This is a genomic window from Arthrobacter sp. GW822-FHT05G07, assembly GCF_058799755.1.
This window is the reverse complement of sequence record NZ_JBXALT010000006.1, coordinates 110,501-223,258: the sequence shown is the minus strand read 5'-3', so window position 1 is coordinate 223,258 and position 112,758 is coordinate 110,501. Positions and strand designations below refer to the sequence as shown.

The window sequence follows — 112,758 nt, the reverse complement described above, 5'->3', positions numbered from 1 at the left end:
GGCACGTTCCGCTGCGCACCAAGCTTCCCAGGTGCAGGAGGCGCTGGCTCTCCGCGCGCGGATCGAAGCCACCACCAAGCCGAGCCAGAACGAGGCCAGCCATAGGGAACAGGCGGAGAACACCAGGACGGCCATCCAGGCACAAGCGGCACGGTCTCACGCTGCCGGCCAAACGGGACACCAGCCCGCCATACTTCCCAATGGTCAACTGAACCCTCAACTCGCCTTCGAGCTGCAGAACCTGGTTCGCAGTGGGAAAAAGATCGAGGCCATTAAGGTCCTGCGCCAGGCCACCCACTCAGATTTGCTTACCGCCAAGAACTACGTAGATCGGCTCTGACAACGCCATGGACTCCATCCTCATCCCGCTCCTGATCCTCATTGCGGTCATTGCGGGCGTGCTCCTGCTTATTCGCTCGTTCACCAAGCGCTCGGCGGAAAGCAAAGCCGACATCGCAGCAGCGAATGCCCCCAAGGACCCGGTGGAGCTGGCCAGGGAGTCTGCGGCAAAGCTCAACCAGGAACAGCACCGGCAGCTTTACTCGCTCATTGCCCAGGGGCAGGGCATGGCGGCCATCAAGCTTTACTTGCAGGCCACCGGCGAGGGCCTGCGGGCTTCGCGTAACGCCGTAGGCGCGCTGGCGGCGCACCCGCAGCCATTCACACCGGAAGCTCCGGCCAAAGATTTGCTTGCCGACGATGACGACGAACCCGAACGTTTCCCCTACAGGTACCGGGCAATCGTCAGCAAAGGCGACGTCACCCGCGAAGTGAGCAGCAACATGCTCAACGACGAGATCTACGGACGTATCCGAACGCTGGCAAAAAGCGGTGACGTTGAGGGCGCGGCACTTGCGCTGACGCGCCACTCAGACATCAACATTAAGCAGGCCCGCGAGTTCATTGAACTTTTGGACGACTGACGTAGAGGAAGCCGTCGAGGGAGAGCTGAATGCCGGGGGCACCGATTGTTTACAAGAGCACACACCGGGTCAAGTTCTCAGAGCTCGATCCGTATAACCACGTGAACACGGGCGTCTACGCGTCGTACTACGCAGATCACCGGATGGAGGGCCTACGGGACTATGTTGGCTGGGATCTGGAGACCCTGGGCAAGCTGCCATTCATGGTCTGGGTCCGGAGAATGGAGATCGATTTTCTGCAGCCTGTCCGGGGCGATCAGGAGATTGTCATCACGTCGTTCGTGCGTGAGTTCCGCGGTTCCAGTGCATTTATCGAGTGCTCCATGACCGACGCCCGCGGAAATCCGGTGTCGCGCTGCCTCATGACCGTCGCCTACGTCGACAAGGAAACGAGACGCGCGACGGACTGGCCTGCCGACGTTATGGCGCTGTTCTTCGAGAAAGAAACGTCCTGAGCGCATTCCCTGCCCGCCGTAGCGGAAACCACTTCCGGCCCGTCCACGGAAACTAAAAGTCGAACAGATCCCCCAGGAAGCCTTCCTTCTTCTTGCGCTTGCGGCCGTACTGGTCACGATTGCCCCCGTCGCGGCGATCGTAGTCCCTTCGGTCATAGTCGCGCCGGTCCCTATCGTCGTACCGCGGCTGCTGAGGCCGGGACTCGAAGGGGTTGTAGATAGGTGGCGGCGCGATGGGCGGCTGTGACGGCGCGGCGGCGGGCCGGGCAGGCGCGGGGATGGTTTCAGCCGCGACGCGATCAATGATCTTGTCCAGCTCCCCACGGTCCAGCCACACACCCCTGCACTGCGGGCAGTAGTCGATCTCCACGCCGCTTCGTTCGCTCATCACCAGGTCAATGGAATCCACAGGACACTTCATGTTTGCCCCAACGATCGGACCGGGCAATAAGTTCGGCCTGTCCAAGGTCCGGGATTCAGGAGGTGGGAAGCCCCGCATGCATACTGAACGGATGATGCATCCGGACGTCGTCGAAGCGCAGCGGCTTGTACAAATGCTTGGGAGGGAGTGTTCCCCGCCATCTCCCGAGGCAGACAACGCTGAATACGGAGCCGCAACCGCCACCAGCGGCCCAGGGCTGATCCGCTTCCGGGTTGGAAAGGTCACCCCCACCAAGGTGGGCTTGTTCGTTGCGGTGTGGCGTCGCGCAGCGGCCGGAGGAACGGAACCTTTCCCGGCGGACGGCCCTTCCGCGCACGACACAGACATTCTGGTGGTCTCAGTCCGGGAATCGGAGAACTCCGGTCATTTCCTCTTTCCCCGGTCCGCCTTGGTCACTCATGGAATTTGTTCCGTTAATGGCAGCGGCGGGAAGCGCGGGTTCCGCGTTTATCCTCCGTGGTCGGTGACGCCGAATCGCCAAGCACAAGTGACCCAAGAGTGGCAAGGCGCATTCTTCCACCACTCCCCCGCACGCCCCCTACCTGCCTGCTGAGATCCCGGCGAGCAACTGCTCGAACGGCAGCGACTCAAGTGCGTCATTCTTGCGGTGCGGCTGGGGGCCGCTGAGCAGCTGCACGAGTTCACCCGCGGCCCGGTCCACGCGCGCCGAGAGGGGCGACCCGCCGTCGTCGGTGTTTCCCCAGTCTTGGGGCCCTGCAAAGACGCCGGTAGCCGCGATCCTGGTGCGCAGGTAGCTGAACAGGGGACGCAAGGCGTAGTCGAGGACCATCTGATGGCGGTCAGTTCCGCCTGTGGCACCCAGCAGAACGGCTTTGCCCTCCAGCGACTTCGGGTCCAGGACATCGATAAATGACTTGAACAGTCCGCTGTAGGAGGCGCTGAAGACGGGACTGACGGCGATGATGGCGTCGGAATTCTCGACGCCGGCAATCACGTCCGCGAGGCGCGGTGCGGCATAGCCCGTGACGAAGTTATTGGCGATGTCCACGGCGAGGTCCCGCAGTTCGACGATGTCGATCGTCGCTTGGTACCCTGCCGCGCGCAGCTGCCGCTCGGCCGAGGCAGCCAGCTGGTCGGCCAGCAAGCGGCTCGACGACGGTACGCCGAGTCCGGCGGAAAGGACGGTGATGCGGCGGGTTTCCATGGCATTCTCCTGTTGCTCGTTCATCCAGCTTACATGCATTTGCATCTAAATCTATGAACAGGGGCATGCTCCGAAGTATTCCCGGGGGCAGTCAGGGAGTCCCGAGCTGTCTCAAGAACGCCACCGTGGCGGCAGAAATCTGCTCTTTCGCCACCTCGCGGTCCACCGTCGCTTCGCCGTCACCCGGCTGCGGGACTCCAAGGGATAGGAGCCATAGAGGAGCAAGCCGCTCACGGCCGAGTGGTCCAACGCGAAGGTGCTCGCGCTGACTCCGCCCAGCGAGTGACCTCCCACAGCCCAATTAGTGACGCCGGGGTGCTCGGTGATGACGCCGAGAGCCTGACGTCCGTCCAGCAGGCTGAGGTTCAGCGGAGTCTTCAGGATGACAACAAGGAATCCGGCATCCACGAGGGAATCAGGAGCGTTGCTGCGGCACACACTGCGGATGCCCAGAAGAGGGCTGGCCTGCGCGGCGCGGGAAGCGCCTCAGGGGTGGGAGTCCTAAGTCCAGAATAGTTCCATCGTGGAGATACTTTGAATCACCCTGCTTGGCGGCCCCTGACTACTGCCGTAGAGCGTGCGTGGACAGGAAATCGAACGTCCTGTCCCGCGCCTCGCGGGCCTCGTCAAAGTTCAGGTGGAACTGGTACTCGTGCGGCAACTCAGGCTCATGGGTGGCAGGCCAGAAGAGCTCGGTAACGGGAACCCCGGCATCCTTCAAGCGGTTGCTGTAGGGCACGGATTGCAACCACGTGAGGCCGTCACCATTACCACCGCTGATGAACGTTGGCGGGAAGTCCTCGGTCACGAAGTCAATGGTGGACATGGTGGCACCGGCGTAGGTAGCGGACCAGTCCTTGGTGCCCGTATAGGCCCAGAGTGACGTCTTGAAACCCCAGGCTACGATTCCGCTGAGGTCCGCCATGGCGCGGAGGTCGTAGACACCGCAGTGAAGGATGGTGGCCGCGAGATCCGACTTCTGAAGGGCGGGCTGGATTCCCATCAGATTCGCATACTCAGGGTTCACGGTGAGTGTGGTCATCTGGCTCGCGAGCTGCGCGCCGGCAGAGTCCCCGGCCAAGACGATGCGGCTGGTGTCCACGTTCAACTCAGTGGCGTTGGCTTTGATGTAGGCAAGTGCGTCGTTGATGTCCCGCACCGCCGTGGGATAAGTGGCCTCAGGAGCGATCGGATAACTCATGCCAATAGTGGTGTAGCCCTCAGCCGCGAGTATCTGAAGATACGGATTCACGTCGCGTTGGGCCCCGGAAATCCAGGCGCCCCCGTGAATCCACACCACAGTGGGTAGCGGCGCGGCAGTCCCTGCAGGACTAAAGACATCGAAAGTTGAACCGGGCTTGTAGGCGACACCCATCTCCGTTTGCAACGGCGTGTCCGGAACGTACGGCGTCATCTCGTCGATGGTCGCCTGTGCCCCGCGTTCAAAGACGCTTCGAATCAACATCGCGGAAGGCCACGGCGTAGCGGAAAGCGCCAGGAGGACTACCAGCACCAGCAGGATCGCCAGGTCCAGCTTCCGCAGCCGTGAGGATCGTTTTCGTGGAGGACGTGAACCTGAACCAGTAACCACTGTTTCGCCCTGCTTCGTGCTGGCTTGGATCGATTCCAACGGTCCCATCACACACTCCCCCGGTCGGTGTACCTGTGGACCATGCTAAGGCCGCAGGTTGGTTTCAGACGTCAGCCCCTTCCCAGCGCAGCGCAACCGCACAAAGAATCCACTTAGTTTCGGAATAAGCTTGCAATATGAGTTCAAACTCATAATATGGGATTAGTGATGTGGCCCGCCTCACGGTGCGCATCAGATTCCAGCCTTCAGTGCGGAAGGCCCAACGATCGGATTCCCATGTCAGACATTGCTGTTCTGATCAACACAGCTGTCGCAGTTCTAGCGGCTGTCCTGTTGATCGTCCGCTTCCGGGTCAACCCGGTGATTTCCCTGATCCTCGCTTCCGTTTATCTCGGTCTGGCGGTGGGCCTCGGCGTCGAGAAAACCGTCAAAACCATCACCGGCGGCTTCGGCGAGATCATGGTGGACGTCGGCCTGCTCATCGCCTTCGGCGTCCTGATGGGCTCCATCCTCAACCAGAGCGGCGCGATCCGGCGCCTCGTGGAGCACCTTCTCAAGACCTTCGGGCCCAAGCGACTCCCCTACACCATGGGCTTGGCCATCGGAACGGTCCTGCAGTCGATCTTCCTGGACGTCTTGCTGGTCATCTCAGCACCACTTGCCCGCAAGTTGGCCCCGAAAATCGGTAAGCTCGGCACGGCCCGAATGGCTACCGCCATGGCCATCGCGCTGGAGTGCGGCATCGTGTTCACCGTTCCCGGCGTCGCCTCACTAGCCTTGGCCGGCTTGCTGAACGTCCCGCTTGGCAAAATGCTCCTCTTCGGTTTGCTCCTTGTGATCCCCACGATCATCATCTCGATTGCCATCATGACCTTCCTGTTCCGCCGCGGATTCTGGAACGAGGCAAAGGACGAGGACCACACGTTCGTTGCCGAGGAAGACAGCGAAGGCGAGGAACCCACAGACGGTGGCGCAGCAACTGTCCCGCCCACGGCAAACAGTGAGCGTGGCACGGCTGCATCCAGCGCCCAACCCGCCGGCGGAAGCGTCGCCGTCGTCGAACGCGAACGCAAAGAAGCCCCACTGATCCTGCTCTTCGCACCGTTGCTGACGTCCCTGCTCCTCATCGGCGCCGGGGCAATCCTTGAAATCCTTGAGATCTCAATGCCTTGGCTGCAGCTCCTCGGCGAGCCAGTGATCGCCCTCCTTATCGGTCTCATCGGGACCTGCTTGGTGACCCGTGCTGCCATCGGTCAGAAGAAGGTTGAGGAGGCCATCGCTGTTGGCTTCAAGGAAAGCGGTCAGATCCTCATCCTCACCGGCGTCGGCGGCTCGCTCGCCGCGACAGTTGCGGCAGCTGGCTTGGGTGACATTCTGGGCGGATTCTTCTCCGCCAGCACGGTGGCTCCGCTGCTGGTGGTCTGGGCCATCGCAGCAGTGCTGCACATCGCCGTCGGGTCCGTGACATTGTCCGCCATCACGGCTGCAGGGCTGCTGGCACCCATCGCTCCGGCCATTGGCCTTGATCCGGTACTGCTGGCACTCGCTGCCGGCGCGGGATCGCTCTTCATGGTTCACGTCACCAGCAACACGTTCTGGCTCCTGCAGTCACTTTTGGGTCAGAGTGTGAGGGGTGCACTCAAATCGGTCACGGTGGGAGTGTCCGTAGCCTCGGTGGTGGCGATCCTGCTGATCCTGCCCATGAGCCTGCTGTTCTGACCGACCCCGCCAACCGTCTACCCACCACGCACGAAAGAAGACCATGACACACCAAACAATCGCCCCTCTGGACGGCGTCCGGGTCCTGGAACTCGGCAATTACATTGCCGCACCTACGGCCGGCCGGCTACTCGCCGACTTCGGAGCTGAGGTCATCAAGGTGGAACGGCCGGGAACCGGCGACGAACTACGCAACTGGCGCCTGCACAAAGGCAACACGTCCATGCTGTACCGCACCCTGAACCGCAACAAAAAGTCAGTGGTCCTTGATCTCCGGACCGAGGCCGGCAAGCAGGCAGTGCTGGAGCTCGTGGCCAAGTGCGACATCCTTTTGGAAAACTTCCGCCCCGGCACCCTGGAAAAGTGGGGCCTGGGCCCCGAAGTCCTCAACGAAGCGAACCCGGACCTCATCGTTACCCGCATCTCTGCCTTCGGGCAGACGGGCCCGCTGTCCGAGCGGCCCGGTTTCGCCGCCGTCGCCGAAGCCTACGGAGGGTTCCGGAACCTGGTGGGTGACCCGGACCGCGCGCCGGTTCGCGTGGGCGTCTCGATTGGAGACTCGATTGCGGGCTTGTACGCCGCCTTCGGTTCCATGATGAGCCTGTACCAGCGTGAAGCACGACGCCGGGACTCGGCTGGTGCTGTTCCGCTCACCGAGCGCATCATCGACGTCGCGCTGAATGAGGCCATGTTCTCCATGATGGAATCCCTGATTCCGGACTACCAGGCCTACGGCGTGGACCGGCAACGTGTGGGTGGCCGGATGGAGGGCATCGCTCCTTCCAACGCGTACGTGTGCAAGGACGGTGCGAGCATCGTGGTGGCCGGGAACGGTGACTCGATCTACCAGCGGTACATGCAAACCATCGGCCGTCCGGACTTGGCGGAAGACCCTTCCCTGCAGACAAATGCCGGGCGCTGGGCCAAGCGTGAAGAACTGGATCAGGCCATCGGCGAATGGGCCGCCACGCTTTCCGGCGCCGAAGCCCTTGCATCCCTCGAAGCCGCCGGTGTTCCCGCAGGACCCATCTACACCGCGGCGGACATCAGCACGGACAGCCAGTACGCCGCCCGCAACATGATCCAGAAGTTCGACGTTTCCACTGGCGAGGAAATCCTTCCCGGCGTCGGATTCCCCGGCATTGTTCCAGTGATCGGGGACCAGTCCCTGCCCATCCGGAACCTGGGCCCGGACTTGGGCGAAAACACGCAAGAAATCCTTGGCGGGCTCCTGAACATGGATGCCACGCAGATCAATGCGGCCTCAGGCCGCGAGGAGGCCCTCCGACCATGAACCGCTTTGAAAGCCCCCTTGCTGCCACGCTGGGCAACGCCATCCTCAGGGACGTCACCCTGCGTGACGGACTCCAACTGACCGGCAAACTCCTGCCCACTGAGCAGAAGATCGAGACAGTCCGTGAGCTGCTGCGCCTGGGCGTGCCGGCCATCGAGCTCGGCTCCATGGCCCGCGCGGACTTGGTCCCCACCATGGCGAACACGCTGGAAGTGGTCCAAGCCCTCACCCCCGAGGAACTGGACAAGTGCTGGATCTGGGTAGCCACTCCCGGTCACGTCGCGAAGGCATCAGCCGCTGGTGCCCGCAACTTCCAGTACTGCCTGTCCGCCTCGGATTCGCACAACAAGGCGAACATCGGGCGCACCACTGATGAGAGCCTGGCCGCCTTGCCCGAGGCTATTGAGTACACCCGCGCAGTAAATGGCCAGATCCAGCTGTGCATTGCAACCTCCTTCACGTGCCCGTTCGAGGGTTACGTTCCGGAGGAGCGCATTCTTTCGATCGCCAACGATCCCCGCACTGAGGGCACCACGGACATCGTCATCTGCGACACCCTTGGACAGGCAGTGCCAGCGCAGGTATCCCGGCTAATCATCCGGGTCCGGGACGAGTCCCCTGCACGCCGGATCGTGTATCACGGCCACGACACCTGGGGCCTGGGCGTGGCCAACACTCTTGCCGCCATCCAGGCCGGTGCCGTAATGGTGGACGGTGCCCTCGGTGGACTGGGCGGCTGCCCGTTCGCACCCGGCGCGAGCGGCAACACCTCCAGCGAAGACATTCTTTTCGCAACACGTCCCGAGTGGCTGACCCCGGATGTCTTCGGCGAACTTGTAGTGCTTTCGGAAAAACTGTTGGCGGAACTGGGCGAACCGAACCGCTCCAAGGCTGCCCAAGGCGCGCGTTCCAAGGCTGAGGCCTTTGACTGGGTCATGCCATCCGCCCAGCCTTCCGCCACAGGAGGCAACTAGGCATGGGGATCCACTACCTGGTCACCACAGCCATTCCCGAGCCCGGCCTGCAGTTGCTGTCCGACGCCGGTCAGGTGACCGTACTGCCGGACCCACCGGACTACGCGACGCTCGCCGCGCTGTGCGCCTCCGGCGATTACGACGTAGTGCTCACCCAGTTGCGCGACGTCATTGACGAACCGCTGCTGGCGAAGGCCCGGGTGAAGGGTGTTTCCAACTACGCAGTGGGCTACAACAATATCGACGTGGACGCCGCCACCCGGCACGGCATCCTGGTGGGCAACACCCCGGGTGTCCTGACAGATGCGACGGCGGACGTTGCCATGCTGCTGATCCTCGGCACCGCACGCCGCGTGGTGGAATCGGACCGTGTGGTCCGCGATGGGAAATTCCTTGGGTGGGAACCTGAGTTCATGCTGGGCCGGGACGTTTCCGGTGCTGTGCTTGGCTTGGCCGGATTCGGCAGGATTGCCCGCGCCGTTGCCCGACGCGCCCTGGGCTTCGGCATGGAAGTGCTCTTCTCACCACGGCCGCCCGGCGACCGGCCGGTTAGCGATGAGGAACTCGGCGAATTCGCGGGCAAGGTCCGGCAGGTACCGTGGGATTCTCTGGTGGAGCGCAGCGATTTCCTGTCCCTGCACGTCCCCCTCAACGAGCAGACCCGGCGCCTGGTGGACGCAGATGTTTTGGGCCGCATGAAGTCCGACGCCATCCTCATAAACACCGCCCGCGGCCCTGTGGTGGACGAGTCGGCGCTGGTTGAAGCCTTGCGCAACGGAGTGATCGGCGGGGCTGGTTTGGATGTGTTCGAGGACGAGCCTCGACTCGCGGCCGGCCTTGCCAAACTCCGCAACACGGTCCTCCTGCCTCACGTGGGCAGCGCAACCGTGCCGGTCCGCGCCGAAATGGCCAGGCTCAGCGCCCTCAACGCGATCGCCATCGCCGAAGGCCGCTTGCCGCTCCATCCCGTCAACCCGCTTTCGCGAGCATGACCATACTGGTGGCCCCGGACAGTTTCAAGGGAACATACACGGCAGCAGAGGTGGCGGCGGCCATCGCGGCAGGAATTCACGACGGCGGCGGCTCGGCTACGCAGCGTCCCGTCGCCGACGGCGGCGAGGGGACTTTCGAGGCGCTCTGCCGCAGCCTTCGCGCCTCTCCGGTGAGTGTCGACGTCGTCAATTCCTGGGGTGAGCCGCTGCGGGCCATACTTGGGCTGGCCGCGGACGGAACCGCCGTCGTCGAGGTTGCGCAGGCTAGCGGGTTGTCGGCCGCGCGCACTACTCCGCAGGACGCGATGTCGGCCAGCACCTATGGCACCGGGCTCCTGATCTCCGCGGCAGTCAACCTCGGAGCAAAGCACATCCTGGTGGCTGCGGGTGGTTCGGCAACCACCGACGGAGGTACAGGCGCTGTGCGGGCAATCACCGAAAACGGTGGGCTTGGCGACGCCCGCCTGACCGTTCTTTCGGACGTCACCACTACGTTCTTGGAGGCCGCGCGGGTCTTCGGGCCGCAGAAGGGCGCGGATCCAGCCACGGTCCTTTTGTTGGAGGAGCGCTTGGAGCGCCTGGCTCCCTTACTTCCGCGCAACCCTTCCGGCGTCCCCCGTACCGGCGCTGCGGGTGGGCTGTCCGGCGGGCTGTGGGCGCACTTCAACGCCGAACTGGTATCCGGCGCCGACGCCGTGTTGGATGCCGCCAACTTCGATTCCTTGCTGGGTACTGCCGAAATCGTGGTGGTGGGTGAGGGGCGTTTAGACTCGCAGACAGGAGAGGGAAAGATCATTTCGGCCATCTTGGAGCGTGTGCGTCAATCAGGACGGGAAGTTCCGGTGGTGGCAGTGGTGGGGTCTGTTCACGAGGACCTGGGCAGTTATGCACTGAACTTTGCGGACGTCATGGTGGCAACCGACGTTGACGCCATGCGGGCTGCGGGCACGGCAATCGCGTCGCTTTAGTTCTGGTTGTTAGTTTGTCCTTCCGGCCCCGCCCGCAGCCATAAGTTCCAGGCGCCTGAGGGTCTCGCGGTTTCGTACTGAGATCATGGGATCCCGAAGGGCTTTGGGGACCACTTTTCCCGGGCCGCGCACTGCGTCTTCGGCAATGGAGACGCGGCATTGGGAGCCTCCAAGGTCCTCCAGCGTGATCAGCACCTTGGCCTCGCCCATGGGCCAGCCCCGGGCAAGCAGCTCCAGCTTTCGGCCCGCTTCCATGGCGGTGACGCTGGTGCTGTCATCGATAAGGAAAGGCCACGAGCCTACGGAATGGTGCAGCTTTGAGCCCACTTGTGGCCATTGGTCGTCCACGGCGCGGATCCTCGAGGCACCCACAACCCAGCCCGGATAGAGCCAGCCGTCTTCGATGACCTTCCAGATGTCAGTGGCGGGGGATTTGAACAGCTGCGTCACGGTGGACATGGTATTCCTCTCAGCGTGCTCATCTGGAAGTAACTTAAGACCAAGCTAAGCATGCTTAGTGTTGGCCCGCCACTCTCGCATCAAGTAGCCGGTTTGCTGGCCTTGCCGTCCAACCAAAGCGTGTCCGACTCGTCCCGGTGCGTCCCATCCGTTCCTACATGCTTACTCTCGATCTTGGGGCCCTTCTTGATGACATGCACAAGCGCCATACCGTGGCCACGGCCAAGATCGTAATCGGCTTTGAGCCATTCAAGAATGGTCCCCGCCTTCACCGACGGGTCCTTGAAGCCCTTGGCGTCCGCGATTTCAACCAGTTGCCGCGGGGTAAGCCCGGTTTTGTCTTCAATGGCGTCAAGGTAGGCCTGGAAGGACATCAGTGTTGCCTTTCGCTTTTTCTTTCATGGGCGGATCTCATAATTGGTGACTCTACGTGATGGGGCCGACATCAAAAACGCTTCGGGTACCGGCTGCTTGCCTGCGCCCCTACACTGATCGCATGGTGTGCCGAGGGTGGCGTTCTTTCGCGGTAGGCATGGCCGTAGTTCTCGCCCTGCCGCTCCTTGCTGGGTGTAATTCACCTGACTCAGAACCGCAACCCACCACCGGAAATGCAGGCCCCATCACTGTTGAGATCAATCAGTCCAGGGACCAATACGGCAAGCAAGCCATCCAGATTCAGCTCACCAACACTACGGATTCGCCACTGACCGTGACCGGGGCCCGACTGCGCTCCACGCTGTTTGAAGGCGACATCACCTGGGAGCCCACGGAGGGCAGCCTTGAGTTGCCACCCCGCCAGCCCAAGAGCCTTCCTGCGGCCTTGCCGGCTGCGGCATGTGGGACGTCATCTACAGATTCGAGCCGAGAAGCGGAGGCCCGGATCAGCTACTCAGAACCGGGCAAGGAACTCGCGGAGGAGTACGCCAGCGCTTCCGATCCCTTCGGCGTCCTGACCAGGAACGCCAGCGAGCTGTGCACCACAACGGAAGCAACCGCCGTCGCCACCATAGTTTTGGACCCGGAACTGGAAGTGGCCGCAGACGGTCGCACCGCCGTCGTGCGCCTTGTCATCACGCCACGCACGGGAGGGGCGGCTCAAAGCCTGACCATTGAATCGATCGACGGAACCACGTTACTGGCGGAATCCCCCACTGCCCCTTGGCCCAGGAACGTCGCGGTGGGCATGGTGAAGCAGGAACTGCCGCTGACCATCCGACCAGCCCGCTGTGATCCTCATGCTGTGGCTGAAGACAAGGTGGGAACCCTCCTGCCGCTGAGGATCACTGTGGGCGAACGGCAAGGCGTGCTGAAGATTGCGGCGTCGAATGAGTTGCGAGGCAAGATCTACGACTTCGTCACCTCAGCCTGCGCCGGGGCGGGCTAAGCGGGCCTAACCAAGGGTAGCCAAGGCTTGAGGAGCGCTCTCCACAGTGACCTTGACGTTGGCTTCCACGCTCTTCACCTCGCCGTCCATTTGGTACGGCAGCGGCTTGAGCGTGGTGAATTCGTAGCTGCTCACGCTCGGCTGATCGCCCAGCCCCTGCGTAGTGGCTTTGAGGGCCGTCAAAAGAACGCGCCACTTGGGCATGTGCGGAAAGACGATGACTTCAAACTTTCCGTCAGACGGGTGGTCCTCTGCTTCACTGAGCGTGGCGTACTTAGCCATCTCATTGATATTGGCGAAGACAAGGCTGTCGAACTTGCGGCGCTTCCCATCAGACTGGCGAATGGCGAAGGGCTGGAACTCGGAGAAGGACTTGATGACCGTCACCATCTCCTTCAGCGCGCCCTTGCTGCCCTTTTCAAGCTCAGTGGCCACCACCGGGGTGAGGCCAAATCCGATATAAGAATGTGCGTATTCAAGGGGCTCATTCTCTTTTTGGCCCGTATGAATGCGGAGAAGGTCAATGTTGTGAACCCGGCCCTCGGCAATGGCCTCTTCAAGGGGCTTGGTGCCGATAATCCGGCTATGGTCATTGGCATTGCCCGCGGCCAGTACTGCTGCGACGGCCCGCGGGTTGTCGGCCTGCATCACACCGTTGACAACCTCGTTGTAGCCGCCATCTCCACTGACGGAAACCACAAGAACATCGCCGCCCTTTGAGGCCGCTTCCCGCGCCAAGTCCACCGCGTGCCCGGCGTGCTCCGTGGGCTGGAGGGTGATTTCGGGCTGGTACGTGAGCAGCTCCTTGAGCTTGCCATGCAACTGCTGCGCCAGCTCAGGCGCGTCCCCGGTGCTGTTGGGATTGAAGATGATGACAATCGACTCGAAAGTCCGTGCAGAATCCATACGTGCTCCTCCTAGGTGCGCCCTTTTAACCTCTACCCAATTCGCTGGGCGTCAATCAGGTGCCGGGTGGAGTGAGCGATGAAGGGGCGGCCAGCTCTCATCTGTTCATCCAACTCCTTGAGTCTGTCACGATAGCCCTCCACGGAGAAGTCGGGCACCCACCACACACACTTGCGCAGGATCCACACCACAGCGCCGACGTCGAAAAACTCCATCCGGCACCGGGCCGTGCGGAGGTCAGTTATGGTCAGGCCGGCAGCTTCCGCTGCCGCTGACTCGGCCTGCGGGTCGCGGCCCTTCCGTTGTTGCGGCAGCGGACCGAGGAAGTGCTCAATGAGTTCAAACGCCGACGCCGGGCCAACATGTTGGGCGAAATAGTGGCCGCCGGGGGCCAATACTCGGTGGATCTCATCCCAGTCCGGACGAACGGGGTGCCGGGCTGTGACCAACTCGAATGACTCGTCAGGGAACGGCAACGGTGCGTCCGCGGTCACCTCAACCACCTCAACCCCGCGTGGACCGAGCCTTTCAACAGCGCGCCGTGCGTTGGGCGGCCATCCCTCAGTGGCAGACATACGTTCGGGAAATTCGCCGGCCTCCGAGAGGACCTCTCCCCCACCGGTATCAAGATCAAGGGCGCTCCGGACTGTGGCAAGTCGACCGGCCAGCAATTTTGCGAATCCCCAAGGCGGCCTTTCTTCGGTGGCCCTCCCATCCAGCCAGTGGAATCCCCAGCCTGTCACGTCGGCTTCGGCAGCCTCGTTCACCAAGGTTTCGAAGTCCCTCATCAGTGCCTCATCTTTTTCTCTGCTGCGAGTTGTGCAGCAACTTTGCCCATCAGGCTGTACGGAATCGGCTTGGCCAGTGGAAACTTCAGCGTCCCCTCCTGGAGGACCTGCTGAGTTGGCTCAGGCTGCGCTGAGATATAAGCATCCACGGTGGGATGTTTCTCAGACATTGCATTCTCCCTACGGTTGTAGATTCAGCTCTCGCCGGGGAACCGGCCACCAATCAGCCTTGTCATGTGCTCAGCTGTCGCCAGAAGGGGTTCAACCCAGGCCTCGCACGTCTCCAATGGCATTCTCAGCGTCGGTCCACTGATGGTCACGGCCCCCACCAAGCCCGCGGCGGAGTCGAAAACCGGTGCGGACAGGCCGGACGCGCCGTCTTCCCGCTCACCCACCGTGATGGCGAAACCATCCGCGTGGGTCTTCTTGACGGCTGCCTCAAGTTCCTCGGAGCTGGTGATGGTGTAGTCAGTGATGGATTCCAAGGGGTCCCGCAGGACAGCTTCCATCAGCTCCGGGGACCAAGCGAGCAGTACCCTGCCCGCTGAACCTGCGTGGAGCGGCACGATCTTGCCCAGATGCATCTCGCGACGCAGCGCGTGATGGGTATCGGCCATGGCGACGCACACCCGGTAGTGCTGCTCGGCTTTGAAGAAGCAGGCCGTTTCGCCCGTGGTATCCCTCAGGGTCTTGAGCAAAGGACTCAGGATGTCCACAACCTCCATGCCCCGGGTTGCAGGAGCCGCCCAGTACGCCATCCGCATGCCGATGCGGTAGGCGTCGCCCTCGCGGTCAAGGAAACCCTGCGATGTCAGATTCGTGACCAGCCGCTGCACTGTGGACGTGGGCATGCCGGTGAACTCTCGGATATCAGCCAACTGCAGCACCGGCTTGGACAAGGAAAAGGCATCCAAGATGGAGGTGATCTTGCCCAGGACAAGCAAAGGGTTGCCGTTGGCCTTCGCGGAAGCATCGGATACTGACATAGGACTCACGCTAAACGCTGCAGTGGGGTGGCGCCAATCCCGCCGGTAGGGTTGCACCATGGGGACAGTTCTGGAGGCCGAAGGCCTGTTGGTTGGGTACGCCGGGGCTCCGGTCTGCGGCGAAGTTTCTGCGTCGGTGGACGCGGGTGAAGTCTTGGGAATTGTGGGCGTGAACGGAGCAGGAAAGTCCACGGTAGCCCGGACCATCGCTGGACGGCAGGCCTCTCTGGCAGGAGACGTGAAGGTCCATGGTCTCCTCATCGATCCGGACGCCGTACCGTTCCGCCGGCAGGTCTCCGCTGTCTTCGATGATGATCTCTTCTTTCCGTCCCTCACTGTTCGGGAACATTTGCTCCTCATCGCCCGTGGGCACTCCCTGGAGGACCCAGAGGCGCGCGTCGAAGAAGAGCTGGAGTTCTTCGGGCTCCTGGGCAGGGCCCATGCGATCCCCGATGCTTTGTCTTCCAGCCAGCGCCGCAGGTTGCTGCTTGCCGCCGGACTGATCCGCCCGTCGTCGCTCCTGATTCTGGACGAGCCCGAACAGCGGCTCGACCAGCGGATGCGGGTAGCCATGGGCGAACGCATAGCGGACCACGCCAAGGACGGCGGCGCAGTAGTGCTGGTCACCCATGATCCCCAGCTGCTGCTGGCTACGGCCACCACGTGTTTGGTCATTGACGAGGAAGTTCTGGAGTTCGATCCAGAGCAGGGGGCTTCGATCATTGCCGGGTCCTGACATGCTCACCCGTGAATTTTCCCCGCAGCACCGGGAATTGGCCTCCGAGATTGTCCGGTTCACCCGCCGGAGCGCCAAAAGGTACAAACGCAGCCGGACCTCGTGGGGAGACCTCTTTGTTGATGCCTACAGTTGGGCGCTCGGCATTGGTGTATCCCTGACCATTGCGGCCTCGTTCGTCCTGGCGTTGCGCAACGAGATTGCTCAACGGGCATCAACGGCCAACAGCATCATCCGCGCACAATGGCTCGTCCTGCCGGAAGCGGTGTTGTGGACATCCGTGACGTTCGCGGTCCTCCTGGTCATCGGCAACCTTGCACGGAAGCTTGGACCGATGACCGTGAACGGAGCAGAGAGCACCTGGTGGCTGACGCTTCCCGTTGACCGCCGCCCCATGGTCCTGCCACCCTTCGCTCGCAAGGTGGCGCTGACGGCGGCCGGCTCTGGCGTTATCTACCTGCCCTTCAGCATGGTGACCGCTGTTGACCGCGCACCCATGGAACACGTCTTCGCTTCGCTCACCTTCGGCGCAGCCGGAGCTATAGCGGTAGCCATGGCAGGGATCCAGCAACTTGCTTTACTGGGTCCACGACTTGGCAAGGCAATTGCGACGGCTGCGCTTCTTACATGCTCTGTCCTTCCAGCGATGCCATCCTCCCCGTGGCCGGCAGCGCTGGTGGGCGTCGCCGCCGTCGCACTCTTTGCCGTAGTTGCGCCGCGAGCCGGTCAGGTCAAGGGTGACGAGCTGGTTCGCGGCGGCGCCGTGGCCGGTCACGCGGGCGCGTCACTTTTCATGATAGACTCCAATGAGGTGCTGCGTGCGCTTGGTGGCAACCGCAGAAGGGTCGACGGCGGCAGGGCAGCCAGCTTCTACGCCCAGCCTGCGCGCGGCCCGCTGTGGGCGCTGATCCGCGCCGATGTGGTGGCCTTCCTCAGGCTCAATCCCCCGCTGGCGCCGCCCATTCTTTGGCTCGCTGCCTGCAACGCAATACTTCTCGTGGAAGGCGGACTGCCCGAGGTCGCACAGTTGGCCGTCATAGTGATCGCCGGATGCGCCACGGCTTCGGGCTTGGGGAGCGTAGCCCGCAAGACGGCGCTGGTTCCTGAGCTCGACGCGCTGCTGCCGCTGCATCCGGCGCTGGTAAGGACAAGCCGGACACTCATGCCTTGCTTGGCAATGGCTGCGTGGATGGCCGTGCTTAGCGGGCTTTTGGTTCTCCTGGGCGCGGCGAATCCTTGGCTGATAGGAGTCGGTGTCCTGGCGGGTGTCGGCATGGGCGCTGGGACGCTCCGCGCAGCCACGAGGACCCCGCCGGATTGGACCGCACCTCCGGTGGAAACGCCGTTCGGCCCGGTTCCGCGGGCCCAGCTGGGCTCCCTGATGCGCGGGCTGGACGTCACCGTCCTGGCCATGGTTCCGCTGCTGCTGGCGCTGTACCTCGGCTATGTGCCGGCGTCCCTGGTCATCATTCAGGCGGTCCTCAGTGCCGGAATCTTCCTGGTGGTGGTGCTGACACGCCCCAAGCGAATCTAGCCGTGGTTAGAGGAGGACCGTGCCTTCGATGCAGGTAGCCGACGCTCCACCAACCCATGTCTCGCCCGCTTCAGCCTGGACGTGAATACGCCCGGCCCTGCCCAGGACGGTACCTTGAGCGGCTAGATACTCATCAGGCGCCCGGCCGCTGCCAATCAGCCACTGGGCCGCGCCGGCATTGAAGCTGCCCGTCACCGGATCCTCCACCATGGCATCGCCCGGAATGAACGTACGGACTTCAAAGTCGACGGCGGCACCCGGCTCATGTGGGCCAATCACCCCCACCTTGAGGTCACCCATGGCAACGAGGTCCGGCTCAATGGCCAGGACTTGTTCCGCTGAACCCAGAAGCACGCCGATCCACGTGGGTCCGTTGACCAGCCACGACGCATCCAGCAGGGCATCCTCGGGCAGCCGCAGGCCGGCAACGAGTTGCGCCCGGACATCGTCGTCCACAGGGCCGAAGCGCGTCAGCGGCGGCGCAGCGAAAGCCAAGCGGCCGGCGTCGTGCTTTACCCGCACCAAACCCGCGCCGCACTCCTGAACCAGGACGCCGTCAGTCTTAGGCACTCCCCCGGCCTGCAGCCACGTGTACGCGGAGCCCAGCGTGGGGTGTCCGGCGAAGGGGAACTCCTCGCTGCCCGTGAAGATCCGAACCTTATAGTCCGCTTCGGGGTGGGTGGGAGGGAGCAGGAACGTGGTCTCGGAGAGGTTGGTCCAGTTGGCGAAGTGCTGCATCGTTTCCGTGCTGAGGCCTTCAGCATCGACGACCACCGCGAGCGGATTGCCGAGGTACGGGACCTCGGAGAAGACGTCCACTTGGTGGAAGGGGCGGATGCGCGGGGCTTCTGAAGTCACCGCAGAAGGCTATCACCGCGTGCTGGTACGCCCGCCCCGCGTCTGCGAAACTACCCGTATGGCAGAGAACAAGACCCAGCCCACGGACGTCCCCGTGGAAGAATTCCTGGCCGCGGTGGAGCACCCCAAGCGGCGCGAGGACGGCTTTGAGCTGCTGGACATGATGCGCAACATCACCGGCAAGGAAGCCGTCATGTGGGGCCCGTCCATCGTTGGTTTCGGCAGCTATCACTACAAGTACCACAGCGGCCGCGAAGGTGACGCCGCCGCCGTCGGCTTTTCACCGCGCAAGGCCAGCCTGGTGCTGTACGGGCTCACCGAGGGTCCGGACGCGGACCGCCTGCTCCCGGAATTGGGCAAGCACAAGGCCAGTGCCGCGTGCCTGTACGTGAACAAGCTGGACGACGTGGACCGGGAGATCCTGGCCGAGATGATCCGTGCTGGCTATAAGCACGTTATGGAGGAGTTTCACACCCCATAGATCTCGCGCCGAGATGGCAGCAAAAAGACCCCCACCACCGGAATCCGGTAGCGGGGGTCTTCAGGTGCAGTCAGAGACTACTTTGCTGCAACGACCTCGAGGTCGATAACAGCGGAAACATCCTCGTGCAGGCGAACGTTGGCCGTGTACGAACCGACAGACTTGATGTGGTTCGGCAGTTCAACGTTGCGCTTGTCGATGGCGCCGAGGCCAGCAGCCTCAACAGCAGCAGCGACATCAGCAGGCTTGACGGTGCCGAAGAGACGACCGGACTCGCCGGCCTTCACCTCGAGCTTGACCTTCTTGGAGGACAGAGCCTGGGCCTGGGCCTGTGCAGCTTCAACAGAAGCGTGCGCACGAGCGGCGCGGGCAGCCTTGATGGACTCAACCTGCTTCTCGCCACCCTTGGTCCAGGTCAGAGCGAAGCCGCGGGGCAGCAGGAAGTTACGTGCGTAACCGTCCTTAACCTCCACAACGTCACCAGCAGCACCGAGACCGGTTACTTCGTGGGTCAGAATGAGCTTTGCCATGTTAGTTAATCCCTTCCCTTAGCCGCGGCCAGCGCCGGAGTAAGGCAGCAGAGCAACTTCGCGGGCGTTCTTGATTGCCTGGGCGATCTTGCGCTGTTCCTGAACGGTAACGCCAGTGACGCGACGAGCGCGGATCTTTCCGCGGTCGGAGATGAACTTGCGCAGCAATGCTACGTCCTTGTAGTCGATGACAGTGATGTCAGCGGCCTTCAAGGGGTTGGACTTTGGTTTGGGCTTACGGAGTTCAGCCTTAGCCATCGTGGAGCTCCTTTTCTATGGAGCCCGTGGATATTGATCCACGGGATGGTGGTGTTCGACGGCGGTTGTCACCATGGTGCCTTTCGGCAGTTCCGGTGAGCGTCCGGCGTCGGACGTTTATTTGGTGTTTAGAAGGGAGGTTCGGAATCCGGGCCGTTGCCCCAACCGCCAGCATTGCTGACACCGGGCGTAGCCCAAGGGTCATCCTGCTGCTGTGCGGGCTGGTTGCCGCCCCAGGTTCCACCGGAGTTGCCGCCACCCTGGTTTCCACCAGGAGCGCCACCTCCAAAGCCACCGGAATTACCGGCGTTACCGCCACCGAAGCCACCCTGGCCACCGCCGGAGCGCTGGGTACGGTTGACCTTGGCGTTTGCGTAACGCAGGCTGGGGCCGATTTCGTCGACCTCAAGCTCAATAACGGTGCGCTTTTCGCCTTCTTTTGTTTCGTAAGAACGGCTCTTCAAACGGCCGGAAACGATGACGCGCATGCCCTTTGTGAGGGACTCGGCCACGTTCTCGGCTGCTTCGCGCCATACCGATGCGCGGAGGAACAGGGTTTCCCCGTCCTTCCACTCATTGGACTGGCGGTCAAAGGTCCGGGGAGTAGAAGCGATGGTGAAGTTCGCTACTGCTGAGCCAGACGGGGTGAACCGCAGCTCGGGGTCATTGGTGAGATTACCGATGACCGTAATAGTGGTTTCGCCTGCCATCTACTGCCTCCTTGTTCGTTCCTGCGGGGTAAAGACCTGAAAGGGGCTGATTACTCAGCAACGACCTTCTGGTCTTCAGGGCGGATGATCTTGGTGCGCATGATCGTCTCGTTGAGAGACAGCTGGCGATCAAGTTCCTTGGCGGTAGCCGGTGCTGCGGTGAAGTTCACCACGGCGTAGATACCTTCGGACTTCTTCTTGATGTCGTACGCCAGACGGCGACGGCCCCAGATGTCTACCTTTTCGATGGTTCCACCATCGGTGGTGATGACATTGAGGAACTTCTGAAGCGACGACTCTACGGTACGCTCTTCGACCTCGGGGTCGATGATTACCATCAATTCGTAAGGACGCATATGTGAACCCACCTCCTTTGGGCTAAGCGGTTACGGTATTTCCGTAACAGGAGGTTCATTTGCGATGCTGCGTTGGCGCTCCCCGGCCGAAAACACGGCAAGAGGGCGTAACACAGACTTCAATATCTTAGTGCATCTCCTGCACTCAAAGCTATTCGGCGGGATCCGTGGGAGGAACCAGCCAGATTACGTATGTGGATAACCTGGTGGGGCAGCACGGAATACTGGGGCTATGACCGTTCTGAAGACCACCATTCTCTTCGTTTTGGCAGCCGTCGCAGAGATCGGCGGAGCTTGGCTGATCTGGCAGGCCGTGCGCGAAGGCAAAGCGTGGTGGTGGGCAGGACTCGGCGTGGTGGCGCTGGGAATCTACGGTTTCTTCGCGGCCTTCCAACCCGACGCGCACTTTGGCCGGGTCCTCGCGGCTTACGGCGGCGTGTTCATTGCCGGATCACTCGGCTGGGGAATGCTGATGGACGGCTTCCGGCCGGATCGCTGGGACGTGATCGGCGCCGCCATCTGCATCGTGGGCGTAGGCGTCATCATGTTCGCGCCGCGGCCGGGCGGCTGAGTGCTGGCGGCTGAGGGCTGGCCGCCCCGGGCCGGGCGGCTAGTACCCAGGAACGACAAAACCCCCGGAAGATCAACTTCCGGGGGTTTCTTTGTGCGCGGAGGGGGACTTGAACCCCCACCCCCTTTCGAGGACTAGCACCTCAAGCTAGCGCGTCTGCCATTCCGCCACCCGCGCAAGGTGATCAGGAGAACATGTTTCCATTTTCTCCTTGACAGCGTCAAAGACACTAACACGAAGAATGGCAATCCGTGGATTCCTGAGGCCGTGAAAGCCTCCCGCTAGGGCTGGGGCCATGGGTGCAACACCCTTGAATGCCCTGGTTCTGACGGTCGTCTTCTCGGCGATCGCCCTCTATTTTCTGTACTTCGTGGTTCGTGCAGGCGTCCGGGACGGCATCCTGCAGGCCGACAAGAAACGCCATGAGCAAGCCAAACAATAAAGCGAAACGGGACAGCCGCCGTCGAGCAATGACGGCGGCTGTCCCGCTGCAGAAAAGGCGACGGCGGTCAGGAACCGATCTTGGCGCGCTCGGCTTCCCCGCCAAGCACCGGAGTGGCGGGCGTGTTGCCTTTATTGCGGTAGCGAAGCACGCCGATGCCCACTACAACCGCGGCCAACGCCAGCGACAGGAACAGCGATTCGCGGGTGGATTCGATGATGACCATGCCGATGATGAGTGCCACGATGGCGCCGATGGCAATCCATGTGAGGTACGGGAAGAACCACATCTTGAGGTCGAGCTCCTTGGCGGCCGCACCCATTCGCTTGCGCAGGATGAGCTGGGACGTCGCGATGACCAACCACACGAAGAGCGCGATGGCACCCGAGGTATTCACCAGGAACAGGAACACCGAGTCCGGGGCAATGTAGTTCGCGCCAACGGTGAGGAACCCCACCACGGTGGAAGCGAGCACGGCCGCGGCCGGAACCCCACGCTTGGAGATCTTCATCCAGGACTTGGGAGCGTCGCCGCGCTGCGAGAGCGAGAACAGCATGCGGCTGGCGGTGTACAAGCCCGAGTTGAGGCAGGAGAGCACCGAGGTGAGGACAACAATGTCCATGATGGTGCCGGCACCCGGGATTCCGTAGAGCTCGATGACAGCAACATAGGGGCTCTTGGCCACGGAGGCGTCGTTCCAAGGCAGCAGGGTCACCACGATGGCAATGGAGCCGATGTAGAAGATCAGGATGCGCCACACCGTGGACTTCACGGCCTTCTTGACGGCGTCCACCGGGTTCTCGGACTCGCCGGCGGCAATGGTGGCTATTTCGGCGCCAAAGAAGGAGAAGACCACCACGAGGATGCCCGCAAGAACTGCGCCGGGACCGTTTGGCATGAAGCCACCCTGATCCAGCAGGTTGGCGACGCCGGGTGCCGAAACGCCCGGCATGAAGCCAAGGATGGCAACGATTCCGGCCAGCAGGAAGATGACGATTGCGGCCACCTTGATGGATGCGAACCAGAACTCGAACTCACCGTAGGACTTCACGGAGCCGAGGTTGGTCAGCGTCAGGAGCACCATGAGCACAAGGGCCCAGATCCACTGGTCGACGCCGGGAACCCAGCGGTGCATGATGGCGGCACCGGCCGTAGCTTCGATGCCAAGGACGATGATCCAGAACCAGGCATAGAGCCAGCCGATGCTGAATCCGGCCCAGCGGCCAAGGGCTTTGTCGGCGTAGGTGGAGAAGGATCCGGTTTCGGGGTTGGCCGCAGCCATCTCACCAAGCATGCGCATGACGAGGATGACCACGAGGCCTGCAGCCAGGTAAGCCACGAGGATGCCCGGGCCGGCCTGCTGAATGGCAGCGCCGGAGCCTACGAACAGGCCAGCTCCAATGACGCCGGCGATGGCGATCATGGAGAGGTGACGTGGCTTCAGGGACTTGGAAAGCTGTTGGTCAGCGTGCATGGATCGGCGCCGTCCTTTAGGTTTGGGGTTGGCCGCAGTGGTGTGCCACTGGCCACATGACTAGTTCACGCTAGCCTGCGCCACCGCACCGAATCCTGTGCACCCGAACATTTTGCACTCCCTCAAACAGGGGCCGTGCACAAAATGTAACCCTCAAGGCATCTAAAGTTTCTTATAGGAAACTTTTGTCATGCCCCTGAAATGAGTGTTTGACGCTTCAGCCTAGACGGCAGTACGGAAAAAAAGCTCCGCAACAGTCGAAAGGCTCTTCGGATCCTCTACACCGCACAACTCCCGCGCAGAGTGCATGGACAGCAGCGGAATCCCCACATCCACCGTCCGGATGCCCAAGCGTGTAGCTGTGAGGGGTCCGATGGTGGAACCACACGGGAGATCGTTGTTGGAGACGTACTCCTGGTACGGAACGTCAGACTCATCACAGAGCCTTGCCCAGACGGCGGCGCCCGTCGCGTCTGTGGCGTAGCGCTGGTTTGCGTTGATCTTCAGCAGCGGACCGCCGTTCAACACCGGTTTGTTTGCGGGGTCATGCTTCTCCGCGTAGTTCGGGTGGACAGCGTGGCCGGCGTCCGCAGAAACGCAGAACGACGCCGCCAAAGCCTGCCGCCGCTGGCTCACCGTAGCGCCCAGGCCGTCGGAGATGCGGACCAGGATGTCCTCAAGGATAGGGCCGCAGGCGCCGGACCGGGAGTTGGAGCCGATCTCTTCATGGTCGAAGGCAGCAAGGACGGCGATCGGGCCCCCTGCCGGAGCATCGGCTGCGTGCGCTACCAACGCCACCAAACCAGCGTGTGTGGAGGAGAGGTTATCCATGCGCCCGGAAGCGAAGAACTCACTCTTGGCCCCGAAAACCGCCGGTGCCTGCGTGTCTGCCACCACGACGTCGTACCCGCCGATATCGGCAGCGTCCACAGTGGCGCCCTCAACGCGATCGGCAAGCAGTGCCAGAAGATCTTCACCGGTTGGGTCGCCCTGGCCGAAGACGGGGTTCATGTGTTGCTGCTTGGAAAGGTGGAGTCCGTTGTCGTTGACGCCGCGGTCCAAGTGAATGGCAAGCTGCGGGAAACGGAGGAGGGGTCCGGTGGCCGTGAGGTGCTGGGTTCCATCGCGCAGTACCAAGCGGCCCGCCAGCTGCAGTTCGCGGTCCAGCCAGGAGTTGAGCAGCGGCCCACCGTAGACCTCCACACCGGCCTGCAGCCAACCGAACTTACCGGTGGTGGGCTTCGGCTTGAGCTTGAACGACGGCGAATCGGTGTGTGCACCAAGGATGTTGAAACCAGTGGTGGGGCCGGCGTTTTCGGGAGTCACCCAGGCAATGAGCGCACCGTCGCGGATCACGTAGAACTTGCCTGCTCCGCCGTCCCACGGCTGCAGTTCATCCAATCCCGTGAAGCCCGCAGCGTCGAGTCGGCGCGCGGCTTCGTGCACAGCGTGGAAGCTCGACGGCGACGCCGATACGTACTCGCCCAGGTCCTTGATGTGGTCAACTGCTGCGGAGGCATTCGAAGGCATGCCCCCGAGTCTAGCCCCGCTTTCGTTGCCGGCCGGGCTAGACGGTGACGTTCAGTGCGGCCGTGTAACCGCCCGCGACCGAACCGGACATAGTCGCCAGCTGGTATATGCCTCCATCGTCACCAAAGACGTTGTCCGAGGTCAGGGTGGTATTCGGGAAGTTCTTGGCGCTGGATTCATAACCGGCCGTCGCATAGACCTCCTTGCAAGCCTTCTCAGTAAGTGCGATCTGCGAGACCGTCAGCACCTGTCCGGCTGCAGTCGTATTGCTCATGGATTCGAATACCTCAAAGTGAATATGTGGCCAGCGGCCGTTGTACGCTCCCGGGTAGATGGTGCTGAAAGTCAGCTGGCCGTTGGCATCTGCTTCCTGCACGCCTCGGAGGTAGTTCTCGTTCTCCAAGCCCGAATCGTAGAGCGAATATTTGCCGTTCTGGTCGCAGTGCCAGGCGTACACGGCTGCGCCGGCCAACGGAGCGCAGCCGTTCGCGTTGTCCAGAAGCGTCAGGGTAACTGTCAGCGGCACGCCCTCAGCCTTGGTGGTGGACGTGCCAAAACTGGACCTGATGTCGCGACGGACTACTCCCGAAGCCTCGAGCACGTTGGGGCCGTTGGAACCGTCGCCCGGGTAGGGCCCCAGCGTCTCCTCCGGGATCTCCACTCCGCATTCTGCGAACGCCCGGGTCACCGTGCTCGTGGCCGACGCGGAAGGTGACGCAGCCGCCGTCGTGGTTTCCGTCGCCGTGGCAGTAGCGCTGGCGGTGGCAGTGCTCGACGGCGACGCGCTGCCGCCCCCCGTTCCCGGCGTGCAGGCTGCGAGGGCTGCTGCCGTTCCAGCGCCGAAGAGGAGCCCCAAGCTGCGGCGCCGGCTCAGGAGCGTGGAGAGATCGAATTCAAGGCCGCGGTCGTGGTTGGGGTGAGGAGTTGTCATGCCTCCATGAAACGCGCCGCGCCTGTGCGTTGTACATGGTGAAACTGTGCCGCGGCTATGTCTCAGTAGTCCGGGTTGCTGGGCACCACGAGTCCGGTTTCGTAGGCGTAGACCACAACCTGCACCCGGTCCCGCAGTTGCAGCTTGCTCAGGATCCGGCGGACGTGGGTCTTCACCGTGGCCTCCGAGAGGAAGAACTTGTGGGCAATCTCAGCGTTGGAGAGGCCCTCCGCGATGGTGGTGAGGATTTCGGTTTCCCGCGGGGTAAGTTCGTCCAAGAGCGGGTCGCGGTGCGATGTGGGCGAGTGACCGGGCACGACGCCACCGCGTACATACGTTTCAAGCAGCCGTTGCGTGACTCTCGGGGCCACCACGGCATCGCCACTGGCCACCAAGCGCACCGCGTGAACCAGCTCAGAGGGGGCAACGTCCTTGAGCAGGAACGCGGACGCCCCCGCCTGCAGCCCGCTGAAGGCGTACTCATCGAGGTCGAACGTGGTCAGGATGATGACCCGCGCGTCGGAGCCTGAATCCGTGATCTGCTTGGTTGCCTCGATGCCGTCCATGCCGGGCATGCGGACGTCCATCAGAACGACGTCAGGTTGCAGGGCTTCTACTTGGCGAACAGCCTCGATGCCGTCCGAAGCCTCGCCCACCACATGGACGTCCTCTTCACCTTCAAGAATGAGCCGGAAGCCCATCCGCAGCAGCGGCTGATCGTCCACCAGCAGCACTTTGATGACTTCTTCGATCATGATTCCCCCTTTTCGCCGTTCCAGCGGAGCTCGGCATGGACTGCCCAACCTCCCCGTTTTCCTGGTCCGGCAGTAACGATTCCAGCATAGATTCCGGCACGTTCATTCATTCCAGCGATTCCCTGCCCGGTCCCCAGGCTGCCCACGGATTCGCTGCCGCCCTCACGGGTTCCGCGGCCGTCGTCGAGCACGTCGATGGTGACCAAATCACCATCGCGAGCCACCTGGACATCAACGCGGCTGAGCGAGCGCCCGTAGCGCAGGACGTTGGTCAACGACTCCTGCACGATCCGATAGACAGTGAGTTCGAAGGCCGGGTCAGCCGGGAGGCCCGGCCCCGTGTGGGCGTAGTGCAGCGGCAGTCCGGCTGTCCGGAAGCCGTCCAAGAGTTTCGCCAGGTTCTGCCCGGATTCAAGGGGTGTCAGTGGTGCCGGTCGCCCGGAATCATCCCGCAGAACGCCGAGTACGCGGCGCATGTCGGCCAGCGCGGCCCTTCCCGTCCGGGATAGTTCTCCGAGCACGTCACCGGCGCGCTCCGGATCTTTCTTGACCACCACGGCGGCACCGTCCGAAAGGCTGATCATCACTGTCAGCGAGTGCGCCACGACGTCGTGCATTTCCCGGGCAATTCGGTTGCGCTCGGTGACCTTGCCAAGCTGGGTGGTTCGCGCGGCCCACGCCGCAATCTCGGCTTCATGTTCCCTGCGCTGGCGCACCGAAATGCCGATGCCTGTGGCCAAAAGGTTGGACAGCATGATGGTCACCGCAGTGGCGATGTTGTTGATGAGGTGGAAGTTCTCCGGAACGTCCTGCAGGTTGTCCATCTCGCTGGGACTCGTCCACATGAACAGGTAGAGCAGGCTCAGAGGCAAGCTGGCTACCGCGAAAACCACCAGCGCCAACGCACGCTTCCGGAGTGACGCCACGGCATAGAGCGCGAACCATAGACCTGCGGAAACATTCGATCCCCAAGGGTTCAGGATGGTGGCCGCTATTTCCAGAAGGGAGACAGCGAGAACCACCTGAAGCGGAAACGGGCGCCTGAAGAACAACGCGATGGCGATCAACAGCAGTATCGCCACCACGAGCCATTTGCCGTCGACGACCGACGGAATGATGGTGGGCAGCGCCAACAAAAGGTAGCAAAGGACCACCACTGCATCCATCGCGCGGGGCCGTTTGAAGAAGTAACGCCGTATTCGGCCCCTGCGGCGCTGGGCAATTTCAGCGAAGGACGCGTCGGCCGTGGTGGCCGACGCGTCCTTCATCTGTGGAGCTTCAGTCATGAATTGAGCCTAGACGGCAACCCGTCCTAGACGTCCCGCTTCTTGAGCAGGATCATGGCCAGGGCCACCGGCACAACCACCCAGGCGCCAAGAACCAGCGCGGCCTGCCACGCTTCCAGCGTGTCCGGGACATGCTCGACGGCGGTCATGGGCGTGATGGTGCTCGTGGGGAGGTACTTGTTGGCTTCCTTGAAGAAGTCGCCGGGGATGAGCTGGAAGGCAATAGGCGCAACGAACAGGAGTCCCACCAGGCTCATGATGCCGCCGGCCGAGTTACGGACGATGGTTCCGAGGGCCATGCCGATTGCTGCCACGGCTGCCACGTAGAGGCTGTTGACCAGAAGGAGCTTGATGGACTGTGAGCTGCCAAGGTCCAGCTTGAGGTCGTAGTTATCAACGATGGGAAGCGACACCAGGCCCGCGATGTAAATGGACACCGCTGTCAGGAGGAAAGCGCTGACCATGACCACAATGAGCTTCGCCAGGAAAGGCGAGAGCCGCTTGGGGACGGCGGCAAAGGTGGAGCGTGCCATGCCGGTGGTGAACTCGGAGCTCATGAGCAGGACGCCCAAGGAACCGAGGATGAGCTGGGCGAACGAGATACCCGAGGTGGGGATGCTGACGGCGAGGTCCCCGCCCTGGGCGGCCATGGCTGCTGCGACTTCGGGATCCGCCGCGGCCTGCTCCGCAAACTGGCCTGTTCCCCACGCTGAGAGGGCTGCGAAGCCCACCATGACCAGTGCCGTGGAGGCAAGGAGGATCAGCGTGGACATCAGAGTACGGAACTTGATGAATTCCGAGTTGAGTACGCGATGGAATGCCGGTCCGGGACCGACGGAGTTGCGGATGGACTTGCGGTCCAATGTGGTGGTGCTCATGTCTATTTCCCTCCGGCCTGAGCGGGAACCGAGGCCCCGGCGGTGATGTGCGAGTGGTATTCGACCTCGTCCTTGGTCAGTTCCATGTAGGCCTCTTCCAGGCTTGCCTGGAGCGGTGTCAGCTCGTAGACCATCACTTGGTTGTCCAGGGCCGTACGGGCGATGCCGCGGGGATCAAGCCCTGAAACTTCCAGCAGTTCGCGTTCGTGGACCTCCACGGAAACGCCAGTGCCGGCCAGGAGCTGCATGAGGCGTTCCGGCTGATCGGTGCGGACCCTGGTCCGGGCGTTGCCCTTGCCCGTAATGATTTCGGCGATAGGTGCGTCGGCGATGATCCTGCCGCGGCCGATGACAATCAGGTGGTCTGCCGTCAGTGCCATTTCGCTCATGAGGTGGCTGGACAGGAAGACTGTGCGGCCTTCGGAGGCCAAGTACTTGACGAGGTTGCGGACCCAAACCACGCCTTCAGGATCGAGGCCGTTCACCGGCTCATCCAGGATGATGGTCTGCGGGTCACCCAGCAGCGCTGCTGCGATGCCAAGGCGCTGGCCCATTCCGAGTGAGAATCCCTTGACCTTCTTCTTGGCGACATCGCTCAGGCCCGTCATCTCAATGACTTCACGGACGCGGCTCTTGGGGATGCTGTGGGTCGCTGCCATGGCAAGAAGGTGGTTGTAAGCCGTGCGGCTCGTGTGGACAGCCTTGGCGTCCAGGAGGGCGCCAATTTCACGCAGCGGCGCCTTGTGCTGGGCGAACGCCTCACCGTTCACGGTCACAGAGCCCGCCGTAGGAGAGTCAAGCCCCATGATCATGCGCATGGTTGTGGACTTTCCGGCACCGTTTGGGCCCAGGAAGCCCGTCACCCGTCCGGCCTGGACAGTGAAACTGACGCCGCCGACGGCGGTCTTCTCGCCGTAGACCTTGGTCAGGCCTTTTGCTTCGATCATGGAAGCGTTCCCTCCTCGGAGCACATGTGTGTGCAAGTGAGTTTTGAATGTACCTACAACGCTACTCACGGAGGGGACGTAAATCGCCTGTCTCAGGGATGATTCAGGGTTCAGTCAGGGTAGTCCTCGCGGATGACCCGCCGCGTTGAAACCCGGGCTTTTCGCTCAGTCGACGGGCAACGGCGAGTAAACGGTGAGCTCGCGCGGTTTCACAGTGAACGTGGCACGGCGGACCCCGGGCTTCGGCTCCCCGTCAACGGCCAGGACCAACGGTTGGCCAAGAGCCTCCACCGTGATGGTGGTGGCCTCGGTCAGGTGGGTGACTTTGGAGGCGGCGACGGTGCCGGTAACCACCGCCCACAGCAGCCGCGCCCGGGCGAATGGCTCGTCCGCAGTGATCATGCGCAGATCGAAAACACCGTCGTCCAGCACCGGCCGGCGAAGTGGTGCATGGTCGCTGGGATAGAACCTGCCCCGGCCCATGTAGAGGATCCAGAGTTTGTGCTTCACCCCGTCCACCAGCAGCGTGGTGGGGGAGTTCACGCCGAAGGTGCGCAGCGATGCCACCACGCTTGCCAGCGGTTTACCCATGGCAGGTTGCAGTCTCTCCCGACGTCGAACCAGGTTTGGATAGACGCCGACACTCGCCGTATTCAGCATGCCCAGCTCTGTGGTTTCCGGCATTTCAGGTAGTCCCCGTTGCACCACCACGTGCCCCAGGTCGACGGACGCTGCGTGTCCTTTGGTCACGGCATCGATCGCGTCGTCAATCGAACCGGTGCCAAGGTCGCGGGCGAAGTGATTGAGCGTTCCGCCTGGAAGCACCAAGAGCGGGAGTGAATGCTCGACGGCGGCAGCCGCCGCAGTGCCAACCGTTCCGTCACCGCCCCAGACGCCGAGTGCAAAGGTGCCTGGCCGGGTTGCCACTGCATCGATCTCAGCAGCTACGTCTTCACTTTCGGAAATTTCGCGTATATAAGCCTTTGGGAATATAACCTTCAATAACTCTGCAGTCTCGGGGGAGTAGGACCCGCCCAGGACGTTGACCGCAATACCCAGCCCCTCGCCGTCGGAAATTGCGGGAGCTTCCGCAGGCGTCCGGCGCGGCGTCGGTTCGGGCGGTCGGGCCGGCCACCACTTGCGGGTCAGCAGTGCCGCTCCCGCACCGAGAGCGGAACCGAAGACCACATCGGAGGGCCAATGGGCCCCCGTGTGCACGCGCGAGTAGGCAACCCCCGCAGCAAGCGGTGCCAGTGCGGCGCCGAGTGCGGGCGAGACCATGCCGACACCCACCGCGAACGCCACCGCAGACGCTGAGTGGCCTGACGGCATGGAGGAACTCGTCGGCTGTGGATTCACGAAGCGGAACAGTGGCAGGTGCTCAGGGAGTGGCCGCCTGCGCGGGAGTGCCGTTTTGAAGACCAGGTTTGTGACCCCGGAGGCAACGCCCAGGGCAAGGAGTCCGTGGAGGGCTGCCCTCCGGGGCTTCCCTGGGAACGTGGCCATAATCCCCGCTATGCCGAACCACAGTTTGCCTTTGGTTGCCGCGGCAGAGAGTTCTCGGAAAAACACGTCGTGATCACCCTGGGGTTGCCGGGACACAGCCCGGACCAGGAAATGGTCGAATCTTGCAATCCGTTTGGGGCCTTTGCCCAAGAAGCCTCGCATCCCATCACACTAACCCTTGCCGGTGCCGCCCAGCTGCCGTGGCTACGATGAATGGATGATTCGTGTACTCCGTCCTCGTCAACGGCCCGCCTGGCAGTTGGTCACGCCCGGAGTGCTCCTGCTGTGCGCTTTCGCAGTGCCGGGCATACTGCTGATGGCCGGTCAAGGCGAGCCGGCGTTCAACGGCGTGGACGTTACCTGGCAGGCCTACGCCTTCAGCCTGCACTCACCCTTCTGGGATGGCGTGAACGTTGTCCTCAACTGGGGCGGGTATGCGGGGATGCTGGTCTTCCACGTAGTGCTCGCGATCTCGCTCCTCATATGGCAACGACCTATGGCCGCGGTGTTCGCCGCCTCAAGCGGCATCGCCGTACTGGCACTGACGCAGCTCGCCAAAGCTGTGGTGGGTAGGGACAGGCCGGAAGGTGCCAAAGTGCTCACCGATACAGGCTCATACCCCTCGGGGCATGTATCAACCACCACGGCGTTCCTGATGGTGCTCGCCATCCTCATCGGTCGATCATGGATGGCACTGTTGGCCGTCTCCGGAATCATCGCGATGATGATCAGCCGCACCTATCTGTCGGCCCATTGGTTGAGTGACGTCCTGGGCGGCGCCTGTCTGGCTGCCGGCATTGTCCTGCTGATGTGGTGGCGATTACGCGATATATGCATCAAGGAGAATGAGCGCGCGGACGGGCGGACTATTTGGGCGGCAAAGGCTTCGCAACGCCGGCAAGCAACAGAGCAAGCAAAATAGGCGCGCCAATGGCCAGCAAGGCCAGATGGATTCCGGTGTGGTCGCCGAGGTAGCCCAAGAGGGGCGGGCCGGCTAGGAACGCTATGTAACCGATGGTGGAAACCACAGACACCCGAGCCGCTGCATGCTTGGGGTCATCCGCTGCGGCCGACATTCCCATGGGGAAGGCCAACGCCGCGCCGATGCCCCACAGCGCCGCACCAACGCCGGCCAGGATCACATTGCCGGCGAAGACGAACAATGCGAGGCCCACGGCGGCCGCGGCCATGCTTGCCCGGAGGACGTTCACTCGTCCAAACTTGTCGATTGCCTTGCCACCCAGGAACCGCATCACGGTCATGGCCAGGACAAAGAGCGCGAACAGCAATGCGCCAGTGGACTCCGAGGCGCCAAGCCCGTCCACTGCAGCCTTTGCGATCCAGTCGTTGCCCGCACCTTCGGTAAGGGTGGCACCCAGCACCACGACGCCGATGAGCAGCGTCCTGCCGTCCCTCCAAGCCGTGGGGCCCTTCTCAGCCGCCGCGCCGCCGTCGTGAATTTCTTCGACCTCGTGCGGCAGGAAGTACTTGGGGACCGTCAGCGCCAAGGTGACGGCGATGGCCGCGATGACCAACAGGTGCTCAGGCAAGCCGACACCCAGTTGGGAGAGGCCGGCACCGATCAGCGCGCCCAGGAACGCGCCACCGCTGAAGGCAGCATGGAACTGCGGCATGATGGTGCGCTTGAGCCTGTGTTCGACGTCCGCGCCTTCAATGTTCTGCGCCACGTCCCACAGGCCGATACCGATACCGAAGAAGAAGAGGGCAACGGCTGTGCCCGGAACGGACGCGGCCATCAGTGAGAAGGCAATGGCCGCGCCGGCAGCCCCCGCCACGATGCCGGCCACCCGGACCGTATTGGCTGTACCGATCCTGCCCACCACCCATCCGGCTGATGGAAGCGCCAGCAAGGATCCGACGGCGGTGCAGAGCAACAGAGTGCCCATCTGGCCGGACGTCAGGCTGAGTGCCTCGGTCACGGCGGGGATGCGGGCAGCCCAGCTGGCGAAGACCAAACCGTTCATGCCGAAGATCAGGAACGTCGCCACCGCAGCGGCGTTGACGTTGGTGGTGCTTCTGGTGTTGGTGGTCATGCAATCACAACTTCCACGGAGAGTTTGTTGAGCCGGGCAAGATCTTCGGGGGATGGTTCCTGGTCTGTCACGATCACGGCAACGGTGTCCATGGCTGCAACCAGTGCTACTGCGCTGGCATTCCACTTGCTTTTTGAGGCAGCCACAATCACCCTCGCCGCCGATTCCAGACCTGCGCGCTTAACGGCGGCGTCCTCTATGTCGTGCGCCAGAAGGCCGTCCTTGAGGTTGAGGGCGCAGGGGGTTACGACGGCGGTGTCGAACCTCAGTGAGCGAACGTTGGATTCGGTCATGGGTCCCCTGAACGACTGTTCCCCGGGGGTGAGGCGACCCCCGGGGAGTATGAGCTCCGGAGCGTGGCGGTCCTTGTTCCGCGTCAGCGCCTCCACCCCGTGCAAGGACATGGGCATCACCGTGAGTGCCCGGTGGCTCAGGCGGCGTGCGATCTCCGTGGCCGTGGAACCGCTATCCAGCCACACGTGCTCGCGGTCCTTGATCAGTGGATCTACGGCTTGGGCTATACGGACCTTTGCCTCGTGGTCCTCAAGTTCGCGCTGTCCGTAGCCGGGATTGTCTCCCCGTGCCAGCAAGCTGCGGGCACCACCATGGACGCGCCTGAGCACCCCGTTGGCTGCGAGGATTTCGAGGTCTCGACGGATGGTGGCCCCGGAGGCTCCCGTAGCTTGGACGAGCTCGTCCACTGTGGCTTCTTCGCGTGTACGCAGCAGCTCGCCAATGAGCCGGTGGCGGTCAGCAGTTCCCATGCTTCAACCGTAGCAAGGATTGCTCATTTAATCACCATGAGTGATCATTTGCGCATCCAACGCTCTCTCACATCCCACGGCTTAAAGGGAAACGCTCTTGCAGCAACTGCAAGAGCGTCGGCCAAAAAGGGCTGTTATGTGAGAGAGCGTCGGAACTACCGGGCGCGCTCCACCCGCTTCTCGTCCCACACGGGTTCCTCGGATTCGTAGACCTTGCCGTCGGAGCCGAAAATCAGGAACCGGTCAAAGGACTTGGCGAACCACCGGTCGTGTGTGACAGCCAGGACAGTGCCCTCGAAAGCATCGATTGCTCGTTCCAAAGCCTCGCCCGAGTGCAGGTCCAAGTTGTCCGTGGGCTCGTCGAGCAGCAACAGGGTGGCACCGGAAAGCTGCAGCAGCAGGATCTGGAAACGAGCCTGCTGGCCGCCGGACAAGGACTCATACTTCTGCTCGGACTGACCGGCCAAGCCGTACGAATCCAAGGCTCCAGCGGCAGCCTCACGAGGAAGGCCGGACCGGTGTTCGTCGCCGCGGTGCAGGATCTCCAACAAGGTACGGCCCAGAAGGTCAGGGCGCACATGCGTCTGCGCGAAGAATCCGGGCCTGATGCGGGCGCCGAGCTTAACGGCCCCTTCGTGCGGCACTTCAGCGATCACGACGTCGGACACTGGCAGGTGCTCGCGTTCGGGGTCGGTGCCGCCGGTGGCAAGGAGGCGCAGGAAGTGGCTCTTACCGGAGCCGTTGGATCCCAGCACGCCAACGCGGTCGCCGAACCAGATCTCCGTGGAGAACGGCTTCATCAGTCCGGTCAGTTCGAGCTTCTCGGCTACAACGGCGCGCTTGGCAGTTCGCCCACCTTTGAGGCGCATCTTGACGTTCTGCTCGATCGGCAGGGCCTCGGGCGGCCCAGCTTCCAGGAACTTGGCAAGGCGGGTCTGCGCTGCCTGGTACCTGTTGGCCATGTCGGAACGGAAGGCTGCCTTGTTCTTGTACATGTTGACGAGTTCCTTGAGCTTTACGTGCTCCTCGTCCCAGCGCTTGCGGAGTTCCTCGAACCTGGCGTTGCGGTCGGCGCGTGCCTCCACGTACGAGCCGAAGCCTCCGCCGTGGATCCATGCCCCGGCACCGTTGATGCCGGGTTCAAGCGTAACGATGCGGCCGGCCGCGTTGTTGAGCAGCTCGCGGTCGTGGCTGATGAACAGCACGGTCTTCTTGGACTCGTTGAGCTTCCCCTCGAGCCAGCGCTTCCCGGGCACGTCAAGGTAGTTGTCCGGCTCGTCGAGGAGCAGGAGCTCATCCGGACCGGCAAACAGGGCCTCGAGCACCAGGCGCTTCTGCTCGCCACCGGACAACGTCGAGGCGCGGCGGAACTGTGCTTTGTCGAAGGAAATTCCGAGTGCTGCCATGCAGACTTCGTCCCAGACGGTTTCGACGTCGTACCCGCCGGCATCTCCCCAGTCCACAATTGCCTGGGCGTACTTCATCTGGGTGGGCTCGTCGTCGTGCTCCATCATGGCGAGCTCGGCGTCCTCCACGGCCTTGGCAGCGGCGGCGAGGCCGGCCTGTGCCGTGGAAACCAGGAGGTCGCGGACGGTTGATTCGTCGCGGACCTGGCCGACGAACTGGCGCATGATGCCCATGTTTCCGGAACGGCCCACAACGCCTTCGTCCGGCGTGAGATCCCCGGAGATGATTTTGAACAGGGTGGTCTTGCCCGTGCCATTGGGGCCGATGAGCGCCGTCTTGGTGCCATCGGGGACCTTGAAAGTCACCCCGTTGAGCAGCTGGGTGCCGTCGGAGAGGAAGTAGTCGATGCCGGAAACGTCAATATGGGCCACGTTTCAATCCTCCCACGGCGGCGGATTGGCGCTCGACGGCGGCACTAGGCGTGGGTGCGTGGGCTGACTTCGCGCGCGGTTGGCGGAGCATTGTTTTCCACGTCCCCCCGCCTTACCGTGAAAGGACGGTCAGCCGAAGTGCAGGTGCGGCATGCGGGTTTCTCGATGGTCATCGCGCGGCTTAGTGTCGTGTGTCCTTGCCGCCGCCGTTCTGGGAGGTTCCACTACTCCGGCTCCGGACAATGCCGTCATCGCAGGGTCAGCCTACGGGGAGTTGGACGCCTTCCTGCAAGACCAGCTCGGCATCCTAGGGATTCCCGGCGCCGCTGTGGTGGTTGTCCAGCACGGTGTCCAGGTGCATTCTGCTGCGTTTGGCCGTGCTGACGATTCGGGAAGGCCCATGACGGTCCGCACGCCCGTGCTCTTGGCTTCCACCAGTAAGTCACTGACGACAATCGCCGTGATGCAGCAAGTTGAGGCTGGTCGGCTGGAATTGGATGAACCTGTGCGGACGTACTTGCCGTGGTTTGCGTTGAAGGACAGCCGCGCATCCGGAATTTCCGTCCGCCACTTGCTCCACCAAAGCAGCGGTATGTCATCAGCAGACACGGCGTTTGAAGGCAGCGACGCGCAAGGCCCGGAAGCCCTTGAAGATGGTGTGCGTGCTTTGTCAGGCTCGCCTCTGGCCAGGTCACCCGGGGAAGCTTTCGGGTATGCCAACGCGAACTACAACATTCTTGGTCTCCTGGTGCAGACAGTCTCGGGCCAACCTTTCGGCGATTACATGAGGCAGCACATCTTTGAACCCTTGAACATGACCCACAGCCATCCGACGCAAGCGGCTGCCCGCGCAGACAACGTGGCTGCCGGGTATTCCTTGTGGTTCGGCTCATTTTGGCGGCAGACGGATGTTCCTGCGCCCTCCACCGGTATGCCGTCCACCACTATGTACTCCTCCGCCGAGGACTTGGGTCACGAGCTAACAGCACTGCTGGGGCAAGGGCGGTACGGCGACGCCCGCATCCTCCAGCCGCACAGCGTGAACGCGATGTTCGAGCCTGGCGTGCAGGTAGACGGCTCCAAGGGGTACGGCATGGGATGGTTCACCCGCCCACTTGTGGAGTCCGCGGATCCAGCCAAGCAACCACAGGATTCAGAGTTGCCGCTACTGCTGGAACACCAGGGCGAATGGGGCAACTCGCACACCTACGTGGCAATGATTCCCGATTCCGGTATCGGTATCGCGTTGGTCATCAACGCCAATGACACGTCCGCGCCCTCGCGGCTCAAAGTCATTGATGGCAATGTCCTGCGGATTCTCCACGGACAGTCACCCGTACCCACAATGGTGCAAGAAGACTGGTTGCAGCGCTACAGCTGGGGGGTCGCGCTGGGACTGCTTCTCGCGGAGCTGCTCAGTTTGTGGCTCTCACTCTCTGTCCTGCTTCGGGACCGCGGAAGGTCCCGGACGTGGAAGCCACCCACCCTGGCAGTCAGCGCCCTCCTCCTTGATGCGTTCGCGCTATGGCTGTGCTTCCTTTACGCACCCGCGAGGTTCGACACCAATGTGGCCGTCATCATCCGCCAGTTTCCCGACGTCGGGATTTCCTTGGTACCTGTCCTGGTTTTGGCTGTCCTTTGGCCTATCCCACGAACGGCCTTGCTTCTCTGGAGGGCGCGGACGCCTTCCAAAGTCAGCCAGCCGCGGTAAGGAATGACTTCAGCAGGGGCCCGCTGGTGGTGGCACCCAGGCCGCCTTCTTCCACGAACACGGCAACTGCCAGGTCCCCGTGCGTCGCGACGATCCACGCGTGCGTCTTAGGTGGGTTGTCGTTGCCGAACTCTGCGGTACCGGTCTTCGCTCCTACCGGCGTCCCGGGCACTTCGGCCAGGAATCCTGCGTGGCCGGAGGTCACGACAGCCCGCATCATGTCGGACAGGGCAGCAGCTTCTTCCTTGGTGATCGGCTTGGTGGACGCCGGTGATACGGGAACGGCACTTACTGAAGCGGACGACGGCGACGCGGTGCCGCCTTCTGTGGGCGTGGCGCCGGCGCTGGGGTCCTGGCCCGTGTCCGGGTTCTGGGCGGCGTCGGCGTTCAGCACGAGCTGCGGAGAAACAGGAGCGCCGTTAGCAACGGAAGCTGCCATGACTGCGGCCGAAAGCGGGGAAAAGAGCACCTTGCCCTGGCCAATCATGGAAGCGGCGTGCTCGGTGCCTTCCGCGGCACCGGGAACCGAACCCAGGAACGCGTCAGCACCCAGCTTGGGTGCTTCAACCGCTACGCCCAGAGCCTGGGCCGCGGATTCGAGTTGGTCTTGGCTGACGGAGTCGCGGGCGTTGATGAAGGCGGTGTTGCAGGAGTGCGCAAATGCGTCGCGCAAGGCCACCGAACCAAGTGAGCTCTCCGGGTAGCCCTCGGCATTCTTGAACGTCCGGCCGTCAACCGTGAGCGTGGATGGGCACTCAACCTTGGAATCAGGGGTTGCGCCGTTCCGGAACATCGCCAGGGAATCAACGATCTTGAACGTGGAGCCCGGTGCGTACTGGCCCAGCAGTGCCGTGTTGTAGCCGTTGCTTCCGGGTCCGGACGCTGCAGCAAGGACAGCTCCGGTTGATGGTTTAAGGGCAACAATGGCCGACGCCGGCCCAACACCGGCCAAGGTCTCTTCGGCCAACTGCTGGAGTTTCAGGTCAAGCGTGGTCTTGAGCGTAGTGCCAGGGGCTGGGAGCGACGAGAAGAACACTTTGGTGCCGGGCGTCTCGCCTTGAGACTTCACCTCAGGCGTGGCAACTACTTCCACGCCGTCTTTGCCGCGCAGCAAAGAGTCGTACTTCTGCTGCAGGCCGCCGGTACCCGTGGTGTCTCCAGCACGCAGCGCACCGTTGGAGTTCTCAATTTGTTCGGCGCTGGCTTGGCCAACACTGCCCAGCAATGCCCGCGCAAAAGTGCGGGTTGGTGCCAAAGCCATGGAGTCGAGGATGCTCGAACCGCCGGGAATGGCCTCAATTTTCGCTTCAGTGATCTCCGCCGTGTACGCGCGGAGGACGAGGCCTTCCACGAAAGCCTGCGGACCTGACGCAGCAACCTGCTTGGCGTACTCTTCTGCGTCCAGCCCGAGGAGTGCAGCCATGGCACGTGCTGAGGCGTCGGTTTGCTCTGCCGGGACCTTGGTTTTGTCGATGCCAACACGGAAGACGGGACGGTCCTCAACGATCGGGGCATCTCCTGCACCCAGGATCTGGCCGCGCTGGGCGGGAACTGTCTTGACGGAAAGGGTCTCACCCTCAGAGAGTTCCGGAGCAAGGAGGGCCGGTGTCCATTGGACAGCCCATTTGTCGCCGGACTTCTTCAGCGTGGCCTCGGAGCTGTACTCCCACTTGGCCGAGCCGATGTTCCAGCTGTAGTTCAGGGGGAAAGTTGCGGTGTCGCCGTCGAGTTTGACGTCACCGGATGCCACCGACGGCTTGGCCTCGAGTCCCTCAAAAACCGCCTTGAGCTGATCGTTGGCCGCGGCAGCGTCCTTACCCTCAACCGCGAGCGAGCCGACGTCGAGCGCTGACAATGAGGAGGCGAGCTGCTTGGCTGCTCCCTCCGCACCGGCGCGGCCGTCATCACAGGCAGTCAGCGAACCAGCCATCACCAGCGATACGAGACCAAGGACAAGACCGTGTTTTCTCAATTTCCCCATTTGCGACATTATGCCCGGTTCCACTGACAGTTTCTTGTGGTGCCCGTTAAACGGACAGCCGCCGCCCGCCACCCAGGCTGGAGTTGGCGAGCGACGGCGATCTTCACGTCAGGTTACGAAGCACAAGTGAACTTGGCATCACCCCACACACCATGTGCCCCGTTGATGGATCCGGAGGGGTCCACCACCAATTCCACATAGGCGGCGCCGGTGAGGTCAACGACCACGGCCTCCGGCGCGAATCCCGGAGTGTACGTGCGCGACTGGTACTTGTTCACGCCGTCGGTGTTGACCTTGAAGATGATGTTGCCGCCGAAACCGCTCTCAAGGCCCACTTGGGAGGTGAACGAGGTGCATTTGCCGCCCAAGTAATAGGTGATCTTGGACGCCGCGTGCACACCCAGACCTTTGCTGAACACAGGCTGCTGACCGGTTGCGGGGTCCGTGTAGTTGATGGCCAACGGCTTGTCCGGGGACGACGCCGAGTCCTTGTTCGCCACGTTCTTGCCAATCACGCCGTAGCCGTTCAAAGCCTGCACCCATGGCGTTTCCGAGGCATATACGGAGCCAACCGGTACGTCCGGCAGCGGCTGCGATGTCACTTTCCAGTCGAAGAACTTCACTCGGGTGTCGGTGGGCAGGGTGACGGATGCCAACTCTTTGGTGGGGTTGAGCCGGACCGTGTTGGAGAACGCCTGGTACTTGTATTGCGTGTACTCCGGCGAGGGCCCGTTGGCGTTGTTGCGGCCCTGCTCTGACACTGCGAGCACCGCGCCGTTAAGAACCGACGGCTGCAGCCAGTTGGGGAAGAAGATGGACTGTTTTTCCATGCTTCCATCGGCATATGTCAGTGTCAGGGTGGGGCTGGTGCCATTGCCTACTGCAGCGGATCCAAGGACTGCCAAGTGCGTTCCCTTGCCCTTGACGGCAATGGTTTGCGCGGACAACGCCACCGAGTTGGGGACATCGGGTCCGACGGCCGGCCACGTGTAGTCAACCTGCGTCGGTTTTCCGGCGTCCACTGTCACCGTGCTGCCCGGCCGGACTCCGCCGGCAGGAACCGTGGCGGCGGCCAGCTGCTCGGCAGCGAAGGTGGCCCCGCCGCCGTCGAAGTTTCCAAGCGCCTTACCTGCCACCGTGGTGACCGAAACGGTGTTGTACGCCGCGGCCAGAGAACCAAAGGCTACGTAGATCTGGTTGCCGCCGGACACCGATTGGTTCGCGTCCGAAGCAACGTACGACGCCGAGACCCGCACAGTCTGTTGGCCCGCCTCTGCGCTGGAGCCGGGTTTGATGACGAACGTTGCGGTGGTGGCCGCACCGCCGTCGACCTTCGCCGCGGTTGCGCCGGAGGAAGACACCACAGTCCAGCCCTCAGGCAGGATCGGGGTCAGGACGACGTTGGTCTTGGCTTTGGTTCCGGTGTTCACGAACGCCGCCGTGACCGTGGTTTCCTGATCCTGGAAAACCTGCTGGCCGGTTGTCACGCGAACCTCAGCTGCAACGTCCTCCTGGCTCTTGCCGCCCAATGGACCGGCTTGCTGTAGCTGGACAGTGGCGGACTGGTTGGAGGCGATGGAGCCCGTCTTCACCCAGATGGTGCCGTTGTTGGCCTCATCGAAGTACCAGCCGGTGGTTGCCGCGGCGTAGGCTGCCTGCGTGGAGTGCTGGGCCAGCTTGGTGCCGCCAATCTTCACGTCCTTGGGCGCTGCGCCGGCGTGGACTTTCAATTCATAGGGACGTGCCGCCGCCTTGCCGGTGTACTCACCCTTCCGCTCACCGATGGACACCTTGACGCTGCTGTTGCCTGTGCCTGGGGCATCCACGGAGAAGAGCTGGCTGGAGGACTTGCCATCCTTGAATTCGCGGGTCACCTTGTCGTCCTCGTACAAAGTAAAGGTGTCCTGGCCCTTGGCGTAGACGTCCAAGGTGATCATGGAATCTTCCGGAACCAACGAGGCGTTGCGGGCCACGATGCCTTGCGGGATCACCGCACCGGCACGAACGAACACCGGCAGCTTGTCCAGCGGTGCGTTGTAACCGTTGAGGATCTGGCCGCCCTGGTAGAGCTTGCCGGTCCAGTAATCCACCCACTGCTGGCCTGCGGGGAGGAAGATGCCATTGCGGACATCGGTCTGGGTGAAGACCGGGGCCACAAGGAAATCGGAACCGAGCATGAACTGGTTGTTCGCCTCGGCACCGTAGGACCATTCCTGGTCAGGGAACTCAAGGGCCATGGAACGCATCATGGAAACCCCGCTTGTGGATGACTCCTGAGCCAGCGTGTAAATGAAGGGCATGAGCTGCTGGCGGAGCTGGAGGTACTGGCGGTTGATGGCAGTCGCCTCGTCGCCGTAGAGCCACGGACGCTTGTCTGTCGCAGCCCAGCCGGACATGGAGTAGAGCGCCGGGGCGAAAGCCTTCCACTGGAGGTCGCGAACGTACGACTCAGCAGAGCCGCCGAAGATGCCGTCAACGTCACCGGTGGTGAACGCCAAACCTGAGTTGCCGGCGCCGGTGAGGGCCGAGACCTGCCAGCGGACGGCGTCGAGGTTTCCTGAATGGTCGCCCGTCCACTGCATGCCACAGCGCTGGGAGCCGGCCCAGCCTTCAACCATCAGCGAGGTGCCGCGGGCATTTGAGTACTGTTCGATGCCTCCGTGCGCCGCTTCGCAACCGGTGAGCGCTTGGCGGTAGCCCTGGCCCACCCACGCGACGTCCAGCTTGCGGAGCCGGACACCGGCCTCGCCCACTTCGTATTCCTGGTTGGTCAACGAGCGCTGCGTCCACAGGCCAACTTTGAGGTCGGTTTCTTCCTCGATGTTGCTCACGGTTTCCGGAAGTTGCTGGTACTCGCAGCCGTAGCCGTCATTGACCAGCATCCAGCCGGCGGGCATGTCGTTCTCAACGAACTTCCGCGCGGTCTTGATGGCGTCGGGGGTCTTCTGCTTGGCGCCGTCGGGATCGCCGTAACCGGAGGAGGAGTAGCCCGGGTTGGAGCGGTTGTAGCAGTCAGCATCGCCGTACTCCAAAGCGTAGACCGGGGGCATCATCGGCTTGCCGGTCAGCGTGGTGTAGGCGCCCAGGGACTGCTTGTAGTCACCCACGAAGTAGTAGGCGTCAAAACGCTTTTCCTCATGCGTAGTGGTGGGCTGGCCAGCGAAGTTGTAGGAGCCGCGGGCGAACGTGTCGCGGAGGACTCCGTAGCCCTTGGAGGACATGTAGTAGGGCACAGCGTTGGGGTAGCCGTCGTCGTCCCAGTCGAAGTTCTTGGCGATGTTGATCAGAGCGCCGGTGTGGACGGAGCGGCCGTTCTGCATGCCGCCACCGATGAACTGTTCGCCGTCCTGCTGGGCGAGGTGCTGTGTGGCCGAGTTGGCGCCGAAGGTGATGGGCGCGGACTCCTCCAGAACCAGCGAGCCGTCAGCCCTGAGGACGCGGAGTTGGGTTGTGGCCTTGCTGATCTCGACGCTGATCTTTGCGGTCTTCAAAACCAGCCAATCGCCATCCGTTACGGTGGGCGTGCTGCCGGGGAATTTGTCCTTGCCCACCACGATGTTGGCAGTCCTGGCAGGGTCGCCTTGGTCGGTGTTGGCCGGGTCGGTGAACTTTCCGCTGGGGTCAGCTTCCAAACGGAAGTTGCCGTCGTCCAGGAACGTGACCCTGATGGCGCCCTTTTCAGCGGAAAGGTCGACGACGTTTCCGGACTGGGTGAACCCGGTCACCGCTCCGAGGGGTACTCCGGCGGCATCGACTGGGACTTCGGGGGTGACGGTTTTGATGGATGCCGGGTCGCCGGGAGCGGCATTGGCGGCAGTGGCAAAGGTGAGAGCGGGGATGGTTCCTGCGAGGAGTAGCGAGGCCAAGCCGAGGGAGGCGGCCTTCCTGGCTAACGAGCCTTTTCTGGAGTAGCCGGCGCTGTTGGGAGCAGCGCCGGACAAGCCCAAGGAGGGTGCGAACATGTGGGGCCAACTTTCGACGAGTGACTTTTTGTGATCTAACTCATAGCGAAACGTGCACTAATCGTCACTGCAAAAAGGGCAAAGGTCAACCGTTTCACCAAAATTGCCTATCCACCTAGGGGAGTCAGTGGCCGCGGATAATCCTGCGCTGCGTAGCGACGGCAATGGCTGCCGTACGGTTGTCCACCCCGAGCTTGGAGTAGATATGCACTAGGTGAGTCTTCACCGTGGCCTCGGATATGAAGAGTTGCTTGGCCATGGCGCGGTTGCTCATTCCCGTCGCCAAGAGCTCCAACAGTTGGACTTCCCGGCCGCTCAACGCCGGTGAGGGGTTCCGGATGCGTCCCATGAGGCGCGCCGCGACCTCGGGCGCCAGCGCGGTTTGCCCGGCCGCTGCGGACAGGACAGCCTGCCGAATCTGCTCCGGCGGCGCGTCCTTCAGCATGTAGCCGCTGGCGCCAGCCTCCACTGCGGCGAGGATATCGGCGTCGGTGTCGTAAGTCGTCAGAATCAACACGGGTGGCGGGGGATTACCGCCCTCGCCGGCCTTGATCTTCTCCGTGGCCGTCACACCGTCCATGCCGCTGCCCATTTGCAGATCCATGAGCACCAGGTCCACGGGCTCGCCCAAGGTATGCAGCTTGCTGAGTTCCACCAGCGCGGCATCACCCTCAGATGCCTCGGCAACCACGGTGACGCCTGGAAAGTCGGCGAGCATCGCACGGAGTCCGGCCCGGACCACGGGATGGTCGTCCACTAACAGCACCCGAATATCACTCACACAGCACCTTCATCCACCGGCAACGGCATCCGGACCGCAACCACTGTCCCTTCGCCCGGAGCCGACTCGATTTCCAGGCTGCCATCCAGCGCGGCAAGCCGCTCACGCAAGCTCTGAAGCCCGACGCCGGTGCCGTCGCCACGCGCTGTACCTGCCGCCGTCGACGGTTCGAAACCTATGCCGTCGTCGAAAACATCCAACGTCACCTCCTCGCCCAGAAAGGACAGCGTCACGACGGCGGCCCGAGCGTGGGCATGCGCCCACACGTTCGCGAGGGAAGCCTGGGCCGCCCGGAGCAGGGTGGTCTGGTACGTATTCGGCAGCTCTACGGGCGCACCCACCAGCTCGAAGCGGCAGCGCAACGCGGAACCCCGGGCAGCAGCTTCCGTCTCCGTTTTTTCACAGAGTCGTCGGAGCGTGTCCACGAGTCCCGATTGCTCAAGATCCGGTGAACGCAAGCCGCGCACAAAGCTCCGCGCTTCGGCAAGGTTGGCCGATGCTGTGTCCTGAACGATTTTCAAGCTCTCCCTCGCCGTCTCCACATCGCTGCTCTCCAAGGCTTTCTCCGCGGACCTGCCCATCAGCACAATGCTTGAGAAGCCCTGAGCCAAGGTGTCGTGGATTTCCCGGGCGAGCCGTTCACGTTCAGCCAGCATTCCGGCGTCGTGCTGGGTTCGGGCAAGCTCGGCGCGTGTCCTGCGCAGCTCGTCGGCAACTGTGCGTTGGTTTTCGGCTTCCAGGAACAGTGCCCGGTAAGCCAGCCCTGTAACCACCGCAAAGACGGCCCCGAACACCGGTCCCAGGATCATCGAAAGCTGCAGGCCGCCGTCGGACGATCCCCGGCTGTGGAACCACAGCGTGCCCACCAGAAGGGCAGTACTCACAGCAATCGCGGGTAACGCGAGTCCACGGGGGAGCAGGTGCAATTGCAGGAAGAAGAGCGGGAACGCCACCCATGCGAAGTCGCTGCTGACCAGGAGGAGGAGCAACCATAAGAGCATCACCGCGGCAAGCCACCAGCGTGCGTACTTTGAGGGGTTGAACCGCGAGGGGTCGCTTGAATGGCGCTTCTCCAGAACGGTTCCGGCCAGATAGACGGCAGCCAGCAGGACGGAAAGCCCCAAACCGGCGGTCAGTGCCACCGGCGAGGGCGTCCCGGCGGTTCCCACGCCAGTCAGCAAACGAACGATTGCCACCAGCAGCAGGAACGCGAAACCGACATGCAGGCTCACGCGCAGCACGCGGAGGATTGTGGCGGCGCCAGCGGGAGACTGCATGCTTCCCAGCGTATCCCCGGCGTTGTGCAATCCGCCCCGGATTCAGCGCTCCAGGGCGGGAATCAACCATTTGGATGATCGCCGGTTCAACCCCTCGACGCCAGGTAATCCACCCGGCTCCCGATGCTCCTTGGAGCCATCCCCGGAAGAGTTGATGGTGCCGGGACCAAGCCCGCATTGAATCGAAGGAATCCGATGTTTCTCGCCATCCGCGACATCCGTTTTGCCAAGGGCCGTTTTGCGCTCATGGGCGGCGTCGTTGCACTGATCACTCTGCTGCTCGTCATGCTTTCCGGGCTGACTGCGGGCTTGGGCAACCAGTCGACGTCGGCCATTGCGGCGCTGCCCGCTCAGCAGATTGTCTTTGGCGCCCCCGCCGGAAGTGAGGCCACGGCGTCGTACACAGAGTCCGAGGTTTCCACGGCACAGCTTGAGACCTGGCGGGAACAGCCGGGCGTGACTTCGGCGCAGGCACTCGGAATCAGCCAGACGCGCTTCCAGTCTTTGGGTGGGGGTGGCACTCCGAGCGGCACGGCGAATGCTGCAGTCTTTGGCGGCTCCTTGGCACCGTCTGCTGTGGAGGACGGAACCGTCATCGTGGGCGAAACTCTGGCCAAGGAGCTATCGCTGGAGGCCGGTAGCCTCGTCCGGGTTGGCGGGACGGACATCAAGGTCTCGAACGTTGTGGAGGACCAGTGGTACTCCCACACCGGAGTGGTGTGGACGACACTCGACACCTGGCGGACCATCGCACACGCGGCACCCGGCACTGCCACTGTCCTCGCTGTAAAGCACGACGCCGGATCCACCGTTGACCTCGACGCAGCCAATACGGCGGCCGGCACGGTCAGCACCGATCCCGAGGGCTCTTTTCAGGCGCTGGGCTCGTACAAGAGTGAGAACGGATCACTCATGCTCATGCAGGCATTTCTTTACGGCATCTCAGCCTTGGTGATCGTCGCCTTCTTGACCGTCTGGACCGTGCAGCGCACACGTGACATCGCAGTGCTCAAAGCTTTGGGGGCACCGTCCGGCTACGTAGTGCGGGATGCCCTCGCCCAGGCGGCCCTGGTGTTGCTGGTTGGCGCCTCAGTTGGCGGTCTTGTTGGTCTGGCGGGCGGTATCTTCGCGGCGCAGGCTGCACCTTTCCTGATCACGCCTATGACCACGCTGGCACCCATTGCAGGGATCATCCTCCTTGGCTTGGCTGGCGCGGTCCTGGCGGTCAGAAACGTGACCAAGGTGGATCCTCTGCTGGCCCTCGGCGGCAACTAATACATTCCTAGAAAGGCATATACCGTGACAACGCTGAACCTCGTCAACGTCTCCCTCGAATACCCCGACGGAGGCACTACGCTCAAGGCCCTCGATGCCGTCAACCTCAGCGTGCGCAGGGGTGAGTTTCTTTCATTGGTTGGTCCCTCCGGGTCCGGTAAGTCATCGCTGCTCGCCGTCGCCGCGACTCTGGTGAAACCCACTGCCGGGCTGGTCGTCATCGATGGGCAAGACGTCGCCTCGCTCAAGGAGGCCGAACGCACAGCCCTTCGCCGGGACAAGGTGGGCATCATCTTCCAGCAACCTAACCTGCTGCCGGCCCTGACCGCCGTCGAGCAGTTGCTGATTCGCGAGCATCTGCGGGGCAAGCGGGTGCACGAAGAGCGGGGGAAGGCGGCGGAGATGCTGGACGTCGTCGGACTTTCCGGCGTGGCGCACAAGAGGCCCCACCAGTTGTCCGGCGGCCAACGTCAGAGGGTGAACATTGCGAGGGCTCTCATGGGCAGCCCCACAGTTCTTCTGGTTGATGAACCCACAGCCGCGCTCGACCACGAACGGAGCGAGTCGATCGTCCGGCTTCTGCGTCAGGTAACCGATGAGTTCCAGACGGCCACCGTGATGGTCACGCACGACACCGAGTTCCTACCGCTGACCGATGCAGTCGCCACCATGCGGGACGGACGAATCAGCCGCGCCCTGGTCCCGTCCGCGCAATCCAACTAAGGGGAGCCGAGGAGAGCTTCGTCCTGGGCTTCGTCATAGGCGTCGCGGGCTTCCAGGATGGTGGGCACGTGACTCTCGGCCCAGTGGCGCAACATGGTCAGCGGCTGCAGCAATGACTCACCCATCGCCGTGAGTTCATAGTCCACCCGCGGCGGCACCTGGGCATGGACGGTCCGAGTGATCAGCCCATCGCGCTCCAGGGCACGCAGGGTTTGCGTCAGCACCTTGGGAGTCACCACGCTCACCATTTTGCGTAGCTCCGAGAACCGCACCGGCCCGTTGCCCAGCACCTGAATCACCAAGGAAGCCCACTTGTCGCCGATGCGCTGAAAGATCACGCGCGACGGGCAATTGGGGTCCAGGATGTTGGCGGGCAAGTCTTTGGTATCCATGAGTATCAGTATCCCTGAGGTAACTAGGTTCCTTTGAAGCTATCAGTATCCGGTGGATACCTTTGGGGTTATTGCAAGGATACCAACCTCAAGGAGAGCTATGAAAATCGCAGTGTACGGCGCAACGGGCATGGTCGGCAGCCAGATCGTCAACGAATCCATCACCCGCGGCCACCAGGTTACGGCCATCTCCCGCAAGGGCGCAGAGGTTCCCGGAGCCGCTGCCCAGGCAGCCGATCTGGCTGACGCCCAGGCCTTCGCCTCCATCGCCAAGAATCACGACGTCGTCGTGCTGGCTACGGGCCCCAGCCGCACCGGCGGCGATCATGGCGAATGGCTTGATGCGATGGCTTCCGCCTACAGCAATGCCGAAGGAACCCGGCTCATGATCGTCGGCGGCGCCGGCACCTTGGAGATTGACGGCGTCCGGCTGCTTGACTCCCCCGACTTCCCCGAGGCCTACAAGGCTGAGGCCACTACTGCCGCCAAGGCTTTCGAAGCTGTGAAGCAGACGCCGGAGACCATTGACTGGACAGTTTTGGCTCCCGCTCCCGTCATTCAGCCGGGTGAGCGCACGGGTGAATACACCCTTGCCAAGGATTCACCGGCCGGCAACAGCATCTCCACTCAGGACTACGCAGTGGTCATGCTGGACGAAATCGAGAGCCCGGCTCACCGCCGCGCCCGCTTCACCGCCGCTAACTAAACGAGCTAAAGCCCAACGCCCAGCCCGGGTACCCGCATCTTGAATATGTCTTTGAGCGCATATCTTGCAGCGTGGTACCCGGGCATTCCCGTGACACCGGGTCCTGGCGGCGTTGACGAGGAACACAGGTAGACGCCCGGCATGGGAGTCCGCCAAGGCACGTTGGAAACTACCGGCCGTTGCACCAGACCGCGGAGGTCCAGCAGGCCTGCACTGAAGTCTCCACCAACGTAGTTCTCGTTGTACGCGGACAGTTCCGCCGCCGTCGTGGTTTTTGAGGCCACCACAACATCCCGGAAGCCTGGCGCGTACCGCTCAATGCGTGCGGTGACAGCTTCCGCCATGTCCACGGTGGAGTTGGCAGGTACGTGGCAATAGGACCACAGAACGTGGCGGCCTTCCGGCGCCCGGCTCGAATCCACCAGCGATGGCTGGGACACCAGGACATAAGGCTCGGTTGGATGTTTGCCCATGTCCACGAGGTTCTCGGACTCTGCCATCGCCAGCCTCGAACCGCCAACATGGACCGTCCCGGCCTTTGCCAATCCGGGATCGCGCCATGGAACAGGTCCGGACAGGATGAAGTCCACTTTGCACGCTGCATTCCCAAAGCGGAATGCTTCGAGAGCCCGGCGGTAGCGGTCGGGAACTTCCGAGCCACCCAGGCGTGCCAGGGTTGGCGGTGCAACATCCAGCAAGATGGCTTTCGCGGGCCGGACCTGATCCAGCGAATTCACTTGTTCGCCCACGTGGATAGTGCCGCCGTGCGCTGTGAGGTCGTCAGCCATGGCCTTTGCAATGGACATCGAACCACCAACAGGCACAACCCAACCGCCTGCGTGCGCCAGGACGCTGAGCAGCAGTCCGGCACCCGTTGAACTGAGGGACGGCTGCGAGCCGAGTGCATGCGACATCACGCCCGTCAGCAGCGCAGGGGCGGCTTCTTCGCGGAATCGGCGCATCCATAGCGGGGTCCCCTGGTCCAGCGTGGCCAGCCCGAACCTGACTGCCGCCACGGGATCCTTTGGAATGCGCAGGAGTTGGTTGGAGGTAAAGTCCACCACCCCGTCCACGCGCTCCAGCAAGGGTTGAAGCAGCCGTCGGTAAGCCGGACCGTCGACGCCTAGTTCCTGCACCGTCCGATCCAGGGATTGGTAGGCCAGGGCGGCCCCGCCGATGTCCAACGGTGTGCCGTGCTGGATCTCCGGCAGCCGCAGATCCACGCGCTTCGATAACTCAAAAGCGCGGAAGAAGGGGGATGCCACAGCCATGGGATGCACTGCCGAACAGACGTCGTAAAGGTATCCAGGCTCGATCAACTCGCTGGTCCGCGATCCTCCGCCGATCGCATCAGCTGCCTCGTACAGATGGACACTCAGGCCCGCGCGGGCCATAACCACTGCGGCGGACAGGCCGTTGGGGCCGGCGCCGACGACGGCGACATCAACCATCGCTGTTTACCTCCGTACGCTGCGGTGCTTTGGGATCGGTAGTCTCTACCGTAGCCCGGGGCCGCCATGGCAGCACTGACCGGGAGGGGCGGAACACATCGAGCCGCAGCCAGTCCCGGGCATCGTCGAATGGTCCCCCATGCGGGTCGTCCTGGCCATGGGCGCGGAGTGGATCCTGGGCAGGATCCCAGATATCGATGACCACCCTCACCATGAGATACGCCGTGGCAACCATGTGCAGTCCTACGGCCAGGACGTAGTAGGACATGTCGATGTTGTGCTGGACGGAACCGCCACTGGTTGTTTGGCCCAGATACATCCAGACGGCCGCCCAGTGCAGCCCCTCGGCCGCTTGCCAGATGAGGAAGTCCCGCCAGCGGGGTCGGGCCAGGGCGAGGAGGGGTATGAGCCAGATGACGAACTGGGGCGAGTACACCTTGTTGGTCAGGATGAATGCGGCAACTATCAGGAACATCAGTTGCGCCAGTCGGGGTCGCCGTGGGGCGCAGAGGGCCAAAGCAACAATAAGAACGCATGCGAGGACGAACAGGGATAGGGCCAGGGTATTGATGGTGGCTGCGTCCATCTGCACCCAACGAACCCGGTCTGCCACAAGGTTGTAAGCGAACCAGGGTGAGCTGTACCCGGCAGGGCGGTCCTGACTGAATTCGAAGAAGTATCGCCAGCCGGAGGGGTTCATCACTGCAACGGGCAGGTTCACAGCCAGCCAGGACGCAATGGCTGCACCGGCCGTGATGAAGAAAACGCGCAGCTTGCCGGTGCGCAGGGCCAATACCAGCACAGCACCAAGTATGAGAACCGGGTATAGCTTGGTGGCGGCACCCAGTCCGATGCACACGCCGGCCAGGATGAGCTTGTCCCGGGAGAAGAAGTACATTCCCAGGGCCAGCAGTCCCACAACCCACATGTCCCAGTTGATGAATCCGGCCAGGATGATCCCGGGGGCTACGGCCACCATGGCGGCGTCCCACGGCCGGCGCCTGTTAATCCTTGCGGTCAGGAGGACCGTGACGATCCATACCGCAACGATCAGTGTTGCGTTGACGTCGAAGTAGCCCAGGATGCGTTCGTTTCCTACACCTTGGCCGGGAACAAGCAAAGCGGTGACCCCCGCGATGATGCCTATGAGAACCGGGTACTCGAACAGGCTGCCCTGGGTGAAGAAGGGAAATATGCCCTCGCCCAAGCCGCGGTTCCGGAAGAGTTCCGGGAAGTCGGAATAGCAGGTTGCATAGAACTGGCCGGGGGTCTCCCACCCACGGACCCGGCAGAAGTCCTTTGCAAGCACTGCGAGCAACGCAGCGAAAACTGTGAGGATGATCAGGACCCGTTCCACAGTGAACGGACCGGATGCGATCCTTCCGGGCGAGGAATGTTTGCCAAGGGGCCCGCCCACGAGCTCCGTGAAATGACGAAGCAGGGCGTCACTGCGGCTTGGAACCACGAAGCGGGCACGTTTTTGCAGCCGGTGAGGCTTCGTCTCCTGCATGGGATCGAGCTTACAGTCCTGCGAGGTTCACCAGCTTAAAGGGGAGGAGCCCACGCGTAGCCGCGTGGGCTCCTTGAGGTTCAGCATGAATGTGTGGCACCTGAACTCCTTCGGGGCTGGCTGAAGGGCATCAGCGGATGAGTCCCATCTGGTGCAGGACAACGTAGACGTCTTCACGGCGTTGGTCGAGCAGCTGGCCGTTGAACAGGGTGCGGTCCTTGGGAGCATTGACACTCTTGAAGAAGCGCATGTCTTCGGGGCGTTTTCGCATGGTTCACCTCCTTTCACGGAAGAATTGAACGGAATTTAGGCACAGCAATTAGAGCCGAATGAATTCGTAAGAAATCAAGGCCTAAAAGGGCGTAAATAGCCGAGGCTAATAGGGGTTTCGCGGACCGAATCAAAAGAGATTAGTCGTGCAATAGCGCGTGCTTCCAGCAGCCGACCCAACAAGAAGCTGGTTCCGAACTATGGGGAAACTGCGCACCCGCGGCATACTGCGTGGGTCCGCGCCTACAACTGACTACTCAGCCATCCAGAGACAGGATGGCCGTCAGGAATACCGCCGGCAACAAGCCGGTCCGGTAGTTCAGGAGCGGGTCAGAGAGCAAAAATGGCGTCGATCATCAGCAGAGGCCGGGGTAGCAGTGACGGTCAACTTCCGTCCGCTAGTCAAAGTAATCATTTTCCCAACCTCCTTTTCTGGCTGATAAGCAGCCTGCTGTGGCATTGTCCCGGCTGACTGAACCGGGGAATGCGCGCCTGGTTCCCGGCGGGTCGCTCTGGGAACAAGATATAAGCTACCCCACGAACGGGGAGTTTGACCAGCGAAATTAGCTAATTCGCCAAAAGTTTTTCTAAATTCGTGTTTTAGAGTCCCCAACGCACAATTGCAGGCGTCCGCTTATCCCAACCAAGGGTGCAGACCTTCGCAGTTCCCAGAATGAAGTGCCGGCCTTCGCGTGCATCCATTTCCAGCCACCGCGCTGTCAGGATTCGGGAGAAATGACCGTGGGCCACTACCAGGACATTGTCCATTCCGGATTCCAGAACGCGTCCAATGATCTTGTCGGCCCGGGCCGCAACCTCATCCAAGGTCTCCCCGTTGGGTACGCCATCTGTCCAGATGAGGTAGTCCGGGTTGTCCTTGCGAATCAGGTCCGAGCTGATGCCTTCGTAGTCCCCGTAGTTCCATTCCACAGCCAGTGGCTCATGGACGGCCTCAGGGTAGCCTGCGAGTTCTGCCGTGCGGCGGGCGCGGCGCAGGGGTGAGGTCAGGACCAGGTCGAAGTCGATGCTTTCCAGGACCTTGCGGGCTTCAACAGCCTGCTGCTCGCCCTCAACAGTGAGGGGGAGGTCGGTCAGGCCGGTGTACTGACCGCTCTTGGACCACTCGGTCTCGCCGTGGCGAAGGATCCAGAGTTGCGGACGCGGTGAAGTCGCAGCGTTCATGAGGGCTCCTCAGTTTCGGTCAAAGGCTCGACGGCGGACTCGGGTTGCGCTTCCCACCATGCGAAGAGTTTCTGCTCGGCTTCCTCGGGGGACAGCGGACCGTGTTCCATTCTCTCTTCCAGAAGGAACTTGTAAGCCCGTCCCACCACGGGACCCGGTTTGAGTCCCAGGAGCCTCATGATCTGCGCACCATCCAGGTCAGGCCGGACAGCCGCCAGTGATTCCTGTTCCAGAAGCGCCGAGATACGTTGCTCAAGGTCATCGTAGGCGAAGGACAGGCGGTCGGCCTTGCGCTGGTTACGCGTAGTGACGTCGGATCGGGTGAGCCGGTGAAGGCGTTCCAGGACGGGACCGGCGTCGGTGACGTAGCGGCGGACCGCGGAGTCGCTCCAGCCGGCATCGCCGTAGCCGTAGAAGCGCATGTGCAATTCCACCAGGCGTGAAACGGCTTTGATTGAGTCGTTGTCGAACCGCAGTGCTTTCATGCGCTTGGCGGTCAGCTTCGCACCCACAACGTCGTGGTGGCGGAAGCTCACCGCGCCGCCCGGTTCAAAACGACGCGTAGCCGGTTTGCCGACGTCGTGCATTAGCGCTGCGAACCGCAACACAAAATCGGGGCCGGGCACAGGGCCGTCAGGTCCTGTTTCCAGTGCAGCGGCCTGCTCAAGGACCTGAAGGGAGTGCTGGTAAACGTCTTTGTGCCGGTGGTGCTCGTCGGCTTCCAGGCGCAGGGCGGAGACCTCGGGGAGCACGAACTCAGCAAGGCCCGTGTCCACCAGGAGGTCGATGCCCACGCGGGGGTGGGTTCCGTTAATAAGCTTGACCAGCTCTTCACGGACGCGCTCGGCCGAAATGATTTTGATGCGGTCTGCCATTTGGGACATGGCCAGCCGGACGTCGTCGTGAACCGACACGCCGAGCTGCGATGCGAAACGGGCCGCACGCATCATGCGCAGGGGATCGTCGGAGAAAGAGGCCTCCGGGGCGCCTGGTGTGGCGAGCTCTGACGCGTGAAGGTCGCGAACACCGCCGAAGGGATCCACCAGTTCCAGGCTCGGCAGGCGCAGCGCCATGGCGTTGATGGTGAAGTCGCGGCGGAGAAGGTCGTCGGTCAGGGAGCTGCCGAAAGCCACCACGGGCTTGCGCGAATCGGGGTCGTAAGCCTCCGCGCGGTACGTGGTGATTTCAATCTGGAAACCGCTCTTCTTCATCCCGATAGTGCCGAAGGCGCGGCCGATTTCCCAGAAATTGTCCGCCCACTTCTTGATGACGGAAATGGTCTGGTCCGGCGTGGCGTCGGTGGTGAAGTCGAGGTCCGGGGAGGTTCTGCCCAGGAAAAGGTCGCGCACGGGTCCACCCACCAAGGACAGCTCGAAGCCGGCGTCGACAAAGCGCTGCCCGAGGTCGAGCACCACCGGATCGATGGTGAAGTTAACAGAAGAGCTGTCCAATACGTGCGCCATAGTTCCTTAAGCTTGGCAGATTTTTGCGCAGCAGTGGGCCACTGTTCCATGCGAAATCAGGCATGTGTCCGCGGAGCATCTCCTGCAGTACATCTTGTGGCCATGTCCCGGTCATCACTCCGGGGCAAGAGTCGTTAGAGTGGACCTCATGGCCAACCCGATCCCGAGCGCTCCTGGCAGGAGGACAAACGCACCGTTGCCGTCGGCAATCGGCGCGCACGTCGCGCCTGCCCAGCAGCACCCGGTGCAGGCCTCGCTTCCCACTGTTGAGGAAGTGTCAGCCGGTGGCGTGGTAGTAGACACGTCCGACGGCGAACTCCGGGTTGCGATTATCGCCCGCCTCAATAGGGGTGGCCGGCTTGAGTGGTGCCTCCCGAAGGGCCACCCGGAAGGCCGCGAGAACAACGAGGAAGCTGCTGTTCGTGAGATTGCCGAGGAAACCGGCATCGAGGGCAACATTCTGGCGCCCCTTGGCAGCATCGACTACTGGTTCACCGTGAGCGGCCACCGCGTCCACAAGACCGTGCACCATTTCCTGCTCCGGGCAACGGGCGGCGAGCTCACCATCGAGAACGATCCGGACCAGGAAGCCGTGGACGCCGCGTGGGTTCCCATCCAGGAACTGGCCCGAAAATTGTCCTTCCCGAATGAACGCCGCATCGCCGATTTGGCACGGGAAGTGCTTCCCGAACATCTCTGACCCGGGTACATGGGACGATAAAGGCGATGTCTGAAGCCAAAACAACCCAGTCCGTTCAGTCCGGAGAAGCACGTTCCAGCGCCATCATGGCCGCAGGAACGCTCGTTTCCCGGTTCCTTGGCTTCGCCAAAACGTGGATGCTCGGCGCCGCCCTCGGCCTGGGCTCCACGATCAATGACACGTTCATTAACGCGAACAACCTGCCGAACCTGATCTTCCTCCTGGTTGCCGGCGGCGTGTTCAACGCCGTTCTGGTCCCACAGATCATCAAGGCCAGCAAGGCCCCCGACCGAGGCGCGGACTACATCAGCCGCCTGCTGACACTGGCAGTCCTGGTGCTTCTGGCGTTGACGGCGCTGGTAACGCTGGCGGCACCCTTGGTCATCGACCTCACCACGCAAGGCTACTCCGAGCAACAGAAGGCCTTGGCGGTCACCTTCGCTTTCTGGTGCCTGCCGCAGATCTTCTTCTACGGGCTCTATGCCCTCCTCACGCAGGTGTTGAACGCCCACGGAGCGTTCGGCCCCGCCATGTGGGCCCCGATCCTCAACAACCTGGTGGCCATCGCCGGCCTGGGGATGTTCATCTGGATCTTGGGCGAGAACATTCACAACCCCCACACCTTGGACAACTGGGGGCCCACCCAGACGTTCCTGATTGCCGGCTTCTCCACTTTCGGTGTGGTCGCGCAGACTGCCATTCTCCTTATCCCCGTCTTCCGCCTGCGCCTCGGCCTTCGTCCGCGCTTCGGCTGGCGCGGCGTTGGACTCGGCCAGGCAGCCAAGCTGAGCGTCTGGACGCTGGCGACCGCCGCCGTCGGACAACTGGCGTTCCTGTACGTCATGCGGATCGCCACCATTCCCGGTGCCGAGCGCCTCCGTCTGAGCAACGCGGGGAATACAGTGGCCGCTGCGGTCCTGCCCGGCAACGCCGTCCTGGAGGTCGCGAGCCAGCTCTACCTGTTGCCGCACTCGATCATTGCATTGTCCTTGGCTACCGTCCTCTTCAACCGCATGACACGCGCGTCGCAGGACGGCAACAAAGCCGAGCTGCGGGACGCCCTTTCCCACGGCCTCCGCACTATGGCTGTTGCCACCGTTTTCGGTGCCTTGGCGCTGTTCGCGCTGGCCGGTCCGCTGGGAATGTTCTTCTCCGGTGGCGAACCGCAGGACGGCGTCATGCTGGCGCAGACGCTCACCATCCTCGCGCTGAGCACACCCTTCCTGAGTGCAAACTTCATGATGTCCCGCGTGTTCTACGCCAACGAGGACGCCCGCACGCCCCTGTACGTCCAGTTGTGGTTGGCCGTGATCTACGTGGTGGGCGCATTCTTCATCCAGTTCCTTCCCGTGGGCCAGATCATCTACGCGATCGCAATCCTCTACACACTGGGCAACATTCTGTCCGTGGTGATCAGCGTGGTGTTCCTGCGCCGGTTGCTGGGTCACCTCGACGGGCCGCGCATCGCTAACTCGTACATCCGCATGGGCTACGCAGGCCTGGGTTCTGCGCTTACCGGTGCAGGGGCTTTGTGGCTTCTGGGGAGCTACCGTGCCGACGGGTTCGCATGGAGCAGCCGCCCGGCCGCCTTGGTGACCGTCGTCGTCGTCGGGCCTGTCATGCTGCTCGCATACCTGGTCCTCCTGCGCGTCTTCCACGTCACCGAACTTCGCGACCTCCTGCGTCCGCTCATGGGCCGTCTGGGTCGCGGTGTCCCCGCGCCCGTTGGCGCCCCTGCGGAACCCACGACGCCGGCACGCGCTACGGTCTCGGACGATACCGGTTTGATTCCGCGCATCTCGGGCGAGTTCGACGCTGCTTCCTTCAGGGCCGGGCCGGCTCTTGCCCCTCAGCGTTCTCCCGAACCCGCCACCGGCGGCTCACCGGACGAGCCCAAGACCTACCTTCCGGAAGAAGACGCGCCAAGCACGGCCCGCGGCGGCAGGTTCCGTCCACAGGTCCCGCTGCCGGGTCGACGCACCTACCAAGGCGACGCCGGACAGAATCCGTACTTCCCCACACGCGGAAGCCACAGGAAGTGAGCCGGTGCCGCCAACACGGGCGGCGGGCCTCAATCCGTTAGGCTAGAAACGAATATAGGTAGTTGCAAAAGAGGTTCAACCGGTTCACCCGGGGGAGCCATGTGCTGGACCGCAGCTCCCGGACAGCCTAGGAGGAACACGTGTCCCACCCGATCGACGTCGGATCAGTACTTGGCGGCCGCTATAAGGTCACGGCCAATGTATTGACCTCGCATGACCAAGATCAGGTGCTCGACGGCGTGGACCAGGTCCTCAACCGTCCCGTGAGCATCCTTGTTGCCGGTCCCGGAAATGCCGAGCAGGTGGCCCAGAGCGCCCGCGAAGTGGCCACCGGGGAGAGGCCGGGCCATGTTCAGATCCTGGACTTGGGAATCAGCGAAAACACCACGTACCTGATCACCAACCACAGTACCGCTGCTGATCTGCTGGACCTCGTGGTCGCCACCAACCCGCCTTACATCGAGCCTTTCTTCACGGAGACGCTCGGAAGCGAGATTTTTGGCCGGCCGCGCACCTATGAGCCCGAGACGTACGACGGTCTTTACGAGGATGATGAGCACGACGCCGAGTACATCCAGTACGACGAAAACGGCTACCCCATCCCGTACGAGTCCGACGGCGAGCAGGCTGAACCTGCCGCGCCCGCACGCACTGCGCCGCACGTACCGCCCATGCCCTCGTCCAGCCCTTCTTCGCAAAAGAGCGGGATCGCGGGCAAGCTGGCTGCTGCCGCTGCCGGCGCCGGAGCAGCGGGGGTCGCTGCCGCTGCCGCTCTGAAGCACGCGGGTTCCAAAAACCACGACGCCGGTGCTGCCGCCGCTGATACTGCAGGTCCAGGTTCTGCCGGCGCTGGTTCTGCCAACGGGGGCGGAGCGTCGCCTGCTGTTGCATCGCAGCCGCCGACCCAGGCCGTTTCATCGCCGACGGTTTCGTCGCACACTGCCAACCGCGAGCCGGCTGCGGAACCAAAGGTTTCCCTGTGGTCCCAGGAGGACTACGGATTTAGCGGCTCAGGCGCAGATGCTGGTGGTTCCGGTGCTACAAACCGTGGCAGCGACTCCGGCTACGATCGGGCGGCCAGCAGCTTCCCGGCGTCGTCAGCTGTTACGGACGATTACGCGGACGAGGAAGTTTACGAAGACGAGGCTCCGGAGAAGGAACCGCGTTCACTGCGCTGGCTCGTCGGTGGCCTCCTTGCCGCCGTTTTGGTGGTGGGACTCGTCCTGGCGGTGACCAATCTCGGCAGCCTCTTGCCCAGCGGCGCACCGGCCGCCACGCAAAGCACGCCTGCCCCGCAATCCTCGGCTCCGGAAACTGAGGAGCCCGCGCCCACGCAAGCTCCGGCACCTGCCACGCCGCCGGAAATCGAAGAGATCAGCCGCCTCGGCGACTTCCCCTTCGCTGCCACCTATGACAAGGACCTTGCCCGGGCCTTTGACGGTAACGCTGCAAGCTACTGGTCGGACATGGAATTCGCCTCCGCAAACTGGGGTGGACTTTTCGAAGATATGCCGCTTGTGGTCAAGCTCAAGGAACCCACCGAGGTCAAGTCCGTTGTGCTCAACCAGCTGGGTGGTTCCGGCGGTAGTATCAGCGTCTACACCAACGATCGTCCTGCGATGGACGGCGCAAAACTGGTGGGAACCAACAGCTTCACATCCCCGGAACTGACCATGCCGCTTGCAGCACCGACGCAGACCCAGTACGTCATCGTGGTCATCAGCGCGCTCCCCAAGCTGGCTGCACCGAAGACGCGATTCGGCTTCGGACTGCGTCTCGCTGAGGTCACGGTGCAGTAGCCACACACCATCAGATAGTAGTTGGGGCCGTTTTGACTCGTCAGAACGGCCCCTACTGCTGTCTGCGTTGGCGTCACCGCTTAGATTCGGCATGCTTGCAGACGGTACCCTGAATGATGGTGGCTTTTAGGGTCCCCAACTCCAACGGAATATTTGGAACGCAACAGGGGTTGAGTCAGGTGGCTGCCCCGAAAGCCGCAGCATCGACTAAGGAAGAGGTTCACGCCAAGTGAGCATTGCAGAAAACAGCGCATCGCAGGTGCGTGACGTCATCATCGTTGGTTCAGGCCCTGCCGGCTATACAGCCGCCGTTTACACCGCCCGCGCCAACATGAAGCCTCTGCTCATTGCCGGTTCCGTCACTGCTGGTGGCGAACTGATGAACACCACTGACGTGGAAAACTACCCGGGATTCCCGGAAGGCATCATGGGCCCGGACCTCATGGAGAACTTCGAGAAGCAGGCGGCCCGCTTCGGCACCGAGATCCAGTTTGAGGACGTTACCGAGCTGGACCTCGACGGCGACATCAAGACCGTGACCATCGGAACGGGGGAGACCTTTCAGGCGAAGGCCATCATCCTGTCCACAGGTTCGGCCTACCGCGAGCTCGGCTTGGCCAACGAGAAGCGCCTCTCAGGCCACGGCGTTAGCTGGTGTGCAACCTGCGACGGTTTCTTCTTCAAGGATCAGGACATTGCCGTCATCGGTGGTGGCGACTCCGCCATGGAGGAAGCACTGTTCCTCACCAAGTTTGCGAAGTCCGTCACGGTAGTCCACCGTCGCGATACCCTCAAGGCTTCCAAGATCATGGGTGACCGTGCCCAGGCCCACGAGAAGATCAAGTTCGTCTGGAACACGGCCGTTGAAGATGTTCTCGGTGGGGACAAGGTGACTGGTCTCAAGCTGAAGAACCTCGTGGACGGAACCGAGTCAGAACTCGCTGTCACCGGCGTGTTCGTGGCCATCGGCAACGACCCCCGCACGGACCTCATCAAGGGCAAGGTTGATCTGACCCCTGAAGGAACCATTGCCGTGGAAGGCCGTAGCTCCCGGACCAACATCAAGGGTGTCTTCGCCGCGGGCGACGTCATTGATCCCACGTACCGCCAGGCCATTACGGCCTCGGGTTCCGGTTGTGTGGCTGCCCTTGACGTTGAGCACTACCTCGCAGACCTGCACTCCTAGGCTGCATCCAAGCAACCATACGAAGGGAAAAGTTATGAGCAACGCAAAAGACGTAACTGACGCAAGCTTCAGTACGGATGTCCTGGCTTCCGAGAAGCCGGTCATCGTGGACTTCTGGGCAGAGTGGTGCGGCCCCTGCCGCAAGCTCGGCCCCATCCTCGACGAGATCTCCGTCGAGTACAGCGAAAAGGTTGACGTTGTGAAGCTCAACGTCGACGACAACCCCGCCATCGCCGCCGAGTACGGCATCACGTCCATCCCGGCCGTGTACCTGTTCAGCGGGGGAGAAGTGAAGAGCACCGTCATCGGCGCCAAGCCGAAGCAGTTCTTCGAGAAGGAATTCGCGGACGTCCTGTCCTAAGTTTTCCAGACCAAGTTACATCGAAAAGCCGGCGGTTGCTGCTCCTCAGGGAGCGGGAGTCGCCGGCTTTTTGTTTCCTTCAATGATTTCAAACAGATTCGGTCTCATTAGTACCGTATTCTTCCTGAGCGTCCCCCCGGCTTCCTCCTGAGCTTACAGTGCCGTTCTCCCTACCTGGGGTAGGGAGAAATCATCGTTCTTTCAGGCGCTTCCCCGTTCTGCCAGACCGGGGCACCCCTGAGGGCATTTGTTCGTTGCTCGTCAAGCTGTCCTTCAAACTCTCCCCGCTTGTTGTCCCGGCCACTGGCTAAAGTGGCGCTAGCTCCCCGGTCCGGTTCCATGCCGGACTGACTTCTTGCCCATCCGGTGTCCCTTCCAGTTCCTCGCCCGTCCGGTTCCTTTGGGGGGAGGGCCGTGAGCCCTCCGAAACCGAGGGCCGCGTTGCTGCATCTCCGCTTTCACATCGGGATGCCCGCGGCGATGTAAATTGTATGGCTGCCCGCCGCAAGCTACGGGCCTCACGCGGCAAACAGAAGCCGCAGTCTGCTGAGGTAACCGCAGCTGGAGTGAATATCTTGCTGCCCCTGCGTCCTTCCACGTCTCGCCGACTAGCTAACCATCCCACTCCCTATTAACGTTGGGGAGGACCTTGGCCGTGCTGATGGAGGTAGTTCCTTGCCCGGTCGGACGCCTTGTCCAAAAAAGAACCTCTTCCTGCTTTCAATTGCTTGTGTTTGGCTTCGAAGGTGGTGGGTGCCGGTTTCACGTGAAACACTGCCCGAGATCTCTAGTCCTAGCATTCACTTTCCCAGTCACTTAGGTGGCTGGACCAGCGTTAAGCATCTGAAGCGCGCGGAAAATCACCAAATACCGACTGCGGATTCAGTACCTGGGGCAGTTGACCCTCAGCTGTCTATTTGACGGTTCTTCTCAATCATCACTAGTCAGTGCTTCCAATGCTTCCAATGCTTCCGATGCTTCCAATGCTTCCAATGCTTCCAATGCTTCCAATGCTTCCAATGCTTCCAATGCTGAAAAGGCTACATATTCGGGCCGGAAACAGCCCGCTCTTCAGCTTAAGGGGGGCGTTAGGGAACGTGCGCCGGAACAGGTACTGGTTGCCAGGATGCCTAGTAGGTCTCGATAGAAATCTGACTAGAACCAATTCTTATGCTGGAACCATCACTCGGTACTCGCATCAGATATTGTTACCGTTCTAGAACTGCGCGTTTCGATGAAGGTTACCCACCAGGTTCCGATCGTTCCGGCCGGTACACTCTCCACCTCATTGAGACCCATTTTCCTCTTGCTATGGACTTTTGGGGTCCTGGAAGGGCTTCTAGGACCCGGATCCATGCAGCGGCCGAGCGCTCTCGTTCTCCGCAGAACGCCCCAATCTTCCTGTGCAGGGCAATAGCAGCGTGCCCATGCTGAACTCGCTCAAGCACAAGTCCTTTCGCCCTGAGAGGGTGTCTGCGCTCATGAGGACTCATCTACTTGTAGACGGTTTCAGTAACCTCCGTGTCGGTCGCCAGCCGGTGAAACCACTCCTGCCAGGGCGAAAGAAGCAGACAAGGTGAATACCGTCTCGCTAGTTACAATCAGAGTCGGTATCCGCGCATCGTCGTCCAAAGCTTGGTGATTCCGCGCGCGATTCGCCCTAGTGCGCAGTTCTATCGGGCTAGCTCAGCCAACAGGTTCGCTTTGTCCGCCGGTTCCATGGCCTACGTTTCACGTGAAACACCATTCAGACCCTCTCAGCCCTGAGCTACGACGTTCACGCGATTTGGGTCCGCAATTGCAGTACCGACTCACACATGAATAGTCCGAAACCAGGGGTCCGGGATCCGGGGCCGCCACCGCCACGTTCCGATTCCCACATGACTCACGCGATGCCCGAGCATCATCACCGGCCCGACTGGCACATGTTTCACGTGAAACACGCTTCCGCACCACATCCTGAATCTTGCACGGGCCAAAACGCCCTCGAACGGACTACGAAGAACTGACCCTGAAGAGTCTGCGTGGCCCTGATTGAAGGGCACCCGGTGGCTTCTCTGCTGTGCGAAGGACTACGCCGTAGTGTTCGGCCGCGTGCGCGTGAACTAAGTTGCAGGCCCGCCAAGAGATAGCTGTAGGGGTGAGCCCGTTTCCACGTCAGGAACCCGCGCTGAAGACGCTCGGGCCCGCAGGTTCGTACGGGCGCGGCCGCATCGCTACCCGGAACACGGGCGAACCGGCGCACGAACGCACGGGCGCTCAACCACGCGACCACGCCTGTGGATCGACAAGAGACGAGTCAGAGTGCGGGCGATCTCTTTCCAATGTCTGCCTTTTCATCGGGGCGAGTGGCAATCGTGCGCCCAATGGGTCCAAGACCAAGTCCTCAGGCTAGGGGACGTAGCGGAACGAACATGTTTCACGTGAAACAGGATGAGCTCACGAAAGGACCCACCAACCGAGGCTTAGGCCTCAAACCAGACCATCCCTTCACTGCAGCTCCTTCCCCCATCCTTGGGGGCACTCCATGACTGCAGCGCGTACGTCACCAGGCTCTTGGCGCACGACGTCCGGCCAGCCCTAACGAGATGCCCCGCACAAAAGCCGGCATGGGAACGACGAGGCCGTCGTCGTACGTGAGTGCCCTGCATGCGAACTACGACGCCGTTGACGTAGGTCGGAGAAGCCGGCGGCACCATCCTGCAAGGAGCGCTTGGGGAGACGGTGGCTACAGTTCGCAGACCCATCCGGCGGTTCCTCCAATGCGCCCCCGCACTAGCCACGACTGCTTGTCTTGTCCTTGTCTCGCCACCGGGGTACCAAGCGCAGGGGGAGAACGTCTGCGCCGACGTATGAGGTGAAGGGGATGTCAGCGGCGCTGACCTGATACATCCGATGAATATCCCTTGATAGTGGAAGCAACTGTGTACACCGGGAGTGTGATGCGCACGCGTCCGGCCAATGAAGACGATCATAGGGGCTTAGTGCGTCGCACTGAAGTCCAATCTTCTGTCCGACTATCCATACCCTCATCAAGCACCAACAATCGCGCTTGCGAATTTTCCCACATGGTGCCGATCTAAACTGCCGTGATCAGGGGCGACTAGAGAGCAAAGAGTCGGCCTACGCCGACACCATCCACAGACTTGTGCACAGTGTTATCCACAGGCTTATCCACTGCTCATGAGATTGCCCACATACCCTCCCTTGGCGGCGACGGAAGCCCATGCAGACTTTCACTTCACTGAAGTCAGGATGGTTCTCGATCCTTGTTGTGGAACAAGGGCTTGGCCACATTGAATTGCCGCCAAATCAATGAAAATTGGGCAATATGCGCATACTCACAGTAGGCAGTGGGGGGGTGGACATCCTGGCTTCAGCCAATGTCGGGCTCTGGTTCCATTGGAGGCACGTTAACCCGACTTGGGACGTCGGCAGAACTGATTCCATGAGATCGGGCAGGCTTCGGATCAACAGACTTATCCCCAGAGTTTTCCACAGGGATATCCACCGCCGTATCCACGGTTTAACCACTGCTTAAATGGGCGCCTGCGAAGCTCCGTCAAACGGGAGGCAGCGTGCCCCGTTGCTCTGTTTCACGTGAAACACTGGACAGCGGCCACGCCGAAACCACATGCCACCGGCGAACTTGGCGAGACGCACGTCAGGAAAACGGCACCTCACAGAGTGACCACGGGAGTTCTAGGTCATTGAGAGTTTGATAGCCACAATGTGGGACCTAGCAACATCCGACCAATTGACAACGGCACAACTGCTCTGAGCACGGCCGTGGTCCGCCGCCCACCTATGGTCGACCGCTGCATAGCACTTCCGGACCAGGCGACCACACGCTGAGAGATGGACTGCACCACCTCATCTCTGCAGAGGACCAGCCGTCGGCGTGAGCGTACCGGTTGTAGTTCGTCGCAGTCGCTCAACTAGCGTGGCAACTTGAGGACGCCCAGGGTGTCATCACTGTGGCCCAGCGCCCTCGAGAAGGGACATTCATGACTTCATGAAATGCCGTCATGGCCCGCGTTAGCCCGATGTGGAAGGCACCGCAGCGCGGAGCTCAGGAGCAACGGAGAATCATGTTCGAGATACATGCAACATTCGTTAGCCCTCGATGATGCATCGACTACCTCTGTCCCTACCCCCAGCAACTCACAGAGGCCATAGATGGACCGCATTAGCGAAGTCCTGATGCCGCCGCGCTGTACAGGACACGATTAGACACAACGCCCGATGGCCACCGTGACCATGGAATGACAAGATGTGGTCTCAGTTGCAGCACAATACAAACCACCGGTTCGTCGTGAGTCCTCACAGGCACCGGCACGACGAGAACTTCGGATGCATTCGCTGACGCATCCGACGATATTGTCTTACCTCGGCGAGGACTAGAAGGGTTTAGCAGGACACCTTGGCAGCCTGGCCCTAGGGGGCACGAAGGCTAGAAGCCTGCGTAGTAGCTCCGGGAGCCGTACATTCCGGCCATCCATGCGTAATCTATTCGAGACGCCCAAACAGTTGCCGCCCAACAAGCAGTAGTCAGTGACAGGGCCCATGCCGACCATCCGAGGCATCGCCCATCGGCTCAAGGGCAATCCAGATGGTGATCGGTCAATCGCGGGATTTCCGGGCGGTTCGTGCCCTGGAACATCTGTGGCAGCCTAAGCACTCCGGCATTGAACCAAGCCTCCCTGGTAAAGCACGGGATGAAGACTTTAGTGTCTGCTCCATGGTGCCCAATCATGAGTCGCCTCGCACGCTGAGTGGGTCTGATCCAGCGGCGATTACTGGAGTAGCCCTGCCCTCCTGCGAGGTCACCAATAAGTCAGAACCTCGCAGTGCACCACATCAATGCGTTTGAGAGTATCTGTCTTCCGACACAAGAGGTTTCATTCCCCATCTGGACACTCGGTAGGTTCCGTTTTCCGGCCCACGATTCAGCAATGTTTCACGTGAAACTGCCGGGGCCCCCCTTATCACCATGGCGTAGCACCACCGGATACATGCATAGGCCCAACTGCCCCCTGCAACGCCCCGACACTCAGGACCCATTGAGCAATAGGAGTTAGCAAAAGCGGTATCACCGACGAGCAGTGCTCCGGGCGTACTGTTTCACGTGAAACAGAAACGGCAAGCGAACCGCGGGACGGCCGGGCTTTACGTGGGCCGTTATGACCCGTCTAGCCCGCTAGGACCACTCCGCCTACCGTACGTGCCAGCATTTCATCCTGATGCTCTCAGCAGGCTTAGCAGCGGCTCAACTCACCTCACGGGGCGGATAAGGTCCGCTACAGGCCGTTGACACTACACATTCCCAGGTTCAGCGCCTGTTCGCCACGGAGAATGCGCCGATTTGCCGTGGAATCTTGAACACTCGCGCACGCCCACGTCTGACCTAGGGGACGAACGCCCATATTCCTCGAATTCGAACGCACCGAGGCAGTCCCTCGCGTGCCTATGAGCGCGAATGGAGACATCCAAGTGCCAGCAGACTGAAGGCATCAGGTCCAAGAATCCAAGCTACCGTGCGTAGACGGCGCTAAACACCAGAAGCCTCCGAAGGCCCACTTGTCACGTCTGCTGTATTCTCATCGGAGCCGATCGATCTCAAACGAACCGATCGCGGCACGAGGTCCTACTTGATGCCGTGTTTCACGTGAAACACGCCCCGGGACATATCCGATCTGCAAGAAACGCCGCCATTGCGGGGGAGGGGTTCGGAGCCATCCCCCGACGTTAGTCCCTGGCATCAATCCCCGCTGACCCTCCAGAGGGTGCGTAATCCAGTGAAGCAAGAGATACGCACCCAATAATGAATCAGCACCTGAGGGCCCACCGTGCGCCCGGATGGCACCCGATCGGACTTCCAACGCAACAACTAGAACTAGGGGGAGCGTGCGCAGGGTAAAAGCCTAGAGCATCAACCTTCGCTAGTGTTGGCGGCGCGTCCTTCCGACGACAGTCCCGGTAGGCAGACACTCTCACCTGGACGCACGCGGCTAACAGATTCTAGTCGGACAAGTCCCGCCTCAAAGCCAACGGCCCTAGCAACATGTAAGGGCAGGTGAGCCTCATGTATACCCACCCCTTCCGGCAGATAACAGCCAGATAGATCCCGTTTCACGTGAAACATGACAGGCAGGCATCATAGAACGTCAAAACGGCCGAAACCAAGCACTGCATGCGGGCTAAGCAACAAAATAAATGGGGCCCACACCAAGTGTGAGCCCCATCCGTCAGTATCTGCCTCTAGTCTTCTGCGCCAGGGCCTAAGACATCCATGATGCGGTTGAGATCCTCAACGCTGGCGAACTCTATACTCACGCGACCTTTACGCGCACCCAAGGTGATCTTCACGTTCGTATCCAAACGGTCCGAGAGTGACGAGGCCAGGTAATCCAGGCGTTCGTGCCGAGCGTTGGGCTTGGGGATGCTGCTCTTAGCGGGCGTGGTGGGATCTTGGTACAGAGCAACTGATTCCTCGGTAGCTCGGACTGACATGCCCTCCGCCACGATCTTCTGGGCCATACGTTCCATCGCCGCAGCGTCCGGGAGTGCGAGCAGAGCACGTGCGTGCCCAGCGGACAGAACTCCGGCGGCAACGCGCCGCTGAACCAAGGGCGGGAGCTTGAGCAGTCGCAGAGTGTTGGAAACCTGCGGACGGGAGCGACCAATTCGGTCAGCCAACTGCTCGTGCGTGGTTCCGAAGTCCTCCAAGAGCTGCTGATAGGCCGCTGCTTCTTCCAAGGGATTCAGCTGGCTACGGTGAAGGTTTTCCAGAAGAGCATCGCGAAGAAGGTCATCGTCGGTGGTATCACGAACAATCGCAGGGATTGTTTCGAGTCCCGCGGCCTGGACTGCACGCCAACGACGCTCACCCATGACCAACTCGTACGGTTCTCCACCCTTTTCGGTTGAAGTACGCACAACAATTGGCTGGAGCACGCCGATTTCGCGTACAGAGTGCACAAGCTCAGCCATGTCGTCTTCATCGAAGACCGAACGAGGTTGTTTGCGGTTCGGATGGATGTCGCCGACGGGGATCTCGGCAAACCGGGCTCCGGGGACCTCCACCAACTCGACGTCTGGAGCCGAGTGGGAAGACGCAGGCGCGGCAGCCGCCGTCGACCCTTTCGAGTCGGCAGAATCCTTAGCGGCAGCAGCACGCGAAGCGGCCGGCTTGGAAGCAGATTTCGGGGGTGTGGATGTCCCGGCGTTGGAGGACCTGGCAGCCGAGGTCTTGCTCCGGGACTTCGCGGCTGCAGCGCCCTCTGCGGCACCGCCTAATGATGTAGACGTCTTTGCTGCAGCTGGCTTGGAATCTGCAGCGCCCGAATCTTCGAGAGAGGTCTCAACTGTCGGCTCCGCTGTCTTCCGCGCTTCGGGGAAGAACAGATCCACGGGACGGGATGGTGCGGCACCGTTTCCCTGGGCCGCGGCCGAGCTAGGAATGAGAGCCCCAAGACCCCTGCCGAGGCCCCTTCGCTTTTCGCTCATTGATTCATCCCTCCGATGGAATAGCCGAGCACGGATCGGCCCAAGCTGTTGCTGTGTTTCAAGAATTCTAGCGTTCAGCTATTTCGGCTGCGGCTTCCATGTAGGAAAGCGCGCCGCTGGAAGACGGATCGTACGTCATGACTGTCTGCTGATAGCTGGGAGCTTCAGAGATTCGTACCGATCGCGGAACCACCGCACCCAGAACCTGCTCGGGGAAGTGCTGGCGCACCTCGGAGGCAACCTGCGCGGCCAGGTTTGTGCGGCCATCGTACATGGTCAGAAGAATGGTGGAGACAACCAGATCGGCATTGAGGTGCTTCTGAATCATCTCGATGTTTTTGAGCAATTGGCTCAGGCCTTCAAGTGCGTAGTACTCGCATTGAATGGGAATGAGGACCTCGCTGGCGGCGCAGAACGCGTTGACTGTGAGCAGCCCAAGGCTGGGTGGGCAGTCGATGAAGATGAAGTCCAGGCGCCCTTCACCGTTCTTCTCACGCTCCTTGGCGTAGACGTCTATGGCACGGCGGAGCCGCTGTTCGCGGGCGACAAGAGAAACAAGCTCAATCTCGGCACCGGCGAGGTGAATGGTTGCAGGCGCGCAGATGAGGTTGGGAATGTCAGGGCACGGAGCCACAACTTCCTTGAGCGGAAGATCGTTGATCAGCACATCGTAAATGCTGTCTACGTCAGCGTGGTGCTCAATGCCCAACGCCGTGGAGGCATTGCCTTGGGGGTCGATGTCTATGACCAACACGTTGAGGCCGGCAGATGCCAAGGCCGCAGCGATATTCACCGTGGTGGTGGTCTTACCTACGCCGCCCTTTTGGTTGGATACGGTGAAGATGCGGGTCTTGTCCGGCTTGGGCAGTTCCCTGCCGATCAATCGTTCGCGCCGACGAGTTTCGTTAGCCAACTGACGGGCGATGGGGCTGGAATCATCGATGGAATCCATGACGTTACGCACTCCATCTGAGACGGTTTCACGTGAAACGGCATTATCAACCGAATCCGTACGAACTATTGCAGATTGAAGGGATGCAGAGGGTGTAGCCATGGCCCGCGCGGACCCCAAAGACATAAACGGGGGAATTCGCTGCGTGGAGGTTTCACTACTGCCCACTGGTCACACTCTCACTCTCATTCGGCGCTTGCTGCCGTTCTCTAGCCTAACCGCTCAGCCGCCGACACGCGGGATACCGAGCGGGACCTACGCCGTCTTTCCGGGCTTGTTGACGATGATCCTCACCACGGTGGTGGGTTCCTCCAAAAGCTCCTGCCCGCAAACCACAACTGACGTTTCCACGCCACCAAGTTTGCGGATGACTTTCTTTGCCTTTTCAATCTCTTCGGCCGCGCTGCGTCCCTTGATAGCCACCACTTCACCATGGCCGTTCAGGAGAGGAATGGTGAGACCAGCCAGGTTGGAGAGGGCAGAAACGGCCCGGGCGGTCACTACATCCGCATCCACCATTCCGACTGCGAGTTCAGCCCGCGTCCTCATGATGGTGACGTTGTCCAGGCCGAGGTCATCCACCACTTCTTGGAGCCAGATGACACGACGTTCCAACGGCTCAATCAGGGTCAGTTCAAGGTCCGGGCGGGCAATTGCAAGGCAAAGGCCCGGAAGCCCGGCACCGGATCCGACATCGGCAACATGGCTGTCCATGGCGATGGCGGACTCAATAACTGCGCAGTTCAGGACGTGGCGGCTCCACAAACGCGGAATCTCACGCGGGCCAATAAGCCCGCGCTCAGTTCCCGAGGTAGCCAGGTGCTCCACATAGCGCTTGGCAAGATCCAAGCGCTCCCCAAAAATCTTCTCTGCCGCTTCCAGTTCAGCTGCGGTGATTTCAACCATGAGCTGCTAGTCGGCAGAAACGACGATGTGGCGGCCAGCGCCTTCGCCCTCGGACTCGGAGACGTATCCGAGATCAGCAACGGCGTCGTGGACGATCTTGCGCTCGTAAGCACTCATCGGCTCAAGGGCAACTGTTCCGCCATCAGCCTTGACCTTGGCCACGGCGTCCTCGGCGATCTGCTGAAGCACGCCGGCGCGCTCCTTGCGGTAGCCGTTGATGTCCAGGACCAGGCGTGAACGGCTTTCGGTGGCGGAAAGGACCGAGAGACGGGCCAGTTCCTGCAAGGCTTCCAGGACTTCTCCGTCGCGGCCTACGAGGCTGTCCAACGCTGCTGATTCTTCATCCGCACCGATGGAGATGTACGTGCGTCCGTTACGGACCTCAATGTCGATGTCGCCGTCGATGTCAGCGATGTCCAGGAGCTCTTCGAGGTAGTCGGCGGCAATGTCGCCTTCCTCCTCCAAGCGGCTGGCCGTCTTGGACTGCGTCTCTTCCTGGGAATCTTCCTGGTCTTCAGTCACAGCGGTGATAACTTCTTCAGTGCTCTCGGCAGACATTACTTCTTCTTCCTGTTCTTACGTTGTGGCTGGACGCGCTGGGCCCTGATTTCGGCGGCTGCTGCAGCAGCAGCTTCGGCTTCAGCGGCAGCGTCCGCAGCGGCGTTTTTCTTTCCACCCAGCAGCGGCGGCAGGCCCTTTGCGGCGCGGCGCTCTTCAAGCGCCTTGGCTGCGGGGGATCCCGGCGTCGGCATACGGCGGATAACGAAGAACTGCTGGCCCATGGTCCAGAGGTTGGTGGTGGTCCAGTAGATGAGGACACCGATGGGGAAGTTGATGCCACCAATACCGAACACGAGCGGCAGGATGTAGAGCATCATCTTCTGCTGTCGCATGAACGGGCTGGCCATGGCCTCTTCGGACATGTTCTTGGCCATGATCTGCTTCTGGGTGATGAACTGCGAGGCCGTCATGGCAATGATCATGACGATACTCAGAACCCAGACAGCCACAGCACTGTTGCCGCCACTGGGGTCGCCGTGAAGCAACGAAGCGGACAGCGGAGCACCAAAGATGCTGGACGAATCGAACTGGACTACCTGTTCGTGGCTCATGGCGCCAACGCCCTGGCCCTGCTTGGCATTCGTCGAAATACCGGACAGCACCTGGAACAGCGCGAAGAAGAACGGCATCTGGATCAGCATGGGCAAACACGCCGAGAACGGGTTGGTGCCGTGCTTCTTGTACAGCGCCATCTGTTCCTGCGCCATGGCCTGGCGGGACAGCTGATCGGTCTTGCCCTTGTACTTGGTCTGCAGCTTCTTCAGGTCCGGCTGCAGCAGCTGCATGCCGCGCTGCGCTTTGATCTGCTTGACGAAGACAGGAATCAGGGCGGCACGGATCACCAACACGAGGCCAATGATGGACAGAGTCCACGTCCAGCCGTTCGCGGCGGGCAGGCCAATGAAGCTCAGTCCCTCGTGGAAGCCAACCATGATGATTGACACCAGCCACTTGAACGGAAACATGATTGTTTCAAAGAAGTCCATACGATATCCCTATTCGTTAGGCCGCCGAGCGGCCTTCTTCATCAGCCTGAGCAGCCAGGAACTGGTCCGGATTGTTCAGTACAACAATTGTGGGCGTCCGGCCTTCAGGCCAATGACGATGGCCGGCGGGGACGTGGTCCACTCCGCCGGCGTTCCAAGGGTGACATTTGGCGAGCCTTTTGGCTGCGAGCCAGCTACCCTTCACGGCGCCATGCACCGTCACTGCTTCCAAGGCGTAGGCCGAGCAGGAGGGAAAGAAACGGCAAACCTGGCCGTACAGGGGCGAGACGACCTTACGGTACGCCTTCAGCAGGAGAATGAGAATGTTGCGGGGCAGCTCCCAGAGGAACGTGCCTACCACCGCCGGAAGACTCCGATGCGGAACCTTCCCGGAGGGGTCGCTTGAGGAAGGAACGACGGCGGTGCTTATGTCATGCACGCGGTGTCCCTTCCGTAGTGGTGCCGTTGTGTTCGGTCGAAGCGTTGCGTGGAGCTGAGCCACCCAATCGCTTCGTCGTCACTGCCAGTGCGGCGTTGTAGTCCGAGAGCAACTGCTCCCAGCTGGCTGTTGCAGCTGCGGGCAGCGCCCGGACTACTACCGCCAGACCCGTTCCGTGCGTGTGCAAGGACAGTGCGCCTGCTTCTCTCAGTCTCCTCTTAACGAGGTTCCTGGTCACGGCGTTCCCGACGGCTTTGGAGACAATGAAACCGATTCGACTCGGCTCCCCGGCCCCGATAGAGGCCGTATATAACACTAAGTTCCGGCGTCCATTGCGGACGCCGGAACGTACAGTTGTTGAAAAGTCGGTAGACGTCCGCAGACGGTTAGGGGTGGCTAGCACCGTCGAACCCGCAAAAAGACCCTGACCGACAAGTCAGTTATTTACGCCGACAGTTCGACGCGGCCCTTGCCGCGACGGGCAGCCAGGATGGCGCGGCCGGCACGGGTGCGCATACGAAGGCGGAAGCCGTGCTTCTTGGCCCGACGGCGGTTATTCGGCTGAAAAGTCCGCTTGCTCACGTTAGTTACTCCAGTGGATCAAAGGTGCGCCCACCCGATCAAAAAAGGGGAAGAACTGGCCGACGCTAAGTTTTGTATGTGCCTGCCGCCGTTGCCTCCCGCACGGTGAACGTACGGAGTTACAACTGATCTCAAAAGCGGACACAAAGGACTTCACAACGTTAGGGCAAAAAGGCACCCACAGTCAAACCGGGAGCCTGCCGCGGAGCTATCCACAGCTGTGCCCAACCGTGGTTTCCAGCCTGTGGATGAAGTGGCTCACATGCGGGTTTCACGAACCACAACGGTGTAATTATCCACAGGCAACTTCCCAGCTATCTTCTAGCGATTTCATCCCCTAGAGTGGCTCAGTAGCCCATTGTCCACCCGCTGTGTATAACTCTGTGGATTATCGCCCAGAACAGCGCCGCCGGAGACACTTCGGCTGCCAGCAACGCCGGCAAGCAAGTATTTAGGAACTGATTGATGACAGTAGACGAAGCCAACCACGCCAACACTGTCGGAAGTTCCTGGCGCAGGGTGCTGAGCCTCATGGAACAGGACGACCGGGTTTCACCCCGTCAGCGCGGTTTCGTCATCCTCGCCCAAGCGCAGGGCCTTATCGGTTCAACACTTCTGGTGGCTGTTCCCAACGAACTCACCCGCGAAGTCCTCCAGACGCAGGTCAAGGACGCCCTGGACGATGCCCTCCGCAACGTCTTCTCGGACGACATTCGCTGCGCAATCGACGTGGACACCGATCTGGTGCCCGTCCACGCAGAGCCGGAACCCGCCGTCGAGCTTTCCTCAGTCTCTGACTTCGCAGAACCGAAGCCGCAGCCCACGCCGCCCAGCACCTCGCATGAGTTCGGCCGACTGAACCCGAAGTACATCTTCGATACCTTCGTGATCGGTTCATCGAACCGCTTTGCGCATGCTGCCGCAGTTGCCGTAGCTGAAGCTCCGGCAAAGGCATACAACCCGCTGTTCATCTATGGCGACTCAGGATTGGGTAAGACCCACCTGCTGCACGCAATCGGGCACTATGCCCGCCGGCTCTACAGTGGCATCCGGGTCCGCTACGTGAACTCGGAAGAGTTCACCAATGACTTCATCAACTCGATCCGCGACGACGAAGGCACCAGCTTCAAGACCACGTACCGCAACGTGGATGTGCTCCTGATCGATGACATCCAATTCCTGGCGGGCAAGGATCGAACCCAGGAAGAGTTCTTCCACACGTTCAACGCCCTGCACAATGCCAACAAGCAGGTTGTCATCACCTCCGATCAGCCGCCCAAGATGCTCGCCGGCTTCGAGGACCGCATGACGTCCCGCTTCGAGTGGGGCCTGCTGACGGACATCCAGCCGCCGGAACTCGAGACCCGTATCGCGATCCTCCGCAAGAAGGGCCTCAGCGAAGGCCTTTCTGCGCCTGACGACGCCCTGGAGTACATCGCCTCCAAGATTTCCAGCAACATCCGGGAACTTGAGGGCGCATTGATCCGCGTCACGGCCTTCGCGAGCCTCAACCGCCAGCCGGTGGATGTGGCCCTCGCTGAGATGGTTCTCAAGGACCTGATCACCGACGACGGAGCCCAAGAGATCACGGCAAAGCAGATCTTGGACCAGACAGCCGACTACTTCAAGCTCAGCATGGAAGAGCTCTGCAGCAAGTCCCGTACGCGCACCCTGGTGACTGCCCGGCAGATCGCCATGTACCTGTGCCGCGAGCTGACAGATATGTCCCTGCCGAAGATCGGCCAGGAACTCGGCGGTCGGGACCACACCACTGTGATCCACGCAGACCGCAAGATCCGCGAGCTGATGGCGGAGCGCCGTGTGATTTACAACCAGGTCACCGAGCTGACCAACCGGATCAAACAGCAGCAACGCGACTCCTGAAATCCACACCGGGCCCGCCACTACATACCTTATTAACAGGTGCATGTGGATAAGCCTGTGGATACTTAAGGGGACAAGCTCGGTTAATGGGCTTAAAACCCTTAAGGCATCTGTGGATCGTTAAAAACTGCCCAGGGAGTTGTCCCCATCCACACCCTGTTTAAAACCCAGTTAACACACAATCCGTGAACAGGGCTTAACCGCGAAACGACGCGGTGAGATCGAGTTATCCACAGTTTCCACAGCAGTTATTAACACTACGAATCCCAAAAAATTGAAATCCCTCAAATAACAATCTCGTTCTGCCACACGTCCCGACCTGAACAGAGCAGACCAACAGCCCGGCCCAAGCCGGCCTGCGACTGTCCACATACGAGGGGGCAGGCCCGACGGGGATGGGTTAATCGCAGATCTTCCGGCTAAGCTGTCAGCAGCGCTCCCATCCTTGGGTCTGTTTGTAGTTCGCTGAGTGCGGACCATGCAGGTTCCGGTGCCGGACTGCGAAGATTTAGCGGCTTCCAAGCAGGAATCCGCAGCTACTACATGGCAGCAGCAATGAAAGGCGGCACCCTTCCGTGAAGTTCAGAGTCGACCGCGACGTCCTGGCAGAAGCCGTTACGTGGACCGCGCGGTCGTTGTCTCCGCGGCCGCCCGTACCTGTGCTTTCCGGCCTCCTCCTCAAAGCCGAGGCAGGCACCGTTAGCCTCTCCAGCTTTGACTACGAGACCTCGGCGCGTTTGGAAATCCCCGCAGATATCGCTGTTGAGGGCACCATCTTGGTTTCCGGACGCCTGTTGGCAGACATCTGCCGCAGCCTTCCATCGGCGCCTGTCGAAGTGGAGACCGACGGCAGCAAGGTCACCCTGACGTGCCGTCGAAGCAGCTTCCACCTGGCCACCATGCCTGAGTCCGAGTACCCCGCACTTCCGGCCCTCCCGGCAATCAGCGGAACCTTGCCGGGCGACGCTTTCGCCCAGGCCGTGTCCCAAGTGATCATCGCGGCAAGCAAGGATGACACCCTGCCGATCCTTACCGGCGTCCGCATGGAGATCGAGGATGACCTCATCACACTCCTTGCCACGGACCGCTACCGGCTCGCCATGCGCGAGGTTCCCTGGAAACCTGTCACTCCGGGCATTTCCACCAGCGCACTGGTCAAGTCCAAGACCCTGAACGAAGTAGCCAAAACTCTCGGTGGCAGCGGCGACATCAACCTGGCACTTGCTGATGACGACAGCCGGCTCATTGGCTTCGAAAGCGGCGGACGAACCACCACATCACTCTTGGTGGATGGCGACTACCCCAAGATCCGTTCGCTCTTCCCGGATTCCACTCCGATCCACGCAACAGTCCAGACTCAGGAACTCGTCGAGGCCGTTCGCCGAGTGTCGCTCGTGGCCGAGCGAAACACTCCGGTCCGCCTTGCCTTCACCCAGGGACTGCTGAATCTCGACGCCGGTACAGGCGAGGACGCACAGGCTTCCGAGGAGTTGGAAGCCCAGCTTTCCGGCGAGGACATTACCGTTGCCTTCAACCCGCATTACCTCGTTGAGGGCTTGAGCGTGATCGAAACCAAGTACGTTCGTTTCTCTTTCACCACTGCTCCGAAGCCGGCCATGATCACAGCCCAGGCCGAAGCGGATGGCGAAGACCAGGACGATTACCGCTACCTCGTGATGCCGGTCCGCCTCCCCAACTAACTGGCAGTCGTGGCGGTTCCGGAGCCCCGGAACAATCACGAATGCAAGCCACTTGGGCCAGCCCGTACCGTCTCCCGCCACCTTCACAGAAAAGAGTTCACACTGTGCACATCGGACTGATCGGCCTCGGAAAAATGGGTTTCAACATGCGGGAACGCATGCGGAACGGCGGCATTGAGGTCACAGGTTTTGACCGCAATCCCGATGTCACGGATGTCGCGTCGGTGGATGACCTCATCGCTGCACTGCCCACTCCGCGGTTGGTGTGGGTGATGGTTCCCTCCGGCGCCATCACTGATGCGGTGGTGACGGAACTCGGCGAAAAGCTCAGCCCCGGTGACATGGTGATCGACGGCGGCAACTCGCGTTTCACGGAAGACCAAAAGCACGCTGCTGCACTTGCCGAGAAAAGCATCCGCTTCGCGGATTGCGGTGTCTCCGGCGGTGTCTGGGGCCTGCAGAACGGTTACGGCCTGATGGCAGGCGGTGCCGACGAAGACATCGAACTCGCCATGCCCGTTTTCGACGCTCTCCGCCCCGAAGGTGAACGAGCTGACAGTTTCGTCCACGTGGGCGGCGTTGGTGCGGGCCACTACGCCAAGATGGTTCACAACGGTATCGAGTACGGCCTCATGCAGGCATACGCCGAGGGCTACGAATTGCTAGCGGCAAAAGATATCGTGAAGGACCTTCCCGGGACTTTCCGTGCATGGCAAAAGGGCACGGTTGTCCGGTCCTGGCTCCTGGACCTCATGGTCAAGGCACTCGACGAAGATCCGGGTCTGGCCTCGATCGATGACTACGTTGAGGACTCCGGCGAAGGACGTTGGACCGTGGAAGAGGCAATAGCCAACGCAGTGCCCGCCCCTGCAATCACGGCTGCGCTCTTTGCCCGCTTTGCCTCCCGCGAAGATAATTCTCCGGCCATGAAAATGGTTTCCGCCCTGCGCCACCAGTTCGGCGGACACGCCACCCGTCCGGCCAACTAGGCCGCAGGAGTCCTGCAAACGGCGTGTACCTAGAACATCTTTCGCTGACGGATTTCCGAAGCTACGCACAGGTCGACCTGAAACTCGGCCCCGGTGTGACGGTCTTGGTGGGTTCAAACGGAATCGGCAAGACCAACCTGATGGAAGCCATCGGGTATCTGGCCACGCTGAGCTCCCACCGGGTCAGCACGGACGCTCCGCTGCTTCGTTTCGGTACGGAGCGCGCTTTGATCCGGGCCAAGTTGGTCCGTGGAGAGCAGTCAACGGTCATAGAGCTTGAGATCAATGCCGGCCGTGCAAACCGGGGACGCATCAACCGCAGCAACCCTGTCCGGGCACGGGACATACTGGGAATCTGCCAAACGGTGTTGTTCGCGCCCGAGGACTTGGCTCTGGTCAAGGGTGATCCTTCGAACCGACGTCGCTTCCTGGACGAACTGCTGGTGAGTCTGGTTCCGCGGCACGCCGCAACACGCAGCGACTACGACCGCGTATTGAAGCAACGCAATGCTTTGCTGAAATCCGCACGTACCGGCAAGTTCACCGCCGGGCACGAGGCAACCCTGGATGTCTGGGACCAGCACATGGCCCGCGCCGGCGCAGAACTCCTGCATGCCCGCTTGGAACTTGTGGAGCGGTTGCGTCCCCACCTGAACAGCGCTTACACGCAACTTACTGACGCTTCCAAGGACGCCGGCGCTGTCTACCGCTCAACCATTCAGGGCGTACTTGACGACGACGGCGGTCCGACCGATCACGGAACGGAACCTTCGCCGTCGGTTGACGACCTCCGGCTGCTGTCCGTTGACGAACTCACTGAGCGCTACGTTCAGGCCTTCGCAGCATCGCGGAAAAGGGAACTGGAACGCGGTATCTCCTTGGTAGGTCCGCACCGCGACGAACTGGAACTCGTTCTGGGGCAGGCCCCGGCCAAGGGGTACGCGTCACACGGTGAAACGTGGTCAATGTGCCTGTCCTTGCGCTTGGCTTCCTACTATGTGATGTTGGATGACGCCCGCACCGGTGGCACCGCTCCGATCCTGATCCTGGACGACGTTTTCGCCGAACTGGATGTCCATCGTCGGCGTAAACTGGCTGCAATAGTCGCCGGTGCCGAGCAAGTGCTGGTGACTGCCGCCGTCGATGCCGATATCCCCGAGGAGCTGGCCGGACGGCGCGTAACCGTTGTTCCGGGAGGCATCGATGGCGAAGGATAGCCGCGACGGACTACAACCCGGCCGCGAGCCGGATGAGATCGATGCTGCCCAGGCGGCTCTGAACCGCATGCGCGAGGCCGCAGCGGCCCGTGGGGAAGTTCGGCAGCGCGCGCCCAGGCCCGGATCTGCTCCAAAACGCCAAGGGCTTCGGGATACCAGGGGTTTCGCCCAATTCCACGGCAGCGGCCGGGATCCCTTGGGGCTTGGAAAAGTGGTTGGCCGCTTGGTCGCCGAGCGCGGTTGGACGTCCCCCGTGGCCGTCGGTTCGGTTATGGCGGAATGGGAAACTCTGGTGGGACCGGACATCTCCTCCCACTGCACTCCGGAGAGTTTCACTGACACCACGCTGCATGTCCGCTGTGACTCCACGGCTTGGGCCACTCAGCTTCGGCTGTTGAGCACGAGTCTTCTGGAGATGTTTCGCAATGAACTGGGCGAAGGAGTGGTCACCAGCATTCACGTGTTGGGGCCCTCGGCTCCAAGTTGGCGAAAAGGTGGACGCAGCGTTAACGGTCGTGGACCCAGGGACACTTACGGCTAAACGGCGTGCAGGGCGTTTCAACGCCCCCGAGTCGTATAGGCCCCCGTCGGGACCTCCACAGGGCCATTCCAGATAGGGCCAGCGGTCTCCCATGGGCATATTCAGCTGTCGGCTGCCCCCGTATTTGCAAGGATTCGAGCGTTTCCACGATAGAATTGGCGTAGATCACTGAGCGCCGGTGAAACGTCGTCTGGACCTGAATCCACTCTTGTGGCATCGGGGGCCCCTGTCGTCGTAGTAATCGGCGCAATCAGTCACGTGCCCGTTGGCCGCTGCGGTTCGCCGTGGGCAGCTCCGGGAACGGCCGACATCGAGTACAGAGGAGTCGAAAGCGCCTGTGGCTAACGACAATGCAGAGACCTTGGCAGTAGAGCCCGAAGAGGAGACTGTTCCCAAGCCTGACACGCCCGCGGAGGCGCCCAGGGAGTACGGTGCCAGCGACATCACCGTGCTGGAGGGCCTCGAAGCCGTGCGCAAACGCCCCGGCATGTACATCGGCTCAACCGGTCCCCGCGGCTTGCACCACCTGGTCTACGAAGTGGTGGACAACTCTGTTGACGAGGCTTTGGCCGGCTACTGCAGCCACATTGAAGTTACGCTCCGTGCTGATGGCGGCGTCCGCGTTGTGGACGACGGCCGCGGTATACCCGTGGACATTCACCCAACCGAAGGCAAGCCCACGGTTGAAGTGGTCATGACCATCCTGCACGCCGGCGGTAAGTTCGGCGGCGGCGGGTACGCCGTATCCGGTGGCCTCCACGGCGTGGGTATCTCGGTAGTTAACGCCTTGTCCCGCCGGGTGGACACCGAAGTTCGTCGGCAGGGCCACGTTTGGCGGATGACCTTCGCCGACGGCGGCAAGCCGCAAGGTGAACTCGTCAAAGGCGAGGCCACCGACGTTACCGGGACGTCCCAAACGTTCTACCCTGACGGCACCATCTTTGAGTCCACGGAGTTCGACTTCGAGACGCTCCGTGCACGTTTCCAGCAGATGGCCTTCCTCAACAAGGGCCTCCGGATCACGCTGACGGATGAGCGGCCGGTAAACCGCGACGGCGACGACGACCTCGACCTGGACGCTGTGGCAACCGAGGGCGAAGTAGCCGCCGAGCACCGCACTGTGGTGTACCAGTACCCGGACGGCTTGCTGGACTACGTCAAGCACCTGAACTCGAGCAAGAAGGTTGAAATCGTCCACGAGGACGTCATCGCTTTCGAAACCGAGGACACTGAGCGGCACATCGCCGTCGAGGTTGCCATGCAGTGGACCACTGCTTACTCGGAAAGCGTCCACACGTACGCAAACACAATCAACACCCATGAGGGTGGAACGCACGAAGAAGGCTTCCGCGCCGCGATGACCTCTCTCATCAACCGCTACGCGCGGGAGAAGAGCATCATCAAGGAGAAGGAAGACAACCTCACCGGCGATGACATCCGCGAAGGTTTGACTGCCGTCATCTCTGTGAAGCTTTCCGAGCCGCAGTTCGAAGGCCAGACCAAGACCAAGCTGGGTAATTCCGAGGTCAAGGGCTTCGTCCAGCGCGTTGTCACGGACCAGCTGGGTGACTGGCTGGAACGGAATCCCGGCCCCGCCCGCGATGTTATCCGCAAGGCCATTTCCGCTGCCCAAGCACGCATGGCCGCGCGTAAGGCCCGCGATAATGCCCGCCGGAAGAGCCCGCTGGAGTCCTTCGGCATGCCTGGCAAGCTCTCCGACTGCTCCTCGAAGGATCCCTCGCGCTGCGAGGTCTACCTCGTGGAGGGTGACTCCGCAGGCGGCTCAGCCAAGCGTGGCCGTAACCCGGAGACCCAGGCCATCCTGCCCCTCCGCGGCAAGATCCTGAATGTTGAGCGTGCCCGCCTGGACAAGGCCCTGGGCAACGCCGAAGTCCAGTCCATGATCACCGCCTTCGGTACGGGTATCGGTGAGGACTTCGACATCGCCAAGCTCCGCTACCACAAGATCGTCCTGATGGCAGATGCTGACGTCGATGGTCAGCACATCACCACCCTGTTGATGACGCTCTTGTTCCGCTACATGCGTCCGCTCATCGAGAACGGTTATGTGTACCTGGCTCAGCCGCCGCTGTACAGGATTAAGTGGTCCAACGCGGCCCACGACTACGTCTACAGCGACCGCGAACGCGATGAAACCATCCGTAAGGGTGCCGCTATGAACAAGCGCCTGCCCAAGGACAACGGAATCCAGCGCTACAAGGGCCTCGGCGAGATGGATTACACCGAGTTGTGGGATACCACCATGGACCCGGATCGTCGCACGTTGTTGCAGGTCACCATGGATGACGCACTGGCCGCCGACCAAACCTTCTCCGTCCTGATGGGCGAGGACGTCGAATCGCGCCGAAACTTCATCCAGCAGAACGCCAAGGACGTCAGGTTCCTCGATATCTAGGGCCCGCACGGGCATCTGAATATTCCAGAACTGACATATACCTGAAACGGAAATCTTAGATTATGAGTGACGAAACTCCCGAAGTCCCGGAACCGAACGACGTCGAGGATGTTGTTCTCGAAGGTGATGTGCTGACAGACCGCGTGGAGCAGGTGGACCTGCAGACGGAAATGCAGCGCTCCTACCTGGACTACGCCATGGCCGTGATCGTCGGCCGCGCCCTCCCGGACGTCCGCGACGGTCTCAAGCCGGTGCACCGCCGCGTTCTGTACGCAATGTTCGACGGCGGATACCGCCCCGACCGCTCGTTCAACAAGTGCGCCCGCGTTGTGGGCGACGTCATGGGCACCTACCACCCTCACGGCGACATGGCGATCTACGACGCTTTGGTCCGCTTGATCCAGGACTGGACCATGCGCTACCCGCTGGCACTGGGCCAGGGCAACTTCGGTTCGCCCGGTAACGACGGCGCGGCCGCACCCCGTTACACCGAAACCAAGATGGCCCAGCTGGCCATGGAAATGGTCCGCGACATCGACGAGGAAACCGTCGACTTCCAGGACAACTACGACGGCAAGAACCAGGAACCAACCATCCTGCCGGCGCGTTTTCCCAACCTGCTGGTCAACGGCTCCTCAGGTATCGCCGTCGGCATGGCCACCAACATTCCGCCGCACAACCTTCGCGAAGTTGCAGAAGGCGTGCAGTGGGCGCTTGATAACCCCACAGCCACGCGCGAAGAGCTCCTCGAAGCACTGCTGCTGCGCATCAAGGGACCCGATTTCCCTACGGGTGCCACCATCCTTGGCCACAAGGGCATTGAAGATGCTTATCGCACAGGCCGTGGCTCCATCACCATGCGTGCCGTGGTTAATGTTGAGGAACTCCAGGGACGTACGTGCCTTGTGGTGACCGAGCTTCCCTACCAGGCCAACCCGGACAACCTGGCCATCAAGATTGCCGAACTGGTCAAGGACGGTAAGATCCAGGGCATCGCGGACCTTCGCGATGAAACGTCCGGCCGAACCGGCCAGCGCCTGGTGATCGTGCTCAAGCGCGATGCCGTGGCCAAGGTGGTCCTGAACAACCTTTACAAGCACACCCAGCTGCAGGACAACTTCTCGGCGAACATGCTGGCAATTGTGGACGGCGTACCGCGTACGTTGAGCCTTGATGCCTTCATCCGTCACTGGGTTGCGCACCAGATGGACGTCATTGCCCGGCGAACCCGCTACCGCTTGCGCAAGGCTGAGGAAGAAGCGCACATCCTGCGCGCACTCCTCAAGGCTTTGGACATGCTGGACGAGGTGATTGCGCTCATCCGCGCATCCAACACCACGGAAGCGGCTCGCGAAGGCCTTATGGAGCTTTTGGAGATCGACGAACTCCAAGCCCGTGCCATCCTGGACATGCAGCTGCGCCGACTCGCTGCCCTCGAACGCCAGAAGATCCAGGACCGTCATTCCGAGCTCGAAGCGATGATCCAGGAGTACAACGCGATCCTGGCTTCTGAGGAACGCCAGCGCCAGATCATCAGCGAGGAACTCGCGGAGATCGTTGCCAAGCACGGCGACGACCGCCGCACCCACATTCTGATGGGCTTCGACGGCGACATGTCCATGGAAGACCTGATCCCTGAAGAGGAAATGGTAGTCACCATCACCCGTGGCGGCTACGTGAAGCGGACTCGGAGTGACAACTACCGCTCGCAGCAGCGTGGCGGTAAGGGCATCAAGGGTGCGCAGCTGCGCGGTGACGACGTAGTGGAGCACTTCTTCGTGACCACCACCCACCACTGGTTGTTGTTCTTCACCAACCTTGGTCGCGTGTACCGGGCAAAGGCTTACGAACTGGCGGAAGCCGGCCGAGACGCCAAGGGCCAGCATGTTGCCAACCTGCTGGCGTTCCAGCCGGATGAGCACATCGCCCAGGTCCTTGACTTGAGGGACTACCAGCAGGCTCCGTACCTGGTGCTGGCTACCAAGAATGGCCTGGTCAAGAAGACTCGGTTGGAGGACTACGACACCAACCGCACAGCCGGCGTCATCGCCATTAACCTGCGCGATGAGGACGAACTCGTTTCGGCCCAGTTGGTCAGTGAAACCGATGACCTCCTCCTGGTTTCTCGCAAGGGCCAGTCAATCCGCTTCACGGCCACCGATGATGCTTTGCGTCCCATGGGCCGCGCCACCTCCGGTGTGACCGGTATGAAGTTCCGTGAAGACGACGAACTACTTGCCGCAGACGTGGTCCAGGACGGCTCGTTCGTCTTCATCGTGACGGAGGGCGGCTATGCCAAGCGAACCGCCGTGGACGAATACCGTCTGCAGGGTCGTGGCGGCCTGGGCATCAAGGTGGCCAAGCTCGCTGAAGACCGCGGTGACCTTGTTGGCGCCTTGATCGTGCAGGAAGAGGACGAAGTCCTGGTAGTCATGGAGGGTGGCAAGGTGGTCCGCTCGGCTGTGACCGGTGTCCCTGCCAAGGGACGCGACACCATGGGCGTCATCTTCGCCAAGCCGGACAAGAATGACCGCATTATCGAGGTTGCCCGCAACAGCGAACGCGGATTGGAAGTGGAAGAGTCAGAGGACGGACTCGACGATGACGTAACGTTGGCTGCAAACGACGGCGCCTCCGAGGCGACCGTGACGGCCGAAACGGAAAACGACGCAGACCCGGAATTCGAAACGGGCGCGGAGCTGAACGAAGACAATACCGGAGGTAACGAGTGAGTAATTCCGACTCATATCCCAAGCCGAGCACAGGTGTCCCCGGCGGACTCCGGCAGCCCGCGGGCAGCGCACAGGCAGGAACGCCTGCAAGGCCCCAGCAGCGTCCCGGAACCGGTGCACCCGGAACCGGTGCTTCAGGGAGCGGAGCAGCAGGCGCACGTCCCGCAAGCGGCACCAACTCCGCTCAACGGCCTGCTGGTGCTCCCGGACAACGCCCTGCCACGGGAGCTCAGCGTCCCGCTGGTGCCCCGGGCCAGCGCCCGGTGCAGCCCGGCCAACGTCCGGCGGGCACCGCTCCCCAGCGTCCAGCGCAGGGTGCGCCCGGACTGGTGAAGCCGGCCCCCAAGGCAAAAGTTCGCCGTGCGCGCCTCTTGGTCAGCAAGGTGGACCCGTGGTCAGTACTGAAGATGGCATTCCTGCTGTCCGTTGCGTTGGGTATCGTCACGGTGGTTGCCGCGATCGTTCTGTGGACTGTGCTGGATCTCACAGGCATCTTCGACCAGGTGGATAGCCTCCTCGGTACCCTGGCGGGTTCCGAAGGTGGCGGATTCGAACTGAAGAAGATTGCTTCGCTCGGCCAGGTGGCGTCCTTTGCCACCATCATTGCCGTAGTGAACGTGGTCCTCCTGACCGCACTGTCCATGCTGTCAGCCGTTCTGTATAACATTTCTGCAACGTTGGTTGGTGGCGTCGGCGTCACTCTGACCGACGACTAGTCAAAACCCCCGGAAATACGCCGAAAAGGGCGGAAATCCTCCGGGGAAATGCCTCGATTTGAGATCGGGCCGGGATGTGCTGTACAGTCATATCTCGGCCCGATGAGGCATCGGGGCGTATAGCTCAGGCGGTTAGAGCGCTTCGCTGATAACGAAGAGGTCCCAGGTTCAAGTCCTGGTACGCCCACGGAACCGAAAGAGGTTCAGGTAAAACTGAACCAGAATGAGGTGCTTGTGAAGAAGTTGCTGGTAGTAGTAGCAGCGGTAGTCGCAGGTGTCCTGGCCTATAAAAAGGCCCAGGAATCCGAAGCCCGGAAGGATGTCTGGAGCAAGTCAACCGACACGGTCGACTAGCCGAGGAGCCCGGTTTGAGCTGGTAAATACCAGTCCAGACATGGGGTATAATTGACGGGTTGCTTCTTATGGGGGCATGGCGCAATTGGTAGCGCACCTGCTTTGCAAGCAGGGGGTTCGGGGTTCGAGTCCCCGTGCCTCCACCATAAGAAAAGTCCCGGTCAGAAATGACCGGGACTTTTGCATTTAAGGTTGCTTTCCCAATAACTGGAGTAGGTGTTCTGATGCCTTACCTGCAGAGCATCTACGGCCGCTTGGTTGGGGAACCTCCCGCCACACTATGGTGGATCCGTGAACCTTCTCATTGCCGCGCTCGGTGTACTGGGTGTGGCCTCCTCCGGACCCCTCATTGCCGGCACGCTCGGTGCCACCTCAGTGACAGCATTGGCAATCGCGTTCTGGCGCAACGCGATCGGCGCCGTGGTGATGGCGGGCCCCGTCGTCATCCGGGAGCCGAAGGCATTCGGGAGGATCACGCGCCGTGAATTCGGCTGGTCCGCGGTAGCGGCCGTGGCACTTGCCTTCCACTTCGCGTGCTTCATCACCGCCTTGCAGCTGACGTCCGTGGCGGCCGCTACTGCCTTGGTGTGCCTGCAGTCGGGTTGGATTGCCGTCTTCCAGTTGATTCGGGGGACACGGCACCGGTGGCCGGTTCTTGTAGGCCTGGGCATTGCGTTCGGCGGCGTTGTGGCCATCACCGGGTTCGACATGGGTTCATCCCCCGAAGCGCTTCTGGGCGACCTCTTGGCCCTTGCTGGCGGTGCCTTGGCCGGGCTGTACACCCTGGCTGGGGGCAAAGCACGCCAGTCCATGGGGACGGGAACTTACACGACGCTCTGCTACGGCATGTGCGCGGCGATTGTGGCGGTGATGGCTTTGTTCAGCGGCCAGCCGCTGACAGGGTTCGACGCCGGCGGTTGGCTTGGCATTATTGCCATCACCGTTTGTGCGCAGTTGGTGGGACACACGGCGTTCAACCACTTGCTGGCCACCATGAGCCCGTTACTGGTTTCCATGATCATCCTGCTGGAGATTCCAGGTGCTGCCATCCTGGCGGCCATTTTCCTCAATGAAACCCTGCCTGCCGGAACTTATGCGGGTTTGGCGCTGATCTTGGTGGGTCTGGCAGTCGTCGTCTCCGGTCAGCGGCGTGGGCGGCCGGTAGCAGACCGGCGCGAAGCCGAGCTGGGCGCGGACTAAGGTGCCGCCGTCGGGCGTTTACACACCGCCGCGGCGGGCGCCTTGCGCCGAGTTGGCCGTGTGGATGGCACGAAGCAACTTGGCCGGGAAGTACACCGAGAAGAACACCACCATGGGTGCCTTCAGCGCCATTTTCTTGACGTTGTGGGCCTTGTACGTTCGATCGAAACGCTGGACGTAATATCGGTAGTCCCGCGGCGAGTCCTCAAGCCGCCGGGCAGACATCCCGGACACCATCTGGGGCAGGTACTGCACTTTGAGGTCGTGCTCGAACAGGTGCAGCGAAAGATCAATGTCCTCGTGCATCTCGTCTTTGGGATCCAGGCACGTTTCATCACGGATGGTCTCCCATGCCGAGCGGCGAAGGGCCATGTTGGAGCCGAAGAGGAAATGGTACTGGTGCTTCGCTAGGCGGAGCATAAGCTGGCGCATCTTGTCGTCCGCTTTGAGTCCAAAGCGCCGCATGGGCATGTCGTAATAAACCACGGGACCCGTAGCTGCGGCGACGGACGGGTCCATGAATGCCTTTTGGACTTGCTCCACCCAGTCCGGTTCAAGGACGGAGTCAGCGTCGATGCGGCCCACCACGTCCCCTGTGGCGTTGTTCAGCCCGTGGTTGCGTGTGGGGATCAGGCCCTGGGTGGATTCCTGGCTCAAGAGGATGATGGGACTCTCGGGGTATTCCTGCTGCATCTGGCGCACGATCCTGGCCGTGCGATCCGTTGACAGGTTATCCACCACAATGATCTCTTCGGCGGGAACAGACTGGTAGATGGCCGCGATGAGGCACTGGCGAATGACGCTTTCCTCGTTATACGCCGGGATGACGATGGACACACCCGGAGGTTCCGGAGCGTCCTGGAGGGCACCCGCAAGGGGTCTATCGGCTGACATCCCCTCAAATCTAACACCCGGGGCGTTGCGTCCAATGGAGGCTAGGGTTACAAGCCGGCAAACACTGAAGGGACCACGGCTGACGCCATGATCCCTTCACATGCTTGACTTGCTGGCCCTTGATTGAGGCCGTATGTTCAGGGTTTAGCTTTGTGCACCCTTGGCGTCTGAGTCCTTGCCTTCGGTGTCCTTTTGCAGGCTGGCCGCAATGTTCTTGACGGCAGTCTTGGCGTCGGTTGCCACCTTCTCGGTGGAATCCTCCACGTTCTTGAAGGCGTCTTTGGTTGCCTGCTCGGCCTCAGCTGCGGCTTCTTCCGGCGTGATGTCCGAAGCCTTCGGCTCAGCAACTGCTGCTGTAGCCGACACAGAGGCTTCGGCCGGAGCCGGAGTTGAACTCGTTGCCGGAACCGGAGCGGGCGTCGGCGTCACCGGTGAAGGGGTCTTCCACGGATCTTCAACCGGCTTGGAGGCCTTCCAAGCAGCAACACCGGCAGCAGCGGCGGCGGCAATGACCGTGACGATCAACCAACCGCGCTTCTTGGGCTTAGGTTCCTTGACCAGCGTGGTGGAGACGGCCTTGCTGGCTTGGTCCGCAACTGCCTTGATCTGCTTGCCAGTGGCGTGGGCTTGCTCCTGGACACTGTGGACAACACCCGAATCAACCAGCTTCTGGGCTACGGCATCCACCTGTGCCGGCGCGTTCTCCAAGGCATGGTGAACGGCTACCGAAGCCTGGCCCAGCTGCTCGGAGAGCCTGGGCAGGTATTCGTCAACAACCTTGTCCCGCGCGTGGCCGAGTGCCGGAGTTGCCCTGTTGAGGGTCTCCTGGATCCTGGGTGTGGCGTCTTCAACTACGTCATGGATCTTCGGCGCGAGGTGCGCCAACCCGTCCTGAATCCGCGGCGTTACAACTGCAACGCCGTCGGCGAGGTTGTGAGCAGCGGACTTCAGCCCCTCTTGGATCTTGGGGGAAGCGCTGTCAATGCCGTGCTGGATACGCGGAACAGCCCAATTGACGGCTGCTTCCACGCGTGGCGCAGCCCAGTCGCGGGCGTTATCCACACCGGCCGTGACTGATTGTTCGAGTTCGCGGGCAATACGGTCTGATTTCTTCACAACTACCTCCCGATACACATGCTCGTTTGTTGCTAGCCTACGTCGCTTGTGGAACACCGGCTATTCATCTGTCCGAGTTCGTCCCGGATTTCACCGAGCGCGGAACCGGCTTTACAGCCGGACGGGCGTTGACCCTGCATGGAAGAATGGGCCCATGACCATCGCAACCGCAAAAGCAACGATCCACACGAGCCTCGGCGACATCAAGGTTGACCTCTTCGGCAACCACGCCCCCAAGACGGTCGCCAACTTCGTTGGCCTGGCCACGGGCGAAAAGTCCTGGAACCACCCCGAAACCGGCGAAGACAAGACCGGCACCCCGCTTTACAACGGCACCATCTTCCACCGGATCATCAAAGATTTCATGATCCAGGCAGGCGACCCCTTGGGCCGCGGCGTGGGTGGACCGGGCTACCAGTTCGATGACGAAATCCACCCGGAACTGACCTTCAACGCTCCGTACAAGCTTGCTATGGCCAACGCCGGCATCCAGATGGGCAAGGGCACCAACGGGTCACAGTTCTTCATCACCACCGTGAACACGGACTGGCTGTTCGGCAAGCACAGCATCTTCGGTGAAGTGACGGACGAAGAGTCCCGCAAGGTTGTTGACGCGATCGAGTCCGTCCGCACGGGCATGGGCGACCGCCCGGTTGAGGACGTCGTCATCAACAGCATCGACATCGAACAGCTCTAGTCGCACGCTGAACCAGAGCCCATGAGTTACGGAATTCCGTCGGCCGAGCCGTCCGCTGATATTCCGGTGTGCCCCAGGCACCCGGACAGGCCCTCCTATGTGCGGTGCCAGCGCTGCGGGCGCCCTGCGTGCCCCGAGTGCCAGCGGGCGGCCGCCGTCGGGTTCCAATGCGTTGACTGCGTCAACGAACAAAAACGTACGACGCCGACATATCGCTCACCGTATGGCGGAGCCTTGGCAGTAGGCCGGCCTTTGGTGACGTTCGTAATCATCGGTCTGTGCGCACTGGTTTATGTCCTTCAGTGGATTGTGCCCGGGGACGCAGTCTTCGAGGACTTTGCGTTCGCCAACATCTTTGCCGTCAGTGAGCCATGGCGCATGGTCACGGCGGCGTTCTTGCACTCGCAGGGCTTCCTGCTCCATATCGTCCTGAACATGTATACGCTGTGGATTTTCGGACAAGCCCTTGAGCCGTTGCTCGGGCGGATCCGATTCCTCGCTGTGTATCTGATCTCCGCAATTGGCGGATCCGTGGGCTTCCTTGCCCTGACTCCCACATTGCCCCCGGTGGGAGTGGTAGGTGCTTCCGGTGCCATCTTCGGTCTCTTCGGCGCCATGCTTGTTGTGCAGCGGCACAGGGGTGGAGAGACCAAGCAACTGTGGGTCTTGATCGCCATCAATGGCGCCATTGGCTTCTTCGTGCCCAGCATTGCATGGCAAGCCCACCTGGGCGGCCTGATCACCGGAGGCCTGGCTGCTGCCGCAATCGCCTATGCTCCGCGCGGCAAGAACCAGGCCCCGCTCCAAGCCGGCGGGTTGGTTCTGGTGGCGGGCCTGTTGGCCGTAGTCACATGGTTCCGCGTCACCGCTGGATAGCGGGCTCGTTCAAGACCGGCTGCCGCAGGATGGTCTTGAGTTTCTCGGCCGCAGTGCGGCGAGGATCGCCCAGGTAGATCTCGTGGTGCCTGCCGGTCATCGTCAGTGACTGTTCCGGAATGAACTTGGTGTGCATCTCTTCAAGGACCGGACCTTCATCGTCGTACGGCCCTACGTGAAGCGTTTGCACGCACAAACCTTCATTGAGGGGCTCCAAGCGCAGTGCTTCCAGAAGCGGGGCCTCCCCCTTCTTGGCGACGGTCTCCCGCGCCATATCCACGTGCTCCTGCGTGATCCATTCGGGGACCATGTTCATCAACGTCCAGTCCCAGCGTGATTTGTCCCTGGCGCTGGTGAAGGACTCCATATCGTCGGACCACCACAAAGCTTCAAGCGGCATCACCGTGTAGTCCTGGCCGAGCTCACCCTTGCTAAAGAACTTCAATTTATAGGCGACGGGATACAGCGTAGCCAGCGAGTCCTTGTAGGACTGCGCCGTGTTGGGGTCACCATGACCGTCGATCATCAAGAACTGCAAAGTGGGAACGCTGACCACCGAGAACCGGCCGTGCTTGGCACTGTAGCTGGAGATCTTCTTCTTGAAGTCGCTCTTCATGACACCACCGTACTCTCAGGGCTTATCCACAGACTTTATCCACAGTGTGCGTAACTTACATGCGTGTAGTTAGCCTCCGAAACCGTCCGTACGCTCGTCAGTACGGTAGATATCCCCCGAAAGGCATGCGTTTCTCCACATCTGTGGATAACTTTGTCCCCGTCGAGAGAGAATATGTGGACAAACGGCCCATATTGTTGGCGGCTGTGGACAACCCTGTTAATACGGCTGTGGGCAGCCATATATCAACAGGCTTATCAACAGTGTTAATAACTTACACTCGTGTAGTTCAACCCGTCGGAAGGGCTGTAAAGCCCGGCAAAGCAGTGATCTGGATCTGGAAACCCACACGTTTTCCCCAGTTGTGGATAACTTGTGGGTATGGGGTTGTTGTTAAGTGGGTAAGTCCTCAGCCGCTCTCGGTAACGGGGACGAGCCTTTGGGCCGGAAGGTAGGGCCCGAGTCTTCCCTTGGCAAATCGGACAATCCCGAGAAGCTGAACTTTAAGTGAAGCTTGGGGCACTATCCACAGCGCGGTGCACAGTGGGTAAAAGTCTGTCGGGTCCGGCTCCAGGTCTGCGATCGCCGGGTTGGTGCTGTTTTTCCCCACAACTACGTGGATGTCCACAGAAGTTATCCACGCCTGTGGATAAAGTTACACACTTCTGTGGACAAGCGCTGTGGACTAACGGAAGCGATTCGGCGTCGGAGAAGACGGCAAACTTACGTCCAAACTCCCGAGGCACCCCGACGGTGACTATCCATCAGATGGGTGTCGATGATGCCCACGGCTTCCATGAGGGCATACATGGTGGTTGGGCCCACGAAAGCGAAACCCTTCTTTCTGAGGGCCTTGGACAACGCGATCGACTCCGGGGACGTCGTGGGGATGTCGGCCATGGTGCTGGGCGTCGGCGTGTTTTCGGGTTGGAACGACCAAACGAAGTCCACCAGGCCGCCTTCGTCGCGCAAGGCAATGGTGGCCTTGGCATTGGTGATGGCTGCCTTGATCTTTAGTCTGTTGCGCACAATTCCGGCGTCAAGCATGAGCCGCTCCACGTCGGCTTCGGTGAAGGCAGCGACACTCTCCGGATGGAAGTCCAGGAAGGCCTTCCTGAAAGCATCCCGTTTCCGAAGAATGGTGGCCCAAGACAGGCCGGCTTGGAACGCTTCGAGGCTGATGCGCTCGTACATGCCCTGCTCATCGCGGACAGGCATTCCCCACTCGTGATCGTAGTAGGCCTGCATGAGGGTGTCAGAGGCAGCCCACAGCGGACGTGCCAAGCCATCCTCGCCGAGGACGGTGCCGTTATCCGGGGTCATGCATGCTCCTCTGCAGCCGGGCCGCTCCCGTGGCCGACCAGTAATTCAGCTTCCGGGGATATTCTGCCCGGTGCCTCTGACATTCTTGGGGTGGGACTCCGGAATCACGACAACCCCGTCACCCGCATGGTGATGTTGATACGACCTTCTGAGAGGCCGCACCCATCCGGTGCCGTTCCCGGGAGGACTTTGGGGATGCCGTGATAAGAGAACCGTGCAGGTCCTCCAAAGACGAAGAGGTCTCCGGAACGAAGTTCAACGTCGGTGTAGGGCTTGGTCCGTGTCTTCGTATTTCCAAACCGAAAGACGCACGTCTCTCCTATGCTGAGCGAAACCACAGGTGCGCTGGAGCGCTCGTCCTTGTCTTGATGCATTCCCATGGCAGCGCCGTCATTGTAGAAGTTCACCAGGGCAGCGTCGGGTGTGTACTGGTTGGCAAGCCCACTCAGCGAGCTCGTTACCTCATCGAGTTCAACGCCTTCATCGCCTGGCGAGTAGGCCGCTTCCAGTGCTTTACGGCCCAATCGCACCATCCAGTCCGGGAACATGAGCACGGGACGACCATTGACGTCCGTGGCTTCCCTTGTGTACCGGTAAGGCTGCCAGTGCCAACCAAGGCAAACGGTTCGAACCGACATCTGGTGTCCGCCCGGAAGGGTGGCGGCACGCAGGGGAACCGGCCCTTGGGTCCATTCGCCAAAGCGCGCCACGATCCATCGTTGCTGCTCAAGGGTGAGCCAACCAGGAACGTGGACGGCACCGGGCGCAATCAGGCGGGGACCGGCGTCGTGCCCTTCCGGCTGGAGAAGTTCCAACGGAAACAGGGCGTCGTCACTCATGCCGCCGCCTCAAGGCGGAGCAATGCGCGTTTGGCCTCGCTTCCGCCAAGATAGCCGCCGAAACTGCCGTCGGACTTCACTACCCGGTGGCACGGCACAATGAGGGGCAAAGGGTTGGTGGCGCAGGCGGTTCCCACGGCGCGTACCGCGTTGGGGCTGCCGGCTGCCTGGGCTACCTGGGCATAGCTGGCTGTGTTGCCATACGGGATTCGAGGCAGATGACGCAGAACGTTAAGACGGAAACCGCGGGACAAACGGAAGTCCAACGTGAGGTCAAACTCCTTCCGGGCGCCTGTGAAGTACTCGTCGAGTTCCCGCGCGGCGTCGTCCAACCGGGCTGGTGCCTCAAGGATCCGTGGACTTACGGTATTAGCCAGGAGCTGCAGGACGGACTGGTGGTCTTCCGCCTCAAATGCCACGCGGACAATTCCCCGATCCGTGGCAGCCAAGAGGAGTTTCCCTAACGGGGAGTCCACAATCCTGTACGCGATGTCCAAAGTGTGGGTGAGCTGAGCGTCGCTCTCCAACCGGGCATGGAGGCTGGCCATGGCCAGTTCGAGTCCTGCGTCCAACGGTTTCAGAAGCGAAACGACCTCGGCGTGATCGGGGCTGAGCTCAAGTGTCATCAGATATCACCTTTCGAGGATGTATGAGCCAGCGACGGCTGGATGGCCAGAGCGGAGCGGAGCGACTTCACGCCGTCAGCGCCGGCGCGACGGGCGGCCTCGGCGGTGCCCCCCAACAGGGCGGCAACATCGCCATAGGGAAGACCCGCAAGATAGTGGTAGGCAACGGCCTGGCGCTGCTTGGGCGGGAGGCTTGTGACTGCGTCGAGCAGGTCCTCGTGCCCGTCACCAGGAATGCCCAGGCTGGAGGGTTGTTCCGGTGGATGGTCTACCGGCATGGCGCGGCGGGTTCCAGCCCTCACATGGTCGATGCACTTGCGGTGGGCGATGGTGACCAGCCAGGCTTCAACATTCGCCTCTGCCGGGAGAGCCGGATACGCCTGCAGGGCGGCCAGGAACGTATCTGACCATGCATCATCGGCGTCGTGCACGCCGAGAATCGCACGACACACCCGAAGCACTGTGGCGCCCTGCTCGCGCACCACCGCTTCGAACGGCTTCTTATTAACCATTTGCCTGGGCTTCATCAAAAAAGCTTGCCCTCCCGCACTTCAGCCGGCTCTTCCAATTCCAAGAGGAAACGCTTGTTTCGAAGACCACCCGCATACCCGGTGAGTTGACCGTTGCGCCCAACCACTCGATGGCAGGGAATAATGATGCTGATGGGGTTGCGTCCCACCGCGGAGCCAACGGCCTGGGCAAGATGGGGATCCCCGAATTCAGCAGCCAACTGCCCGTAGCTGACGGTTTCACCGAAAGGAATATGTTGAAGCCGCTCCCAGACCTTCTCCTGGAACGGGTTTCCCAAAGCTTGGAAGGGGACATCGAAAACTGTCCGGTGGCCATCCAAATACTCGGCTAGTTCGGTCCGGGTACGCGCGAAGACCGGGTCCTCGATCCCGGCTGGGTCTCCGAAATAGTCGGGCGGAGGCATATGCCAGTGTCCCTCGTAGAAAATGCCCGTCAAAACTTCCCCGCGGGCAGTCAGCGTCAACTGCCCCAGTGGGGAATCCAAGGTGGTGTGCCGGCTGCTCATATCTTGTAGACGTTCACGGGCACGGAAATGTGAGGCGCGGAATTCCTAGGAGCGCCACCGGGTGGTCATGAGGAAGCCGACGATCGCAATCCCGAAGCCTGCCACGATGTTCCACGAGGCCCACTCGCGGATGGGGAGCTGGCCCTCTGTGATGTAGAAAGTAATGATCCAGATCAGGCCGAGGATCATCAGGCCGAACATGACAGCCTTGTACCAAACCGGGTTGGGCTTGTACTGCTGTGCTGCGGAAGTCTGCTGGGCCTGACGGGCAGGCCGCTTGCGGGGCTTGGACTCGGGCACGGATCCTCCTGGCTGTTCGGTTAATACCCGTCCCGCCAGCCTTGATATCCTGCAGGAAGGAAATTTCCAGCGGTTAACGGCCACACGGCGTTCCGGGTTGGTTCTAGCTGTCAAGTCTAGCCGCAACCGGGGGTCCGCCCACGCCGCCCGCGCCCTATGCAAGGAGACCTTGTGGCGCATCAGCAGCAGACGGCGGTTTCAGCCGTGCCGTCCGCCCGCCATGGGCAGGAACTCCGCCCCCGCAAGCGTCTTCGGGCTTCGGACGTCATCCGGAAAATCAGTCAGATCCTGGGAGAACTGCTCATCACGGCAGGCATCGTCCTGCTCCTCTTTGTGGGCTGGGAGCTGTGGTGGACCAACGTGGAAGCAGACGCCAAGCAGACTGAAGCGGTGAAGAGCTTCGCTCAGGACTTCTCCGGCCCCATAACTCCTGCAGCGCCTGCCGCCGCCCCCGTGGACTACGGACCGCCTGTGGTTACGCCGGCACCGGCCTACGCTGGAATGATCGGAATCATCTACATTCCTCGTTTCGGCCCGGACTACACACGCCCCATCATCGAAGGCACCGGTTCAGACGTCCTGGACACCCTGGGACTGGGACACTACGGAAGCACCACCATGCCTGGCGCCCCCGGCAACTTCGCAGTGGCCGGCCACCGTCAAACCCACGGCGCCGTACTGGATAACATCCACACTCTGGTTCCCGGGGACAAGATCTACATCCAGACGGCTGACGGCTATTACACCTACGTGTTCCGCAACAATCAGATCGTTCTCCCGGACCGCACGGACGTCCTGATGCCCGTTCCCACCCAACCGGGAGTCCAGCCCACGGAAAGTATCCTCACCATGACGAGTTGCAACCCGCGGTTTGGGGCACAGGAACGCATCATCGCGTACTCGATGCTGGATAGTTGGCAACCCGCCTCAGCCGGACCGCCGTCGGAAATCGCCGCCCAAGTAGCCCGGGCACACGGAAAGGGGTAACAGATGTACGCGTGGATCTTCCGTAATTTGCCAGGCCCCCTATGGGTGCGGATCCTGGCATCCTTGGTACTGGTGGGCGTAGCACTGGTACTGATGGTCGAGTTCCTCTTCCCGTGGTTCTCCCAATTCACCACTTTGACCGACTCAACGATTGGTTCAGTGCAGCAGCCATGAGCACAACAAAAATCCTTGTAGTGGATAACTACGACAGCTTCGTCTACACGCTGGTGGGATACCTCCAGGAACTCGGCGCAGAGACCACGGTTGTCCGCAACGACGACGTGACACTCGCCGAAGCCACCGAGCTCGCAGCAACCCGCGACGGCGTCCTGGTCTCCCCCGGCCCGGGTACTCCTGCCGAAGCAGGCGTCTGCATCGAGCTCATCAAGTGGTGCGGTGAGGCCGCCAAGCCTATGTTCGGTGTCTGCTTGGGGCACCAGGCCCTGGCCGAAGCCTATGGCGGAGTGGTGACTCACGCGCCGGAACTTATGCACGGCAAGACGTCACCGGTCCGGCATGAAGGCAAGAGTGTTTTTGCCGGCCTCCCGTCGCCCGTCACGGCAACGCGCTACCACTCACTCGCAGCGGTCCGGGACTCCATCCCTGACGTTCTGGAAATCACCGCGGAGACCACCAACGGCGTTGTGATGGGGCTGCAGCATAAGACGGCACCCCTCTGCGGCGTGCAATTCCATCCCGAATCGGTGCTCACAGAAGGCGGATATCAGATGCTGGGCAACTGGTTGGAGTCCCTCGGCATGACCGGGGCGGCGGAACGCGCCTCAAAGCTGAGCCCACTGATCAAGCAATAAAACCTAAACCGTCTGTCGCGGGCTGTCGACCGGAAGCGTGCGTCTAAGCGAGGAACGAGCGAGCACGCGGAGGTCGGCGGACGCGACAGACGCAGAAGCCCCTATTTCTTAGTTGGCGTAGGTGTGGGCTTCGGCGTCGGCTTCTCAGTCTCCGTAGGAGTAGGGGTAGGCGTCGGTGTGGGGACCGGTGCGGGGGCCTTGGCCACCGTGACAGTTACCACCTTGCCCTGGGCCACCTCAGTGTTGAAGGCATCGCTCTGAGCCGTGACTGTTCCCGCCGCAACCTGCGAATTTTCCTGTTCCACGATTGCGATGTTCAGCCCGTTGGCCTTCAGCGCGGCTTCCGCTTCAGCTGCCGGTAACGCGATCAACTGAGGCATGAGGACCTTGCCGGTGGAAACCTGCAGCTCCACTTTGCTTTCCACAGCAATCGCGCCGCCCGGTGCGGGAGCAGTGCCGAGCACTACGCCGGCCGGGACAGTGGGGCTGTGGGTCAAAGCGGTCACTACTTCGCCGGTGATGCCAAGCCTGCGCAAAGCTTCCCGTGCGTCGGATTCAGTGCGCCCCACGATGTCCGCCGGGATGGTCACTGAGCTGGGACCGCTGGAGATCTTCAGGACGACTTCAGCATCTTGTTCCAACATGGCACCAGCAATCGGCGATGTCCCGATTGTCATGTCCTTGGCCACGGTGTCGCTGGGCTCACGAACAGATGTGGGTTTCAGTTTGGCCGAGTACAGGGCCTGGATGGCCTGGGATTCGGACATGTTGGTGACTACCGGAACGGCAATTTTCGCCGGTGGCGGCGGTTGCATGTTCATGAGGCTGTAGAGCCAGAAGCCGCCGCCGGCCAGCACCAGGACTGTGAAGATCACCAACGTGGCAACCCAGGCTCGACGGCGGGACTTCTGGCGCTCGGGCACCTCACGTTCCGGTGGGAGGCCCAACGGAAGCGGTTCTTCCTGAGGCTGATCGGTCGGTTCGTCCTTAAACTGATCGGCATCGAGGAAGCCTACGGCCGTTGTGCTCAAAAGCTCTGTTGCCGGGTCTTCAGGGTCCACGAGGTCGTTGGGGTCCGTGGGAGCCTCGCTGGCTGCCACCGCGGGTACGGGGATGCCGTTGCTGGCGGCACGCAGGGCCCGACGGAAGGCTGCCGCATCCTGGAATCGATCCGTGCGGCTCTTCTGCAGCGCCTTAACCAACACGGAATCCAGTGCTTCGGAGACCTCCGGGTTGTGGGCGCTGGCCAAGTCCGGGGTCTCACGGACGTGTTGGTAAGCAACCGATACGGGGCTGTCGCCAATGAACGGAGGCCTGCTGGTCAGCAGCTCGAACAGCAGGCAACCGGCCGAGTATAGGTCACTGCGCGCATCCACCGTTTCGCCACGGGCCTGCTCCGGCGAAAGATATTGGGCTGTGCCCACCACGGCCTGTGTCTGGGTCATTGTGGCGGCAGAATCGGCCATGGCACGCGCGATGCCGAAGTCCATGACCTTCACATCCCCGGTGTCGGCACAGACCATCACATTGGCCGGCTTGATATCGCGGTGGACGATGCCTGCACGGTGGCTGTACTCGAGAGCGCCCAACACACCCAGGGTGAAGCCGACGGAGTCCTCGACGCCAAGCTCGTTGGCCTTGATCATGTCGCGCAGGGTACGTCCGGCCACGTATTCCATGACGATATACGGGACGCGCACGTCTTCGCCCGGCCCTCCAGGTACCGAGTATTCGCCGGTGTCGAAGATGGCCACGATGGACGGGTGGTTCAACGCCGCTACAGCTTGGGCCTCGCGCTTGAAACGGGCCTGAAACTGGGGATCCCGTGCAAGGTCCGCTCGCAGGACCTTGACGGCGATGGTCCGTCCCAGCAGGGTGTCCGTTCCCCGGTAGACATCCGCCATACCGCCACGACCGATCAGCTCGCCAAGTTCATAGCGAGAATTGAGGATGCGCTGGGAGGACACGGGTGTGCTCTCCTCTCGATGCGCAGGACCTGGGCGTGACGTTGACATGGCGGTTTACTTATCTGCTCGGGCTGCCGGTGCCGGTGGGCGTGGCAGTGGACGTCCCGGGATCGATCGGAACAAGTTCCTTGGACAGGTAGTAGGTGACCGTTGAGCCTGCTGCGACCTGGCTGCCGGCTGCCGGCGAGGACCGGACAAAGGTTCCGGGCTGCTGGCCGATTGCACCGTTGACGGGTTCGCCCGCCACCCACTGCAGTCCGGCACCTTCAATGGCTTGCTGAACTCGGGCTTCGTCCACCCCTGGAGCAATGGCGGGTACAGCCACCAATTCCGGGCCCTTGGAGTAGGTCACGGTGATGGTTTCTCCCGGGTTAACAGGACCGGTGGGGTTCAGGCCCGTCACGATACCAACGGGAGCTGTGTCGTCGAAGACTTCCTGACCGTCCACTCCAAGCCCCAAGGCACGAAGTTGTGCGCTGACTGTCTCAAAAGGCTGGCCCTGGTATTGCTCCGGGATGACGTTGATTTTCTGGGGAACCGACTGCGTGGGTTGGGGTGCCTCAGAGGTCTCCGTAGGCCTCGGCGTCGGGGTGGCCGACGCGGAGGTGGGGCTTGCGCTCCGGCTGGCACTGGTGGTGGTGGACTCACTCGGCGCGGGGCTCGGCGAGAAGAATCCCGACTGGGAGATCAGGAAACCAACCAAGGCAAACAGGACCAGAAGGATCAGGGCAACCAAGGGCCACGTCCACGGACTGCGCTTCTTGCGCTCCGGTTCAGCGTCATCGTAGTTCTCGTCGTCGGTGTAAACCACTTCTTCGTCGTCGTTAAGCTGCCGCTCAGCCTCCAGCGCGTTGGCACGCGTCAGGGGGTTGTCAGACGCAGCAGCGGCTCCGAGAGCAGCCCCTGCAGCACCGGCGCCCAGCACCGGAAGTGCGGAGGTCGCCGTCGTCGACTGCTCCTTGCCGTAAGGCGAGGTTACGACGCCGGTGGGGGCCGTCGCGGTGTCCACAGGCGCTGTGATGGGTCCGGTAGTGGATTCGAACAACAGCATGCCGGGTACGGCCGCGTGCGCCGTGGCGATGTCCCCATTGCGGATGGCTTCAGCGGCTTCGGCCAGCTTGATGGCGTTGGCGGGGCGGTTCTTGGGATCTTTGGCCAGCATGGACATCAGGAGAGCGCGCACGGGCGTGGGCAGCGTTTCCGGAAGGGGCGGCGGTGCGTCGTTTACCTGGGCTAGGGCAATGGCAATCTGCGATTCACCGGAGAACGGACGGTGCCCTGTGAGGCACTCGTAGCCGATGACGCCGAGCGAGTAGATGTCCGAGGAGCCCGTTGCCGTCTGGCCCGTCGCTTGCTCCGGAGCCAAATACTGGGCGGTGCCCATGACCTGGCCGGTTTGCGTGAGCGGCACCTGGTCTGCCAATCGGGCGATGCCGAAGTCGGTGACCTTGACGCGGTTGTCCGGCGTGATCAGCAGGTTGCCTGGCTTGATGTCACGGTGGACCAAGCCCTGCGCGTGCGCAACCGCCAGGGCCCGCGCTGTCTGCGAGATGATAGAGAGCGTCATGTCCGGTGAGAGGACCTGCTCGCGCTCGAGGATGCCACTCAAGGGGTGTCCGGGCACGAGCTCCATCACCAGATAGGCCGAACCGGCTTCCTCGCCGTAATCGAAGACGTTGGCGATGCCGACGTGGTTGAGCAGGGCAGTGTGCCGTGCCTCGGCGCGGAAGCGCTGGAGGAAGCCGGGGTCACCGGTGTATTCCTCTTTGAGCACCTTGATGGCAACGATCCGGCCGAGGATTTGGTCCTTGGCCTTCCAGACCTCGCCCATGCCGCCAATCGCAATGCGACTGGTCAGCTGGAACCTGCCGCCGAGTGTGATTCCTGAAGTAGGCCTCACTTATTCAACACCGCCTCAAAAATCTTCTTTGCGTTCGGACTGGTTAGCTGGGCCCCGGTTTGCACGTCCACACTCTCCATGACAATGGTGACGGCTACTTGCGGGTCGTTTGCCGGGGCGAACCCGGTAAACCATGAGTTGTTCAAACCTGAATCGCCGAGCTCGGCGGTGCCGGTCTTGCCGGCCACCTTGACGCCGGGAACGGCTGCACCCTTGGCAATGCCATTGTCTACGGCACTGGTCATCCACTCAGTGATCTGACTGGCGATGGGCTGCGTGGTGCTGGTGCGGAGCGCCTCAGGCTTGGGTTCGTTGATGACGCGCAGATCAGGCGCACGGATGGCCTCAACCAGGTTCGGCTTCATCTGCACTCCGCCGTTGGCGATGGCCGCCGTCATCAGGTTGATCTGAAGCGGTGTGGCTTTGACGTCGCGCTGACCCACTGAGGACTGAGCCAACTGGGCCTGGTCCAGGTCCTCCGGGAAGATGCTGGTGGCCTGCTGCAGCTTGAGTTGATCGCCGAAGTCCTGGCCGAAGCCGAACTTCTGCGCCTGTTCCCGGATGGCATCCTGGCCGAGATCAAGCGCGATGCTCGCAAACGGGGTGTTGCAGGACTGCTCAAGGGCAAAGGCGAAGGACGCAGTTTCGCGGACGTTGCAGTTGCCGCCTGCGTAGTTGGGCAGGCTGGCACTGCTTCCGGGCAATGGCAGGCTGCTGGGGTTGGGCAGTTCACTGTCCTTGTTGTACTTCCCTGAGTTCAGTGCAGCAGCCGTATCAATGATTTTGAAGACCGAGCCAGGTGAGAGGAGATTGCCGGTAGGGCCGCTGACGTTCTGGTTCAGGTTGATACCGGGAATCTGGTTCAGCTGGGCGTAATTGGCCTCCGCGGTGGTTCGGTCATGCGTGGCAATCAAGTTGGGATCGTACGTCGGCTTGGAAGCCATTGCGAGAATGGCGCCGGTCTTGGGGTTGGTCACCACAATGGAACCGCGCTGGCCTTCAGGAATCAGATCCATGGCCAACTGCTGGATGGCAGGATCCAAGGTCAACTCCACTGACGCTCCCTTGGGCTCCTTGCCGAGGAACATCTGGCTCATGCGATCCAGGAACAACTGATCGGAATTGCCCGCCAGAGTTTCCCCCATGGACTGTTCCAAGCCGGTGGAACCAAAGAACTTGGAGAAGTATCCCGTGATGCCGGCATAAAGCTCCGGCTGGTTGTACTTTCGCTGGAACGCGCAAGATTCAGTCCCGGGAACTGACTCCGCCACAGGCTTTCCACCCACAATGATCGAGCCGCGCTCGTTGCAGAAGGACGCCAAAACAGCTCGCTGGTTCCAGGGGTTGGCATTGAGGTCATCAGCACCAATCACCTGGACGTAGCTGATGGCGCCGAAGATCAACGCGAACATGGCGACGGCAGCCATCCAACTACTGCGAATAGCCTGGTTCATTGTTGCTTCACCGCCTCTGTTGATGCGCTGGGTGTCTGTCCTGTGGCCGGTTTACGTGAGCCCGGGGTGCTGCTGCTTGCCGGAGGTTTGTTGACCATGGGGGTGGTGTCCACTGGACCGCGGGCTGTATTGGAGATCATGAGCAGAAGGCCGACGATTATCCAGTTGGCCAGAAGCGAAGAACCGCCGGCCGCAAGGAACGGAGTGGTGAGGCCGGTCAGCGGGATGAGCCGGGTGACGCCGCCAATGACCACGAAGCACTGTAGGGCGATCGCAAAGGACAAACCGCATGCAAGGAGCTTTCCAAACGCATCACGTGTGCCCAAGGCTGCACGAAAGCCACGGGTAAAGAGCAGCAGGTAAAGCATCACCACGGCGAAGAGGCCAATCAGGCCAAGTTCCTCGCCGATGAGGGCCACAATCATGTCGCTGTTGGCGAACGGAACCAGATCCGGCCTGCCTTGGCCAAGACCAGTGCCTACCAGCCCGCCGTCGGCCATGCCGAACAGGCCCTCCACGATCTGCCCGCTGCCACCGGGGGACCTGCCAAAGACCTCCGGCGTGAACGCATTGATCCAGCTGTCGATGCGGAACGCGACGTGGGAGAAGATCTGGGAGGCAATGAAGCCGCCGCCAAGAATCAACAACAGGCCGATGACCACCCACGAGATCCGGCTGGTGGCCACGTAGATCATCACGATGAACAGGCCAAAGAAGAGGATGGAGGATCCGAGGTCACGCTGGAAGACGAGCACGCCAATGCTCACCAGCCAGGCGGTGATCATGGGACCGAGGTCCTTGAAGCGCGGGAACTGCATGGGGCCGATCTTCCGGCCGGCCAACAGGATGAGATCCCGGTTGGAGGAAAGATAACCCGCAAAGAATATGGCGAGGGTGATCTTGGCGATTTCACCGGGCTGGAACGTCATGGGACCCACACGGATCCAGACACGCGCACCCAGGATCTCACCGGCGGAGATGCCCGGAATCAACGGAAGAACCAGCAGGAACGCACTGGCCGCCAGGGAGATGTAGGTGAAGCGGCGAAGGATGCGGTGATCCTTAAGGAACCAGATCACGGCAATGGAGACCGCCATGGCTATGAGTGTCCAACGGAGCTGGTTGTTGCCCGTATCGTCCCCGGGACCGTCCATCCGGTGAATCAGCGCAAGGCCAAGACCGTTGAGCGCAACCACGATGGGAAGAATTACTGGATCCGCATACTTCGCGCGGAGCCTCAGGACAATGTGGAACGCGAAAGCCGCGACAGCGAGGAGACTCGACTGGAACCAGAAGTCACTGTCCAGGCCGACTTCCGAGTTGATGCTCACCAGCGCACTGGCGCCGATGCCTACGGCAAGGGCCAGGACGATGAGCACCAGCTCAACGTTCCTGCGGGGCTTGGGGGCGATCTCAGTCTGCATCATTTGGCCGCCTCACAGGGAGTCGGGACGGGCGAAGGAGTAGGGCTGGCAACGGCAGCCGTGCTGGGTATGGGCACAGTGGCTGTCGGAGTCGGCGTCGGGGTGGTAGTAGCTGATCCCGAGGCCGTGGGCGAGGGGCTCGGGCAGTTGGCGGAGGCGCTGCCAGTGTTCCGCAGGTTCTCCACGATGCCCTGTGCGCCGTTGAGGTCACCCGCCGGGACCGTCTGGCGTACGCTCTGCTGGCCGTATTCCGGCAATGAATCCACCCTGATGTCGGTTACGGCTTCAAGCCGGGAAAGCTGAATGGGTCCAAGCCTCTGCGAGATCCCATTGAAAATCGCGACCCGCTGATCGTATTCGCCTACGTAGTACCGCGTCTGTGTCCAGGCATAGCCAAGCCATAGGCCAACCACGACGCCCAAGACCACAACGGCCGCGACGGCAGGCATGAGCCAACGCACGCGTCGACGAGCCGGCTCTTCGACCTCAACACGGTCTTGCTCGGCTTTATGCGTCAGGACAGTCGCTGCCCTGCGTGCCACAGTGCGGCCGGCGACGGTAGGAATGGAGCCCGTCTCAGCAGCGGTGGCGGCGGCGCCAACGAGTTCATGAGGGCGACTGGCCAACTCCTCGCGCAGCACTTCGGCCGACAAGTGCTCACCAAGATGGGGGTCGGTAGTGGCAGGAGGTTCTTTGGACTCGTCCGAAGACGCAGCGTCGTCCTTTGAGTCGCCAGGATCCCCCGCGCTGAACGATGATCCAGCATCGGCCTCCCGTGCGGCCTTGGCTTGGGAGTCGGCTTTGGTGTCTTCTGCTGCCTTGTCCGCAGACAGGTCATCCGCGGACTTGGTGGCCGTGACTGCCTCGGGCTCGTCAACCGCGGCAAGTGCCGCGGCAGGAACGATGTCGACGGCGGCCGTGTTGACGTCGTCGTCCGTCTCCTCCGCAATCTCCAACATCACCACGGTGACGTTGTCCGGGGCGCCGGCTTCCAGCGTCAGGGCCACAAGGATCTCAGCACATTCATGCAGGTCCTTGGTCTCGCGGACCATGCGTTCCACGACGTGGCCCGCTACGTAGTTGAGTCCGTCGGAGCACAGGAGCCAACGTTCGCCAGGCTCGACGTCCAAGACGTCCAGATCCAGTTCAGGGCTGGCATCTACGTCACCGAGGACTCGCATAAGGACGTTCTTGTGCGGATGCGTTTCGGCTTCCTCAGGGCGGAGCCTGCCCTCGTCAATAAGGCGCTGCACGAACGTGTGGTCAATGCTGACCTGCTCAAACTTGTTGTTGCGCAGCCGGTAGGCGCGGGAATCGCCAATGTGGGCGAAGTGAAGCTTGCGGCCCTCCAAGAGCAGGGCGGTAACGGTGGTACCCATGCCCGAAAGCTTGGGATTCTGGTGCACAAGCTCGGAAAGCAGCGAATTAGCGGTCTGGATCTCGTCGGCAAGGACGGTCTCAGCACCTTCCGGATAGTCGTCATGATCAAGGTGGATCATGTCCAGGACCGTTGAAGCGGAGGCGACATCGCCGCCGGCGTGACCGCCCATGCCGTCGGCCACGACTGCAAGATGGCGGCCCACATAAGCGGAGTCGTCATTCTTGGAGCGGATCCGTCCGACATCGGAACGCGCGGCGTAGCGCATGATCAGCGGGCGCTCCGCAGGCTTTTCCTGGCCTTTGGGGGTCTCGGGAGAAGCCATGGACTATGGCCTCAATTCAATGACCGTCTTGCCGATTCTCACGGGGACGCCAAGCTCAACCGGTAAAGCACGGGTGAGCTGTTGATCGGCCAGGTAGGTGCCGTTGGTGGAGCCAAGGTCCTCGATAAACCAGCGGCTGCCCTGCGGGAACAGGCGTGCGTGCCGGCCGGAAGCGTAATCATCTTCCAAGACAAGCGTGGCTTCCTGTGCGCGGCCGAGCAGGATGGGGCTGGCGGCCAAGGGAACCGTGGTGCCCTTGAGCGGGCCCTCCGTGACTACCAGCGTGCGTGCATGCTGGATTGCCGGTGGCGGAGAAGCTGCGAGCTCAGGATGCTTGCGCACTTCGCGTGCTGTGGGAACGCCAGTGACGGCCTTGCGGCCAATCTGGAAGTCGCGGCGCATGGTGGTCACGATGCTGAAGATCAAGACCCACAACAGAAGGAGGAACCCGAAGCGAAGCGCTGTAATGGTCAGTTCGCTGATGTCGTTCACGCGTGGCCACCCGGGGTTTGGGGGAGGAGGCGGAAAATGATCTTGGTACGTCCCATCGTGATGGTTGAGCCGTCTGTGAGCTCCACGCTGCCGTTCACTTTATGTCCGTTAACGTAACTGCCGTTGGTTGAGCCAAGGTCAACTGCCCAAGTGCTGCCATTCTCGGTGCGGACCTCAAGGTGCTTTCGGGAAACGCCCGTGTCATCCACAAGGATGTCCGCTTCCGAGGAGCGGCCCAGGACAACGGACAGGGCGTTGAGGGAATACCGCTGGCCACCGATGTCCAGCACAGGCTGCAGGCGGGTGGGTTTCCGCGCCGGGGCAGCCGGAACGTGGGCACGAGGGGCTTGTGGAGCAGCGTCATCCGACGACTTCTCGGTGCGCGAATTGATTTCGAAATGACCGGCACGCTCTTCGTCATTGCGCCTGAACGAAATGCGGACGGCACCTTGAAGGGTGTAGCCCTGGCTACGGACGTGCTGGATAACGACGTCGCACAGTTCCTCGGCCAGTGGGGTTCCCCATTCCTGGGCCCTGGCAAAATCCTCGTCGCTGAGCAGGACATCAAAAACGTTGGGAGCCAGCGTCCGCCCGGCTGCGATGGTGATGGACTTGTTGTCCAACTCGCGCCTTAGCTTGCTTGCAATCTCCACCGGCTCAACACGTGCCCGCGACCCCGTGGAGAAGACGTTGCGGACGGCCTTTTCAATGCCGCGCTCGACTTTGTCCAGCAAACCCATGGTCCTTCTCCTTTCCTTGCCGCGGCACCCGTTGTGCCTGGTCCGATAGTCCGTCCATTGCTCCGTCCGCCCACACAGCGAAGTACGCGCCTGACGGCCCTTCCACTTCCCGATACTACTGGGACTGACTGGGAATGGCCTTAATCCACAACGCCTTGCGACCCGGAAAAGTTCGATCCAGGCCCATGTTGGCGCGGGAGGCGGGGGATGAAATTTTCGTCAGGTTCAGCTGTTGTTAGGGGACTCCCAGCCCGCTGCGGAGCTCTGCCCAGCCGCCGATTGGTGTTTTGCTCCGGATGTCCGTTATGCTTGATCTCGCTGCTTTTGAAGGAAACGAAGCTGGGAGACCAGCCGAAGTCCGGAAAAAGAAGTTGCGCGCGAGTGGCGGAACGGCAGACGCGCTGGCTTCAGGTGCCAGTATCCGAAAGGGTGTGGGGGTTCAAATCCCCCCTCGCGCACGCAATTGAAAGAGCCCCGGTCTTAGGACCGGGGCTCTTTTTGCGTTTCACGGCTCGGCCTGTCTCGCGGATCCCGCCCCGCGGCTCTCCGAAACCCGCCCTTGTCCGGTCTCCTCGGCGTCGTACGGCGGGGGATTCCTGTAAGCCGGGGAGCTATCGCAAGGTGCCCGGACCCTCCGTTCCGGTCCCCAATCGCGACCGTCAGCTGCGCGCGGTACCCGTAAACCGGCGTCGTGAGTTGCTCAGGTGCAGCCGCATCGCCGCTGCGGCAGCCACAGCATCGCCCTCCGCGATTGCTGCGTATATAGAGGAGTGCTCGTGGACCACTTGCTCGAAGCGTCCGCGGGAATCCTGCTCATCGTCCGATACGAGGCGCGGGCGGGGCATGGTGATCATGGTTTGGCCCAGGGCCGAGATGCAATCCGTATAAAAGGGATTACCGGTGGCAGCCGCAACGGCCCGATGGAACTCGAAGTCGGCCTTCATTGAATGGGCGGGGTGGCCTGAGCTCGCGATGAACTGTTCCAAGGCGCCGTGCGCGGCCTTGAGTTGCCGTTCGCTGTGGTTTCGCGCGGCAAGTGCGGCAGCTTCGGTTTCGACGCCGATCCGGAAGTCGAGCATCTGAAGCCGCTCTTCGATGCTGGCAACCGCCCGCGTTCCGGGGGCGGGCGTGGGGCCGCCCGAGGGTGGGGTCAGCGCAAAGCTGCCCCGTCCTCGTTCGGTTTCCACAAGTCCCTCGGCCTGCAAGCGTGTCAGCGCGGAGCGGACGACGGTCCGGCTCACCCCGAACTCGCTGATGAGGGTGTTTTCGCTGGGGAGCTTCTCACCTGGCTGGATGACGCCGTCGACGATGCGGTTGCGAAGGTCGGCGGCGAGATCCGCGGTCAGGTTTCGGCTCATGGGTTCCAGATTACGCGCCGAACTCCACGGAATCGGTGGTCCACGCACGTGCCTGATCGCTCAGGGTGACGCCCAGTCCGGGGCGGTCCGGAACAATCATGCGGCCGTTCTTGGTTTCCAGGCGTTCCTCGAACAGGGGATCGAGCCAGTCGAAGTGCTCCACCCAAGGCTCCCGCGGGTACGCGGCGGCCAGGTGCAGATGGATTTCCATGGCGAAGTGCGGCGCGAGGCCCAGACCTCTTTCATCCGCCAATGCGGCCAAGCGCAGGAACTGGGTGATGCCGCCGACGCGCGGAGCATCTGGCTGGATGATGTCGCAGCCGTTGGCGTTGATGAGGCCCTTGTGCTCGGCGACAGACGCCAGCATCTCGCCCGTGGCGATGGGGGTATCGAGGACCTGGGCCAGGTGCGCGTGGCCTTCGAAGTCGTAGGCATCCAGCGGCTCTTCGATCCAGATGAGGTTGAATTCCTCCAGTTGGCGGCCCATACGCAGCGCGGTGGCCCGGTCCCATTGCTGGTTGGCGTCCACCATGAGCGGGACGTCCCAGCCGATGTGTTCGCGGATGCCAGCTACGCGGCGGAGGTCTTCCTTGGAATCAGGCAGGCCAACTTTGATCTTGATGCCGCCGATGCCTTCCTCGATGGACTGGCTGGCGCGGGCCTTGACCTCGTCCAGGGTGGCGTTGAGGAAGCCGCCGGAGGTGTTGTAGGTCTGCACTGAGTCGCGGTAGGAACCCAGGAGCTTGGCAAGGGGGAGTCCGGCACGCTTGGCTTTGAGATCGTAAAGCGCGATGTCGATGGCGGCCAGCGCTTGTGTTGCAACACCTGAGCGTCCAACGGAGGCGCCGGCCCAGAGGAGCTTGGTGTAGATCTTGCCGATGTCGTTGGGGTCTTCGCCGATGATGCCCTCGGCGACTTCCTTGGCATGCGCGTACTGCGCGGGGCCGCCAGCGCGCTTGGAGTAGCTGAAGCCAATGCCGCTGTGGCCCTGTTCCGTGGTGATCTCGGCGAACAGGAAGACCACTTCGGTCATGGGCTTTTGGCGGCCTGTAAAGACTTTGGCGTCGCTGATCGGTACGGTGAGGGGCAAACGTGCCGTGGACAGCTTGACGTGGCGAATGAGATCTACGGTGCTCATGGTTCTCCTAGTGGGTACGGCGTCCTTGCCTGTCACTTAGGATACAAGTTATGTACTTGTACTACAAGAGTTGGGGGCTAGTTGTGGCGGCGGCTGAGACTTCGCATAGCCATTTGTTCCCGGGGGCTGTTGTTAAGGTTCGCGGCTCGGGGATGGAGCTGGTGGTTACCTTCTCTGACGGCGCTACGGCTGCCGCTGAAATAGTCGACGACGGCGGCAAGCCCGCCTTGGTGGTAGAGGCGTACACCACGGGTGCCGGGAAGGAGATCACGCGGGATGTGGTTTGTGTGTGCTGTTTTTGCTGAGGGGCGGGGCTGAGGGTTGGGTGGTGAGTGGCTTTGGAGTATTGCCCCTGCGGCCGATCCTTGGTGACTCCGCGGCCGAAGAGGCCTCACCGTGATCCTCGATACCGTGAACGGGGCAGATCTGCACTACGCGGCATCTTTGTTGGTATCAGTCGACGTCGCCGTGTATGTCTCGTGCAGAGGTGGAGTGGTTCGCTGGAGCGCGTCTTACTCCGGCACCCCTAACACCACCTGCAACCGAAATATTCACTAGCTAACGAAATCTACGCCGTCGGGCAGTCCTTTCCTATATCGTCACAGGATGCAAGGCACCCCACATGTGGGCAGAAAACCTTGGCCGTGTCGTGCGACGTTGCACAGCCCCTGGCGGGAGGCCTTAGGAGGATCAACGAACTATGGCCACCACCCGCGCAATAAGGGGGTGGTGGCCACGGCCTGCAATCAGCGGCCGTAGGTTTGGGTTTGCCACACTGCCCGGACGCTGCTGCCACTCTTGTGGTACATCACAAAGTTTCCGTCCGACTGCATTTCCAGGGCCCTGGTGCTGCCGCTGCTCAGCCCTGGGGTGCCTGACTGCCATAGCACGTTCATCGATTGCCCGTACACGACAATGTTGCCGTCGTGCTGAAGCGCCAGCATCTTCGCGTTCTTCCCGTTGGTTCGGGTGTGCCAGAGAGCCGTCCCATTCTTGTACACGACAAAGTTCGAGTCGCTCTGGAAGACTGCCTTGTATGGGCCGTTAACAAGGCAGAAATTACCAGGCGAGTACATTAGGCTCCAGTCTGGAACTATGCCGATGCTCTGTCCCGTGCGGTAGCACGGGAGGAAACCCCAAGATGACCCCGTTGCGGCGCTGGCGGGTTGGACACCCAACCCGCCGAGGAGGCTCAGCGCCAAGACACCAGACCCTAGGGCTGTGACCATCCTCTTTCTGCGGGTTACTTGCTTTCGCATATTCGCTCCAATCGTTCGCCCCTTCCGGGGCGTTTCTTGATGGGTGATAGCCCGCCCGATAACGGGCCAACAGTCTGGCCAACAGTGGCCATCCATCTGTTAAGTGACCCGGTGGCCAGCTTCATGACGGACTGGCGCCCTCACTCCAAAGATCGATCCGAACGCTACAGATGGGTGCCGCTGCTCACATCAACTCCTATGGCAGATTCCGCCGAGCGGCTCGAGCGTGTCGCGGCGGGCAGCCTCGAGGCCCCCAAAACAGGAGAGGTCCAGGTCCTAGTCGAGCGATTCGTCTCAGCCGTCAGAGCAAGCCATTTCTTGCCCGTTGTAGTTCTCCCCGGTCAATGCTCACTGGCTCTTGCAACCGGCGCGGTGGAGCTTGAATCTGGAGTTTGACCCTCCGGGTCGGCCTACGCCGCGACCGCAATCCACAGCGTGCCGTGCGGAGTGTCCCGGTTCTAAGGGAGTGAACACCCTGTGTCCCCGAGTTCCGGGAATATTTTGAGTGACTGCAACACACTTGGATATGTGGCGGACAGGTATTGGGTATGAGCTACCTATCGAGAGCCCCCGATCGGGAAGAGGCCTTTCGGGCGCTTTACAAGTCCGCCTACGCCGATCTACTGAAGTTTGTTCAGCGTCGAACCGAGGTGGCGAATGCCGAGGACGTAGTAGCTGAGGCATTTCTCATAGTCTGGCGGCGGTTTTCGGAAACGCCGAAGCATGAGGATGAGGCGCGGGCATGGATCTTTGGCATCACACGAAATCTCATGCTCAACGCCCACCGCGGAGAACAGCGAAGACAGGCGCTGGGTGTGCGCCTCGCCGAGACGACTCAAACCCACACCGCTTCCCACGCTGACGCGGTCAGTAGCCGCGTTGATTTAGGCAGAGCCTGGGAGTTGCTCTCCGAAGTCCACCAAGAGGCCCTCGGGCTTGCGATCTTCGAGAACCTGACCGCACCCCAGGCGGCGCATGTACTGGGTATTTCTCCTGTCGCGTTTCGGCTCCGCCTAACCCGTGCAAGGCGAGCCCTGCGACTACTCCTTGACCACGTTCCCCGCCATGAGTCGCCGGCGCCAGCGACCTTTCCCGAAAGGGCCTCGACACCATGAAAGACACCCAGAATATCGACACACTGCTGCGGTCCATGGACGCCGCTGAGCAGAACAAACCCACTGACCCGCGACGTTCGCAGAAGGATCTGGAATTGATTCTCCGGTCCCACCCAGCTCCGGCAGCCAAGGGCATCAGACCTGCGGAACACCAAACGTCGACGTCGTTCCCAAGCCGCCGTCGTCGTCGAACACTCGCTTTGGGTGCCTTTGCTTTTGCCACAACAGTTGGGTTCCTGATCGGGCCCACCCTCTCAGGAGGCGACCCGGCCTTTGCAACGTGGACCGCCGTGCCGGGTGCGCTGGTAGGTGCCGAGCGCAACAGCGCGGTCTCGGACTGTGCCAAGTCCAGCAAAGGGGTTGGTGATGGCATGTTCGCAACAGATGTGGCCGCGGCGGAAGTGGCCATCGCCGAGAGGCGCGGCGCCTGGACCACCGTGGTTCTCAGCGGAGCTGACGGCTTCGAAGCAACCTGCACCACGGATTCCACAGCCCCTTGGTTCAAAAGAGGGTCCTTCGGCTCGGTTGGCAAACCGGGCAATGGGCACGAGCTCGCAGCCCGGGAAATCAGAACCACCCAGCTTGGTACCGGCGTCATCGCAGACAACCCGCTGTCAATCGCATCGGGTCAAGTAGGTCCGGAAGTCATTGCGATGACTTACACCAGCATTGCCGGTGAACGGATTACGGCTACCGTATCGAAAGGCCAATTCGCCTTCTGGCTGCCGGGTGGGGAACTGGAAAACTCGTCAGAACAAGACGTGCCTGTTGAGGTGACGTACACCGACAACACTAGAGAAATCCGATATCTCAGTCTCTGATGGGCACCCTTGGAATCAAGGCCACTTACTCCCGCAACGCCCCAAACCCAGTAATCAGCGCCTCAAGCCCCAAGCTAAACGCAACATCAGTCGGCCGCGTGTGCTTCTCCGCAGCCAAGCGATCCACGGCAGCGGTGAAGTTGGGGACCTGCTCGGCGAGGCTGCCGGCGTCGAAGATGTCCTCCGGAGCGGTGACGTCGTACGCGGCGCCAAACACAAAGGCTTCCAAAGCGACGATCGCCGAGATGATTTTCTCCTCCGGGAACCCGGCGTCGCGGAAACCAGCGGTTACGGCCTCGTACATCGCCAAAGTCTTGGGCGCATTTGCCACGGGAAGCACTGCAATCACGGGGATCAGTGGCGTATGTTCCGAGAACACATCCCGGTAGGACCACGCCCAGCGACGCACGGCAACATCCCATGCCTCCACGCCGAACGCGGAGACATCCACCATCGCCGCCAAGTGGTCTTCCACCAGCAACAACACGTCATCCTTGGAGGCCACGTGGTTGTACAGGGCAGATGGCGCTACGCCGAGGGAGCGGGCAAGGGCGGCCATGGTGAGTCCGTCGTAACCCTTGCTGCTGATCAACTCGAGGGCCGCCGTCGTGATGCCGTCCTGATCCAGGATCGCCGCGGTTGGTCGGCCGGCGCGGCGGCGTACAGAACCGGCCGGGAGGGCGGAAGGAGCGGGCGTTGGTGCGGGCATCGGAGGCCTTTCTGCTGCCTGTGTCCCCAGCATTATTCCATCGGGCCTTCACAGTAGGCGCCTCCAACGCTACTATGGAGATAAATGAATGGCATTCATTTATTGGTCAGCCACCACGGACGGCCACGGAGAGGACATCATGCAGAATCTTGATCGCGACGTTGTGATCGTCGGCGCCGGACCGTCAGGGCTGACGGCGGCGCGGGAATTGAAGAAGGCCGGACTCAGCGTCGCAGTGCTCGAAGCACGCGACCGCGTGGGCGGCCGCACATGGACGGACACCATCGACGGTGCCATGCTGGAGATCGGCGGCCAGTGGGTTTCCCCGGACCAGACGGTCCTCATGGAGCTGCTGGACGAGCTCGGCCTGAAAATGTATTCGCGCTACCGTGACGGTGAATCCGTCTACATCGGCGCAGACGGCAAGCGCACCCAGTACACCGGTGACACCTTCCCGGTGAACGAGACCACCAAGGCCGAGATGGACAAGCTCGTGGCCATCCTGGATGAGCTTGCGGCAGAGATCGGCCCCACCGAGCCTTGGGCACACCCCAAGGCACGCGAGCTGGACACCATCTCCTTCCACCACTGGCTCCGTCAGAACTCCAACGACGA

Annotated in this window: 107 protein-coding genes and 4 tRNA genes (2 of these 111 only partly in view); 46 read left to right on the top strand and 65 right to left on the bottom strand. The window is 61.6% G+C overall.

The features are described 5' to 3' along the window. The 3 genes in view from AC1RJY_RS12130 to AC1RJY_RS12120 are tightly spaced (at most 29 nt apart) and all read left to right on the top strand, a layout consistent with a single transcriptional unit that may run on beyond the window. On the top strand, nt 1-340 hold the 3' portion of the coding sequence (locus AC1RJY_RS12130) for a hypothetical protein (protein WP_210066246.1). Its footprint begins 134 nt before the window's first position; the window shows 340 of its 474 coding nt (coding positions 135-474); its start codon lies beyond the left edge, outside the window; its stop codon occupies nt 338-340. Nucleotides 341-347: 7 nt separating this feature from the next. Then, nucleotides 348-923, top strand: coding sequence for a hypothetical protein (locus tag AC1RJY_RS12125; RefSeq protein WP_014923298.1), 576 nt, complete (start codon nt 348-350; stop codon nt 921-923). Between the two features lie 29 nt (nt 924-952). Continuing rightward, nucleotides 953-1,378, top strand: coding sequence for an acyl-CoA thioesterase (locus AC1RJY_RS12120; RefSeq protein WP_210065287.1), 426 nt, complete (start codon nt 953-955; stop codon nt 1,376-1,378). 52 nt (nt 1,379-1,430) lie between these two features. Here AC1RJY_RS12120 and AC1RJY_RS12115 read toward each other — a convergent pair whose 3' ends face one another. After that, complete coding sequence (locus tag AC1RJY_RS12115; RefSeq protein WP_286139956.1) at nt 1,431-1,787, bottom strand: TFIIB-type zinc ribbon-containing protein; 357 nt, start codon at nt 1,785-1,787, stop codon at nt 1,431-1,433. A gap of 10 nt (nt 1,788-1,797) precedes the next feature. On the opposite strand from AC1RJY_RS12115, the gene AC1RJY_RS12110 reads away from it, so the two are divergent. After that, complete coding sequence (locus AC1RJY_RS12110) at nt 1,798-2,373, top strand: MepB family protein (protein ID WP_210065285.1); 576 nt, start codon at nt 1,798-1,800, stop codon at nt 2,371-2,373. On the opposite strand, the gene AC1RJY_RS12105 is transcribed toward AC1RJY_RS12110, so the two are convergent. The 3 genes from AC1RJY_RS12105 to AC1RJY_RS12095 all read right to left on the bottom strand — a co-directional run bounded on the left by AC1RJY_RS12105 (nt 2,359) and on the right by AC1RJY_RS12095 (nt 4,624). Further along, nucleotides 2,359-2,985: an FMN reductase gene (locus AC1RJY_RS12105; protein WP_043470896.1), complete on the bottom strand. Its 627-nt coding sequence runs from the start codon at nt 2,983-2,985 to the stop codon at nt 2,359-2,361. The genes AC1RJY_RS12110 and AC1RJY_RS12105 overlap by 15 nt on opposite strands. Before the next feature lie 111 nt (nt 2,986-3,096). Next, a complete protein-coding gene (locus AC1RJY_RS12100) occupies nt 3,097-3,423 on the bottom strand; it encodes an alpha/beta hydrolase (protein ID WP_498602373.1) in 327 nt (108 codons plus the stop codon). Nucleotides 3,424-3,547: 124 nt separating this feature from the next. Further along, nucleotides 3,548-4,624 (bottom strand): alpha/beta hydrolase, encoded by a 1,077-nt coding sequence (locus tag AC1RJY_RS12095; RefSeq protein WP_498602372.1) that lies wholly within the window; start codon nt 4,622-4,624, stop codon nt 3,548-3,550. 228 nt (nt 4,625-4,852) lie between these two features. Between AC1RJY_RS12095 and AC1RJY_RS12090 the strand changes: the two genes are divergently transcribed. Genes AC1RJY_RS12090 through AC1RJY_RS12070 form a run of 5 tightly spaced genes read left to right on the top strand, consistent with a single transcriptional unit; the run spans nt 4,853 to nt 10,523 of the window. Then, a complete protein-coding gene (locus tag AC1RJY_RS12090) occupies nt 4,853-6,295 on the top strand; it encodes a GntP family permease (RefSeq protein ID WP_043470899.1) in 1,443 nt (480 codons plus the stop codon). Nucleotides 6,296-6,338: 43 nt separating this feature from the next. Then, nucleotides 6,339-7,589 (top strand): CaiB/BaiF CoA transferase family protein, encoded by a 1,251-nt coding sequence (locus AC1RJY_RS12085; protein WP_011776738.1) that lies wholly within the window; start codon nt 6,339-6,341, stop codon nt 7,587-7,589. Continuing rightward, nucleotides 7,586-8,563 carry a hydroxymethylglutaryl-CoA lyase-like TIM-barrel protein gene (locus AC1RJY_RS12080; protein ID WP_498602371.1) on the top strand — a complete coding sequence of 326 codons (978 nt, stop codon included), beginning with the start codon at nt 7,586-7,588 and terminating at the stop codon, nt 8,561-8,563. Before AC1RJY_RS12085 ends, AC1RJY_RS12080 begins: the two co-directional genes overlap by 4 nt. A 2-nt stretch (nt 8,564-8,565) precedes the next feature. After that, the gene (locus AC1RJY_RS12075) at nt 8,566-9,555 is read left to right on the top strand and encodes a 2-hydroxyacid dehydrogenase (protein WP_498602370.1); all 990 of its coding nucleotides are present in this window, start codon (nt 8,566-8,568) and stop codon (nt 9,553-9,555) included. Beyond that, complete coding sequence (locus tag AC1RJY_RS12070) at nt 9,552-10,523, top strand: glycerate kinase (protein WP_498602369.1); 972 nt, start codon at nt 9,552-9,554, stop codon at nt 10,521-10,523. The genes AC1RJY_RS12075 and AC1RJY_RS12070 overlap by 4 nt, the downstream gene beginning before the upstream one ends. A gap of 9 nt (nt 10,524-10,532) precedes the next feature. Here the strand turns inward: AC1RJY_RS12070 and AC1RJY_RS12065 are convergent, their stop codons facing one another. Both AC1RJY_RS12065 and AC1RJY_RS12060 read right to left on the bottom strand, forming a co-directional pair. Continuing rightward, nucleotides 10,533-10,982, bottom strand: coding sequence for an SRPBCC family protein (locus AC1RJY_RS12065; RefSeq protein ID WP_011776742.1), 450 nt, complete (start codon nt 10,980-10,982; stop codon nt 10,533-10,535). 80 nt (nt 10,983-11,062) lie between these two features. Continuing rightward, nucleotides 11,063-11,356, bottom strand: coding sequence for a DUF4287 domain-containing protein (locus tag AC1RJY_RS12060; RefSeq protein WP_498602368.1), 294 nt, complete (start codon nt 11,354-11,356; stop codon nt 11,063-11,065). 158 nt (nt 11,357-11,514) lie between these two features. Between AC1RJY_RS12060 and AC1RJY_RS12055 the strand changes: the two genes are divergently transcribed. Beyond that, nucleotides 11,515-12,366 carry a hypothetical protein gene (locus AC1RJY_RS12055; protein WP_498602367.1) on the top strand — a complete coding sequence of 284 codons (852 nt, stop codon included), beginning with the start codon at nt 11,515-11,517 and terminating at the stop codon, nt 12,364-12,366. 6 nt (nt 12,367-12,372) lie between these two features. On the opposite strand, the gene AC1RJY_RS12050 is transcribed toward AC1RJY_RS12055, so the two are convergent. From AC1RJY_RS12050 to AC1RJY_RS12035, 4 genes are read right to left on the bottom strand one after another with little or no spacing between them, the layout of a single operon-like run. Further along, a complete protein-coding gene (locus AC1RJY_RS12050) occupies nt 12,373-13,272 on the bottom strand; it encodes a diacylglycerol/lipid kinase family protein (RefSeq protein ID WP_011776745.1) in 900 nt (299 codons plus the stop codon). Between the two features lie 32 nt (nt 13,273-13,304). Beyond that, nucleotides 13,305-14,060: a class I SAM-dependent methyltransferase gene (locus AC1RJY_RS12045; protein WP_210065275.1), complete on the bottom strand. Its 756-nt coding sequence runs from the start codon at nt 14,058-14,060 to the stop codon at nt 13,305-13,307. Beyond that, nucleotides 14,060-14,230, bottom strand: coding sequence for a hypothetical protein (locus tag AC1RJY_RS12040; RefSeq protein ID WP_014923310.1), 171 nt, complete (start codon nt 14,228-14,230; stop codon nt 14,060-14,062). The genes AC1RJY_RS12045 and AC1RJY_RS12040 overlap by 1 nt, the downstream gene beginning before the upstream one ends. Before the next feature lie 24 nt (nt 14,231-14,254). Beyond that, nucleotides 14,255-15,046, bottom strand: coding sequence for an IclR family transcriptional regulator (locus tag AC1RJY_RS12035; protein WP_011776748.1), 792 nt, complete (start codon nt 15,044-15,046; stop codon nt 14,255-14,257). Between the two features lie 58 nt (nt 15,047-15,104). Here AC1RJY_RS12035 and AC1RJY_RS12030 point away from each other — a divergent pair, with 58 nt between their 5' ends. Together AC1RJY_RS12030 and AC1RJY_RS12025 are read left to right on the top strand one after the other, a co-directional pair. Next, a complete protein-coding gene (locus AC1RJY_RS12030; RefSeq protein ID WP_498602366.1) occupies nt 15,105-15,782 on the top strand; it encodes an ABC transporter ATP-binding protein in 678 nt (225 codons plus the stop codon). A 1-nt stretch (nt 15,783) separates the two neighbouring features. Further along, a complete protein-coding gene (locus tag AC1RJY_RS12025) occupies nt 15,784-17,316 on the top strand; it encodes a DUF6297 family protein (RefSeq protein ID WP_498602365.1) in 1,533 nt (510 codons plus the stop codon). 6 nt (nt 17,317-17,322) lie between these two features. On the opposite strand, the gene AC1RJY_RS12020 is transcribed toward AC1RJY_RS12025, so the two are convergent. After that, on the bottom strand, nt 17,323-18,174 hold the full coding sequence (locus AC1RJY_RS12020) for a PhzF family phenazine biosynthesis protein (protein WP_498602364.1): 852 nt from the start codon (nt 18,172-18,174) through the stop codon (nt 17,323-17,325). A 58-nt stretch (nt 18,175-18,232) separates the two neighbouring features. Here AC1RJY_RS12020 and AC1RJY_RS12015 point away from each other — a divergent pair, with 58 nt between their 5' ends. Next, nucleotides 18,233-18,655 carry a DUF1801 domain-containing protein gene (locus AC1RJY_RS12015; RefSeq protein WP_498602363.1) on the top strand — a complete coding sequence of 141 codons (423 nt, stop codon included), beginning with the start codon at nt 18,233-18,235 and terminating at the stop codon, nt 18,653-18,655. A gap of 77 nt (nt 18,656-18,732) precedes the next feature. On the opposite strand, the gene rplI is transcribed toward AC1RJY_RS12015, so the two are convergent. The 4 genes from rplI to rpsF all read right to left on the bottom strand — a co-directional run bounded on the left by rplI (nt 18,733) and on the right by rpsF (nt 20,509). Further along, entirely contained in the window at nt 18,733-19,185 is a 453-nt protein-coding gene (gene rplI, locus AC1RJY_RS12010) for a 50S ribosomal protein L9 (protein ID WP_011776753.1), read from the bottom strand. Nucleotides 19,186-19,203: 18 nt separating this feature from the next. After that, on the bottom strand, nt 19,204-19,443 hold the full coding sequence (gene rpsR / locus AC1RJY_RS12005) for a 30S ribosomal protein S18 (RefSeq protein WP_003800144.1): 240 nt from the start codon (nt 19,441-19,443) through the stop codon (nt 19,204-19,206). Between the two features lie 128 nt (nt 19,444-19,571). Beyond that, nucleotides 19,572-20,153 (bottom strand): single-stranded DNA-binding protein, encoded by a 582-nt coding sequence (locus AC1RJY_RS12000; RefSeq protein WP_011776754.1) that lies wholly within the window; start codon nt 20,151-20,153, stop codon nt 19,572-19,574. Between the two features lie 50 nt (nt 20,154-20,203). Beyond that, a complete protein-coding gene (rpsF, locus tag AC1RJY_RS11995; protein WP_011776755.1) occupies nt 20,204-20,509 on the bottom strand; it encodes a 30S ribosomal protein S6 in 306 nt (101 codons plus the stop codon). A 232-nt stretch (nt 20,510-20,741) separates the two neighbouring features. Here rpsF and AC1RJY_RS11990 point away from each other — a divergent pair, with 232 nt between their 5' ends. After that, nucleotides 20,742-21,080, top strand: a complete 339-nt coding sequence (locus AC1RJY_RS11990) for a YnfA family protein (RefSeq protein ID WP_014923317.1) — start codon at nt 20,742-20,744, stop codon at nt 21,078-21,080. 94 nt (nt 21,081-21,174) lie between these two features. Here the strand turns inward: AC1RJY_RS11990 and AC1RJY_RS11985 are convergent. Beyond that, nucleotides 21,175-21,257, bottom strand: a tRNA-Leu gene (locus tag AC1RJY_RS11985). Nucleotides 21,258-21,375: 118 nt separating this feature from the next. On the opposite strand from AC1RJY_RS11985, the gene AC1RJY_RS11980 reads away from it, so the two are divergent. Next, complete coding sequence (locus AC1RJY_RS11980) at nt 21,376-21,522, top strand: hypothetical protein (protein ID WP_011776757.1); 147 nt, start codon at nt 21,376-21,378, stop codon at nt 21,520-21,522. A 67-nt stretch (nt 21,523-21,589) separates the two neighbouring features. On the opposite strand, the gene AC1RJY_RS11975 is transcribed toward AC1RJY_RS11980, so the two are convergent. From AC1RJY_RS11975 to AC1RJY_RS11940, 8 genes are all read right to left on the bottom strand, one after another. Continuing rightward, on the bottom strand, nt 21,590-22,996 hold the full coding sequence (locus AC1RJY_RS11975) for an amino acid permease (protein ID WP_011776758.1): 1,407 nt from the start codon (nt 22,994-22,996) through the stop codon (nt 21,590-21,592). A 222-nt stretch (nt 22,997-23,218) separates the two neighbouring features. Further along, nucleotides 23,219-24,526, bottom strand: a complete 1,308-nt coding sequence (locus tag AC1RJY_RS11970) for a M18 family aminopeptidase (RefSeq protein WP_011776759.1) — start codon at nt 24,524-24,526, stop codon at nt 23,219-23,221. A 37-nt stretch (nt 24,527-24,563) separates the two neighbouring features. Next, nucleotides 24,564-25,457 (bottom strand): intradiol ring-cleavage dioxygenase, encoded by an 894-nt coding sequence (locus tag AC1RJY_RS11965; RefSeq protein WP_498602362.1) that lies wholly within the window; start codon nt 25,455-25,457, stop codon nt 24,564-24,566. Nucleotides 25,458-25,519: 62 nt separating this feature from the next. Beyond that, nucleotides 25,520-26,212 carry a response regulator gene (locus AC1RJY_RS11960; protein WP_011776761.1) on the bottom strand — a complete coding sequence of 231 codons (693 nt, stop codon included), beginning with the start codon at nt 26,210-26,212 and terminating at the stop codon, nt 25,520-25,522. Then, the gene (locus AC1RJY_RS11955) at nt 26,209-27,498 is read right to left on the bottom strand and encodes a sensor histidine kinase (protein ID WP_043806456.1); all 1,290 of its coding nucleotides are present in this window, start codon (nt 27,496-27,498) and stop codon (nt 26,209-26,211) included. Before AC1RJY_RS11955 ends, AC1RJY_RS11960 begins: the two co-directional genes overlap by 4 nt. A 26-nt stretch (nt 27,499-27,524) precedes the next feature. After that, on the bottom strand, nt 27,525-28,376 hold the full coding sequence (locus AC1RJY_RS11950; RefSeq protein ID WP_011776763.1) for an ABC transporter permease: 852 nt from the start codon (nt 28,374-28,376) through the stop codon (nt 27,525-27,527). Between the two features lie 2 nt (nt 28,377-28,378). Continuing rightward, nucleotides 28,379-29,323, bottom strand: coding sequence for an ABC transporter ATP-binding protein (locus AC1RJY_RS11945; RefSeq protein ID WP_498602361.1), 945 nt, complete (start codon nt 29,321-29,323; stop codon nt 28,379-28,381). 165 nt (nt 29,324-29,488) lie between these two features. After that, a complete protein-coding gene (locus AC1RJY_RS11940; RefSeq protein ID WP_498602360.1) occupies nt 29,489-30,991 on the bottom strand; it encodes a bifunctional phosphatase PAP2/diacylglycerol kinase family protein in 1,503 nt (500 codons plus the stop codon). A 55-nt stretch (nt 30,992-31,046) separates the two neighbouring features. Between AC1RJY_RS11940 and AC1RJY_RS11935 the strand changes: the two genes are divergently transcribed. Next, the gene (locus tag AC1RJY_RS11935; protein WP_498602359.1) at nt 31,047-31,751 is read left to right on the top strand and encodes a phosphatase PAP2 family protein; all 705 of its coding nucleotides are present in this window, start codon (nt 31,047-31,049) and stop codon (nt 31,749-31,751) included. Here the strand turns inward: AC1RJY_RS11935 and AC1RJY_RS11930 are convergent. The 3 genes from AC1RJY_RS11930 to AC1RJY_RS11920 form a co-directional block, all read right to left on the bottom strand. After that, on the bottom strand, nt 31,696-32,883 hold the full coding sequence (locus tag AC1RJY_RS11930) for an MFS transporter (RefSeq protein ID WP_011776767.1): 1,188 nt from the start codon (nt 32,881-32,883) through the stop codon (nt 31,696-31,698). The genes AC1RJY_RS11935 and AC1RJY_RS11930 overlap by 56 nt on opposite strands. Beyond that, nucleotides 32,880-33,647: a DeoR/GlpR family DNA-binding transcription regulator gene (locus tag AC1RJY_RS11925; RefSeq protein ID WP_498602358.1), complete on the bottom strand. Its 768-nt coding sequence runs from the start codon at nt 33,645-33,647 to the stop codon at nt 32,880-32,882. Before AC1RJY_RS11925 ends, AC1RJY_RS11930 begins: the two co-directional genes overlap by 4 nt. Before the next feature lie 155 nt (nt 33,648-33,802). After that, entirely contained in the window at nt 33,803-35,485 is a 1,683-nt protein-coding gene (locus tag AC1RJY_RS11920; RefSeq protein ID WP_014923323.1) for an ABC-F family ATP-binding cassette domain-containing protein, read from the bottom strand. Nucleotides 35,486-35,636: 151 nt separating this feature from the next. Here AC1RJY_RS11920 and AC1RJY_RS11915 point away from each other — a divergent pair, with 151 nt between their 5' ends. Then, complete coding sequence (locus AC1RJY_RS11915) at nt 35,637-37,196, top strand: serine hydrolase domain-containing protein (protein ID WP_498602357.1); 1,560 nt, start codon at nt 35,637-35,639, stop codon at nt 37,194-37,196. On the opposite strand, the gene AC1RJY_RS11910 is transcribed toward AC1RJY_RS11915, so the two are convergent. The 4 genes from AC1RJY_RS11910 to AC1RJY_RS11895 all read right to left on the bottom strand — a co-directional run bounded on the left by AC1RJY_RS11910 (nt 37,180) and on the right by AC1RJY_RS11895 (nt 45,197). Then, nucleotides 37,180-39,177: a penicillin-binding transpeptidase domain-containing protein gene (locus AC1RJY_RS11910; RefSeq protein ID WP_498602356.1), complete on the bottom strand. Its 1,998-nt coding sequence runs from the start codon at nt 39,175-39,177 to the stop codon at nt 37,180-37,182. The two genes, AC1RJY_RS11915 and AC1RJY_RS11910, sit on opposite strands and share 17 nt — an antisense overlap. Before the next feature lie 113 nt (nt 39,178-39,290). Beyond that, nucleotides 39,291-43,139, bottom strand: coding sequence for an NPCBM/NEW2 domain-containing protein (locus AC1RJY_RS11905; protein WP_498602355.1), 3,849 nt, complete (start codon nt 43,137-43,139; stop codon nt 39,291-39,293). A gap of 124 nt (nt 43,140-43,263) precedes the next feature. Next, complete coding sequence (locus tag AC1RJY_RS11900) at nt 43,264-43,920, bottom strand: response regulator (protein ID WP_011776773.1); 657 nt, start codon at nt 43,918-43,920, stop codon at nt 43,264-43,266. Then, complete coding sequence (locus tag AC1RJY_RS11895) at nt 43,917-45,197, bottom strand: sensor histidine kinase (RefSeq protein ID WP_498602354.1); 1,281 nt, start codon at nt 45,195-45,197, stop codon at nt 43,917-43,919. Before AC1RJY_RS11895 ends, AC1RJY_RS11900 begins: the two co-directional genes overlap by 4 nt. A gap of 195 nt (nt 45,198-45,392) precedes the next feature. On the opposite strand from AC1RJY_RS11895, the gene AC1RJY_RS11890 reads away from it, so the two are divergent. Together AC1RJY_RS11890 and AC1RJY_RS11885 are read left to right on the top strand one after the other, a co-directional pair. Then, nucleotides 45,393-46,472 carry an ABC transporter permease gene (locus tag AC1RJY_RS11890; protein WP_498602353.1) on the top strand — a complete coding sequence of 360 codons (1,080 nt, stop codon included), beginning with the start codon at nt 45,393-45,395 and terminating at the stop codon, nt 46,470-46,472. Nucleotides 46,473-46,496: 24 nt separating this feature from the next. Beyond that, nucleotides 46,497-47,195 (top strand): ABC transporter ATP-binding protein, encoded by a 699-nt coding sequence (locus tag AC1RJY_RS11885; RefSeq protein WP_498602352.1) that lies wholly within the window; start codon nt 46,497-46,499, stop codon nt 47,193-47,195. Here AC1RJY_RS11885 and AC1RJY_RS11880 read toward each other — a convergent pair. After that, nucleotides 47,192-47,587 carry a winged helix-turn-helix transcriptional regulator gene (locus AC1RJY_RS11880; protein WP_011776777.1) on the bottom strand — a complete coding sequence of 132 codons (396 nt, stop codon included), beginning with the start codon at nt 47,585-47,587 and terminating at the stop codon, nt 47,192-47,194. The genes AC1RJY_RS11885 and AC1RJY_RS11880 overlap by 4 nt on opposite strands. Nucleotides 47,588-47,687: 100 nt before the next feature. Here AC1RJY_RS11880 and AC1RJY_RS11875 point away from each other — a divergent pair, with 100 nt between their 5' ends. Next, complete coding sequence (locus AC1RJY_RS11875; RefSeq protein WP_011776778.1) at nt 47,688-48,293, top strand: NAD(P)-dependent oxidoreductase; 606 nt, start codon at nt 47,688-47,690, stop codon at nt 48,291-48,293. 5 nt (nt 48,294-48,298) lie between these two features. On the opposite strand, the gene AC1RJY_RS11870 is transcribed toward AC1RJY_RS11875, so the two are convergent. The 5 genes from AC1RJY_RS11870 to AC1RJY_RS11850 form a co-directional block, all read right to left on the bottom strand. Next, nucleotides 48,299-49,744 carry a phytoene desaturase family protein gene (locus tag AC1RJY_RS11870; RefSeq protein ID WP_210065239.1) on the bottom strand — a complete coding sequence of 482 codons (1,446 nt, stop codon included), beginning with the start codon at nt 49,742-49,744 and terminating at the stop codon, nt 48,299-48,301. Then, entirely contained in the window at nt 49,737-51,254 is a 1,518-nt protein-coding gene (locus AC1RJY_RS11865) for a glycosyltransferase family 87 protein (protein ID WP_498602351.1), read from the bottom strand. Before AC1RJY_RS11865 ends, AC1RJY_RS11870 begins: the two co-directional genes overlap by 8 nt. 130 nt (nt 51,255-51,384) lie before the next feature. After that, a complete protein-coding gene (locus AC1RJY_RS11860; RefSeq protein WP_011776781.1) occupies nt 51,385-51,525 on the bottom strand; it encodes a hypothetical protein in 141 nt (46 codons plus the stop codon). Nucleotides 51,526-52,124: 599 nt separating this feature from the next. Further along, nucleotides 52,125-52,706 (bottom strand): histidine phosphatase family protein, encoded by a 582-nt coding sequence (locus tag AC1RJY_RS11855; protein WP_011776782.1) that lies wholly within the window; start codon nt 52,704-52,706, stop codon nt 52,125-52,127. After that, on the bottom strand, nt 52,703-54,169 hold the full coding sequence (locus AC1RJY_RS11850) for a CCA tRNA nucleotidyltransferase (RefSeq protein WP_498602350.1): 1,467 nt from the start codon (nt 54,167-54,169) through the stop codon (nt 52,703-52,705). Before AC1RJY_RS11850 ends, AC1RJY_RS11855 begins: the two co-directional genes overlap by 4 nt. A gap of 196 nt (nt 54,170-54,365) precedes the next feature. On the opposite strand from AC1RJY_RS11850, the gene AC1RJY_RS11845 reads away from it, so the two are divergent. The 5 genes from AC1RJY_RS11845 to trxA all read left to right on the top strand — a co-directional run bounded on the left by AC1RJY_RS11845 (nt 54,366) and on the right by trxA (nt 60,257). Continuing rightward, on the top strand, nt 54,366-54,869 hold the full coding sequence (locus AC1RJY_RS11845; RefSeq protein WP_043470909.1) for an NUDIX hydrolase: 504 nt from the start codon (nt 54,366-54,368) through the stop codon (nt 54,867-54,869). A 26-nt stretch (nt 54,870-54,895) separates the two neighbouring features. Continuing rightward, nucleotides 54,896-56,911, top strand: a complete 2,016-nt coding sequence (gene murJ, locus AC1RJY_RS11840) for a murein biosynthesis integral membrane protein MurJ (RefSeq protein ID WP_498602349.1) — start codon at nt 54,896-54,898, stop codon at nt 56,909-56,911. Nucleotides 56,912-57,051: 140 nt separating this feature from the next. Then, nucleotides 57,052-58,710: an ABC transporter substrate-binding protein gene (locus AC1RJY_RS11835; protein ID WP_498602348.1), complete on the top strand. Its 1,659-nt coding sequence runs from the start codon at nt 57,052-57,054 to the stop codon at nt 58,708-58,710. 229 nt (nt 58,711-58,939) lie between these two features. After that, a complete protein-coding gene (trxB, locus tag AC1RJY_RS11830; RefSeq protein WP_014923338.1) occupies nt 58,940-59,896 on the top strand; it encodes a thioredoxin-disulfide reductase in 957 nt (318 codons plus the stop codon). A 34-nt stretch (nt 59,897-59,930) separates the two neighbouring features. Then, nucleotides 59,931-60,257, top strand: coding sequence for a thioredoxin (gene trxA / locus AC1RJY_RS11825; RefSeq protein WP_014923339.1), 327 nt, complete (start codon nt 59,931-59,933; stop codon nt 60,255-60,257). Nucleotides 60,258-66,518: 6,261 nt separating this feature from the next. Here trxA and AC1RJY_RS11820 read toward each other — a convergent pair. From AC1RJY_RS11820 to rpmH, 8 genes are all read right to left on the bottom strand, one after another. Next, nucleotides 66,519-67,766 carry a ParB/RepB/Spo0J family partition protein gene (locus AC1RJY_RS11820; RefSeq protein ID WP_011776791.1) on the bottom strand — a complete coding sequence of 416 codons (1,248 nt, stop codon included), beginning with the start codon at nt 67,764-67,766 and terminating at the stop codon, nt 66,519-66,521. A 67-nt stretch (nt 67,767-67,833) separates the two neighbouring features. Beyond that, a complete protein-coding gene (locus tag AC1RJY_RS11815; RefSeq protein ID WP_011776792.1) occupies nt 67,834-68,886 on the bottom strand; it encodes a ParA family protein in 1,053 nt (350 codons plus the stop codon). Nucleotides 68,887-68,973: 87 nt separating this feature from the next. Beyond that, a complete protein-coding gene (gene rsmG / locus AC1RJY_RS11810) occupies nt 68,974-69,624 on the bottom strand; it encodes a 16S rRNA (guanine(527)-N(7))-methyltransferase RsmG (protein WP_011776793.1) in 651 nt (216 codons plus the stop codon). 6 nt (nt 69,625-69,630) lie between these two features. After that, complete coding sequence (locus tag AC1RJY_RS11805) at nt 69,631-70,182, bottom strand: Jag family protein (RefSeq protein WP_011776794.1); 552 nt, start codon at nt 70,180-70,182, stop codon at nt 69,631-69,633. Beyond that, the gene (yidC, locus tag AC1RJY_RS11800; RefSeq protein ID WP_011776795.1) at nt 70,182-71,171 is read right to left on the bottom strand and encodes a membrane protein insertase YidC; all 990 of its coding nucleotides are present in this window, start codon (nt 71,169-71,171) and stop codon (nt 70,182-70,184) included. Before yidC ends, AC1RJY_RS11805 begins: the two co-directional genes overlap by 1 nt. A gap of 16 nt (nt 71,172-71,187) precedes the next feature. Then, entirely contained in the window at nt 71,188-71,673 is a 486-nt protein-coding gene (gene yidD / locus AC1RJY_RS11795; protein ID WP_011776796.1) for a membrane protein insertion efficiency factor YidD, read from the bottom strand. Then, entirely contained in the window at nt 71,603-72,013 is a 411-nt protein-coding gene (rnpA, locus tag AC1RJY_RS11790) for a ribonuclease P protein component (RefSeq protein ID WP_043470913.1), read from the bottom strand. The genes yidD and rnpA overlap by 71 nt, the downstream gene beginning before the upstream one ends. A 41-nt stretch (nt 72,014-72,054) precedes the next feature. Beyond that, the gene (gene rpmH / locus AC1RJY_RS11785; RefSeq protein WP_011776797.1) at nt 72,055-72,192 is read right to left on the bottom strand and encodes a 50S ribosomal protein L34; all 138 of its coding nucleotides are present in this window, start codon (nt 72,190-72,192) and stop codon (nt 72,055-72,057) included. Nucleotides 72,193-72,657: 465 nt separating this feature from the next. On the opposite strand from rpmH, the gene dnaA reads away from it, so the two are divergent. From dnaA to AC1RJY_RS11725, 12 genes are all read left to right on the top strand, one after another. Then, nucleotides 72,658-74,076 (top strand): chromosomal replication initiator protein DnaA, encoded by a 1,419-nt coding sequence (gene dnaA, locus AC1RJY_RS11780; protein WP_011772782.1) that lies wholly within the window; start codon nt 72,658-72,660, stop codon nt 74,074-74,076. 575 nt (nt 74,077-74,651) lie between these two features. Continuing rightward, nucleotides 74,652-75,776 (top strand): DNA polymerase III subunit beta, encoded by a 1,125-nt coding sequence (dnaN, locus tag AC1RJY_RS11775; protein ID WP_011772783.1) that lies wholly within the window; start codon nt 74,652-74,654, stop codon nt 75,774-75,776. A 41-nt stretch (nt 75,777-75,817) separates the two neighbouring features. After that, nucleotides 75,818-76,765, top strand: a complete 948-nt coding sequence (gene gnd, locus AC1RJY_RS11770) for a phosphogluconate dehydrogenase (NAD(+)-dependent, decarboxylating) (RefSeq protein ID WP_014920277.1) — start codon at nt 75,818-75,820, stop codon at nt 76,763-76,765. A 23-nt stretch (nt 76,766-76,788) separates the two neighbouring features. After that, entirely contained in the window at nt 76,789-77,982 is a 1,194-nt protein-coding gene (gene recF, locus AC1RJY_RS11765) for a DNA replication/repair protein RecF (protein ID WP_498602347.1), read from the top strand. Continuing rightward, nucleotides 77,969-78,523, top strand: coding sequence for a DciA family protein (locus tag AC1RJY_RS11760; RefSeq protein WP_011772786.1), 555 nt, complete (start codon nt 77,969-77,971; stop codon nt 78,521-78,523). Before recF ends, AC1RJY_RS11760 begins: the two co-directional genes overlap by 14 nt. A gap of 337 nt (nt 78,524-78,860) precedes the next feature. Then, nucleotides 78,861-80,939: a DNA topoisomerase (ATP-hydrolyzing) subunit B gene (gyrB, locus tag AC1RJY_RS11755; RefSeq protein WP_011772787.1), complete on the top strand. Its 2,079-nt coding sequence runs from the start codon at nt 78,861-78,863 to the stop codon at nt 80,937-80,939. Nucleotides 80,940-81,001: 62 nt separating this feature from the next. Beyond that, nucleotides 81,002-83,671: a DNA gyrase subunit A gene (gene gyrA, locus AC1RJY_RS11750; RefSeq protein ID WP_011772788.1), complete on the top strand. Its 2,670-nt coding sequence runs from the start codon at nt 81,002-81,004 to the stop codon at nt 83,669-83,671. Then, nucleotides 83,668-84,387, top strand: a complete 720-nt coding sequence (locus AC1RJY_RS11745) for a DUF3566 domain-containing protein (RefSeq protein WP_011772789.1) — start codon at nt 83,668-83,670, stop codon at nt 84,385-84,387. Before gyrA ends, AC1RJY_RS11745 begins: the two co-directional genes overlap by 4 nt. Nucleotides 84,388-84,500: 113 nt before the next feature. Then, nucleotides 84,501-84,574, top strand: a tRNA-Ile gene (locus AC1RJY_RS11740). Between the two features lie 47 nt (nt 84,575-84,621). Beyond that, nucleotides 84,622-84,741 carry a DLW-39 family protein gene (locus AC1RJY_RS11735; RefSeq protein ID WP_210065230.1) on the top strand — a complete coding sequence of 40 codons (120 nt, stop codon included), beginning with the start codon at nt 84,622-84,624 and terminating at the stop codon, nt 84,739-84,741. Nucleotides 84,742-84,811: 70 nt separating this feature from the next. Next, a tRNA-Ala gene (locus AC1RJY_RS11730) sits at nt 84,812-84,887 on the top strand. Between the two features lie 145 nt (nt 84,888-85,032). Further along, nucleotides 85,033-85,941, top strand: a complete 909-nt coding sequence (locus AC1RJY_RS11725; protein ID WP_014920280.1) for a DMT family transporter — start codon at nt 85,033-85,035, stop codon at nt 85,939-85,941. An 18-nt stretch (nt 85,942-85,959) separates the two neighbouring features. Here the strand turns inward: AC1RJY_RS11725 and AC1RJY_RS11720 are convergent, their stop codons facing one another. Continuing rightward, nucleotides 85,960-86,835: a glycosyltransferase family 2 protein gene (locus AC1RJY_RS11720; protein ID WP_014920281.1), complete on the bottom strand. Its 876-nt coding sequence runs from the start codon at nt 86,833-86,835 to the stop codon at nt 85,960-85,962. A 144-nt stretch (nt 86,836-86,979) separates the two neighbouring features. Further along, nucleotides 86,980-87,951 (bottom strand): hypothetical protein, encoded by a 972-nt coding sequence (locus AC1RJY_RS11715; protein ID WP_210065227.1) that lies wholly within the window; start codon nt 87,949-87,951, stop codon nt 86,980-86,982. Between the two features lie 154 nt (nt 87,952-88,105). Between AC1RJY_RS11715 and AC1RJY_RS11710 the strand changes: the two genes are divergently transcribed. Both AC1RJY_RS11710 and AC1RJY_RS11705 read left to right on the top strand, forming a co-directional pair. Beyond that, entirely contained in the window at nt 88,106-88,648 is a 543-nt protein-coding gene (locus AC1RJY_RS11710) for a peptidylprolyl isomerase (RefSeq protein ID WP_011772794.1), read from the top strand. Between the two features lie 21 nt (nt 88,649-88,669). After that, complete coding sequence (locus AC1RJY_RS11705; RefSeq protein WP_498602346.1) at nt 88,670-89,524, top strand: rhomboid family intramembrane serine protease; 855 nt, start codon at nt 88,670-88,672, stop codon at nt 89,522-89,524. Here AC1RJY_RS11705 and AC1RJY_RS11700 read toward each other — a convergent pair. The 7 genes from AC1RJY_RS11700 to AC1RJY_RS11670 form a co-directional block, all read right to left on the bottom strand. Further along, on the bottom strand, nt 89,511-90,140 hold the full coding sequence (locus AC1RJY_RS11700; protein WP_498602345.1) for a GyrI-like domain-containing protein: 630 nt from the start codon (nt 90,138-90,140) through the stop codon (nt 89,511-89,513). The genes AC1RJY_RS11705 and AC1RJY_RS11700 overlap by 14 nt on opposite strands. 723 nt (nt 90,141-90,863) lie before the next feature. After that, nucleotides 90,864-91,463, bottom strand: coding sequence for a DNA-3-methyladenine glycosylase I (locus AC1RJY_RS11695; protein ID WP_014920285.1), 600 nt, complete (start codon nt 91,461-91,463; stop codon nt 90,864-90,866). Nucleotides 91,464-91,567: 104 nt separating this feature from the next. Beyond that, nucleotides 91,568-92,302 (bottom strand): alpha-ketoglutarate-dependent dioxygenase AlkB family protein, encoded by a 735-nt coding sequence (locus tag AC1RJY_RS11690; protein WP_498602344.1) that lies wholly within the window; start codon nt 92,300-92,302, stop codon nt 91,568-91,570. Further along, nucleotides 92,299-92,928 (bottom strand): methylated-DNA--[protein]-cysteine S-methyltransferase, encoded by a 630-nt coding sequence (locus AC1RJY_RS11685; RefSeq protein ID WP_498602343.1) that lies wholly within the window; start codon nt 92,926-92,928, stop codon nt 92,299-92,301. Before AC1RJY_RS11685 ends, AC1RJY_RS11690 begins: the two co-directional genes overlap by 4 nt. Further along, nucleotides 92,928-93,455, bottom strand: coding sequence for an RNA polymerase sigma factor (locus AC1RJY_RS11680; RefSeq protein ID WP_498602342.1), 528 nt, complete (start codon nt 93,453-93,455; stop codon nt 92,928-92,930). Before AC1RJY_RS11680 ends, AC1RJY_RS11685 begins: the two co-directional genes overlap by 1 nt. Beyond that, nucleotides 93,455-93,964, bottom strand: a complete 510-nt coding sequence (locus AC1RJY_RS11675) for a methylated-DNA--[protein]-cysteine S-methyltransferase (RefSeq protein WP_014920289.1) — start codon at nt 93,962-93,964, stop codon at nt 93,455-93,457. The genes AC1RJY_RS11680 and AC1RJY_RS11675 overlap by 1 nt, the downstream gene beginning before the upstream one ends. A 45-nt stretch (nt 93,965-94,009) precedes the next feature. Further along, the gene (locus tag AC1RJY_RS11670; RefSeq protein ID WP_043469552.1) at nt 94,010-94,264 is read right to left on the bottom strand and encodes a cell division protein CrgA; all 255 of its coding nucleotides are present in this window, start codon (nt 94,262-94,264) and stop codon (nt 94,010-94,012) included. Nucleotides 94,265-94,420: 156 nt separating this feature from the next. On the opposite strand from AC1RJY_RS11670, the gene AC1RJY_RS11665 reads away from it, so the two are divergent. After that, a complete protein-coding gene (locus tag AC1RJY_RS11665) occupies nt 94,421-95,251 on the top strand; it encodes a class E sortase (protein ID WP_011772804.1) in 831 nt (276 codons plus the stop codon). 170 nt (nt 95,252-95,421) lie between these two features. Continuing rightward, on the top strand, nt 95,422-96,063 hold the full coding sequence (locus AC1RJY_RS11660) for an aminodeoxychorismate/anthranilate synthase component II (protein ID WP_011772806.1): 642 nt from the start codon (nt 95,422-95,424) through the stop codon (nt 96,061-96,063). Nucleotides 96,064-96,164: 101 nt separating this feature from the next. Here AC1RJY_RS11660 and pknB read toward each other — a convergent pair whose 3' ends face one another. From pknB to AC1RJY_RS11625, 7 genes are read right to left on the bottom strand one after another with little or no spacing between them, the layout of a single operon-like run. After that, nucleotides 96,165-98,078, bottom strand: a complete 1,914-nt coding sequence (gene pknB, locus AC1RJY_RS11655; RefSeq protein WP_498602341.1) for a Stk1 family PASTA domain-containing Ser/Thr kinase — start codon at nt 98,076-98,078, stop codon at nt 96,165-96,167. A gap of 10 nt (nt 98,079-98,088) precedes the next feature. Beyond that, nucleotides 98,089-99,930 carry a protein kinase domain-containing protein gene (locus AC1RJY_RS11650; protein WP_498602340.1) on the bottom strand — a complete coding sequence of 614 codons (1,842 nt, stop codon included), beginning with the start codon at nt 99,928-99,930 and terminating at the stop codon, nt 98,089-98,091. Beyond that, nucleotides 99,927-101,384 (bottom strand): penicillin-binding transpeptidase domain-containing protein, encoded by a 1,458-nt coding sequence (locus AC1RJY_RS11645; protein WP_011772809.1) that lies wholly within the window; start codon nt 101,382-101,384, stop codon nt 99,927-99,929. The genes AC1RJY_RS11650 and AC1RJY_RS11645 overlap by 4 nt, the downstream gene beginning before the upstream one ends. After that, the gene (locus tag AC1RJY_RS11640; RefSeq protein WP_014920292.1) at nt 101,381-102,811 is read right to left on the bottom strand and encodes an FtsW/RodA/SpoVE family cell cycle protein; all 1,431 of its coding nucleotides are present in this window, start codon (nt 102,809-102,811) and stop codon (nt 101,381-101,383) included. Before AC1RJY_RS11640 ends, AC1RJY_RS11645 begins: the two co-directional genes overlap by 4 nt. After that, on the bottom strand, nt 102,808-104,511 hold the full coding sequence (locus AC1RJY_RS11635; protein ID WP_014920293.1) for a PP2C family protein-serine/threonine phosphatase: 1,704 nt from the start codon (nt 104,509-104,511) through the stop codon (nt 102,808-102,810). The genes AC1RJY_RS11640 and AC1RJY_RS11635 overlap by 4 nt, the downstream gene beginning before the upstream one ends. Nucleotides 104,512-104,514: 3 nt before the next feature. Beyond that, entirely contained in the window at nt 104,515-104,994 is a 480-nt protein-coding gene (locus AC1RJY_RS11630; RefSeq protein ID WP_024818875.1) for an FHA domain-containing protein FhaB/FipA, read from the bottom strand. 5 nt (nt 104,995-104,999) lie between these two features. Continuing rightward, entirely contained in the window at nt 105,000-105,743 is a 744-nt protein-coding gene (locus tag AC1RJY_RS11625) for an FHA domain-containing protein (protein WP_011772813.1), read from the bottom strand. Nucleotides 105,744-106,118: 375 nt separating this feature from the next. On the opposite strand from AC1RJY_RS11625, the gene AC1RJY_RS11620 reads away from it, so the two are divergent. Further along, a tRNA-Leu gene (locus AC1RJY_RS11620) sits at nt 106,119-106,201 on the top strand. A 201-nt stretch (nt 106,202-106,402) separates the two neighbouring features. On the opposite strand, the gene AC1RJY_RS11615 is transcribed toward AC1RJY_RS11620, so the two are convergent. Together AC1RJY_RS11615 and AC1RJY_RS11610 are read right to left on the bottom strand one after the other, a co-directional pair. Then, nucleotides 106,403-107,101 (bottom strand): FadR/GntR family transcriptional regulator, encoded by a 699-nt coding sequence (locus AC1RJY_RS11615; protein ID WP_014920294.1) that lies wholly within the window; start codon nt 107,099-107,101, stop codon nt 106,403-106,405. 10 nt (nt 107,102-107,111) lie between these two features. Beyond that, nucleotides 107,112-108,239: an L-talarate/galactarate dehydratase gene (locus AC1RJY_RS11610; RefSeq protein WP_011772815.1), complete on the bottom strand. Its 1,128-nt coding sequence runs from the start codon at nt 108,237-108,239 to the stop codon at nt 107,112-107,114. Between the two features lie 50 nt (nt 108,240-108,289). Between AC1RJY_RS11610 and AC1RJY_RS11605 the strand changes: the two genes are divergently transcribed. Beyond that, on the top strand, nt 108,290-108,544 hold the full coding sequence (locus tag AC1RJY_RS11605) for a hypothetical protein (protein WP_498602339.1): 255 nt from the start codon (nt 108,290-108,292) through the stop codon (nt 108,542-108,544). A 441-nt stretch (nt 108,545-108,985) separates the two neighbouring features. Here the strand turns inward: AC1RJY_RS11605 and AC1RJY_RS11600 are convergent, their stop codons facing one another. After that, on the bottom strand, nt 108,986-109,240 hold the full coding sequence (locus tag AC1RJY_RS11600) for a hypothetical protein (protein ID WP_498602338.1): 255 nt from the start codon (nt 109,238-109,240) through the stop codon (nt 108,986-108,988). 806 nt (nt 109,241-110,046) lie between these two features. Between AC1RJY_RS11600 and AC1RJY_RS11595 the strand changes: the two genes are divergently transcribed. Further along, a complete protein-coding gene (locus AC1RJY_RS11595) occupies nt 110,047-110,613 on the top strand; it encodes an RNA polymerase sigma factor (protein WP_498602337.1) in 567 nt (188 codons plus the stop codon). After that, nucleotides 110,610-111,434 (top strand): hypothetical protein, encoded by an 825-nt coding sequence (locus AC1RJY_RS11590; RefSeq protein ID WP_498602336.1) that lies wholly within the window; start codon nt 110,610-110,612, stop codon nt 111,432-111,434. The genes AC1RJY_RS11595 and AC1RJY_RS11590 overlap by 4 nt, the downstream gene beginning before the upstream one ends. A gap of 25 nt (nt 111,435-111,459) precedes the next feature. Here AC1RJY_RS11590 and AC1RJY_RS11585 read toward each other — a convergent pair whose 3' ends face one another. Next, nucleotides 111,460-112,176 (bottom strand): TetR/AcrR family transcriptional regulator, encoded by a 717-nt coding sequence (locus AC1RJY_RS11585; protein ID WP_498602335.1) that lies wholly within the window; start codon nt 112,174-112,176, stop codon nt 111,460-111,462. A gap of 55 nt (nt 112,177-112,231) precedes the next feature. Here AC1RJY_RS11585 and AC1RJY_RS11580 point away from each other — a divergent pair, with 55 nt between their 5' ends. Then, nucleotides 112,232-112,758, top strand: the 5' end (the start) of a protein-coding gene (locus AC1RJY_RS11580; RefSeq protein ID WP_081589106.1) for a flavin monoamine oxidase family protein. It continues 901 nt past the right edge of the window; the window shows 527 of its 1,428 coding nt (coding positions 1-527); its start codon is at nt 112,232-112,234; its stop codon lies off the right edge, out of view.

Excerpts from the sequence above, each read along its gene's own strand:
- AC1RJY_RS12125 (WP_014923298.1), top strand. The coding sequence starts at position 348 with ATGGACTCCATCCTCATCCCGCTCCTGATCCTCATTGCGGTCATTGCG.
- AC1RJY_RS12120 (WP_210065287.1), top strand. The coding sequence starts at position 953 with ATGCCGGGGGCACCGATTGTTTACAAGAGCACACACCGGGTCAAGTTC.
- AC1RJY_RS12110 (WP_210065285.1), top strand. The coding sequence starts at position 1,798 with ATGTTTGCCCCAACGATCGGACCGGGCAATAAGTTCGGCCTGTCCAAG.
- AC1RJY_RS12105 (WP_043470896.1), bottom strand. The coding sequence starts at position 2,985 with ATGGAAACCCGCCGCATCACCGTCCTTTCCGCCGGACTCGGCGTACCG.
- AC1RJY_RS12095 (WP_498602372.1), bottom strand. The coding sequence starts at position 4,624 with ATGGGACCGTTGGAATCGATCCAAGCCAGCACGAAGCAGGGCGAAACA.
- AC1RJY_RS12090 (WP_043470899.1), top strand. The coding sequence starts at position 4,853 with ATGTCAGACATTGCTGTTCTGATCAACACAGCTGTCGCAGTTCTAGCG.
- AC1RJY_RS12085 (WP_011776738.1), top strand. The coding sequence starts at position 6,339 with ATGACACACCAAACAATCGCCCCTCTGGACGGCGTCCGGGTCCTGGAA.
- AC1RJY_RS12080 (WP_498602371.1), top strand. The coding sequence starts at position 7,586 with ATGAACCGCTTTGAAAGCCCCCTTGCTGCCACGCTGGGCAACGCCATC.
- AC1RJY_RS12075 (WP_498602370.1), top strand. The coding sequence starts at position 8,566 with ATGGGGATCCACTACCTGGTCACCACAGCCATTCCCGAGCCCGGCCTG.
- AC1RJY_RS12070 (WP_498602369.1), top strand. The coding sequence starts at position 9,552 with ATGACCATACTGGTGGCCCCGGACAGTTTCAAGGGAACATACACGGCA.
- AC1RJY_RS12065 (WP_011776742.1), bottom strand. The coding sequence starts at position 10,982 with ATGTCCACCGTGACGCAGCTGTTCAAATCCCCCGCCACTGACATCTGG.
- AC1RJY_RS12060 (WP_498602368.1), bottom strand. The coding sequence starts at position 11,356 with ATGTCCTTCCAGGCCTACCTTGACGCCATTGAAGACAAAACCGGGCTT.
- AC1RJY_RS12055 (WP_498602367.1), top strand. The coding sequence starts at position 11,515 with ATGGCCGTAGTTCTCGCCCTGCCGCTCCTTGCTGGGTGTAATTCACCT.
- AC1RJY_RS12050 (WP_011776745.1), bottom strand. The coding sequence starts at position 13,272 with ATGGATTCTGCACGGACTTTCGAGTCGATTGTCATCATCTTCAATCCC.
- AC1RJY_RS12045 (WP_210065275.1), bottom strand. The coding sequence starts at position 14,060 with ATGAGGGACTTCGAAACCTTGGTGAACGAGGCTGCCGAAGCCGACGTG.
- AC1RJY_RS12040 (WP_014923310.1), bottom strand. The coding sequence starts at position 14,230 with ATGTCTGAGAAACATCCCACCGTGGATGCTTATATCTCAGCGCAGCCT.
- AC1RJY_RS12035 (WP_011776748.1), bottom strand. The coding sequence starts at position 15,046 with ATGTCAGTATCCGATGCTTCCGCGAAGGCCAACGGCAACCCTTTGCTT.
- AC1RJY_RS12030 (WP_498602366.1), top strand. The coding sequence starts at position 15,105 with ATGGGGACAGTTCTGGAGGCCGAAGGCCTGTTGGTTGGGTACGCCGGG.
- AC1RJY_RS12025 (WP_498602365.1), top strand. The coding sequence starts at position 15,784 with ATGCTCACCCGTGAATTTTCCCCGCAGCACCGGGAATTGGCCTCCGAG.
- AC1RJY_RS12015 (WP_498602363.1), top strand. The coding sequence starts at position 18,233 with ATGGCAGAGAACAAGACCCAGCCCACGGACGTCCCCGTGGAAGAATTC.
- rplI (WP_011776753.1), bottom strand. The coding sequence starts at position 19,185 with ATGGCAAAGCTCATTCTGACCCACGAAGTAACCGGTCTCGGTGCTGCT.
- rpsR (WP_003800144.1), bottom strand. The coding sequence starts at position 19,443 with ATGGCTAAGGCTGAACTCCGTAAGCCCAAACCAAAGTCCAACCCCTTG.
- AC1RJY_RS12000 (WP_011776754.1), bottom strand. The coding sequence starts at position 20,153 with ATGGCAGGCGAAACCACTATTACGGTCATCGGTAATCTCACCAATGAC.
- rpsF (WP_011776755.1), bottom strand. The coding sequence starts at position 20,509 with ATGCGTCCTTACGAATTGATGGTAATCATCGACCCCGAGGTCGAAGAG.
- AC1RJY_RS11990 (WP_014923317.1), top strand. The coding sequence starts at position 20,742 with ATGACCGTTCTGAAGACCACCATTCTCTTCGTTTTGGCAGCCGTCGCA.
- AC1RJY_RS11980 (WP_011776757.1), top strand. The coding sequence starts at position 21,376 with ATGGGTGCAACACCCTTGAATGCCCTGGTTCTGACGGTCGTCTTCTCG.
- AC1RJY_RS11975 (WP_011776758.1), bottom strand. The coding sequence starts at position 22,996 with ATGCACGCTGACCAACAGCTTTCCAAGTCCCTGAAGCCACGTCACCTC.
- AC1RJY_RS11970 (WP_011776759.1), bottom strand. The coding sequence starts at position 24,526 with ATGCCTTCGAATGCCTCCGCAGCAGTTGACCACATCAAGGACCTGGGC.
- AC1RJY_RS11965 (WP_498602362.1), bottom strand. The coding sequence starts at position 25,457 with ATGACAACTCCTCACCCCAACCACGACCGCGGCCTTGAATTCGATCTC.
- AC1RJY_RS11960 (WP_011776761.1), bottom strand. The coding sequence starts at position 26,212 with ATGATCGAAGAAGTCATCAAAGTGCTGCTGGTGGACGATCAGCCGCTG.
- AC1RJY_RS11955 (WP_043806456.1), bottom strand. The coding sequence starts at position 27,498 with ATGACTGAAGCTCCACAGATGAAGGACGCGTCGGCCACCACGGCCGAC.
- AC1RJY_RS11950 (WP_011776763.1), bottom strand. The coding sequence starts at position 28,376 with ATGAGCACCACCACATTGGACCGCAAGTCCATCCGCAACTCCGTCGGT.
- AC1RJY_RS11945 (WP_498602361.1), bottom strand. The coding sequence starts at position 29,323 with ATGATCGAAGCAAAAGGCCTGACCAAGGTCTACGGCGAGAAGACCGCC.
- AC1RJY_RS11940 (WP_498602360.1), bottom strand. The coding sequence starts at position 30,991 with ATGCGAGGCTTCTTGGGCAAAGGCCCCAAACGGATTGCAAGATTCGAC.
- AC1RJY_RS11935 (WP_498602359.1), top strand. The coding sequence starts at position 31,047 with ATGATTCGTGTACTCCGTCCTCGTCAACGGCCCGCCTGGCAGTTGGTC.
- AC1RJY_RS11930 (WP_011776767.1), bottom strand. The coding sequence starts at position 32,883 with ATGACCACCAACACCAGAAGCACCACCAACGTCAACGCCGCTGCGGTG.
- AC1RJY_RS11925 (WP_498602358.1), bottom strand. The coding sequence starts at position 33,647 with ATGGGAACTGCTGACCGCCACCGGCTCATTGGCGAGCTGCTGCGTACA.
- AC1RJY_RS11915 (WP_498602357.1), top strand. The coding sequence starts at position 35,637 with ATGCGGGTTTCTCGATGGTCATCGCGCGGCTTAGTGTCGTGTGTCCTT.
- AC1RJY_RS11910 (WP_498602356.1), bottom strand. The coding sequence starts at position 39,177 with ATGGGGAAATTGAGAAAACACGGTCTTGTCCTTGGTCTCGTATCGCTG.
- AC1RJY_RS11905 (WP_498602355.1), bottom strand. The coding sequence starts at position 43,139 with ATGTTCGCACCCTCCTTGGGCTTGTCCGGCGCTGCTCCCAACAGCGCC.
- AC1RJY_RS11895 (WP_498602354.1), bottom strand. The coding sequence starts at position 45,197 with ATGCAGTCTCCCGCTGGCGCCGCCACAATCCTCCGCGTGCTGCGCGTG.
- AC1RJY_RS11890 (WP_498602353.1), top strand. The coding sequence starts at position 45,393 with ATGTTTCTCGCCATCCGCGACATCCGTTTTGCCAAGGGCCGTTTTGCG.
- AC1RJY_RS11880 (WP_011776777.1), bottom strand. The coding sequence starts at position 47,587 with ATGGATACCAAAGACTTGCCCGCCAACATCCTGGACCCCAATTGCCCG.
- AC1RJY_RS11875 (WP_011776778.1), top strand. The coding sequence starts at position 47,688 with ATGAAAATCGCAGTGTACGGCGCAACGGGCATGGTCGGCAGCCAGATC.
- AC1RJY_RS11870 (WP_210065239.1), bottom strand. The coding sequence starts at position 49,744 with ATGGTTGATGTCGCCGTCGTCGGCGCCGGCCCCAACGGCCTGTCCGCC.
- AC1RJY_RS11865 (WP_498602351.1), bottom strand. The coding sequence starts at position 51,254 with ATGCAGGAGACGAAGCCTCACCGGCTGCAAAAACGTGCCCGCTTCGTG.
- AC1RJY_RS11860 (WP_011776781.1), bottom strand. The coding sequence starts at position 51,525 with ATGCGAAAACGCCCCGAAGACATGCGCTTCTTCAAGAGTGTCAATGCT.
- AC1RJY_RS11855 (WP_011776782.1), bottom strand. The coding sequence starts at position 52,706 with ATGAACGCTGCGACTTCACCGCGTCCGCAACTCTGGATCCTTCGCCAC.
- AC1RJY_RS11850 (WP_498602350.1), bottom strand. The coding sequence starts at position 54,169 with ATGGCGCACGTATTGGACAGCTCTTCTGTTAACTTCACCATCGATCCG.
- murJ (WP_498602349.1), top strand. The coding sequence starts at position 54,896 with ATGTCTGAAGCCAAAACAACCCAGTCCGTTCAGTCCGGAGAAGCACGT.
- trxA (WP_014923339.1), top strand. The coding sequence starts at position 59,931 with ATGAGCAACGCAAAAGACGTAACTGACGCAAGCTTCAGTACGGATGTC.
- AC1RJY_RS11820 (WP_011776791.1), bottom strand. The coding sequence starts at position 67,766 with ATGAGCGAAAAGCGAAGGGGCCTCGGCAGGGGTCTTGGGGCTCTCATT.
- rsmG (WP_011776793.1), bottom strand. The coding sequence starts at position 69,624 with ATGGTTGAAATCACCGCAGCTGAACTGGAAGCGGCAGAGAAGATTTTT.
- AC1RJY_RS11805 (WP_011776794.1), bottom strand. The coding sequence starts at position 70,182 with ATGTCTGCCGAGAGCACTGAAGAAGTTATCACCGCTGTGACTGAAGAC.
- yidC (WP_011776795.1), bottom strand. The coding sequence starts at position 71,171 with ATGGACTTCTTTGAAACAATCATGTTTCCGTTCAAGTGGCTGGTGTCA.
- dnaA (WP_011772782.1), top strand. The coding sequence starts at position 72,658 with ATGACAGTAGACGAAGCCAACCACGCCAACACTGTCGGAAGTTCCTGG.
- gnd (WP_014920277.1), top strand. The coding sequence starts at position 75,818 with ATGCAAGCCACTTGGGCCAGCCCGTACCGTCTCCCGCCACCTTCACAG.
- AC1RJY_RS11760 (WP_011772786.1), top strand. The coding sequence starts at position 77,969 with ATGGCGAAGGATAGCCGCGACGGACTACAACCCGGCCGCGAGCCGGAT.
- gyrA (WP_011772788.1), top strand. The coding sequence starts at position 81,002 with ATGAGTGACGAAACTCCCGAAGTCCCGGAACCGAACGACGTCGAGGAT.
- AC1RJY_RS11720 (WP_014920281.1), bottom strand. The coding sequence starts at position 86,835 with ATGTCAGCCGATAGACCCCTTGCGGGTGCCCTCCAGGACGCTCCGGAA.
- AC1RJY_RS11710 (WP_011772794.1), top strand. The coding sequence starts at position 88,106 with ATGACCATCGCAACCGCAAAAGCAACGATCCACACGAGCCTCGGCGAC.
- AC1RJY_RS11705 (WP_498602346.1), top strand. The coding sequence starts at position 88,670 with ATGAGTTACGGAATTCCGTCGGCCGAGCCGTCCGCTGATATTCCGGTG.
- AC1RJY_RS11700 (WP_498602345.1), bottom strand. The coding sequence starts at position 90,140 with ATGAAGAGCGACTTCAAGAAGAAGATCTCCAGCTACAGTGCCAAGCAC.
- AC1RJY_RS11695 (WP_014920285.1), bottom strand. The coding sequence starts at position 91,463 with ATGACCCCGGATAACGGCACCGTCCTCGGCGAGGATGGCTTGGCACGT.
- AC1RJY_RS11690 (WP_498602344.1), bottom strand. The coding sequence starts at position 92,302 with ATGAGTGACGACGCCCTGTTTCCGTTGGAACTTCTCCAGCCGGAAGGG.
- AC1RJY_RS11685 (WP_498602343.1), bottom strand. The coding sequence starts at position 92,928 with ATGACACTTGAGCTCAGCCCCGATCACGCCGAGGTCGTTTCGCTTCTG.
- AC1RJY_RS11680 (WP_498602342.1), bottom strand. The coding sequence starts at position 93,455 with ATGAAGCCCAGGCAAATGGTTAATAAGAAGCCGTTCGAAGCGGTGGTG.
- AC1RJY_RS11675 (WP_014920289.1), bottom strand. The coding sequence starts at position 93,964 with ATGAGCAGCCGGCACACCACCTTGGATTCCCCACTGGGGCAGTTGACG.
- AC1RJY_RS11665 (WP_011772804.1), top strand. The coding sequence starts at position 94,421 with ATGCAAGGAGACCTTGTGGCGCATCAGCAGCAGACGGCGGTTTCAGCC.
- AC1RJY_RS11660 (WP_011772806.1), top strand. The coding sequence starts at position 95,422 with ATGAGCACAACAAAAATCCTTGTAGTGGATAACTACGACAGCTTCGTC.
- pknB (WP_498602341.1), bottom strand. The coding sequence starts at position 98,078 with ATGTCAACGTCACGCCCAGGTCCTGCGCATCGAGAGGAGAGCACACCC.
- AC1RJY_RS11645 (WP_011772809.1), bottom strand. The coding sequence starts at position 101,384 with ATGAACCAGGCTATTCGCAGTAGTTGGATGGCTGCCGTCGCCATGTTC.
- AC1RJY_RS11640 (WP_014920292.1), bottom strand. The coding sequence starts at position 102,811 with ATGATGCAGACTGAGATCGCCCCCAAGCCCCGCAGGAACGTTGAGCTG.
- AC1RJY_RS11635 (WP_014920293.1), bottom strand. The coding sequence starts at position 104,511 with ATGGCTTCTCCCGAGACCCCCAAAGGCCAGGAAAAGCCTGCGGAGCGC.
- AC1RJY_RS11625 (WP_011772813.1), bottom strand. The coding sequence starts at position 105,743 with ATGGGTTTGCTGGACAAAGTCGAGCGCGGCATTGAAAAGGCCGTCCGC.
- AC1RJY_RS11615 (WP_014920294.1), bottom strand. The coding sequence starts at position 107,101 with ATGAGCCGAAACCTGACCGCGGATCTCGCCGCCGACCTTCGCAACCGC.
- AC1RJY_RS11610 (WP_011772815.1), bottom strand. The coding sequence starts at position 108,239 with ATGAGCACCGTAGATCTCATTCGCCACGTCAAGCTGTCCACGGCACGT.
- AC1RJY_RS11605 (WP_498602339.1), top strand. The coding sequence starts at position 108,290 with ATGTACTTGTACTACAAGAGTTGGGGGCTAGTTGTGGCGGCGGCTGAG.
- AC1RJY_RS11595 (WP_498602337.1), top strand. The coding sequence starts at position 110,047 with ATGAGCTACCTATCGAGAGCCCCCGATCGGGAAGAGGCCTTTCGGGCG.
- AC1RJY_RS11590 (WP_498602336.1), top strand. The coding sequence starts at position 110,610 with ATGAAAGACACCCAGAATATCGACACACTGCTGCGGTCCATGGACGCC.
- AC1RJY_RS11585 (WP_498602335.1), bottom strand. The coding sequence starts at position 112,176 with ATGCTGGGGACACAGGCAGCAGAAAGGCCTCCGATGCCCGCACCAACG.